The sequence below is a fragment of the Micromonospora sp. DT43 genome (assembly GCF_049841645.1).
GTDB lineage: Bacteria > Actinomycetota > Actinomycetes > Mycobacteriales > Micromonosporaceae > Micromonospora.
Genome location: NZ_JBNCKR010000005.1, coordinates 1 through 111,471, shown reverse-complemented (window position 1 = coordinate 111,471; position 111,471 = coordinate 1). Strand labels below are relative to the sequence as shown.

Annotated in this window: 111 protein-coding genes, 4 tRNA genes and 1 pseudogene (1 of these 116 only partly in view); 60 read left to right on the top strand and 56 right to left on the bottom strand. The window is 71.6% G+C overall.

The window, feature by feature from the left end; genetic code table 11:
- Positions 1-817, top strand: the 3' portion of a protein-coding gene (locus ACLQ26_RS14560) for a S9 family peptidase (RefSeq protein WP_425744908.1). Its footprint begins 1,280 nt before the window's first position; only the last 817 of its 2,097 coding nucleotides appear in the window; its start codon lies off the left edge, out of view; the stop codon is at positions 815-817.
- Positions 818-944: 127 nt separating this feature from the next.
- Complete coding sequence (locus ACLQ26_RS14555) at positions 945-1,130, top strand: hypothetical protein (protein WP_425744907.1); 186 nt, start codon at positions 945-947, stop codon at positions 1,128-1,130.
- 19 nt (positions 1,131-1,149) lie between these two features.
- On the opposite strand, the gene ACLQ26_RS14550 is transcribed toward ACLQ26_RS14555, so the two are convergent.
- From ACLQ26_RS14550 to ACLQ26_RS14535, 4 genes are all read right to left on the bottom strand, one after another.
- A complete protein-coding gene (locus ACLQ26_RS14550; protein WP_425744906.1) occupies positions 1,150-2,673 on the bottom strand; it encodes an FtsX-like permease family protein in 1,524 nt (507 codons plus the stop codon).
- A complete protein-coding gene (locus ACLQ26_RS14545) occupies positions 2,670-3,371 on the bottom strand; it encodes an ABC transporter ATP-binding protein (protein ID WP_358096848.1) in 702 nt (233 codons plus the stop codon). The genes ACLQ26_RS14550 and ACLQ26_RS14545 overlap by 4 nt, the downstream gene beginning before the upstream one ends.
- Positions 3,368-3,904 (bottom strand): PadR family transcriptional regulator, encoded by a 537-nt coding sequence (locus tag ACLQ26_RS14540; RefSeq protein ID WP_425744905.1) that lies wholly within the window; start codon positions 3,902-3,904, stop codon positions 3,368-3,370. The genes ACLQ26_RS14545 and ACLQ26_RS14540 overlap by 4 nt, the downstream gene beginning before the upstream one ends.
- A 197-nt stretch (positions 3,905-4,101) precedes the next feature.
- Complete coding sequence (locus tag ACLQ26_RS14535; RefSeq protein WP_425744904.1) at positions 4,102-4,686, bottom strand: TIGR03086 family metal-binding protein; 585 nt, start codon at positions 4,684-4,686, stop codon at positions 4,102-4,104.
- Between the two features lie 31 nt (positions 4,687-4,717).
- Between ACLQ26_RS14535 and ACLQ26_RS14530 the strand changes: the two genes are divergently transcribed.
- On the top strand, positions 4,718-5,515 hold the full coding sequence (locus ACLQ26_RS14530) for an AraC family transcriptional regulator (protein WP_425744903.1): 798 nt from the start codon (positions 4,718-4,720) through the stop codon (positions 5,513-5,515).
- A 27-nt stretch (positions 5,516-5,542) separates the two neighbouring features.
- Here the strand turns inward: ACLQ26_RS14530 and ACLQ26_RS14525 are convergent, their stop codons facing one another.
- The 6 genes from ACLQ26_RS14525 to ACLQ26_RS14500 are packed head-to-tail and all read right to left on the bottom strand — an operon-like array spanning position 5,543 to position 11,135.
- Positions 5,543-7,090 carry a SpoIIE family protein phosphatase gene (locus ACLQ26_RS14525; RefSeq protein ID WP_425744902.1) on the bottom strand — a complete coding sequence of 516 codons (1,548 nt, stop codon included), beginning with the start codon at positions 7,088-7,090 and terminating at the stop codon, positions 5,543-5,545.
- A complete protein-coding gene (locus ACLQ26_RS14520) occupies positions 7,087-8,448 on the bottom strand; it encodes a sensor histidine kinase (RefSeq protein ID WP_425744900.1) in 1,362 nt (453 codons plus the stop codon). Before ACLQ26_RS14520 ends, ACLQ26_RS14525 begins: the two co-directional genes overlap by 4 nt.
- Positions 8,445-9,452, bottom strand: a complete 1,008-nt coding sequence (locus tag ACLQ26_RS14515; RefSeq protein WP_425745176.1) for a SpoIIE family protein phosphatase — start codon at positions 9,450-9,452, stop codon at positions 8,445-8,447. Before ACLQ26_RS14515 ends, ACLQ26_RS14520 begins: the two co-directional genes overlap by 4 nt.
- Positions 9,449-9,868, bottom strand: coding sequence for an ATP-binding protein (locus tag ACLQ26_RS14510; RefSeq protein ID WP_007454469.1), 420 nt, complete (start codon positions 9,866-9,868; stop codon positions 9,449-9,451). The genes ACLQ26_RS14515 and ACLQ26_RS14510 overlap by 4 nt, the downstream gene beginning before the upstream one ends.
- A complete protein-coding gene (locus ACLQ26_RS14505; RefSeq protein WP_074315936.1) occupies positions 9,865-10,275 on the bottom strand; it encodes an STAS domain-containing protein in 411 nt (136 codons plus the stop codon). Before ACLQ26_RS14505 ends, ACLQ26_RS14510 begins: the two co-directional genes overlap by 4 nt.
- Entirely contained in the window at positions 10,275-11,135 is an 861-nt protein-coding gene (locus tag ACLQ26_RS14500) for an STAS domain-containing protein (protein WP_425744899.1), read from the bottom strand. The genes ACLQ26_RS14505 and ACLQ26_RS14500 overlap by 1 nt, the downstream gene beginning before the upstream one ends.
- Before the next feature lie 165 nt (positions 11,136-11,300).
- On the opposite strand from ACLQ26_RS14500, the gene ACLQ26_RS14495 reads away from it, so the two are divergent.
- The gene (locus ACLQ26_RS14495) at positions 11,301-11,657 is read left to right on the top strand and encodes an STAS domain-containing protein (protein ID WP_196920593.1); all 357 of its coding nucleotides are present in this window, start codon (positions 11,301-11,303) and stop codon (positions 11,655-11,657) included.
- A gap of 13 nt (positions 11,658-11,670) precedes the next feature.
- Here the strand turns inward: ACLQ26_RS14495 and ACLQ26_RS14490 are convergent, their stop codons facing one another.
- Positions 11,671-12,822, bottom strand: coding sequence for an MFS transporter (locus tag ACLQ26_RS14490; RefSeq protein ID WP_425745175.1), 1,152 nt, complete (start codon positions 12,820-12,822; stop codon positions 11,671-11,673).
- A 203-nt stretch (positions 12,823-13,025) separates the two neighbouring features.
- Here ACLQ26_RS14490 and ACLQ26_RS14485 point away from each other — a divergent pair, with 203 nt between their 5' ends.
- The 4 genes from ACLQ26_RS14485 (at position 13,026) to ACLQ26_RS14470 (ending at position 15,173) form a co-directional block, all read left to right on the top strand.
- A complete protein-coding gene (locus ACLQ26_RS14485) occupies positions 13,026-13,706 on the top strand; it encodes a FadR/GntR family transcriptional regulator (protein ID WP_425744898.1) in 681 nt (226 codons plus the stop codon).
- A gap of 48 nt (positions 13,707-13,754) precedes the next feature.
- Positions 13,755-14,228 (top strand): large conductance mechanosensitive channel protein MscL, encoded by a 474-nt coding sequence (gene mscL / locus ACLQ26_RS14480; RefSeq protein ID WP_425744897.1) that lies wholly within the window; start codon positions 13,755-13,757, stop codon positions 14,226-14,228.
- An 81-nt stretch (positions 14,229-14,309) separates the two neighbouring features.
- On the top strand, positions 14,310-14,561 hold the full coding sequence (locus ACLQ26_RS14475) for a hypothetical protein (protein ID WP_139587082.1): 252 nt from the start codon (positions 14,310-14,312) through the stop codon (positions 14,559-14,561).
- Between the two features lie 240 nt (positions 14,562-14,801).
- Entirely contained in the window at positions 14,802-15,173 is a 372-nt protein-coding gene (locus tag ACLQ26_RS14470) for a hypothetical protein (RefSeq protein ID WP_425744896.1), read from the top strand.
- A gap of 82 nt (positions 15,174-15,255) precedes the next feature.
- Here the strand turns inward: ACLQ26_RS14470 and ACLQ26_RS14465 are convergent, their stop codons facing one another.
- Entirely contained in the window at positions 15,256-16,494 is a 1,239-nt protein-coding gene (locus tag ACLQ26_RS14465; RefSeq protein ID WP_425744895.1) for a benzoate/H(+) symporter BenE family transporter, read from the bottom strand.
- Positions 16,495-16,549: 55 nt separating this feature from the next.
- On the opposite strand from ACLQ26_RS14465, the gene ACLQ26_RS14460 reads away from it, so the two are divergent.
- A complete protein-coding gene (locus ACLQ26_RS14460) occupies positions 16,550-17,110 on the top strand; it encodes a helix-turn-helix domain-containing protein (protein ID WP_425744894.1) in 561 nt (186 codons plus the stop codon).
- A 7-nt stretch (positions 17,111-17,117) separates the two neighbouring features.
- On the opposite strand, the gene ACLQ26_RS14455 is transcribed toward ACLQ26_RS14460, so the two are convergent.
- Positions 17,118-18,191, bottom strand: a complete 1,074-nt coding sequence (locus tag ACLQ26_RS14455) for a LuxR C-terminal-related transcriptional regulator (protein WP_425744893.1) — start codon at positions 18,189-18,191, stop codon at positions 17,118-17,120.
- A 62-nt stretch (positions 18,192-18,253) separates the two neighbouring features.
- Here ACLQ26_RS14455 and ACLQ26_RS14450 point away from each other — a divergent pair, with 62 nt between their 5' ends.
- The 7 genes from ACLQ26_RS14450 (at position 18,254) to ACLQ26_RS14420 (ending at position 24,341) form a co-directional block, all read left to right on the top strand.
- A complete protein-coding gene (locus tag ACLQ26_RS14450; protein ID WP_425744892.1) occupies positions 18,254-18,973 on the top strand; it encodes a PP2C family protein-serine/threonine phosphatase in 720 nt (239 codons plus the stop codon).
- A 101-nt stretch (positions 18,974-19,074) separates the two neighbouring features.
- Complete coding sequence (locus ACLQ26_RS14445) at positions 19,075-19,413, top strand: PadR family transcriptional regulator (protein WP_425744891.1); 339 nt, start codon at positions 19,075-19,077, stop codon at positions 19,411-19,413.
- Positions 19,410-20,255 carry an ATP-binding cassette domain-containing protein gene (locus ACLQ26_RS14440; protein ID WP_425744890.1) on the top strand — a complete coding sequence of 282 codons (846 nt, stop codon included), beginning with the start codon at positions 19,410-19,412 and terminating at the stop codon, positions 20,253-20,255. The genes ACLQ26_RS14445 and ACLQ26_RS14440 overlap by 4 nt, the downstream gene beginning before the upstream one ends.
- The gene (locus ACLQ26_RS14435; protein WP_425744889.1) at positions 20,252-20,944 is read left to right on the top strand and encodes a hypothetical protein; all 693 of its coding nucleotides are present in this window, start codon (positions 20,252-20,254) and stop codon (positions 20,942-20,944) included. Before ACLQ26_RS14440 ends, ACLQ26_RS14435 begins: the two co-directional genes overlap by 4 nt.
- A 92-nt stretch (positions 20,945-21,036) precedes the next feature.
- Positions 21,037-22,227, top strand: coding sequence for a GNAT family N-acetyltransferase (locus ACLQ26_RS14430; RefSeq protein WP_425744888.1), 1,191 nt, complete (start codon positions 21,037-21,039; stop codon positions 22,225-22,227).
- A 54-nt stretch (positions 22,228-22,281) separates the two neighbouring features.
- Positions 22,282-23,031 carry a ZIP family metal transporter gene (locus ACLQ26_RS14425; RefSeq protein ID WP_425744887.1) on the top strand — a complete coding sequence of 250 codons (750 nt, stop codon included), beginning with the start codon at positions 22,282-22,284 and terminating at the stop codon, positions 23,029-23,031.
- 116 nt (positions 23,032-23,147) lie between these two features.
- Positions 23,148-24,341: a hypothetical protein gene (locus ACLQ26_RS14420; RefSeq protein ID WP_425745174.1), complete on the top strand. Its 1,194-nt coding sequence runs from the start codon at positions 23,148-23,150 to the stop codon at positions 24,339-24,341.
- 30 nt (positions 24,342-24,371) lie between these two features.
- Here the strand turns inward: ACLQ26_RS14420 and ACLQ26_RS14415 are convergent, their stop codons facing one another.
- Positions 24,372-25,454 (bottom strand): NAD-dependent epimerase/dehydratase family protein, encoded by a 1,083-nt coding sequence (locus ACLQ26_RS14415; RefSeq protein WP_425744886.1) that lies wholly within the window; start codon positions 25,452-25,454, stop codon positions 24,372-24,374.
- 219 nt (positions 25,455-25,673) lie between these two features.
- On the opposite strand from ACLQ26_RS14415, the gene ACLQ26_RS14410 reads away from it, so the two are divergent.
- The 3 genes from ACLQ26_RS14410 to ACLQ26_RS14400 all read left to right on the top strand — a co-directional run bounded on the left by ACLQ26_RS14410 (position 25,674) and on the right by ACLQ26_RS14400 (position 28,350).
- Positions 25,674-26,528: a helix-turn-helix domain-containing protein gene (locus ACLQ26_RS14410; RefSeq protein WP_425744885.1), complete on the top strand. Its 855-nt coding sequence runs from the start codon at positions 25,674-25,676 to the stop codon at positions 26,526-26,528.
- A gap of 117 nt (positions 26,529-26,645) precedes the next feature.
- Positions 26,646-27,590 (top strand): NADP-dependent oxidoreductase, encoded by a 945-nt coding sequence (locus ACLQ26_RS14405; protein WP_425744884.1) that lies wholly within the window; start codon positions 26,646-26,648, stop codon positions 27,588-27,590.
- Positions 27,591-27,843: 253 nt separating this feature from the next.
- Positions 27,844-28,350, top strand: coding sequence for a cupin domain-containing protein (locus ACLQ26_RS14400; protein ID WP_363681237.1), 507 nt, complete (start codon positions 27,844-27,846; stop codon positions 28,348-28,350).
- Between the two features lie 119 nt (positions 28,351-28,469).
- Here the strand turns inward: ACLQ26_RS14400 and ACLQ26_RS14395 are convergent.
- A tRNA-Lys gene (locus ACLQ26_RS14395) sits at positions 28,470-28,544 on the bottom strand.
- Between the two features lie 410 nt (positions 28,545-28,954).
- On the opposite strand from ACLQ26_RS14395, the gene ACLQ26_RS14390 reads away from it, so the two are divergent.
- Positions 28,955-29,815, top strand: a complete 861-nt coding sequence (locus tag ACLQ26_RS14390; RefSeq protein WP_425744883.1) for a hypothetical protein — start codon at positions 28,955-28,957, stop codon at positions 29,813-29,815.
- A 1,103-nt stretch (positions 29,816-30,918) separates the two neighbouring features.
- On the opposite strand, the gene ACLQ26_RS14385 is transcribed toward ACLQ26_RS14390, so the two are convergent.
- Positions 30,919-31,299, bottom strand: coding sequence for a VOC family protein (locus tag ACLQ26_RS14385; protein WP_425744882.1), 381 nt, complete (start codon positions 31,297-31,299; stop codon positions 30,919-30,921).
- 235 nt (positions 31,300-31,534) lie between these two features.
- Here ACLQ26_RS14385 and ACLQ26_RS14380 point away from each other — a divergent pair, with 235 nt between their 5' ends.
- Both ACLQ26_RS14380 and ACLQ26_RS14375 read left to right on the top strand, forming a co-directional pair.
- Positions 31,535-31,810, top strand: coding sequence for a type II toxin-antitoxin system Phd/YefM family antitoxin (locus ACLQ26_RS14380; protein WP_425744881.1), 276 nt, complete (start codon positions 31,535-31,537; stop codon positions 31,808-31,810).
- Positions 31,807-32,064, top strand: coding sequence for a Txe/YoeB family addiction module toxin (locus ACLQ26_RS14375; RefSeq protein WP_425744880.1), 258 nt, complete (start codon positions 31,807-31,809; stop codon positions 32,062-32,064). The genes ACLQ26_RS14380 and ACLQ26_RS14375 overlap by 4 nt, the downstream gene beginning before the upstream one ends.
- 59 nt (positions 32,065-32,123) lie before the next feature.
- On the opposite strand, the gene ACLQ26_RS14370 is transcribed toward ACLQ26_RS14375, so the two are convergent.
- From ACLQ26_RS14370 to ACLQ26_RS14350, 5 genes are read right to left on the bottom strand one after another with little or no spacing between them, the layout of a single operon-like run.
- Positions 32,124-32,696 (bottom strand): hypothetical protein, encoded by a 573-nt coding sequence (locus ACLQ26_RS14370; RefSeq protein WP_425744879.1) that lies wholly within the window; start codon positions 32,694-32,696, stop codon positions 32,124-32,126.
- On the bottom strand, positions 32,693-34,015 hold the full coding sequence (locus ACLQ26_RS14365) for a hypothetical protein (RefSeq protein WP_425744878.1): 1,323 nt from the start codon (positions 34,013-34,015) through the stop codon (positions 32,693-32,695). Before ACLQ26_RS14365 ends, ACLQ26_RS14370 begins: the two co-directional genes overlap by 4 nt.
- Positions 34,012-34,812 carry an ATP-binding cassette domain-containing protein gene (locus ACLQ26_RS14360; RefSeq protein ID WP_425744877.1) on the bottom strand — a complete coding sequence of 267 codons (801 nt, stop codon included), beginning with the start codon at positions 34,810-34,812 and terminating at the stop codon, positions 34,012-34,014. Before ACLQ26_RS14360 ends, ACLQ26_RS14365 begins: the two co-directional genes overlap by 4 nt.
- A gap of 11 nt (positions 34,813-34,823) precedes the next feature.
- The gene (locus ACLQ26_RS14355) at positions 34,824-35,630 is read right to left on the bottom strand and encodes a zf-HC2 domain-containing protein (RefSeq protein WP_425744876.1); all 807 of its coding nucleotides are present in this window, start codon (positions 35,628-35,630) and stop codon (positions 34,824-34,826) included.
- Positions 35,627-36,178 carry an RNA polymerase sigma factor gene (locus ACLQ26_RS14350; protein ID WP_425744875.1) on the bottom strand — a complete coding sequence of 184 codons (552 nt, stop codon included), beginning with the start codon at positions 36,176-36,178 and terminating at the stop codon, positions 35,627-35,629. Before ACLQ26_RS14350 ends, ACLQ26_RS14355 begins: the two co-directional genes overlap by 4 nt.
- 332 nt (positions 36,179-36,510) lie before the next feature.
- Between ACLQ26_RS14350 and argS the strand changes: the two genes are divergently transcribed.
- From argS to ACLQ26_RS14330, 4 genes are all read left to right on the top strand, one after another.
- A complete protein-coding gene (argS, locus tag ACLQ26_RS14345) occupies positions 36,511-38,229 on the top strand; it encodes an arginine--tRNA ligase (protein WP_425744874.1) in 1,719 nt (572 codons plus the stop codon).
- 130 nt (positions 38,230-38,359) lie between these two features.
- Positions 38,360-39,130: an IclR family transcriptional regulator gene (locus ACLQ26_RS14340; RefSeq protein ID WP_425744873.1), complete on the top strand. Its 771-nt coding sequence runs from the start codon at positions 38,360-38,362 to the stop codon at positions 39,128-39,130.
- Positions 39,131-39,531: 401 nt separating this feature from the next.
- Positions 39,532-40,962: an extracellular solute-binding protein gene (locus tag ACLQ26_RS14335; RefSeq protein ID WP_425744871.1), complete on the top strand. Its 1,431-nt coding sequence runs from the start codon at positions 39,532-39,534 to the stop codon at positions 40,960-40,962.
- Entirely contained in the window at positions 40,959-42,995 is a 2,037-nt protein-coding gene (locus ACLQ26_RS14330) for an ABC transporter permease subunit (protein ID WP_425744870.1), read from the top strand. The genes ACLQ26_RS14335 and ACLQ26_RS14330 overlap by 4 nt, the downstream gene beginning before the upstream one ends.
- A gap of 241 nt (positions 42,996-43,236) precedes the next feature.
- Here the strand turns inward: ACLQ26_RS14330 and ACLQ26_RS14325 are convergent, their stop codons facing one another.
- From ACLQ26_RS14325 to ACLQ26_RS14305, 5 genes are all read right to left on the bottom strand, one after another.
- The gene (locus tag ACLQ26_RS14325; RefSeq protein ID WP_425744869.1) at positions 43,237-43,647 is read right to left on the bottom strand and encodes a VOC family protein; all 411 of its coding nucleotides are present in this window, start codon (positions 43,645-43,647) and stop codon (positions 43,237-43,239) included.
- Between the two features lie 13 nt (positions 43,648-43,660).
- The gene (locus ACLQ26_RS14320; protein ID WP_425744868.1) at positions 43,661-44,476 is read right to left on the bottom strand and encodes an ArsR family transcriptional regulator; all 816 of its coding nucleotides are present in this window, start codon (positions 44,474-44,476) and stop codon (positions 43,661-43,663) included.
- 1 nt (position 44,477) lies between these two features.
- Positions 44,478-45,374, bottom strand: coding sequence for a bifunctional helix-turn-helix transcriptional regulator/GNAT family N-acetyltransferase (locus ACLQ26_RS14315; protein WP_425744867.1), 897 nt, complete (start codon positions 45,372-45,374; stop codon positions 44,478-44,480).
- A 10-nt stretch (positions 45,375-45,384) separates the two neighbouring features.
- Positions 45,385-46,548 carry a low temperature requirement protein A gene (locus ACLQ26_RS14310; protein ID WP_425744866.1) on the bottom strand — a complete coding sequence of 388 codons (1,164 nt, stop codon included), beginning with the start codon at positions 46,546-46,548 and terminating at the stop codon, positions 45,385-45,387.
- A gap of 72 nt (positions 46,549-46,620) precedes the next feature.
- Complete coding sequence (locus ACLQ26_RS14305; protein WP_425744865.1) at positions 46,621-47,418, bottom strand: SAM-dependent methyltransferase; 798 nt, start codon at positions 47,416-47,418, stop codon at positions 46,621-46,623.
- Between the two features lie 142 nt (positions 47,419-47,560).
- Here ACLQ26_RS14305 and ACLQ26_RS14300 point away from each other — a divergent pair, with 142 nt between their 5' ends.
- Together ACLQ26_RS14300 and ACLQ26_RS14295 are read left to right on the top strand one after the other, a co-directional pair.
- On the top strand, positions 47,561-48,025 hold the full coding sequence (locus ACLQ26_RS14300; protein ID WP_425744864.1) for a hypothetical protein: 465 nt from the start codon (positions 47,561-47,563) through the stop codon (positions 48,023-48,025).
- Between the two features lie 163 nt (positions 48,026-48,188).
- Positions 48,189-48,815, top strand: coding sequence for a phosphatase PAP2 family protein (locus ACLQ26_RS14295; protein ID WP_425744863.1), 627 nt, complete (start codon positions 48,189-48,191; stop codon positions 48,813-48,815).
- A 54-nt stretch (positions 48,816-48,869) separates the two neighbouring features.
- Here ACLQ26_RS14295 and ACLQ26_RS14290 read toward each other — a convergent pair whose 3' ends face one another.
- On the bottom strand, positions 48,870-49,595 hold the full coding sequence (locus ACLQ26_RS14290) for a prepilin peptidase (protein WP_425745173.1): 726 nt from the start codon (positions 49,593-49,595) through the stop codon (positions 48,870-48,872).
- Between the two features lie 722 nt (positions 49,596-50,317).
- Between ACLQ26_RS14290 and ACLQ26_RS14285 the strand changes: the two genes are divergently transcribed.
- The 12 genes and pseudogenes from ACLQ26_RS14285 to ACLQ26_RS14230 all read left to right on the top strand — a co-directional run bounded on the left by ACLQ26_RS14285 (position 50,318) and on the right by ACLQ26_RS14230 (position 59,699).
- The gene (locus ACLQ26_RS14285) at positions 50,318-50,884 is read left to right on the top strand and encodes a hypothetical protein (protein WP_425744862.1); all 567 of its coding nucleotides are present in this window, start codon (positions 50,318-50,320) and stop codon (positions 50,882-50,884) included.
- A 38-nt stretch (positions 50,885-50,922) separates the two neighbouring features.
- Positions 50,923-51,825 carry a hypothetical protein gene (locus ACLQ26_RS14280; RefSeq protein ID WP_425745172.1) on the top strand — a complete coding sequence of 301 codons (903 nt, stop codon included), beginning with the start codon at positions 50,923-50,925 and terminating at the stop codon, positions 51,823-51,825.
- A 46-nt stretch (positions 51,826-51,871) separates the two neighbouring features.
- The gene (locus ACLQ26_RS14275; RefSeq protein ID WP_425744861.1) at positions 51,872-52,531 is read left to right on the top strand and encodes an SAF domain-containing protein; all 660 of its coding nucleotides are present in this window, start codon (positions 51,872-51,874) and stop codon (positions 52,529-52,531) included.
- Between the two features lie 2 nt (positions 52,532-52,533).
- Entirely contained in the window at positions 52,534-53,334 is an 801-nt protein-coding gene (locus ACLQ26_RS14270) for a ParA family protein (protein ID WP_425744860.1), read from the top strand.
- Positions 53,324-54,865 (top strand): CpaF family protein, encoded by a 1,542-nt coding sequence (locus tag ACLQ26_RS14265; protein WP_425744859.1) that lies wholly within the window; start codon positions 53,324-53,326, stop codon positions 54,863-54,865. The genes ACLQ26_RS14270 and ACLQ26_RS14265 overlap by 11 nt, the downstream gene beginning before the upstream one ends.
- Positions 54,826-55,772, top strand: a pseudogene (locus ACLQ26_RS14260) (type II secretion system F family protein). Before ACLQ26_RS14265 ends, ACLQ26_RS14260 begins: the two are co-directional and overlap by 40 nt.
- 46 nt (positions 55,773-55,818) lie before the next feature.
- A complete protein-coding gene (locus ACLQ26_RS14255; protein ID WP_425745171.1) occupies positions 55,819-56,688 on the top strand; it encodes a type II secretion system F family protein in 870 nt (289 codons plus the stop codon).
- A 24-nt stretch (positions 56,689-56,712) separates the two neighbouring features.
- Complete coding sequence (locus ACLQ26_RS14250) at positions 56,713-56,919, top strand: hypothetical protein (RefSeq protein WP_363681196.1); 207 nt, start codon at positions 56,713-56,715, stop codon at positions 56,917-56,919.
- 5 nt (positions 56,920-56,924) lie between these two features.
- Positions 56,925-57,377, top strand: a complete 453-nt coding sequence (locus tag ACLQ26_RS14245; RefSeq protein ID WP_425744858.1) for a TadE/TadG family type IV pilus assembly protein — start codon at positions 56,925-56,927, stop codon at positions 57,375-57,377.
- Positions 57,374-57,841 (top strand): TadE/TadG family type IV pilus assembly protein, encoded by a 468-nt coding sequence (locus tag ACLQ26_RS14240; RefSeq protein ID WP_425744857.1) that lies wholly within the window; start codon positions 57,374-57,376, stop codon positions 57,839-57,841. The genes ACLQ26_RS14245 and ACLQ26_RS14240 overlap by 4 nt, the downstream gene beginning before the upstream one ends.
- Positions 57,838-58,272: a pilus assembly protein TadG-related protein gene (locus ACLQ26_RS14235; RefSeq protein ID WP_425744856.1), complete on the top strand. Its 435-nt coding sequence runs from the start codon at positions 57,838-57,840 to the stop codon at positions 58,270-58,272. Before ACLQ26_RS14240 ends, ACLQ26_RS14235 begins: the two co-directional genes overlap by 4 nt.
- A gap of 14 nt (positions 58,273-58,286) precedes the next feature.
- A complete protein-coding gene (locus ACLQ26_RS14230) occupies positions 58,287-59,699 on the top strand; it encodes a LysM peptidoglycan-binding domain-containing protein (protein WP_425744855.1) in 1,413 nt (470 codons plus the stop codon).
- A gap of 4 nt (positions 59,700-59,703) precedes the next feature.
- On the opposite strand, the gene ACLQ26_RS14225 is transcribed toward ACLQ26_RS14230, so the two are convergent.
- The gene (locus ACLQ26_RS14225) at positions 59,704-59,931 is read right to left on the bottom strand and encodes a hypothetical protein (protein WP_425744854.1); all 228 of its coding nucleotides are present in this window, start codon (positions 59,929-59,931) and stop codon (positions 59,704-59,706) included.
- 238 nt (positions 59,932-60,169) lie between these two features.
- A complete protein-coding gene (locus ACLQ26_RS14220; protein ID WP_425744853.1) occupies positions 60,170-61,024 on the bottom strand; it encodes a DUF2231 domain-containing protein in 855 nt (284 codons plus the stop codon).
- A gap of 176 nt (positions 61,025-61,200) precedes the next feature.
- Here ACLQ26_RS14220 and ACLQ26_RS14215 point away from each other — a divergent pair, with 176 nt between their 5' ends.
- Positions 61,201-61,971: a crotonase/enoyl-CoA hydratase family protein gene (locus tag ACLQ26_RS14215; protein ID WP_425744852.1), complete on the top strand. Its 771-nt coding sequence runs from the start codon at positions 61,201-61,203 to the stop codon at positions 61,969-61,971.
- Positions 61,972-62,001: 30 nt separating this feature from the next.
- Here the strand turns inward: ACLQ26_RS14215 and ACLQ26_RS14210 are convergent, their stop codons facing one another.
- From ACLQ26_RS14210 to ACLQ26_RS14175, 8 genes are all read right to left on the bottom strand, one after another.
- Positions 62,002-65,727: a discoidin domain-containing protein gene (locus ACLQ26_RS14210; RefSeq protein WP_425744851.1), complete on the bottom strand. Its 3,726-nt coding sequence runs from the start codon at positions 65,725-65,727 to the stop codon at positions 62,002-62,004.
- Positions 65,728-65,912: 185 nt separating this feature from the next.
- A complete protein-coding gene (locus tag ACLQ26_RS14205; RefSeq protein WP_425744850.1) occupies positions 65,913-68,834 on the bottom strand; it encodes a discoidin domain-containing protein in 2,922 nt (973 codons plus the stop codon).
- 158 nt (positions 68,835-68,992) lie between these two features.
- On the bottom strand, positions 68,993-70,615 hold the full coding sequence (locus tag ACLQ26_RS14200; RefSeq protein WP_425744849.1) for a glycoside hydrolase family 13 protein: 1,623 nt from the start codon (positions 70,613-70,615) through the stop codon (positions 68,993-68,995).
- 143 nt (positions 70,616-70,758) lie between these two features.
- Positions 70,759-71,646, bottom strand: a complete 888-nt coding sequence (locus tag ACLQ26_RS14195) for a carbohydrate ABC transporter permease (protein WP_425744848.1) — start codon at positions 71,644-71,646, stop codon at positions 70,759-70,761.
- Between the two features lie 11 nt (positions 71,647-71,657).
- A complete protein-coding gene (locus tag ACLQ26_RS14190; protein WP_425744847.1) occupies positions 71,658-72,614 on the bottom strand; it encodes a carbohydrate ABC transporter permease in 957 nt (318 codons plus the stop codon).
- 81 nt (positions 72,615-72,695) lie between these two features.
- Positions 72,696-74,075 (bottom strand): ABC transporter substrate-binding protein, encoded by a 1,380-nt coding sequence (locus ACLQ26_RS14185; protein ID WP_425744846.1) that lies wholly within the window; start codon positions 74,073-74,075, stop codon positions 72,696-72,698.
- 334 nt (positions 74,076-74,409) lie between these two features.
- On the bottom strand, positions 74,410-75,414 hold the full coding sequence (locus tag ACLQ26_RS14180) for a LacI family DNA-binding transcriptional regulator (RefSeq protein WP_425744845.1): 1,005 nt from the start codon (positions 75,412-75,414) through the stop codon (positions 74,410-74,412).
- A gap of 95 nt (positions 75,415-75,509) precedes the next feature.
- On the bottom strand, positions 75,510-76,985 hold the full coding sequence (locus tag ACLQ26_RS14175; protein ID WP_425744844.1) for a dihydrolipoyl dehydrogenase family protein: 1,476 nt from the start codon (positions 76,983-76,985) through the stop codon (positions 75,510-75,512).
- A 90-nt stretch (positions 76,986-77,075) separates the two neighbouring features.
- Here ACLQ26_RS14175 and ACLQ26_RS14170 point away from each other — a divergent pair, with 90 nt between their 5' ends.
- Positions 77,076-78,152, top strand: coding sequence for a serine hydrolase domain-containing protein (locus ACLQ26_RS14170; RefSeq protein WP_425744843.1), 1,077 nt, complete (start codon positions 77,076-77,078; stop codon positions 78,150-78,152).
- Here the strand turns inward: ACLQ26_RS14170 and ACLQ26_RS14165 are convergent, their stop codons facing one another.
- The gene (locus tag ACLQ26_RS14165; protein WP_425744842.1) at positions 78,153-79,478 is read right to left on the bottom strand and encodes a cryptochrome/photolyase family protein; all 1,326 of its coding nucleotides are present in this window, start codon (positions 79,476-79,478) and stop codon (positions 78,153-78,155) included.
- Complete coding sequence (locus tag ACLQ26_RS14160) at positions 79,475-80,398, bottom strand: phytoene/squalene synthase family protein (RefSeq protein ID WP_425744841.1); 924 nt, start codon at positions 80,396-80,398, stop codon at positions 79,475-79,477. Before ACLQ26_RS14160 ends, ACLQ26_RS14165 begins: the two co-directional genes overlap by 4 nt.
- A 64-nt stretch (positions 80,399-80,462) precedes the next feature.
- Between ACLQ26_RS14160 and ACLQ26_RS14155 the strand changes: the two genes are divergently transcribed.
- The 8 genes from ACLQ26_RS14155 (at position 80,463) to ACLQ26_RS14120 (ending at position 86,042) form a co-directional block, all read left to right on the top strand.
- Positions 80,463-81,605 carry a polyprenyl synthetase family protein gene (locus ACLQ26_RS14155; RefSeq protein ID WP_425744840.1) on the top strand — a complete coding sequence of 381 codons (1,143 nt, stop codon included), beginning with the start codon at positions 80,463-80,465 and terminating at the stop codon, positions 81,603-81,605.
- Between the two features lie 28 nt (positions 81,606-81,633).
- Positions 81,634-83,115: a phytoene desaturase family protein gene (gene crtI / locus ACLQ26_RS14150; protein ID WP_266247882.1), complete on the top strand. Its 1,482-nt coding sequence runs from the start codon at positions 81,634-81,636 to the stop codon at positions 83,113-83,115.
- Entirely contained in the window at positions 83,112-83,732 is a 621-nt protein-coding gene (idi, locus tag ACLQ26_RS14145; protein ID WP_425744839.1) for an isopentenyl-diphosphate Delta-isomerase, read from the top strand. Before crtI ends, idi begins: the two co-directional genes overlap by 4 nt.
- Positions 83,722-84,666, top strand: a complete 945-nt coding sequence (locus ACLQ26_RS14140; protein ID WP_425745170.1) for a MerR family transcriptional regulator — start codon at positions 83,722-83,724, stop codon at positions 84,664-84,666. Before idi ends, ACLQ26_RS14140 begins: the two co-directional genes overlap by 11 nt.
- 74 nt (positions 84,667-84,740) lie before the next feature.
- Entirely contained in the window at positions 84,741-85,535 is a 795-nt protein-coding gene (locus ACLQ26_RS14135; protein WP_425744838.1) for a polysaccharide deacetylase family protein, read from the top strand.
- Positions 85,536-85,691: 156 nt separating this feature from the next.
- Positions 85,692-85,764, top strand: a tRNA-Glu gene (locus tag ACLQ26_RS14130).
- A gap of 31 nt (positions 85,765-85,795) precedes the next feature.
- Positions 85,796-85,869: transfer RNA gene (locus ACLQ26_RS14125), tRNA-Asp, on the top strand.
- A gap of 99 nt (positions 85,870-85,968) precedes the next feature.
- Positions 85,969-86,042: transfer RNA gene (locus tag ACLQ26_RS14120), tRNA-Phe, on the top strand.
- A gap of 220 nt (positions 86,043-86,262) precedes the next feature.
- On the opposite strand, the gene ACLQ26_RS14115 is transcribed toward ACLQ26_RS14120, so the two are convergent.
- The gene (locus tag ACLQ26_RS14115) at positions 86,263-87,606 is read right to left on the bottom strand and encodes a hypothetical protein (protein ID WP_425744837.1); all 1,344 of its coding nucleotides are present in this window, start codon (positions 87,604-87,606) and stop codon (positions 86,263-86,265) included.
- A gap of 163 nt (positions 87,607-87,769) precedes the next feature.
- Between ACLQ26_RS14115 and ACLQ26_RS14110 the strand changes: the two genes are divergently transcribed.
- Positions 87,770-88,297: an SRPBCC family protein gene (locus ACLQ26_RS14110; protein WP_425744836.1), complete on the top strand. Its 528-nt coding sequence runs from the start codon at positions 87,770-87,772 to the stop codon at positions 88,295-88,297.
- Between the two features lie 49 nt (positions 88,298-88,346).
- Here ACLQ26_RS14110 and ACLQ26_RS14105 read toward each other — a convergent pair whose 3' ends face one another.
- Complete coding sequence (locus ACLQ26_RS14105) at positions 88,347-89,051, bottom strand: DUF2786 domain-containing protein (RefSeq protein ID WP_425744835.1); 705 nt, start codon at positions 89,049-89,051, stop codon at positions 88,347-88,349.
- A 126-nt stretch (positions 89,052-89,177) separates the two neighbouring features.
- Between ACLQ26_RS14105 and ACLQ26_RS14100 the strand changes: the two genes are divergently transcribed.
- On the top strand, positions 89,178-89,648 hold the full coding sequence (locus ACLQ26_RS14100; RefSeq protein ID WP_425744834.1) for a hypothetical protein: 471 nt from the start codon (positions 89,178-89,180) through the stop codon (positions 89,646-89,648).
- A 54-nt stretch (positions 89,649-89,702) separates the two neighbouring features.
- On the opposite strand, the gene ACLQ26_RS14095 is transcribed toward ACLQ26_RS14100, so the two are convergent.
- A complete protein-coding gene (locus ACLQ26_RS14095) occupies positions 89,703-90,092 on the bottom strand; it encodes a hypothetical protein (RefSeq protein WP_425744833.1) in 390 nt (129 codons plus the stop codon).
- 155 nt (positions 90,093-90,247) lie between these two features.
- On the opposite strand from ACLQ26_RS14095, the gene ACLQ26_RS14090 reads away from it, so the two are divergent.
- A complete protein-coding gene (locus ACLQ26_RS14090) occupies positions 90,248-91,591 on the top strand; it encodes an ABC transporter substrate-binding protein (RefSeq protein ID WP_425744832.1) in 1,344 nt (447 codons plus the stop codon).
- A gap of 58 nt (positions 91,592-91,649) precedes the next feature.
- Here the strand turns inward: ACLQ26_RS14090 and ACLQ26_RS14085 are convergent, their stop codons facing one another.
- Positions 91,650-92,393, bottom strand: coding sequence for an enoyl-CoA hydratase/isomerase family protein (locus tag ACLQ26_RS14085; RefSeq protein ID WP_425744831.1), 744 nt, complete (start codon positions 92,391-92,393; stop codon positions 91,650-91,652).
- Positions 92,390-93,247, bottom strand: coding sequence for a 3-hydroxyacyl-CoA dehydrogenase family protein (locus tag ACLQ26_RS14080; RefSeq protein WP_425744830.1), 858 nt, complete (start codon positions 93,245-93,247; stop codon positions 92,390-92,392). Before ACLQ26_RS14080 ends, ACLQ26_RS14085 begins: the two co-directional genes overlap by 4 nt.
- Positions 93,248-93,424: 177 nt before the next feature.
- On the opposite strand from ACLQ26_RS14080, the gene ACLQ26_RS14075 reads away from it, so the two are divergent.
- Positions 93,425-93,715: a hypothetical protein gene (locus ACLQ26_RS14075; RefSeq protein ID WP_363681145.1), complete on the top strand. Its 291-nt coding sequence runs from the start codon at positions 93,425-93,427 to the stop codon at positions 93,713-93,715.
- A 40-nt stretch (positions 93,716-93,755) separates the two neighbouring features.
- Here ACLQ26_RS14075 and ACLQ26_RS14070 read toward each other — a convergent pair whose 3' ends face one another.
- Positions 93,756-94,535: a class I SAM-dependent methyltransferase gene (locus ACLQ26_RS14070; RefSeq protein ID WP_425744829.1), complete on the bottom strand. Its 780-nt coding sequence runs from the start codon at positions 94,533-94,535 to the stop codon at positions 93,756-93,758.
- 54 nt (positions 94,536-94,589) lie between these two features.
- Here ACLQ26_RS14070 and ACLQ26_RS14065 point away from each other — a divergent pair, with 54 nt between their 5' ends.
- Positions 94,590-94,979: a PPOX class F420-dependent oxidoreductase gene (locus ACLQ26_RS14065; RefSeq protein WP_425744828.1), complete on the top strand. Its 390-nt coding sequence runs from the start codon at positions 94,590-94,592 to the stop codon at positions 94,977-94,979.
- Positions 94,980-95,042: 63 nt separating this feature from the next.
- Here ACLQ26_RS14065 and ACLQ26_RS14060 read toward each other — a convergent pair whose 3' ends face one another.
- Entirely contained in the window at positions 95,043-95,252 is a 210-nt protein-coding gene (locus ACLQ26_RS14060; RefSeq protein ID WP_007073996.1) for a BldC family transcriptional regulator, read from the bottom strand.
- A 251-nt stretch (positions 95,253-95,503) separates the two neighbouring features.
- Complete coding sequence (locus ACLQ26_RS14055; protein WP_425745169.1) at positions 95,504-96,343, bottom strand: hypothetical protein; 840 nt, start codon at positions 96,341-96,343, stop codon at positions 95,504-95,506.
- 194 nt (positions 96,344-96,537) lie between these two features.
- Here ACLQ26_RS14055 and ACLQ26_RS14050 point away from each other — a divergent pair, with 194 nt between their 5' ends.
- Together ACLQ26_RS14050 and ACLQ26_RS14045 are read left to right on the top strand one after the other, a co-directional pair.
- A complete protein-coding gene (locus tag ACLQ26_RS14050; protein WP_425744827.1) occupies positions 96,538-97,620 on the top strand; it encodes a Glu/Leu/Phe/Val family dehydrogenase in 1,083 nt (360 codons plus the stop codon).
- 304 nt (positions 97,621-97,924) lie between these two features.
- Complete coding sequence (locus ACLQ26_RS14045; RefSeq protein ID WP_007454329.1) at positions 97,925-98,140, top strand: DUF3073 domain-containing protein; 216 nt, start codon at positions 97,925-97,927, stop codon at positions 98,138-98,140.
- Positions 98,141-98,283: 143 nt separating this feature from the next.
- Here the strand turns inward: ACLQ26_RS14045 and amcA are convergent, their stop codons facing one another.
- The 5 genes from amcA to ACLQ26_RS14020 all read right to left on the bottom strand — a co-directional run bounded on the left by amcA (position 98,284) and on the right by ACLQ26_RS14020 (position 102,995).
- Entirely contained in the window at positions 98,284-98,520 is a 237-nt protein-coding gene (gene amcA / locus ACLQ26_RS14040; protein ID WP_425744826.1) for a multiple cyclophane-containing RiPP AmcA, read from the bottom strand.
- Entirely contained in the window at positions 98,489-99,592 is a 1,104-nt protein-coding gene (gene amcB, locus ACLQ26_RS14035; protein ID WP_425745168.1) for a cyclophane-forming radical SAM peptide maturase AmcB, read from the bottom strand. The genes amcA and amcB overlap by 32 nt, the downstream gene beginning before the upstream one ends.
- A 126-nt stretch (positions 99,593-99,718) precedes the next feature.
- Complete coding sequence (gene purM, locus ACLQ26_RS14030) at positions 99,719-100,873, bottom strand: phosphoribosylformylglycinamidine cyclo-ligase (protein ID WP_425744825.1); 1,155 nt, start codon at positions 100,871-100,873, stop codon at positions 99,719-99,721.
- A gap of 61 nt (positions 100,874-100,934) precedes the next feature.
- Positions 100,935-102,473 (bottom strand): amidophosphoribosyltransferase, encoded by a 1,539-nt coding sequence (gene purF, locus ACLQ26_RS14025; RefSeq protein WP_425744824.1) that lies wholly within the window; start codon positions 102,471-102,473, stop codon positions 100,935-100,937.
- 168 nt (positions 102,474-102,641) lie between these two features.
- On the bottom strand, positions 102,642-102,995 hold the full coding sequence (locus tag ACLQ26_RS14020) for a sterol carrier family protein (RefSeq protein WP_425744823.1): 354 nt from the start codon (positions 102,993-102,995) through the stop codon (positions 102,642-102,644).
- A 160-nt stretch (positions 102,996-103,155) separates the two neighbouring features.
- On the opposite strand from ACLQ26_RS14020, the gene ACLQ26_RS14015 reads away from it, so the two are divergent.
- Positions 103,156-105,108, top strand: coding sequence for a hypothetical protein (locus ACLQ26_RS14015; RefSeq protein ID WP_425744822.1), 1,953 nt, complete (start codon positions 103,156-103,158; stop codon positions 105,106-105,108).
- A gap of 173 nt (positions 105,109-105,281) precedes the next feature.
- On the opposite strand, the gene ACLQ26_RS14010 is transcribed toward ACLQ26_RS14015, so the two are convergent.
- From ACLQ26_RS14010 to purS, 4 genes are all read right to left on the bottom strand, one after another.
- Complete coding sequence (locus ACLQ26_RS14010; protein WP_358140313.1) at positions 105,282-106,037, bottom strand: 2-phosphosulfolactate phosphatase; 756 nt, start codon at positions 106,035-106,037, stop codon at positions 105,282-105,284.
- 4 nt (positions 106,038-106,041) lie between these two features.
- Positions 106,042-108,696 carry a phosphoribosylformylglycinamidine synthase subunit PurL gene (purL, locus tag ACLQ26_RS14005; protein ID WP_425744821.1) on the bottom strand — a complete coding sequence of 885 codons (2,655 nt, stop codon included), beginning with the start codon at positions 108,694-108,696 and terminating at the stop codon, positions 106,042-106,044.
- Between the two features lie 67 nt (positions 108,697-108,763).
- Positions 108,764-109,447: a phosphoribosylformylglycinamidine synthase subunit PurQ gene (purQ, locus tag ACLQ26_RS14000; protein WP_266247815.1), complete on the bottom strand. Its 684-nt coding sequence runs from the start codon at positions 109,445-109,447 to the stop codon at positions 108,764-108,766.
- The gene (gene purS, locus ACLQ26_RS13995; RefSeq protein ID WP_007454310.1) at positions 109,444-109,707 is read right to left on the bottom strand and encodes a phosphoribosylformylglycinamidine synthase subunit PurS; all 264 of its coding nucleotides are present in this window, start codon (positions 109,705-109,707) and stop codon (positions 109,444-109,446) included. The genes purQ and purS overlap by 4 nt, the downstream gene beginning before the upstream one ends.
- 356 nt (positions 109,708-110,063) lie before the next feature.
- Between purS and ACLQ26_RS13990 the strand changes: the two genes are divergently transcribed.
- Together ACLQ26_RS13990 and ACLQ26_RS13985 are read left to right on the top strand one after the other, a co-directional pair.
- A complete protein-coding gene (locus ACLQ26_RS13990) occupies positions 110,064-110,747 on the top strand; it encodes a S1 family peptidase (protein ID WP_425744820.1) in 684 nt (227 codons plus the stop codon).
- Positions 110,748-110,770: 23 nt separating this feature from the next.
- On the top strand, positions 110,771-111,334 hold the full coding sequence (locus ACLQ26_RS13985; protein WP_425744819.1) for a YbjQ family protein: 564 nt from the start codon (positions 110,771-110,773) through the stop codon (positions 111,332-111,334).
- The last annotated feature ends 137 nt before the right edge of the window (positions 111,335-111,471 follow it).

Genomic DNA, 111,471 nt, shown 5'->3' with positions numbered 1-111,471 from the left:
GTACGACCCGGCGGAGTACGAGCAGCACCGCGACTGGGCGCTCGCCGACGACGGCACGCGGGTGCCGATCTCGCTTGTCTGCCGCGTCGGCACACCCCGGGACGGCTCGGCGCCCTGCGAGCTGTACGGCTACGGCTCGTACGAGGCCAGCATGGACCCCTGGTTCTCGGTGGCCCGCCTGTCCCTGCTGGACCGGGGTGTGGTCTTCGCGGTGGCGCACACGCGCGGCGGTGGTGAACTGGGCCGGCGCTGGTACGACCAGGGCAAGATGCTGGCCAAGAAGAACACGTTCACCGACTTCGTCGCCTGCGCCCGGCACCTCGTCAAGTCCGGTTGGACGGCAAGCGACCGCTTGGTGGCCCGGGGCGCCTCGGCCGGTGGGCTGCTGATGGGCGCGGTCGCCAACCTCGCACCGGACGCGTTCACGGGGATCGTGGCGCAGGTGCCGTTCGTGGACGCGCTCACCTCGATCCTCGACCCGTCGCTGCCGCTCACCGTCACCGAGTGGGAGGAGTGGGGCAACCCCCTCGACGACCCCGAGGTCTACGCGTACATGAAGTCGTACACGCCGTACGAGAACGTCGCGGCTGTGGACTACCCGGCGATCCTCGCGGTGACAAGCCTCAACGACACGCGGGTGCTCTACTCCGAGCCGGCGAAGTGGATCGCCCGGCTGCGGGCGACCGCCCCGCAGGGCGACTACCTGCTCAAGACCGAGATGGGGGCCGGGCACGGTGGCCCGAGCGGGCGCTACGACGCGTGGCGCGAGGAGGCGTTCATAAACGCCTGGATCCTGGACCGGCTCGGTCGCGCCTGACTCACGACCCCGCCGCCCGTCGGCATGATCGCGCTCGATCCTGGAAGTGTTCCAGGACCGGGCGCGATCATGACCAGTCAGGCGCGGTCCGGGCCAGGCCGGGGAGGTCGCGGCTTAGACTTCCGGCGTGACCGGGGCACCTGAGGATGACGGCGGGCCGGCCGACGAGGCCCGCCGGCCGAGCATGGCGGTGCTCGCCCGGGACCGTCGTGTCTGGCTGATCCTCGCGGTGGTCGCCGGCCTCCTGGTGTGTTGCTGCTCGGCAGTCGTCGGCGCGCTTATCGCGCTCTCCGCCGGCCTGCTCGGCGCCTGACGGGGCCTGCCGCTCCGGCTCAGGCCGTCCGCAGCTCGTCGACCGCCGTGCTCACCCGCAGGAAGAGCAGGCCGACGCCGACCGTCACCAGCACCGCCGCCAGGGCGCCGGCGCCGAGCCAGGCCAGCTGCTCCAGGGGTACGGGGATCGCCCGCTCCGCCTCGGCGGTCTGCACGATCCGGGTGTACTGGTCGCGGGTCGCCGGATCGTCGCAGAGCGCCGCCGTGGCGTCGCACACCACCGTCGACGACCCGCCCGTGCTGACGCTGGGAAAGAGTCCTCGGCCGAGCAGCGCCCCCACGGTGAGCGCCAGCAGGATCGCCGGCACCGCCGGGGCCAGCGCCTGCCAGGCGACCGATGCGCTCAGCGTGGCCCGGGGGACGCCGGTGGCGACAAGCGCGGCGTAGGCGCGTCGGCGGGCGACGATCCCCTCGACCAGCGCGACGATCAGCCCGCCCGCCGCGATCAGCACCGCCACGGCCACCGCGGCGTCGACCAGATCCATCGTCGACAAATAGAAGGGGTTGACGTCCGCGTCCACCCCGGCGAGGCGGCTCTGTTCCCGTTCCACCTGGTCCTGCGTGGCGAAGTAGGCGCGCTGCACCGCCGCGCCGGCACCGAAGATCACGGCGGCCAGCAGCGCGGCGAACGTCCGGCTGCCCGCCCACGGGTCGGCCATCAGCCGGCCCGCCGCGAGCAGCGCCGACGCGCCGCGGGCGTGCCTGTGCAGCAACCGGCCACAGGTGTGCGAGATCCAGCCGGTGCCGATGACCACGCCGATCATCGCGGCGAGCCCACCCACCAGGAACAGCAGCGGCACCAGCCAGCCCAGCACCACGTCGTTCCCCTCGACCCAGTAGAGCACCGGGCGTACGGCGACGAAGGAGGCCAGGCCCAGGCCGATCAACAGCCCGGCCCAGGGGCGCGGACCCCGCTCGCGGACGGTCTTGCGGCTGACCCCGAGCGGGCTGGTCGTGACCGTACGCAGCATCAGGGCGGTGGCCGCCGCCGCCAGCACCGGCAGACCCAGCACCACCGCGACCAGCGCGCCAGTCGACGGCAGCACGTCGGTGGGCAGGGCAAGGCGACCCCGCTCGTCCGGCCGGTGCAGCAGCTCCCGACCGACCAGGTAGACGCCCAGCCCGGCGAGGGTGCCGAGGAGGCTCGCCAGGCCGGTCTCCAGCACCGCCAGGCGGGTGACCTGACCGGGGGTGGCGCCGGCCAGCCGGAGGGCGGCGAGTCGTCGGTCCCGGGCTGGCGCGCCGAGCCTGGCGCACTGGCCGGCCAACGCCAGCACCGGGATGGCAAGCATCAGCAGCGCGAACGCCGTCCCCCCGCGCAACCCCGGCTCACGCAGCAACTCGTTGCGGTACTGCTCGGACTCCGCCCAGGCGTCACCCGCCGGTTTCGGGATGGCCAGCACGGTGAGCGCCGCCATCCCGGCCAACGACGCCAGCAGGGCACTGAGCGCGGTCAGCACCACCCGTGCCGTGTCGGTACGGTTGCCGGCCAGCGCGAGCCGCACCAGCGTCGCCGGCCTCACCGGGAGCCGCCCGCCAACGGCACGTCGAGCCCCAGGCCGGTGTGGTCCACCAGGCCGTCGCGCAGCACGATCTCCCGGTCGGCGTACGCGGCGATCCGGGGCTCGTGGGTGACAAGCACGACAGCGGTACGTTGCTCGCGGGCCAGGCGTACCAGTTGGGTGAGCACCTGCTCGCCGGTGAGCGTGTCCAGCGCGCCGGTCGGTTCGTCGGCGAAGAGCACCCACGGCTCGGTGACCAGCGCCCGAGCGGTGGCGCACCGCTGCTGCTGACCGCCGGACATCTCACCCGGCCGGAGGTCGGCCAGGTCGGCCACCCCAAACCGTTCCAGCCAGGTGAGCGCCGCCGTCCGTGCCTCTCGCCGCCCCGTGCCGGCGAGGAGCAGGGGCAGGGCCACGTTCTCGGCCGCGGTCAGCTCGGCGACCAGCTGGCCGAACTGGAACAGCACGCCGAACTCGGTGCGCCGCAGCCGGGACCGGGCCGCCTCCGACCAGGTGTCGATCCGGTGGCCGCGCCAGGTGACCTCGCCCGCGTCGGGCCGGAGGATCCCGGCCAGGCAGTGCAGCAGGGTCGACTTGCCGCAGCCACTCGGACCGGTGACCGCGACGATCTCGCCCTCGGCCACGTCGAGCGTCACACCGCGCAGGGCGGGCGTCGGGCCGTACGCCCGAACCACGCCGCGAGCCTGGAGTTGCGTCACGGATGCACCTCCCGGTGCCAGTCGGCGACGCGGCCCAGGGTGGTGTGCAGCCACCGCAGGTCGGCGTCGAGGTGGGCGATCGCGAAGTCGGCCGCGATCACGTCGCTGAGGGTTGCGGCCGGGTCGGCCTTGACCGCCGTCAACTCCCGCAGCCGTGCGGTGTGCGCGGCGCGCTGGGCGACCAGATACGACCGGGCGCGCTCGACGTCGGCCACCAGCAGCGCCACCACGACCTTGGCGAAGAGCGTGCTGGCCACGTACGGCATCGGCGGTTCCACCGTGGACAACCACCGGTCCAGTGTGGCGCGACCCTCACCGGTCAGCGCGTACGTCGTGCGGTCCGGCCCGGAGGCCCGGTCCTGGCCGGCGGTGGCCACCAGGCCGTCCCGTTCCAGGCGGCCGAGGGTGGCGTAGACCTGCCCGAACGCCAAGGGCCGAGCCCGCGGCAACCGCTGGTCATGTGCGCGCTTGAGCTCATACCCGTGCCGGCTGCCCCCAGCGAGCAACCCGAGCAGCACATGCGGCGTGGACACCCGACCCACTATTCACCGAGCGAATACCGCAAGTCAACACCCCACCCCCCGCCCGCCCGACCCCGGGGCCTCCGTTGATCATGAAGTTATTGCCACTCGCGCCGGCGTGTCGCGGCAATAACTTCATGATCGACAGGACGGGGACGGGGGGACCGGGCGGGACGGGATGGGGTGGGGTGGGGTGGGGTGGGGTGGGGTTAGGGGGTTTGGGGCCAGGTGGGGGTTCGGCCGGTCTGGGTCAGGAGGCGGTCCAGGTCGGGGGTTCGGGTTTCGGTTGGAATCGGGGGTTGGGGTGGGTCGGCGAAGACGCCCATCTTGCGGGCGGTCGGGCCCAGCTGCTCGACCAGGGCGTGCAGCTCGGCCACCGCCTCCGGGGCGGGTCGGTAGGGCTGGCCGGTCGCCACGGCGAGGTCCCAGCCGTGCACGATCAGGTCCAGCAGCGCCATGCCGCCGACGACGGTCTGCGGCAGCCCCATGCCCGGCGAGACGCCCTCCAGGGTGGACGAATCCGACCAGGCGGCGACCAGGCGGTCGGTCTCGACCGCGAACCGGTCCCGCCAGCCGTCGTTCAGGTGGTCGGGTTTCTCGGCCCACTCCACAGGCCTCTTCTCGGCCAGGTCCTGGAAGTTCACCACCACCTCGAACAGGTGGTTGAGCAGATCACGGACCACGTAGTCGCGGCACGGAGTGGGCAGGTCGAGCTGGTCGTCGGCGACACCGCGTACCACGTCCACGGTTCGCGGCGCCGAAGCCGCCAGCAGATCGCTAGTCTGAGTGGCCATATGGCCAGCGTATGAGGGTGGTCTTGAAGAAATGCGACAGCGACCGCGCGGCGACAGTCGGGGCATTCTCGACCCGGCGCGGCTGCTGCGCGAGGTCCGGTTCCGCCGACACCTGCCGGCCGAACCGTTGGGCGCGTGGGTCGAGCACTACTGGTTGATCGACTGGACGTTGAGCGCGCCCTTCGAGCAGCGGATCGTGCCGCACCCGGCGGTGAACGTGGTGTTCCGGAGCGACGCCGACGCGGCGGAGGCCGGCGAGGTGGCCGGAGTGGGCCGCGACCTGTTCCGGATCACGCTCACCGGCACCGGCCGGGTCTGCGGGATCCAGTTCCGCCCCGGCGGCTTCCACCCGTTCTGGCGGCAGTCCCTGGCCGGGTTGACCGGACGTCGACTGCCGCTGCCCGCCGGCCGGCTGCTCCCACCGGTCCATCCCGTCTGCGCGGGCAGCGACGACGACCGCTGTCGCGCGCTCGACGCGGCGCTCACCGCCTGGGCGCCCGACCCGGACCCGACCGCCGCGGAGGCCGTCCGGCTGGCCGAGTCCATCCGGGCCGACCGGACGGTGCTGCGCGTCGACGAGTTCGCCGCGCGGCACGACGTTCCGGTCCGTCGGCTGCAACGGCTCTTCACCGAGTACGTGGGGGTCGGCCCGAAGTGGGTGATCCGCCGCTACCGCCTCCAGGAGGCCGTCGAGCGGGCCGCCGGGGCTCCGCTGGACTGGGCGGGGCTCGCCGCCAACCTCGGCTACAGCGACCAGGCCCACCTGGTCCGCGACTTCACAGCAGTCGCCGGGGTGTCACCGGCCGCGTACGCCCGCTCGGTGCACTGAGCACCCGCGAACGAACCGCACGCCTCGTCAGCGTCGGCGCAGGGCTACCACGGCGACGTCGTCCTGGATCTTGGACGGGGCCAGTTCCACAAGCAGGCGGGCACAGAACTCGTCCAGGTCGTCGTCGACGGTGGCTGCCACCGCGGCGAGCGCCGCCAGCCCCTCGTCGATGGTGGCGTCCCGGCGCTCGATCAATCCGTCGGTGTAGAACACAAGCGTGGCGCCGGCCGGCAGGACGAACTCCAGGTCGGCCGGTCGGGGCGCGCGGACGCCGAGCAGTGGCGCCGAGTGCTGCACGAACTCGATCTTTCCGTTCTGCTGGAGCAGCGGGGGCAGGTGGCCGGCGCTGGCCAGCCGGACCCGCCCGGTAGGGGGGTGCAGCAGCAGGACGCAGAGCGTGGCCAGTTCGTTCGGCAGTAGGGTCCGCATCAACTCGTTGACCCGGTGCAGGATCTCGCCGGGCTGGTGCCCCTCGACCGCGTACGCCCGCACCGCGTGCCGCAGCTCGGCCATCACGGTGGCCGCGTGCAGCGAGTGGCCCGCCACGTCGCCGATCGCCAGCAGCAGGTGTCCGTCGAGCATCACCAGCTCGTAGAAGTCACCGCCCACCTCGGTCTGCGCGCTGGCCGGCTCGTAGCGCACCGCCAGGTCCAGGCCGGCCACCGTGGGCAGGCTGCGCGGGAGCAGGCTGCGCTGGAGGGTGACGGCGATCCGGTGCTCCTCGTCGAAGGAGCGCTGTGCCTCGACCGCAGCCGCGACGGCCTGGGCGAGCTGCACGAGCACCGGCGTCCGGGCGGTCTGGGTGGCGGTGGGGACCACCACGTACAGCGGGGCCCGGTCCTCCCGTAGCCGGGCGGCGGCCACCGTCACCGTGTCGTCCGCCGGCCAGGCGAGCAGCCCCCAGTTCGCCGGGGCCTCCACCTTTACCGTGGCGCCCGTGGGCACCCCGGTGTCGTCGACTACCCACGGCACGATGGCCGCCTCGGCGCCTGGGCCGGCGCAGATCCCGGCGAGGCAGTCACCGTCGAACGTCTCGGCGATCACCGCCGCCGGGCTCTTGAAGATCTGCGCGGCCCCCTCCGCGGCGACTTCGAGCAGCCGCGCGAAGGTCGCCGCGGCGTGCACCGCGACTGTGGTGTCGGCGAGGCCGAGCAGCCGCTCGGCGAGCAGTTCGGCACGCTGCCGGGCCTGGTAGTAGCGCAGGACCGCCCGGGTGGTGGCGATCAGCTCCTCCGGCTCGATCGGCTCCGCCAGGTAGGCGTCCGCACCCCGGGTCAGCCCCTGGGCCCGGTCCGCGACGTCCACGGCGTGCGCGGAGACGTGGATCACCGGTATCGCCGGGTGGGCCTCCTTGATCCGTTCGCACACCTCGTAGCCGCTCAGGTCGGGCAGCCGAACGTCGAGCACCACCAGGTCGATCCGGTCCGTGTCGACCCGGGCCAACGCCTCGGCGCCGTTCTCCGCTTCGAGCACCGTGTACCCGGCTCGGGTCAGCCAGCTGACCAGCAGATAGCGCTTCGTACGACTGTCGTCGACCACCAGGAGGGTCGCCGGGCCGCCGCCGTCCACCGTCACGCTCCGCCTGTGGGCAGGGAGACGGTGAACGTGCTGCCCCGGCCGGGCTCGCTGGCCAGCTCCAGGGTGCCCCCGAGCAGGGTCACCAGCCGCCGGGCGTACGGCAGGCCGAGGCCGGTGCCGCCGACCCGGGTCGCGCCCGGCACCTGGTAGAACTCCTCGAAGATCCGATCGTGCAGCTCGGGCGCGATGCCCGGGCCGGTGTCACTGACCTCGAAATTCCACCGGTCGTCCCGCCGTCGGGCGCGCAGCCGCACCTCGCCGCGCTCGGTGAACTTCAACCCGTTGTGCAGCAGGTTGCGCAGCACCTGGCCGAGCAGCACCTCGTCGGTGCGGAGCACGGCCGGCTCGGTCGGCTCCTCCACCACGAGGCCCACACCCGGCCGGGTGGCGAGCGCCCGCATGGTGCCGCGCAGTTGACCGAAGACCGGGCGCAGATCCACGTCCGCCCAGTCCGGCTCGATACGGCCCGACTCGGCCTTGGCGAGATCCAGCAGTTCGTTGACCAGCCCGAGCAGGTCCTCCGCCGACGAGCGGATGAGACCCACCTGTCGGGCCTGTTCGGCGGTGAGCGGGTCGGAGGAGGAGTCGGCGAGCAGCCGCCCCAACCCGATGATCGCGGTGACCGGGGCGCGCAGCTCGTGGCTCACGTTGGCCAGGAAGCGGCTCTTCGACTCGCTCGCGGTCCGCAGTTGCGCCGACTTCTCGTCCAACTCGGCGTAGAGGGCGACGACGCCCCGGTTGGTCTCCTCCAGCTCCTCGGTGAGCTGGTTGTAGAGCGCCAGCACACCACGGTTGGTCTCGGCCAGCTCCTCGTTCAGCACGGCCAGCTCGTCGCGCTGGCTGCGTACCTCGTCGAGTGCCGCGATGAGCTGGCCGTTCTGCACGGTCAGCTCGTCCAGCGCGCTGCCCGGCGCGGTACGGCCGAGTTCAGCGCGGAACTCGGCCAGCCGCTCCGGGGTTGGCGTGGGCGCGTTGGCCGGGACTCTTCGGGACATCCGTACGACCGTAACCCCCTCGACGGTCGACACGCTCAGTGTGTCGACCAGTCGGGACACCGCACCCGACTGCGGCTCGTACCGGCCGTCGGGCAGTGGGGCCACCGGAGCCAGGTCGGCGCGGAGGTGGAACCGGCCGTCGGATCCCGCGTCGATGTGGAACGTGACGTCAGCGCCGCCGGTCAGGCGCAGCAGGTCCCGGGCCACCTCGCTGAGCGCGGTGGCGATCCGGACCTGGTCCTGGTGTTCGAGGCCAACCACACCTGCCACCTCGCGGCCGCGCTGGCGGATGACGAAGATGTCATGCTCGACCCGCAGCGCCATCTGCAGCAGCGGCGGCGCGGCCGGCTCCGCGGTCATGCCCAGGACCTCGCGACCAGTACGCAGGCGTCGTCGCGCCGCAAACCGGCGTCGCGCAGCAGGGTCGCCGCCATCACCAGCGGGGACCGTTCGGCGAGGCCCGGGTAGTCGGTCAACCGCCAGCGGTCGACCACACCGTCGCTGTGCATCACCAGTCGGGCGCCCGGCCCGAACGGGTACTCGTAGCCGCGGACCGTCGGCCGCTGGTGCCCGGCGATGCCGGGCAACGACACGAGCCCTCGACGCTGACCGTCACCCTCGACGATCACCCCGGCGATGTTGCCCAGCCCGGCGTAGTGCAGCACACCGGCCGCCAGCTCGGCGACCGCGAGCGCGGCACCGCGGGTGTGCGACATGCTCCGGTGCAGGTGACTGACCACCGCGGCGGGCGGGCTGGACGGAGCGTCACGGAAGGCCGCGAGCGCGGCCTCGGTGGCGGCGGCGGCCAGCGGGCCGTGCCCCAGCCCGTCACTGACCAGCACCTGGTGCCGGCCGTCGGCGAGCCGGACGGCGTACCCGTCGCCGCTTACCGTCTCGCCGGTGATCGGCCGGGTGAGTGCGCCGGCCCAGGACGGCTGGGCGGGTTCGGCCGGCCAGACCTGCACGGCGAGGACCGTGCCGCGGCCGGGCAGGGAGTAGCCGTCGAACCAGTTCGCCTGGCGGACGATGGCGCCGAGGCCGATCCCGAGGGTGCCGGTGGTGGAGTGCCCGTCCCGGGACGACACGGTGAGGTCGGCCATACCGGGCCCGGAGTCGATGGCCACCAGCTCCACGCCGGCCTGCCCGGCGCGGCGGACCGGCCGGAGCAGCAGGACGCCGTTGTCGGCGTGCTTGACGAGGTTGCTGGTCAGCTCGGCGGCGACGATGGCCAGGTCGGCGATGCGCGACGCACCCATCTCGATCTGCTCGCCGAGGCGTTCCGCGGCCCGCCGTACGGCGCTGGCCGCGCTGCTGGCCTCCACGCGGAACCAGATGCCACTGTCGGTGACCGCGTCCCCGTTCACCTGGACCACTTGGTGACCGTGATCCGCGTGCCGGTCTCCGCCGAGGTCTCGATCTCGAACTCGTCGACCAGTCGGCGGGACCCGCTGAGCCCGAGGCCGAGGCCACCGCCTGTGGTGTAGCCGTCGGTCAGGGCCATGTCGAGGTCGGCGATGCCGGGGCCCGAGTCGGCGAAGACGATCCGGACGCCCTTGCGACGGCCGTTGTCCACGGTCGTCACCTCCACGGTGCCGCCGCCGCCGTACACCAGGGTGTTGCGGGCCAGCTCACTCGCGGCGGTGACCACCTTGGTCTGGTCGACGAGTGACAGCTTGACGGCGACCGCCACCGTGCGGACCAGTTGCCGGACGCGGACCACGTCTTCGTCGCTGCGGACCGACTGCGCCTGCGGCTGGCCCAGGTCGACGCCCGCGGTCACGGCGTGGCCGTCTCGGCGTCCGGATCGTCGTCGAGCTGGTAGTCGAGCTCGTCGGCGCGGGCCGCCGCGATCAGCTCCATGCCGCGCTCGACGTTCAGCGCGGTACGGATGCCGTTCAGCGACAGCCCCAGTTCGACAAGGGTGATGGCGACGGCGGGTCGCATGCCGACCACCACCGTCTCCGCGTCGAGGACCTTGGAGATCGACGCGATGGTGGAGAGCATCCGCCCGACGAAGGAGTCGACGATGTCCAGCGCGGTGATGTCGATGATGACGCCGTGGCAGCCGGTGGCCACGATCCGCTCGGCGAGGTCCTCCTGGAGCTGGACCGCCGTCTGGTCGGACATGTCGAGCTGGATGGAGACGAGCAGGATGTCGCCGATCTTGAGGATCGGCACGCGCTCCATCAGACGTCCCGACGTGGCTGGCGACGCGCGGTCTCCACCCCGTTGAGCCGCAGCACGTGGCGCAGCGCGTCGGCCAGGCTCGCCTTGGTGGCGATGTCGCCGAACTCGATGCCGAGCGCCACGATGGTCTGCGCGATCTGCGGACGGATGCCGGAGATGATGCAGTCGGCGCCCATCAGCCGGGCGGCCACCACGGTCTTCAGGATGTGCTGGGCGACCTGCGTGTCCACCGCGGGGACGCCGGTGATGTCGATGATCGCGTACGGGGAGCCGGTGTCGACCAGGGTCTGCAGCAGCCGCTCCATGACCACCTGGGCGCGGGCCGAGTCCAGGGTGCCGACAAGCGGGACGGCGACCACGCCCTCCCAGAGCTTGACCACCGGGGTGGAGAGTTCGAGCAACTGCTCGGCCTGGTCGGCGATCAGGCTCTCGCGGGTACGGACGAAGCTCTCGAAGGTGAACAGGCCCAACTCGTCGACCAGCTTGGAGAAGGCGACGTAGTCGTGCAGCGCGTTCGCGCCGCCGGACTCCTGCACCAGCTCGGCCAGCACGTCCTTGAGCGCGAAGATGCTTACAGTCGTCTCGGTGGCGGAGAAGCCCTGCCGGGCCCTGCCCCGGGACAGGTCGGCGAGCGCCGCGCGGAGTTCGCCAGCGCTCTCCGCGGACAGGTCGATCGCGCCCTGCTCGCCGGCGCCGACGATGGCACGGTGCAGGTCCTCGACCTGCCGGCGCAGCTCGGCGTGGCTCAGTCGGCCCCGCAGCGAACCGGCAACGATGTCGGTCCACCGCTGCGTGACCTGCTCGGCGCGCCCGCTCAGCAGCGCGGCGAGCCGACCACTTTCCTCGGCGTTCAACGCCATCGTGAAACCCCCCTCGACCTGGACCGGCCGGACTCTATCACCGGGAACTACGCAACTACTTGCTGCGTAGCAACGGAATGACGATGGCCACCGGATGCCGGCTCCCGTTCTGCGTGGGACGACGGTCGTGGGATACCGTTCCCCCGATAACAGGAGGTCTGGCGAATGTCCCTGACGGTGCACACGGAACAACGCGGCGACGTGGTCGTCGTGTCGGTCGCGGGCGAGCTGGACATGGCAACCGCACCGCAGTTGCAGGACCAGATCACCGACCTGCTCGACAAGGGCCGTAACCGGCTGGTGTTCGACCTGGCGGACGTCTCGTTCTGCGACTCGACCGGGCTGTCGGTGTTCGTTCGCGCCAAGAACAGCTGTGACGAGGCCGGCGGTGTGGTGCGGCTGGCCGCTCCGCAGCGCGGGGTGCTGCGCATCCTCGAGGTGAGCGGACTCGTCGAGGTGCTGCACACCTATCCGACAGTGGATGAGGCAGTCGCCGGCGAATCGACTCCGGCGTCCTCCTGACCACTGGCGGACCCTACTCGTCCTCGACGTAGCGGGGACGGGCGATCGCCATGCCCGCAGCGGTCTGCACGGCCAGTGCGGCAAGCAGGAACCCGATCGGCGCCGTCCAGCCTCCGGTGACCTCGTAGAGGATGCCGACCATCAGCGGGCCGAGCGCGGCGATCACATATCCGGTGCTCTGCGCGAACGCGGAGAGCGCGACGGTTCCCTCGGCGGTGCGCGCCCGCAGACCGATCGTGGTGAGGATCAGCGGGAACGCGCCCTGTCCGAGCGCCAGCAGGGCCACCCAGAGCAGCGCGGCGCCGCGCGGAGCGAACGCCAGCCCCAGGTAGGCCAGCGCCGAGGCGGCGGTCAGGCCGAGCACCAGCGGCCGCAGGGTGGCGAGCCGGCCGGCGAGGGTGGGCATCAGCAGTGCGATCGGCACGCCGAGCGCTGTCACTCCGGCGAGCAGCAGCCCGGCCGACTCCGGTCGATAGCCGGCGTCGCGGAAGAGCTGGGCCAACCAGCCCATGATCGCGTACCCGCTGAGCGACTGCGCCCCGAAGTAGACAGCCATGGCCCAGCCCAGCCGGGTCCGCGCCGGCCGGACCCGCGTCGGCGCGGCGACGGCAGCCGTCGGGGTCGCGCGCCGCGCGCCCGCCCGCGTCCGCAGCGCCAGCGGAATCCACGGGAGTACGGCCACCGCCGCCAGCACCGCCCAGACGCCCAGCCCGGCCCGCCAGGAGCCGAAGGCATGCGCGATAGGCACCGCGCTCGCCGCGGCCACAGTCGTGCCCAGGGTCAACGCCATGGTGTACGCCCCGGTGACGAGCCCGGTCCGATGGCCGAAGTGCTGCTTGACAAGCATCGGCAGCAGGATGTTGGCGACGGCGATGCCGGCCAGGGCCAGCGCGCTGGTGAGCACGAAGATCCAGGCCGAGTCGGTGGCCGCCCGGAGCACCTGGCCTGCGGCCAGGACGATCATGGCGACCACCAGCACCCGGGCCGGCGCGACCCGGCGGACCAGCCACGGGGTGAGCGCGCCGAGGCCCGCGAACGCGATTGTCGGCAGGGTGGTGACCAGACCGGCCATGGTGCCGGAGAGGCCCAGCCCGTCACGGATCTCGTCGAGCAGGGCGCCGAGGCTGGTGACGGCGGTCCGCAGGTTGAGCGCGACCAGCAGCATTCCGACGAGCACCAGTGCGCCACCGGTCGCCGGGTGCGTCCGCCGGGCCGCGGGGCCGCGCGTCGGGCGGGCGTCGACGGCGGCGGGAGCGGGCGCGGGCGGAGCGGCGATGGGTGGCGGGGTCATGACCTCTAACCTACAATCATGGGATGAATTTCGGGCCGGTGATGTAACCAGTGCCACCGTCGGTCGATTCCCCCGCCGTGCCGCCAGCGCCGCCTCGCGGCCAGTCCGCCGTGCCGCCCCGCGGGCACCGCGTTCGGCAGACGATCGAGCAGCTCCGGGCCCGGATCCTGGGCGGCGAGTGGCCGGTCGGCGGGCGCATCCCCACCGAGCCACAACTGGTCGCCGCGCTCGGCGTCGGGCGCAACACGGTCCGCGAGGCCGTCCGCGCCCTCGTGCACGCCGGGGTGCTGGAGTGCCGGCAGGGCTCCGGCACGTACGTGGTGTCCACCGACGAGCTGGCGCCGGTGGTGGCCCGCCGACTGGGCGACGACCGGATGACCGAGGTCATCGAGGTCCGGCGCGCCTTCGAGGTGGAGGCCGCCCGGCTCGCCGCGCTGAGGCGTACACCTGCCGACCTGGCGGCGCTCGACGGCGCGCTCGCCGACCGCGAGGCGGCCTGGCGCGGCGGCCGGGTCGACGCGTTCGTCGAGGCCGACGCGGCGCTGCACGTCGCGGTGGTCGCCGCCGCGCACAACGCCATGCTCGCCGAGCTGTACGCCTCGGTCGGCACCGCCCTGCGCAGCACCGTCGCCCAGGCGATGGGCAGCGAGCTCACGCCCGAGCGCTACGTCGACCACACCCGACTGGTCGAGGCGATCCGGGCCGGCGATCCGAGCCGGGCGGCGCTCGAGGCCGGCGCCTTTCTGGAGGCCGCCTGAGGGGCATAGGTTGTCCGCGACGGAAAAACGGACACCTCGGGAGTACGGATGCTCAAGGGCTTCAAAGATTTCATCATGCGCGGCAACGTCGTCGACCTGGCGGTCGGTGTCGTCATCGGCGCCGCGTTCACGGGCGTGGTCACCCAGCTCACCAAGTCGTTCCTCGAACCGCTGATCCGGGTGATCGTGCTGCTCATCACCGGCAGTGACAAGGGCCTGGCCGGCACGGCACCCAAGTTCCGCGGCATCGCGTTCGACTGGATCGCCTTCGTCAACGCGGTGATCACTTTCCTGCTCACCGCGGCGGCGCTCTACTTCCTGGTCGTCTACCCCATGAACAAGCTGGCCGAGCGGCGCAAGCGGGGCGAGGAGCCGCCGCCCTCGGCGCCGAGCGAGGAGGTCAAGCTGCTCACCGAGATCCGGGACGCGCTCGTCTCCGCCGGCCACACCACCCCCGGCCAGCAGCGCGGGGCGCTTGACGACGTGCTGGGCCGCCGCACCGACCCGCCGATGCAGCGCTGACCCGAACGGATGCACATCGGCCCCTGCGGGAATCCCGCAGGGGCCGCACCTTCTCGTACGTGTGTTCGATAGAGTCCCGCCATGGAGCAGCGCAAGCACTGGTGGAACGGAAAGTGGGGGCGGCTGGCGCGGCGGGACGTCTTCCTGCGAGTCGACGCCGATCGGTGGCACGTCGAGCAGCGGGCCGGCGGCGCCGAGGGCATTTCCCGGTTCTACGAGTACGGCAGTGCGGACGAGGCCGAGGAGACGGTCCGGGCGCTTCTCGACGGCACGGACACCTGGCGGGAACTGTCCCCGCGTCCACCGGGCAGCTGGACCCTCCCGAACAGCTGAGCGGGCCGGCACGCTTGCAGCTGGCGGCCGGGCGGCCGGCAGGCAGACGGCCGGCGGACAGCCGGCAGGCAGACGGCCGGCGGACAGCGGGCGGGCAGCGGGCGGGGCACTGGCGGGCAGCGGGCGGGGCGCGGGCCGGCGGCTGGCGGGCCGGTGCGGCGGCGAAGACTCGGCGGGCGGGAGACCCCGGCGGGGCGGTGACGGCGTTTAGTGGCGTGCCGCCCCGGGAACCGCTGAGGGATGGACCAGCAGGACGAGCAGCAGGCGACCATCTCGCGGATCACCACCGGGATGCCGGTGATCGATTCGGCCGGCACCACTGTCGGAACCGTGGATCTCGTCCAGCGGGGCGACCCCAACGCGGTGACAGTGCAGACGCCGAGCGCCGACCCGGGCAGCAGCCTGGACGAATTGATCGAGGCGACGGCGGTCGAGGAGCCGGACGTGCCGGCCGACCTGGCGGCGCGGCTGCTGCACACCGGCTACCTGAAGGTGTCCACCGAGCTGACCTCCACCGGAGCGGTCTACGTACCGGCCGACCGGATCGGGTCGGTGGCCGACGGCCGGGTCCTCCTGGCCGTCGGCGTGGCCGACCTACCGCCCGAGGAGTAGCCCCACCCTGATCGACTCGGGTTCCAGGAAATCGGGGCGTCCGGAGCCTTGAGACACCCCGATTTCATGAAACCCGAGTGGATCAAACTGGTGTAGATCTTGCCCGCGCGGCGGGCTGCCCCGGGGCGGCGGGCTGGGCGGGTTGGTCCGGCGCAGCGGGCCGCGCGGGTCGGCGGTGGTGGAAGAGCAGCAGCATCGCGCAGCCGGCCACCAGTCCCCAGAACGCGCCGCCGACGCCGATCAGCGTCACCCCGGAGGCGGTCACCACGAAGGTGACCACGGCGGCCTCCCTGGTCGCCGGGTCGGTCACCGCCGCGGCGAGCGCTGTCGCGAGCGCACCCAGCAGGGCCAGACCGGCGACCGCCTCGATGAGGATCGGCGGCGCGACAGCTACCAGCGCGGTGGCCACGCCGGCGCCCAGTCCGAGCAGGGCCAGCCCGACGCCTGCGGTGACCGAGGCGACCCATCGGCGCTCCGGGTCCGGATGCGCGTCTGGCCCGGCGGCCAGCGCGGCGGTGATCGCCGCGAGGTTCACGGCGTGCCCGCCGGCCGGGGCGGCCAGCAGGCTGGCCAGGCCGGTTGCCCGCAGCGCCGCCCCGAACGGCGGCCGGTAGCCGTAGCCGACCAGCACCGCCATGCCGGGTACGTTCTGCGCCGCCATCGTGACCAGGAACAGCGGGAGGGCGAGCCCGACCAGGGCGGACGCGTTCCAGGCGGGCGTCGTCAGGGCGACCGACGGGGTCAGCGTGGCACCGCCCAACCCGGTCGGCGGCGCGGTCAGCGCGATCGCCACCACCGCCACCAGCAGCGCGCCGGGCACCGCCCAGCGGCGGGCGAACCGGTGCAGCAGCAGCCAGCCGACCACCACCGGGCCGGCCACCCGGGGCAGCTCGACGAGCGCGCGGACCGGGGCGGTGCACAGCGGCAGCAGCACACCGGCGAGCATCGCGCCGGCCACCGGCTTGGGGATCGCCGCCACCGCCCGGCCCAGCGGCGGGAAGAGCCCGGCCGCGACGATAAGCGCCCCGGAGACGAGGAAGGCGCCCACCGCGACCGGCCAACCGCCCGTCGGCGGCCCGGTCGCGACCAGCAGCGCCGCGCCGGGCGTCGACCAGGCCACGCTCATCGGGATCCGGTGCCGCCAGCCCAGCCAGGCGGCGGCGAGCCCGCACGCCACACAGAGGGCCAGCAGGCCGGAGGCCGCCTGCGCGTCCGACGCGCCCGCCGCGCGGAGCCCGGCCAGCACGACTGTGAACGAGCTGGCGAAGCCGACAAGCGCGGTCACGACGCCGGCCAGCACCGGTTGCGACCGTCCCGCCATCCCGACCTCCCAAGCGTTCCGTTTACGGAACGACAGTGTGTAGCACGATAGCCGGGTGCCGCACCCACCACCAGCCCGCCGTCCGGGCCTCGACGTGGATCCCGCCGTCGTCGGTCGGCGGGTCCGTGCCCTGCGAGAGGAGCGGGGCGTCTCGCTGTCCACGCTGGCGCGGCTCGCCGGCGTCGGCAAGGCCACCCTTTCCGGCCTGGAGAACGGCACCCGCAACCCCACCCTGGAGACGCTCTGGGCGGTCACCGCGCAGCTCGGCGTGCCGTTCACCGCCCTGCTTGCCGAACCGGCGGCCGAGCCCACCGTGCACGGCACCGCGGTCACCGCCACCCTGCTGGAGGTGTTCGACGACACCGACGCGACATACGAGCTGTACCGGATGCGCGTCGCGCCCGGCGTCGTGCAGATCTCCCCCGCCCATCAGCCGGGCGTCACCGAACACATCACCGTCTTCGCCGGGGTGCTGCGGGCCGGCCCGGCCGACGCGCCGCTGACCGCCCCGGCCGGCGGCCACCTCCGCTGGGTCTCGGACGTGCCGCACAGCTACGCGGCGGTGGGCGACGACGAGGTAGCCGCGACCCTGCTGTTGCGCTATCCGCGCCGCTGAGCCCGGCTCAGTCAACCGGGGCGGGCACCGGCAGCCGGTGCCGGACCGCCCAGAGCGCCACCTCGGTACGCGACACCGAGCCGGTCTTGCGCAGCAGGTTCGACACGTGCACGGTGACCGTACGCACCGAGATGCCGAGCGCCTTCGCCACCTGCTTGTTTGACATCCCGGCGACCAGGCAGCCCAGCACCTCGACCTCACGGGCGGTCAGCTCGGGGTCGAGCGGCACGTCGACGACCGGATCGGCCGTCGACGCCGGTGCGGTCGGTGCGGTCGGTGCGGTCGGTTGACGCGGGTGACGCGGGCCGGGAAGCCGCCGCAGTAACGCCTCCGGCCCCTCCCCCGCGTGTGCGGCCAGCAGCTCGGTCAGCGCGTACGGGTTGCCGCCGGTGCACCGCCAGAGGGAGGTGACCAGCCGGCCGGACGGGGTGGTCCCCGCGTACACCTGGCTCAGCACCTCGGCGACCTCGGCCGGACGCAGCGGACCAAGGTGTTGGCGGACGGCGCCACGGACGCCGCTGAGGCGGGCCAGCGCGCGGCGGGTGAGGTCCGGCGCCACCGCGTCGGTCGGCGGTCGACTGGCCACCACGAGCAGGGCTGGCAGGTCGGCGACGGTGGCCAGTTCGCCGATCAGGTTGACGCTGGCCGGGTCGAGCGCGTGCAGGTCGTCCACGGCCAGCACCGCCGGGCCGGTGCCGACAAGCAACTGGACGGTCCGCACGGCGAGGCGGAGCAGGGTGCCCGGGGCGTACCGCTCGCGGGGCGCGGTGGGCTGTTGGGCCAACCAGGCCAGCGCGTCCGACGGCAGGCCGAGCCGGCTGGTGTCCCGGCCGGTGAGCACCGCCGCCAGCCAGTCGTACGGGGCCGGGCCGTGCACTCGGGCCGCGCCGGAGAGGACCAGCGCGGGACGTGGCGTGAAGGCGTCCACAGCGGCCGCGACCAGCAGACTCTTGCCCACTCCCGCAGCCCCGGTGACCACCGCGACGGCGGGTGCCGAGCGGTGGGCGGCCGCCACGGCGGACCACGCCCGGTCGAGCTCGGCGAGCTCGCCGGCGCGTCCGACCATGGACACCGGCATCATTTCTCAACCCTACGCAGTAGTGCGTAGAGACGAAGGCAGGGTGTTCTTGGCAAGCTGGCACCATGACGCTGATCCTCCGCTCGGTCATCCTCAACGACATCGGCCTGGTCCGCACCAACAACGAGGACTCCGCCCTCGCCGGTGACCGCCTGATCGCCGTCGCCGACGGCATGGGCGGGCTGCCCGCGGGCGAGGTGGCGAGCGAGATCGTGATCCGGATCCTGGATGAGCTGGCTCCGCCCACCGACCCGGACGGCGCCGCCGACGCGCTCCGTGCCGTGGTCAGCACCGCCAACCAGCGCATCCACGCCGCGATCACCGTCGACCCGGCCCGCGAGGGGATGGGCACCACGCTCACCGCCGCGCTGCTGGCCGGGGAGACGCTGGTGCTGGCCCAGGTCGGCGACTCTCGCTGTTACCTGCTGCGCGACGGGGAGCTGACTCAGCTCACCCGGGACGACACGTTCGTCCAGGCGCTTGTCGACCAGGGCACGCTCTCCCCCGAGCAGGCCCGGTACCACCCGCAGCGGTCCCTGGTGACCCGGGCCGTGCAGGGCGCCGACACTCCGCCGGCCGTCGGCGTCCTCACCGTGGTCCCCGGCGACCGGCTGCTGCTGTGCAGCGACGGGCTCTCCGACTACGTCGAGGACGAGGCCATCGCGGCGACCCTGGGCATGTACGCCGACCGTCAGCAGTGTGGTGAGCAGTTGGTGAAGCTCGCCCACCACGCCGGCGCGCCGGACAACGTGACGGTAGTCGTCTCCGACGTCACGACCCGCTGACCCGGACGGCCTGCTCGGCGGTCCACGGGACCGCCCGTGCGGGCGGCGTCGGCACCACTAGATAGTTGTGCCATCTAGCTTGCGCCGCTAGTGTCCCGCGAGTGGAATCGGACCGGCGCGGGCAGTGGCTGCGGGGGGTGCTCGACATCTGCGTACTGGCCCTGCTGGCCGAACGCGAGTCCTACGGCTACCAGCTCGCCCAGGCGCTCGACGCGGCGGGCGTCGGGCCGATCCAGGGCGGCACGCTCTATCCCGTGCTGCTGCGCCTGCAGAAGACCGGCCTGGTGACCGCGCAGTGGCGGGAGGGCACCGCCGGCCCGGCCCGCAAGTACTACCGGCTCACCGACGACGGACACGCCGCGCTGCGCCAGGGCGGCAGCGCCTGGCTCACCTTCGTCCGGCCGGTGAACGACATCGTCACGAAGGGGGTCGCCCGGTGAACTCCGACGACTGGCTACGCGCGCTCACCGCCGAACTGCACCAGCGCCGGGTCGCGGCGGACGCCGCCCGGCACGTGGTCGCCGAAGCCGCCACACACCTGCGCGAGGGAGGCGGCGACCCCTGGGTCGTCTTCGGCCCACCCCAGCAGTACGCGGCAGCGATCGTCGAGAGCATCGGCACCGCGCCTGGGCCACGCCCCGGCCCGGTCCGGCTGCACGCGCGGGGCATCACCAAGCGGTACGGCCGACAGACCGTCCTGCGCGACGCCACGCTCACCGTCCGAGCCGGACAGATCGCCGCCGTCGTGGGCGCGAACGGCTGCGGCAAGAGCACCTTCCTGCGGATCTGCGCCGGGTTGATCTCACCGGACGCCGGTGAGGTGACAGTCTCCGGGCGGCTCGGCTACTGCCCGCAGTCCGGCGGCACCGCCGACTTCCTGCTCCCCGACGAGCACTTCGTCCTGGTCGGCGCCGGCCAGGGCGTCGCCCGAGGGCCGGCCCGCCGCGCCGGCCGGGCGGCGGCCCGACAGCTCGGCTGGGAGGCGGGCGGCGCCACACAGGCCCGACACCTCTCCGGCGGTACCCGCCAGAAACTCAACCTGACGATGTCCGCGCTCAGCAACCCCGACGTGCTGCTGCTCGACGAGCCGTACCAGGGCTTCGACCAGGGCACCTACGTCAACTTCTGGGACCAGCTCGGCCGGCTGCGCGACGCGGGCACCGCGATCGTCGTGGTGACCCACCTGCTCAACCAACTCGACCGGGTGGACACCGTGCTCGACCTGACCCCGGCACAGCAGACCGGGTGGCACGCGCCCGGCGTTCAGGGAGGCCGCGCGTGAACCGGCTCGTCACCGTCGCCGAGATGACCCTGCGGGAGCTGCTGCGGCGTCGGGGCGTACTCCTGCTGTTGTTGTTGATGCCGTTGACCTTCTACCTGATCCGGCGGGACTCCTACCTCGGGCAGTCGGTCCGCTCACTGCTGCTCGGCGTGGGCTGGGCCGTGAGCACCGCGGCACTGTTCGCCACCACGGCGGCCCGCGAGCTGGAGCCGAGGCTGCGGCTGGCCGGCTACCGGCCGCACCACCTCTACCTGGGCCGGATGCTCGGCCTGTGGACGGTCGGGCTGGTCATCTCGGTCCCGTTCTTCCTGCTCCCCTGGGTCGACGGCGCGGACCTGCGGTACGGGGGCCTGGCGGCGGCGCTGCTCTGCGCCGTCGGGGTGGCCGCGCCGTTCGGGATGCTGATCGGCGCGCTGCTGCCCCGGGAGCTGGAGGGGACGCTGCTGCTGCTCACAGTGGTGACTGTGCAGATGCTCATCGACCCGGCCGGGTCGGGCGCGAGGCTGACGCCGTTCTGGTCGACCAGGGAGATCGCCACCTGGTCGGTGGACCACACCGACGGCGGTTACCTCGCCCGGGGGGTGCTGCACGGCATCGTCGTCACCGCTCTGCTCGCCCTCGGTGTGGCCGCCGTGGCAAGTGTCCGGCTGCGCCGCCGTCGTCACCTGCGGCACCTGCCCGTCGGCTGAGGACAGCTGACGGGCGGCTGGCGTCGACGCGTGACACTACGGATCGGAGCAATCCGGTTGCTGGGACCTGCGCGACGGGTTGAGATGGGCGGATGAGCATCCGACGGGTGACCGCCGACGAACGTCTCACCACGAGCTTCCCGCTTGCCGCGTACGCCTTCGAGGCATCGCCGCTCGGTGCCGCCCGGGTCGAGGAGTTCCGCGACTACCTGCCCTACAACCAGGGCAACCGGACGCTGATCGTGGAGGAGGCCGGCACCACCCTGGCGTCCGCCTCGGCCATCGGCATGCGGCAGAACCTGCGCGGCGCGGTGCTGCCGATGGCCGGTGTCGCCGGAGTGGCCACCCATCCGCTGGCCCGCCGGCAGGGGCACGTCCGCACGCTGCTGCACCAGCTCCTCGACGAGATGCGCGACGAGGGGCACCTGCTCAGCGCGCTCTACCCATTCCGGCCCAGCTTCTACGCCCGGTTCGGCTACGTCGGGCTGCCCAAGCCGCGTACCGTCGCGTTCTCCCCGGCCGACCTGGGGTCGCTGGTGCGCGCCGAGCTTCCCGGCGAGGTGGGCTGGGAGCGGATCGCCGCCGGTTATCCCACCTGGCGGGCGTTCACCGAACGGTGCCTCCAGACCCGGCACGGCTTCTCGGTGTTCCCGGACTACCGGGCGGCCGGCCTGCGGGACCGGGACGAGCACTGGCTTGTCACCGCCCGGGTGGCCGGCGAGGTCACCGGCGCCCTCACGTACCGGATCGACGACCACGGCGGCACCCTGATCGGCAACGAACTGCTGGTCGCCGACCCCCTCGCCCGTACGCTGCTGCTCCAGTTCCTCGCCCGGCACGTCGACCAGGTCGGGCGCGTCACCGTCCAGGTCCCGCCGGACGAGTTGCCGGAGCTGTGGCTGACCGACCTGGACGTGCACGTCGAGGCGCGGGCGGGCCGGCCGGGCTCGTCCGCCCCGATGGCCCGGCTGCTGTCGCTGGACGCGCTGCGCGGCCTGCCCGCCGGGCCGGGTCGGGTCCGGGTCGAGCTGACCGGGGACCGGTGGCTGGCCGGAACGCACCTGTTCGACGGTACGACAGGCGCGTTGGAGCTGGTCTCCGGCGACAGCGGCCCGGCGCCGACGGCCACGTTGAGCGCGGCCGGGTTGTCCGCCCTGGCGTACGGAGTGCTGGACCCGGTCGAGCTGCCGTTGCGCGGGCTCGGCGACGTGCCGGCGGACGCCGCCACCGAGCTGCGCAGCCTCTTCCCGCGCCAGGTGCCGTACCTCTTCGCCGACTTCTGAGCCTGCCTCACATGCGGGTTTGTCGGCCCGGCCGGCGTGGGTACGGTCCGCGGAATGCCGGAGTGGTTGCAGGCGGGTGGATGGGGACTGCTGGCCGGGTCGGCCCTGCTGGTCGGGGCGGCGGTCGGCTTCTACGCCCGGGTGCCCCGGCGGATCATCGCGTCGATCATGGCGTTCGGGGCGGGGGTGCTGCTCTCCGCCGTGTCGTTCGAGCTGATCGCCGAGGCGCACGAGCAGGGCGGGATGCTGCCCACCGTGCTTGGCGCAACCGGAGGTGCGGTCGTCTACACCCTGGCGAACGTGGCTCTCGCCCGTCACGGCGCGCGGCACCGGAAGCGCTCCGGCGACCAGCAGCCCTCCGAGGAGGAGCAGCCCGGCTCCGGGTCGGCGCTCGCCGTCGGCGCGCTGCTCGACGGCGTACCGGAATCGGTGGTGATCGGTGCCAGCCTGCTCAGCGGCGGCGCGGTCAGCCTGGTCACCGTGGCGGCGGTGTTCCTCAGCAACGTTCCGGAGGGGCTGTCCAGCGCGGCCGGCATGCGCCAGGCCGGCCGCACCCGGCGGTACGTCTTCCTGCTGTGGACCGGCATCGCGCTGATCAGCGGTGTGGCCGCGCTGGTCGGCAACACCCTGCTGGGCGGCGCGCCGCCGGACGTGCTGGCCACCATCACGGCGCTGGCCGCTGGCGCGATCCTCGCCATGATCACGGACACGATGGTGCCGGAGGCGTTCGAGAACGCCCACCTGCTGGTCGGCCTCATCACTGTCGCCGGCTTCCTGACGGCCTTCGCGCTGTCCCACGCCTGAACGCGCCAGCCGCAGTCGCGAGTCGTTCCTGCGCGCGGCGTTGCTTAGCGGCGCATTAAGCCGGCACGGCGGATTCGTCGTGACGCCGTCGGGGCTCCTAGCATGAGCCGGTGCGCATGACGTCGCTTGCCGCCCTGCTCGTCCTCGGTGTCGCCACCGCGACCCTGCCCGCCTGCGCGTCCAGCGACCCGGCCCCCGCCTTCCAACCCGGTTCGTCCGCCACGCCCGGGGCCCCGGCGACCGGCGACCAGGGCGTCGCACCGGCGGGCCGGGACGGTCTCGGTGGTCCCGGAGCGAGCGCGAGCCCGAAGCCGACCGCCCCGGCAGCCAAGGCGCTCGCGGCCGGCAACCCGAACGGTCACGCCAGCGTGCCGGTCGAGGCGCGCGCGGTGGACACGTCGAAGCCGACCCGAACCATCGGCACCGGCACCCCGGCGAGCTGCACCTCCTCGGCGGTGGTGAAGGCCGTTGCCGCCGGTGGCGTCATCGCGTTCAACTGTGGACCGGCCCCGGTGACGATCAAGATGACCGCCACCGCGAAGGTGCGCAACGCCAACGGTCCGAAGGTGGTGCTCGACGGCGGCGGCAGGGTAACGCTGAGCGGTCAGGGGCAGCGCCGCATCCTCTACATGAACACCTGCGACGAGGCCCAGGGCTTCACCACCTCGCACTGCCAGAACCAGGACCACCCGCAGCTCACCGTGCAGAACCTGACCTTCGCCGACGGCAACTCCACAGGCGAGAAGGCCGAGGGCGGCGGCGGAGGCGCGATCTTCGTCCGTGGCGGCCGACTCAAGGTGGTCAACTCCCGCTTCGTCCGCAACCGCTGCGACCGTACCGGCCCCGACCTGGGGGGCGCGGCCGTCCGGGTGCTGAGCCAGTACGAGAACAAGCCGGTGTACGTCGTGAGCAGCACCTTCGACGGTGGTTCCTGCTCGAACGGCGGGGCGCTGAGCAGCATCGGCGTGTCGTGGGTGGTGCTCAACAGCCTGCTGAAGAACAACGAGGCGATCGGCAGCGGCGCCAACCCGGCCAAGTCCGGCACGCCCGGTGGCGGCAGCGGCGGAGCGATCTACTGCGACGGCAACGAGTTCACCGTACGGATCGCCGGGACTGTCATCGAGAACAACAAGGCCAACGAGGGCGGCGGCGCGATCTTCTTCGTCAGCAACAACCGCACCGGCACGATGAAGATCGAGAACTCGACGCTTCGCCGCAACCCGAGCGGCAAGTTCGAGACCCCCGGCTACCGCGGCATCTTCTTCCTGGGCGCCCGCAACCCCGAGGTGATCGGCCCCAAGCCTGCCTGAACCGCCTCCCTGGCCTCTTGATCACCCGCGTCAGTAGGGGTTCTTCTCGCCTGGCGGGTGGGCGTGCAGGAGGCCACCGGGACGGCCGGGCAGGGTGCGCGCCGCGGAGAGCGGCGGGCTGGCCGTGTGGTCGCCACCGGCCATGCCGGCGAACAACTCCTTGAGCGCGGTCAACGCGTCGATCTTGGGTACCCAACCCAGCTCGGTCTCCGCCCGCTCGCTGGACATCAGCGGCGCGTTCAGGCCCAACTCGACCCAGCCCGCGTCCACCGGTTGCAGCCGCGCCCGCCAGGTCAGCGCCGCCGCCACCCGCAGCACCGGCGCCGCGACCGGCACCGTCCAGCCGTGGAAGTGCCGAGCCACCAGCTCCGGACTCAGCACCGGGTCCGCGGCGAGATTGAACGCGCCGCGCGCATCACCCAGAACCGCCCGGGCGTACGCGTCAGCCACATCGTCGGCGTGCACCGCCTGCATCCGCAGCCGCGGGTTCGTCGGCACCAGCGGTATCCGGCCGAAGCGCAGCAACCGCACCGGTGCCAACGGGCCGAGAAAATAGCGGGTGATCTCCACGCCGGCGTCCCGCTGGAAGATCAGACCGGGCCGCAGTCGCACCACTCGCAGCGTGGGATGGTCCCGCTCCAGCCCGTCCAGCAGCGCCTCGACCTCCGCCTTGTGCTCGCTGTACGACGAGCCGGAGACCCCGGTGGCCGGCCACCGCTCGCTGATCGGGTGGTCCTTCGGACCGGGCGCGTACGTGCCGACCGACGAGGCGTACACAAGTGCCGGCACCCCGGCCCGCACCACCGCGTCGAACACCGCCCGACTGCCGTCGACGTTCGTCCGGCGCAGCACCCGCTGGTCGTGACTGGGCTGGATCTGCCAGGCCAGGTGCACCACCGCATCCGCTCCCGCGAACACCTCGGCGAGTTGCGCCGAAGCGCCTGGCGCCCCGATGTCGCAGGAGTGCCACTCCACCTGGTCGTACGGCGTACCGGCATCCGGACCGGGCAACCGCCGGACCACCCCGGCCAGCTCGACGCCCCGCTCCCGGCGCAGCCGCCGCAGCACCGCCGTACCGACGTTGCCACTCGCCCCCACCACCACGATCCGCATGCCCGACCCCGTACCCGCCCAGCAGCCGGTCAACCGCCCCGCGCCCCGGGACGCTCTTGATCCACTCGGCTTACTGGAAGTCGGGCTATCCGAGCGACCAGGACAGCCCGACTTCCTGGAACCCGAGTCGATCAAGGCCGAGGGCCGAGACCGGGCCGGCACTGACCGGCGAGGAGCCGTCACCCCGAGCTGTCCGGGCCGTCCGGGCACAATTGGGCTGTGGAACGTCACGAGTTCGGTGCCGCGGTGCGCCAGTTGCGGGAGAGTACGGCGCCTGCGGCTGTCGGGCTGCCGATCGGTCGTCGGCGGGTACAGGGTTTGCGGCGGGAGGAGCTCGGCGAGCTGGCGGGGATGTCCGCGGACTACGTGCGCCGGCTGGAGCAGGGGCGCAGCCATCCGTCGGCCGGGGTGGTGAATGCCATCGCCCGCGCGTTACGGGTCGGACGGGCGGAGTACGAGCGGCTCTGTGCGCTGGCCGGGTACGCCGCAGCGGACGGGCGGGTGCCGAACGAGGTCGGTCCGGGTGCGATGCGGCTGCTGGAGCGGTTCACTGACACTCCGATGTTCGTCTCCGACGCGGCGATGAATCTCGTCGCCGTCAACAGCGCGTTCATGGCGCTGGGGCACTGGGACCTCACCGGGCAACCCTGGGAGTGGAACATCGCGTGGCGTACGTTCTGCGACCCGTTCGATGGCTTCAAGCAATCCACGGACGACGCAACCGATCATGAAGCGATCCTCGCCGCCCGCCTGCAGAGCGCGCTGTTGCGCTACCCCGCCGACGCGTCGCTCGCCGGGCTGGTGGACGAGATGCGAAGCCAGAGCCGCCTCTTCGACGCCCTGTGGCGTGCGCCGCGTCCCGTGGCGGCCTACGAGAGCAGTGCCGCGTTCATTCATCCGGACGTCGGCGCCGTCACGCTCGTCGGCAGCCTGCTCGCCATCCCAGGCGATGATCTGGCGGCTCTGATGCTCACCGCGGCGCCCGGTTCGGCCGATGCGGCGCGTCTCACGGAGATCGTCGGCGTCGCCGGGGAACCGACAATCATCAAGGTGGGCCAGTCCGGCCCAGGCTAACCGCACCGGATCCTGTGAAGGTAAGTGACGTCGAAGCAGACCGCAGGGAGCTTCTCTGCGTCGCAATTGCTTCGCGTTCGAAGCACACCGACGTCGCTCACAGAGGCAGGTTCAGCAATGAAGGCAGTGCGTTTCCACGAGTTCGGCGGTCCTGAGGTTCTCCGCTACGAGGACGTCGAGCAGCCCACGCCCGGAGCCGGGCAGGTCCGGATCCGCGTCGCCGCGACGTCGTTCAACGGCGTCGACGGCAACATCCGCGCGGGCTACATGCAGGGCCCCATCCCGGTGGAGTTACCGCACACTCCCGGTCTCGATGTCGCCGGCACGGTCGACGCGCTCGGTGAGGGCGTGGACGACATCGCGGTCGGCGACCCGGTCGTCGGCTTCCTACCGATGACGGGGACCGGGGCGGCCGCGGAGTACGTGATCGCGCCGGCGGAGATCTTGACGGGGGCACCCAGGAACATCCCGTTGGCCGACGCGGCGGCGTTCCCGCTGGTGGGCCTGACCGCGTGGCAGGCACTGTTCGACCACGGCAAGTTGACCGCCGGTCAGCGGGTGCTGATCAACGGCGCCGGCGGAGCGGTCGGCGGTTACGCGGTGCAGCTGGCCAAGGAGGTTCGCGCCCACGTGATCGCCACGGCCAGCCCCCGCAGCGCCGAGCGGGTCAAGGCTGCCGGTGCCGACGAGGTGATCGACCACACCACCACCGACGTGACCGCGGCGGTGACCGAGCCGGTCGACCTCGTAGTCAACCTCGCGCCCGTCGCCCCGGAACAGCTCGCCGCGCTGGTCACGCTGATCCGGGACGGCGGCACCCTGGTCAACACCACGGTCTGGATGCCGGCCCCCTCCGACGACGCGCGCAATGTGCGTGGCATCGACCTGTTCGTCCGCAGCGACGCAGACCAACTCGCCGACCTAGCCGCTCGGATCGGCACCGGCGAGTTGCGCGTCGAGGTTGCCCAGCGGGTGGCGCTGGCCGACCTGCCCGCACTCCACGCCCGGGCCGGCGCGGGTGAGCTGCCGGGCAAGACCGTCGTCCTCCCGCCGACTGCCTGACACGCTGCCCAGCCATCACCCAAGCACGGACCCGATTACCGACAGCCGCACGAACCCGTCAGGCACTCCGGCCACACCGCTGCTCATCGGCCCGGCCGACCGCACGGTTTCGCAGGCCCGGCCAACCACAGGAAAGCACGCGAGGTGGCGGCGCTCTCCACGATGATCAGACGAGCGGCCCGGTCCACCTGCCAACCGGAGACCCACCGCCGCCCGGCCGATCGAACCAACCGACCGCACACCCCAGGAGACGATGACGATGATTCCCGACGACGATCCCACTCGCTCGCTGACCGTGGCGAACCCCGACGATCCCGACACGACCTACATTTCCCTGGTCGGCAACACCTACGGCATGTTGATCACGGGCGAGCAGACCAACGGCGCGTACTGCCTTATCGACATGCGCGTCCCCGACGGCGGCGGGCCGCCGCCGCACCGGCACGACTTCGAGGAGATGTTCACGATCCTTGAGGGCGAGATCGAGTTCACCTTCCGTGGCGAGAAGCACGTGGTGCGGGCTGGCTCCACGATCAACATCCCCGCCAACGCACCGCACAACTTCCGCAACACCTCAGGTGCGCCGGCCCACATGCTCTGCATGTGCACCCCGGCCGGGCAGGATGAGTACTTCACCCGCATCGGCGACGTCGTCGCGGGCAAGGACGCGCCGCCGCCGCAGCTATCACCTGACGAACTCGCCGAACGCCGTCGCCGTGGTGCCGAGCTGGCCTCGACCTACCGCAGCGAGTTCCTGTGACCGCCCACCAGCAGGCCTGGCTGGTCCAACCGTCAACGCATCGGGGGCACTCTCGACCGTCATTGTCCGAGCGCACAGTGTCACCGGAGAGGTCTGCGTTCTCCCAGCTCACATGCCGTTGGTGGGCCGCCTGGGACTCGAACCCAGAACCTAAGGATTAAAAGTCCTCAGCTCTGCCATTGAGCTAACGGCCCGCTGCGCTTCAGGCTACCCGACCTCCTGTGCCCGGGTTGATGTCCGCCCCCGCCCGGACGAGCGATGCTGATCTACGCCCCGCCGCGACTCCCGAGCGGTTGTGAGCGGCGCCCGCCCGCCCACCGACTCGGAGTCGCGGCGCATCGGGGGCAGGGCTGGACCAGGCATCGACGACTCGCTTGCGGGCCACACGGCGTATCGATCGAGCGGTAGCATCGCGCGTCGGAGCGCACTGGTGCGGTGACAGAGGGAGCAACGAACCGTCATGTCCTTCGTGCCTCCACCGCCGACGAGCCGCCACTGGACCTTCACCGCCGTCGCCACCGCGCTCGGCACACCGGCGTTGGTGTGGGGCGTCGACAGGTTGTACCGGTCCACGGATCGGTGCCTGCGGGCTCACGGATCGTCGATGGGCGATCCAGAGGGCGATATTCCGGACGCGTGCTCGGGGACCAGCGCGCTGTTGACCCTGCTGGTGCTGACAGCTGGCGCCTACGTGGCGGCGACGGCGATCACCGGGTTGTGTGTGGGGATGGCGGAGGGGCGTCGCCGGCGCGGCTTCGGCCACCGGCGCTGGCTCACCGTCACCGTCGTCGGTGTCGCCGCTCCGTGGGCGCTGGCCGCCTATGCCGTCGGCTACGGCATCGGCCGGGTGCTCCGGCCCCCGGCCGTCGACACCTCGTGGGCGGACGGTCGTGACGCCGCGCGTCGTACCCTCGAATTCCTCGCTCAGGGCGGACAGCCGGGCGCTGTGCCCACGCCCGGATTCTTCACCGAGGAGCCGGTTTACCTGGATGCCCGGCTGCACTACGCGCGGCACTACGGCGCGGCGGTCACCTACCAGCAGACCTCCGCGTTGGCGTTCGGGTCAACGGCCTTTGTCACAGGCGCCCTGCTCGCCAACGCCATCGGCAACAGCAGCGCCCGCTCCCGGGCGGAACGCCTGGCCCGTCCACAGTGGCGCGACCACGAACTCACCCGGGTCGTGCTCACCCCTTCCAGGACCTGGTGCTACTCATTCGGACGGTGGCTGTCGTTCGACCACGCCGGCGTCGTTGAATACCACCTCGACGCGCACGGCGTGGTGCTGCTGTTCGCCGACAGCGAGCCGCTGCGCCTGAGCGGGCCGGCCGCCTGGCTGCACGCGGTCTTCTTCGCGTACTTTCGCTTCGGCGCCCCGGCACTGACCACTGCGACGTTCCTCCTGCCGATTCGTGCCGGGCAAGCCGCAACGCAAGCCGCGCCGGCTCAATCCGCATTCCGTGGCTGAGGCGAGGGCCGGGCGTGGACCAACGCGAACACGACCGGACGACGCACACACAGTCCGGACCGCCAACACCGAAGGACGCCGCAGAGCGCGTTGACCGACTCCTGGTGGCCCTGCTGTGTCCAGAGCGGGGTATCTCCGGTCGGGGACTCTCCGTTCAAGCTCGTGTCCCTTATGTATGGCGGGAGCTTGACCGACCGGCACCGGTCACGGCCGCGGGCGACTGCCGAACGGTTGAACAGGAGCCCTTCATGACGGCCGGCGTCTACTAATTCCGCCAGTCGATGGATGACGCGATTCGGCAAGGCACGACCATCGTGATCCGCGGCAGCACCCTAGCGAGGAGAACCGACGGAACCGCCGACAGCGGCTCGGGCAGGGGTCCTTCACCGATCCAGCGCTTGACCGAGCCGCTTGAGCGCGTCGCCGGTGGCCGCCGAGGACACCACCGTGTAGATCTCATGGTGATGGCGAACTGGGCGTGCGCAAGGATCTGCATTGCCGCCGGGGATGCAGATCCAGGTCCGCCAGGAGTGAGGCGCAGGCCCGTCAGGCATCCCGGACGTGAGCTGTGACGGAGATGCGGCCAGCGGAGAGTCGAGGATGATGACAAGATCGGTCCGTCGCTCAATGCTTCCCCCTGACAGCCGAGCAAGCTTCCAGGAGGTACCGTGCCGAATGCGGCGAACTGGCTAGCAGGCCCGCTCTGCCTCGGATTTGGCGTGGTGTTCACACTACAAGCGGTGCGGCGCCTGCGGACAGAAAGACACCAGAGGCAGCAGCCGCTTCGCAGAGAACTTCTCAGCGGCCGCGAGTTGCTATGGGAGGGTCTTGCACTCGCCCTGCTCGGGACCGCCAACATGCTCGGTAGACCTTGGAATCTTCTGGCCATTCCAGCCGTGGTCGTGACCGTGGTGCTCGCGGTGCGCATCTTCTTGCGCTTGATCCAGGAACGGTCACGCCGAGCAGGCTGAACAAGCCCTAACGCCGTGCTCTGGCCGAGGCTTCGGCAGGCCGAGCGTCCACCCGGTGCCAAGCTATTGATGGGGTCGCAAATTTTTTCGGCGACCGCGAGGTGGCTGCGTCGATCGTTGGGGCGAGGGCCGTCAGAGTGGGTCGAGGCGGCGCTTGAGCAAGCAGAACTCGTTGCCTTCTGGATCGGCGAGGACGTGCCAGGACGCATCCGCAGGCTGACCGATGTCGACGAGTTTGGCCCCGGCGGCCAGGAGGCGCTCGAGCTCGGTGTCCTGATCGCGGTCGGTGGGGTTGACGTCGATGTGCAGCCGGGCATAACCGTTTTTCGGATCGTCGTCGCGGATAAGGAAGATCGTCGGCTGCGGGCCGCCGAACCCTTCGCGCGGACCTATCTCGATGTAGACCGCCTCTTCGCGATCGAGCTCTACGAAGTCCAGGACCTCGCACCAGAACCGCGCCAGCACCTCGGGGTCGCGGCACTTGAGCACGATCTCACCGATACGGCATGCCATTGACAAAACCCACTCTCAGCACGGGAACTGCCGGGGCGGCCGCACGTGGATCTCATGGGCTTCCCTGCAATGCGAAAAAAGCTCGCGATCGTACCGGGCGAGGCGGGCGGGGCTGGACGACTATGCCCGGCCAGGCTCAGCCCTGCCGGCTGCGGCCCACCAGTTGATCTCGCGTGAGAATCTCCCAAGGTCACCAACGCGAGGTACAGTTTTCTGTACTTACCCGGAGGTGATCATGCGGACCGTGAACTTCACCCAGCTACGGCAGAACCTGGCCGCCGAACTCGACAGCGTCATCAACGACGCGGAGGAGGTGGTGGTGACCCGGTCCGGCCACGAGCCGGTGGTCATCGTGCCGCTCGCGGAGTACGAGTCGATGAAGGAGACCGAGTATCTCCTTCGCAACCCGGCCAACGCCGCCACGCTGCGCCGATCGATCGCGGAGCTTGAGAAGGGCGACGCGACCGAGCGCGACCTGATCGACCCGGACACCGTACGGGACGTCGCATGAGGCTGGTCTTCACCGCGACAGCGTGGAGCCAGTACCTCAGCCACACGGACCGTAAGTTGGTCAAGCGCATCAACGACCTCATCGCCGACGTGATGCGCAACGGTTACGAGGGCATCGGCAAGCCGGAGCACCTCCGCGGCGAACTGTCCGGCTTCTGGTCCCGCCGGATCGATCGCGAACACCGGCTGGTGTATCGGATCACCAAGGAAGACGTCGAGATCGTCGCCTGCCGTTATCACTACGTCGACCGGTAACGGCCACATGCCCATCCGGCGAACGCAGATCGGCACGCCCGACATAACCGGGCTCGCCGTCACTCGCGGCGGGCGGGGCCGCGGAAGGCGTACGTCACAAGGCCCGTGACCGCCAGGACGGCCGCGACCACCGCCGCGGGACGGCTGGTGGAGGGCTGTCCCGGCCAGGTGGCGAGGGCGCCCCACGTGCTCGACTGCGGGAACATGGCGGCGACGACCGCCCAGCCCAGGGGGAGGAACCAGGCGCGGGCCACGCCGGCGGCCGTCGCGCAGAGTGCGGTGAGGCCCAGCAGGCCGGCGGAGTCGCGGACCACCAGGGCGGCCGGGCCGAAACGGGCGCCGGTCGGCTGGGTGGCGAGCAGCACGACGAGTACGAGCGCCAGCGCGGCCAGCAGATGCACGGCTCGACGCCACGGCCAGTGCAGTGCGGCGGTGCGTTCCAGGTCTTCGTCCGGGGCTGCCAGCGTGGTCGACAGGACCGCCACCATCAGCATGACCGTCAGTACGACGAGCAGGAGGATGGCGTCGCGCTCCGTGGACAGGGTCAGCCACAGCGCCCAGATCAGGGCTGCGCCGCCGACGGACGCGGCAAGTGCCAGGGGTACGCGTCGTGCGCGGAGGTGGAGGATCATCGGGACAGCAGTCCGGTGGTGTCCTGGCAGGCCAGGATCGCGTCGCGTACCGCCGTCACGCGGGAGAGCGCCTGGGGTGCGGGCAGCTTCCGCAGGCCCTGCCACAGGGCGACCGCCTCGGCGTTGAGCTGCGGATCCTCCTCGATCATTCCGGGGATGACGCCGACGTCGGAGACCGGCTCGCGGCCGAGCAGGTGGTAGGCGGCTGCTCGTTCGACAGCTGCGTCCCGCTCGCATTCCGGGCCGCCGTACCCGGCGCCCAGACCGAAGACCATCTCGGGGACCACGGAGTCGGGATGGGCCAGGCCGCCGTGGTCGTCGATGCGTACGACGATCGTGACGATGTCGGCGTCGCGGCCGGGCACCTCCCCAATGAGGTAGGCCCGCCTGTCCTCGTGTGCCTGCGTGGGGGCGCCCGGCATCTTCGCGAGGACGGCCAGGCCCTGGCGGGCGAGTGGGGTCAGCGCGTCCAGCACGTTCGCGTTGACCCGGGTGACGCAGACCTTCGGCGCGTCGTCGGTGCAGACGAGTTCGCGGGCGACCGGGTCGATCGGTGCGACGAGGGCAGCCTCGTCGCGGGGGACGATCGCCGCCGCGGCGCCGAAGCCGAGCAGCACCGGCAGCGCGGCTGCCGCGAAGGCCCGGGGGCCGCGGGCGACAAGCAGCAGTACGCCGGTCAGCGCGAGCCCTCCCATGAAGATGGCGAGTACGGCGGTGACCCGCGGGTCGATGGTCTGGAACGGGTAGAAGGGGGTGCTGCCGTAGGCGGGGGACATGATCGCGCCCAGCCAGTCCGGCCGCATGATCGCGGTGAAGAAGACAAGCAGCACACCGGCCACGGCGAGCACGGGGGCGGTCACCAGGGCGGGCAGCAGTCGCCCGATGCCCAGGCCGAGCCAGGCCGCCGCGACCAGGGAGAGCGCGCCGACAAGCATGATGGCGACGACGTCCGGCGGGAAGTAGGCGGCGGTCGAGGCGATCCGCATGCCGCCCGCGCCGACCACGAGCAGGAAGGCGAGCCCGACCGAGGCCCCCATCGCGACGAGGACCGGCAGCATCCGGCGGGCGCGGGACCGGGGTGTGGTGGCGAGCAGTTCGCCGACCTTGGCCCGGTGCTCGCGGCGGCCCTGCCACGCTCCGGCGGCCAGGGCGATCGGCCAGAGCAGGATCATGTACTCCTTCGTGGTCAGTGTGAGGTCCATCCAGCCCGCCGACCAGCGTCCCGGTGCGAGGTAGAGGGCGGCGACGCCGACCACCAACGCGAGCAGGGCCGCGCCGACCGCGGCGGAGCGCCGCAGTTCGATCCCGAGGACGCTCATCGGACGGCCTCCGCGTGGTGGCCGCGGAGCAGCGCGGAGTAGCCGCGTTCGGCGGGGGTGTCGCCCGGGTGGCGTTCGTCGCCCTGGGCGGCCAGGGCGGCGGGCGTGCCCTGCCACACCAGCCGACCCTCGTTGATCAGCACGACCTCGGTGCAGGCGGCGACCACGTCCTCGACGAGGTGGGTGGAGACCAGCACGCAGGCGTCCGTGCCCAGGTCACGCAGCAGCTCGCGCAGGTCGAGGCGCTGTTCGGGGTCGAGGCCGACTGTCGGCTCGTCCAGCAGCAGCACCTGCGGATCGTTGACGATGGCCTGGGCGACGCCGGCCCGGCGCAGCATCCCGCCGGAGAGTGTCCGGAGGCGGGCGTCGGCCTTGGCGCTGAGCCCGACGCGGTCGATCGCGCGCTGCGTGGCCGCCGGGATGTCCGGCTTTGGCATCTCCTTCAACCAGGCCAGGTACGACACGAACTCGCGCACCGTGAACCGTGGGTAGTAGCCGAAGTGCTGCGGCAGGTAGCCCAGTGAGCGGCGGGCCTGGCGCAGGTCGGCGCGACCGTCGACCGGACTGCCGAGCACTGTGAGTCGACCTCCGGCCGGTTTGAGGACCGTGGCGAGGGCACGCATCAGCGTCGTCTTGCCCGCGCCGTTGCGCCCGAGCAGGCCGTGGACGCCGGTGCCCAGGCTCAGGTCGAGCCCGTCGACGGCCAGGTGGCGGCCGGCCCGCACCTTCAGGGCCTCGGCGTGGATGGCCCATGGGTTGATGGTGGGCGCCGTTTCGGCAGTGCTCACCGCTCGCATGGTGGTTCCCTTCAGAACGAGGTGAGGCGCCGGAAGCTGTTGGCGCGCAGGAGGGTCAGGGCGGCAAGCACGACAGTGACGACGGCCCACCCGCCGGTGGCCGTCGGCCGCAGGAGCACCGGCAGTTCGGCGGTGACGAGGCTGGGCGCGACCACGGCGGCGGCCCACAGCGCCATCAGACCGATCGCGGCGCGGCGGACGCCGACGAGGGAGCCGAGCAGCAGCGTCGCGGCGGTGAAGGCCAGGCACGGCAGCAGCATCAGCGCCGGGTTCGCCCGACTGCTCCCGAGGGCGGCGAACGCGGCGAGCACCGGGATCACGAGGACGAGCACCGCTGCGGTACGTCGCAGCAGCATCGTCAGACCGGCCGAGGGGGTGCCGATGACCAGTTCCCAGGCCGGGTCGCCGCGTCTGCTCCAGGCGGCCGCGACCCCGGGCAGCGGCGCCAGGGGCGCGAGCAGCAACACGATCGACGGCAACTCGGACAGGAAGTACGTGAGCAGGGCCGCGGTGCCGAGCACGCAGGCGGTCATGGCGACCCACGGAAGCAGCGCCGCCACGAACCAGCGCTGCCGCACCGGCGTACGGAAGAGGGTCCTGGATCGTGGGGTGGGGCCTGCGGCGATCGCGGTGTCGACGGCTGCCGCAACCTCGGCGACCAGGGCGCGCGACTGGGCAGTGGTGCTGCCGGCCAGGCGGGCGCGGCAGTCGGCGCAGGTCTCCAGGTGCACCTCGATGGACCAGACGGTCGCCTCGTCGAGGCCGGGGTCGCCGTCGGCGTAGCGGTCGATCTCGTTCAGGGTGGGATGGGCTGTCATGACAGGGCCTCCCGCAGGACGATCCGGGCGCGGCGGATCCGGGACTTGACGGTGTTCTCGGGTACGCCCAGCAGCACGGACGTCTCGCGGACGGTGAAGCCGTCGAGGACTGTTGCCCGCAGCACCGCGCGGACCTCGGGCGGCAGCACGGCGAGGGCCTGTTCGAGTTCCTGCCCGACCCGGCCGGCCAGCACCTCGTCCTCGGCGGCGGGTACGACAGTCTCGACCGGGTGCACCTGCGGCATCCGGGCCTGCCGGGAGCGACGGCGGAACGCGTCGACCAGGCGGTGCGCGGCGATGGTCCACAACCAGCCGACGGCGCTGCCGCTGACCTGGTCGCCGGCGAAGCTGCCGGCCGCCCGCCAGAGGGTCAGGTAGGTCTCCTGGAGGACGTCGGCGACCACGTCCGGGTCGGCGCACCGACGCCGCAGCCGCACCTCCAGCCATGGTGCGGTGCGCCGGTAGAGCTCGTCGAAGGCCCGCCGGTCACCGCGGGCCACGCGGCGTACGAGTTCCTGCTCGTCGGCCGCGTCCAGACTTCGTCTCACATGGGGTAAGACGACGACTCCCTCGCGATCGGGTCCCGCATCGGTGTGACAGCCGTCACTCCCGTCGCCCGGTCGGGCGGCAATTCCGTTGCCCGGTCCCCGGATCGGCTGGTTAAGTTAGCGCCATGCCCAGCTCGTACGCGTTCCCGACGGCGTCCCCTGACGTCCTGCTCGGCGCGCTGCGACGCCGGCGGTCCTGCGACCGCCCGCGCTGAGCACTCCTCACCTGCGACCGGCGGATCGAGCCGCCGGTCACCGCCGATCATCCCGGTCCGCCCGCATCCCCTTTCGGTGATCCGCGAGCGACGGATCCGAGCGAGATCGGCGTACCCATGGATCTGGAGAATCTGCTTACCGACCGGCTGGCGCCGGCGTTCGCGACGGTGGCCGGCGTGCCTGTCGACCCGGTCGTGCGGCGGTCTCAGCGCGCGGACTTCCAGTCCGACGCGGCGCTGGCGTTGGCCCGGCGGCTCGGCCGGCCGCCGCGCGACATCGCCGCGCAGGTGTTGGAGCACGCCGAGCTGGCCGACCTGTGCAGCAGGGCAGAGGTCTCCGGGCCGGGCTTTCTCAACCTGACCGTTGCCGATCGGACGCTGGTGGGCCTGATCACCGCGCTCGCCGCCGACAGGCGGTTGGGCGTGCCGGTGACGGCCGAGCCGGAGACGGTGGTGGTCGACTACTCGGCGCCGAACGTGGCGAAGGAGATGCACGTCGGGCACCTGCGCTCGACGGTGATCGGCGACGCGGCGGCCCGGCTTCTGGAATGGCTGGGGCACCGGGTGGTACGGGCCAATCACCTGGGCGACTGGGGCACACCCTTCGGCATGCTGATCGAGCACCTGGCCGATCTGGGCGAGGCCGAGGCCGCGCAGGAGCTGTCCATGGGTGACCTGGACTCGTTCTACAAGGCGGCTCGGGCGAAGTTCGACGCCGACGAGGCGTTCGCCGAGCGGTCCCGGCGGCGGGTGGTGGCTCTGCAGGGTGGCGACCCCGTGACGCGGCGGCTGTGGCGGCTGCTGGTGGAGCAGTCCGAGCGGTACTTCATGACCGTGTACGACATGCTCGACGTGACCCTCACCGAGCGGGACTTCCATGGCGAGAGCAGCTACAACGACCTGCTCGGGCCGGTGGTCGAGGAACTGGACCGGCTCGGGTTGCTGCGGGAGAGCGGGGGCGCGGCCTGCGTGTTCCCGCCCGGAGTCGTCGGCCGGGACGGCGAGCCGCTGCCGCTTATCGTGCGCAAGTCCGACGGCGGGTACGGCTACGCGGCGACCGACCTGGCGGCGATCCGGCAGCGGACCGACGCCCTCGGCGCGACCCGCCTGCTCTACGTGGTCGGGCTGCCGCAACGGCGGCACTTCGAGATGGTGTACGCCGTCGCCGCGCAGGCGGAGTGGCTGGCCCCGCCGGCCCGGGCCGAGCATGTCGGGTTCGGCTCGATCCTCGGGTCGGACGGGCGGATGTTGCGCAGCCGAGCCGGCGGGTCGGTGAAGCTGGTCGGACTGCTGGAGGAGGCCATCTCCCGGGCGATCGCGCTGGCCCGGGAGCGGAATCCGGAGCTGGGTGCGGCGGAGGCGGCCGAGGTGGGCCGGGCGGTCGGCATCGGCGCGATCAAGTACGCCGACCTGTCCAACGACCGGCACCGGGACTACGTGCTCGACTGGGAGCGGATGCTGTCGTTGGACGGCAACACCGCGCCCTACCTCCAGTACGCGTACTCCCGGATCCGGTCCATCTTCCGGCGGGCCGGGGCGGCGGCCCGGCCCGACGCGGCCGTCTCCCTCGCCGAGCCGGCGGAGCGGGCGCTGGCCTTCGAACTGGTCGGGTTCGGCAGGGTGGTCGGCGAGGTGGCCGAGAATCTGGAGTTCCATCACCTCGCCGGCTACCTGTACCGGCTGGCCGCCGCGTTCAGCACGTTCTACGAGAGGTGCCCGGTGCTGCGGGCCGACGAACCGGTCCGGGAGAGCCGGCTGGTGCTCTGCGACCTGACCGCGCGGGTCCTCGGGCAGGGCCTGCACCTGCTCGGCATCCGGACTCCCGAACGGATGTGAGCGCTCCCGCCCCTCCTACTGCCCGGCCGCATTCATGGCGCGCTCGAAGTTGACGTAGCTATCCTCTTCGGGTGCTGGTCCGTGTGGAGATCGTTGGCACGAGTCCAGCACTGCGAAGGGACTTTTCGACATGCCCCGTGTCGTACCGGCAGTCATCCGCGCACTCGACGTCCTCGAACTGTTCCTGGACTGCCCCCAACTGTCGGCCCGTCAGGTGATGGAACGACTCGACCTGCCCCGCACCACAGTCCACGAGCTGCTCGTCACGCTCGAGGCTCGCTCGTACCTGATCTCCGTACCGGGCCAGCCGGTGCAGTATCGGCTCGGTATGCCGCTCTTCCAGCTGGGCGCGGCGTTCGCCGGCCGGCTTGACCTGGTACGCGAGGCGCAGGGGGTCGCGCGGGACGTGGCATCGAAGTGTGCCGAGGCGGTGCACGTGGCGGTGCTCGACCGCGCCGATGTCATCTACCTCGTCAAGTTCGACAGCACGCACCCCGTCCGGATGGTTTCCGGTGTCGGGCTGCGGCTGCCGGCCCACTGCACGGCGGTCGGCAAGGTGCTGCTGTCGGCGCTCGATCAGGCGGACCTGGATGCCGTCCTGTCGAAGGCCGCGCTGCCGGGGATGACGCCGGACAGCATCACCGACCCGGACCTTCTCCGTGCGCATCTCGAACGTGTCCGGGCGGAGGGCGTCGCTGTCGACGTCGGCGAGTCGGACAGCGCGATGCGGTGCGTGGCGGCGGCCATCCGGGACCATTCGGGTGCGGTCATCGCCGCGATGAGCCTGTCCGCGCCGATCATTCGCTGGACGTCCCAGGTGCAGTCGGAGTGGACCGGGCTGGTTCGCGAGGGCGCGGCCGCGCTGTCCGCCCGCATGGGCTACCGGGCCCCGTCTCGATAGCCGGCCTCCTGTTTTCGGCTCGAAACACCATCGAAACATTGACATTTCTCACGATGCTGCTCTAGCGTCGCGACCACTCGATCCGGTATCTCGAACTCAGTTCGAAATCTCGAACGGCGGTGGTCCCGTGACCCGACCGAACTGGAACGCCAGAGGCACCCTCTCGGCCCGGTCGCCGATCGCCTCAACCTCGTCGCGCTACCCGGCGAGCGGCACGCGGGTTCTCTCGCGCGCCGTCGCAACCCCGCCAACTCCCCCGACGGGTTTGCGAACGCACTGATCTGTGCGGGCGGCCCGTTCGTGGTCGCCGCACGAGACACACCTGGAACACAAGGATCGCGGTGTTCGTCAGGCACGCCTTCGGCGTGCAGTGGTGCGGGACTCTGAGGAGGCGAATGTCCATGGAGAAGAATCCAGCCTGGTCTCGACGCGGCTTTATGGGGATGGGAGTGGGGGTGCTCGGCGCGGCCGGTCTGGCCGCGTGCGGGGGCAGCTCCGACTCATCCAGCAAGGTGCAGCCCGAAGTTCCACAGGAGCTCATCGACGCCGCGTCGTCGATGAAGGGCTCCTCGATGGGGATGCTGTCGCAGAAGTTGTACTCGACTGCGGCGAACGAGGCCCTCGACAGCTCGATCAAGAAGTTCGCGGACACCACCGGAACGAAGATCGAGAACAGCCTCGTCCAGGCCGACGCCGGTGACGTGGTGGCCAAGATCGACGCCGAGGTCAAGGGCGGGGTGGCGCGTGACCTGGCGTTCATGACCGACTCGCGGTTCGTCGCTCAGTTCCAGGCGCTTGGCGACCTGGAGGACGTGACGGACGTCGTCCAGGCCCTGACCGCCAAGTACGGCCAACCCTCCGCCGAGGCCACGAACTTCTGCGTCTTCGACGGCAAGTGGTTCGCCATCCCGTACCACTTCATCGGGATCGGGTCGTTCCTGCGCAAGGACTGGATGCAGGACAAGGGCATCTCCCCCAAGGACATCTACAGCTGGGAGGAGCTGAGGGATCTGTGCCTGGAGATCTCCGATCCGACCAAGCGCCGGTTCGGCTGGGGCATGACTGTGAACCGGTCCGGTGACGGCAACGGCATGATCGAGGCGCTGATCAACGCCTACGGCGGCTCGATCGCCTCCAACGACGGCCGGAAGGTCACGTTCAACTCCCCGGAGACCGTGCAGGCGGTGACCTTCCTGGGCGACATCTACACCAATTCCAAGTACAAGCCGATGCTGCCACCGGGGATCGCGAGCTGGACCGACACCAGCAACAACGAGAACTGGCTCGCGGGCATCCTCGGTTACACCCGCAACCAGTTCAGCGTCTACGCGGACTCCCGGACCAAGAAGAACCCGGTGCACGCGAACACCCACGTGTTCTCCGACTGCATCGGGCCGGCGACGAACAATCCGCTGCTGCTCGGCCAGTCGCAGGGCTTCGTCGTCTTCAAGGGCGCCAAGAACCCCGGGCTCGCCAAGCTCCTGGCGCAGTACCTGGTCAGCGCACCCGCGCTGCTCGGGGTGGCGAAGGAGGCACCCGGCCTGGTGATGCCCGCCTGGGAGAAGGTCTGGGACGCCGACCCGTTCTTCACGAGCGGCGACCCGGCGTTCCCGATGCTGCGCAGGATCACCGAACTGAAGCTGCCGCTGAACACGAAGAACGGCCTGACCTTCCCGCAGAAGGCCAGCGCGGGCCAGCAGGCGGTGGGGTCGGCCTACGTGCTCACCGACATGATGCAGCAGGTCGTCCAGGGTGCCGCGCCGGCGCAGGCCGTGACGGACGCCCACGCGAAGATGGTGCAGATCTTCAACCAGCAGGGGCTGCGGCAGTGAGCTCGGTCCGTCAGGCACGGGTCCCGGCGGCGCGGAAGCCCCCGCCGTCGGGACCCGGCTCTCTCACGGCGGTCCAGCGGCGGCTCGGGCGTGACTGGCGGCTCGCGGCACTGTTCCTGGCGCCGATGGCCGTGCTTGTCGGCGGGCTCGTCCTCGTGCCGATCGCCCGCTCGATCATCACCAGCACCACCGAACGGCACGGGCAGGACACCGTGTTCGTCGGCCTGGACAACTACCTCGCGCTCGTCGGCGACGACCAGTTCCACACCGGCGTGGTGAACTCGTTCGTCTTCACCGCGTACGCCGAGGTCTTCAAGGTCGTGTTGGGGTTGGCCGCGGCCCTGCTGCTGCACCAGCGACGCCGCGGGCGGGCGGTGCTGGCCGGGCTGCTCCTGGTGCCGTGGGTGGTGCCGACCGTGGTGACGGCGTTCAGCTGGCGCGCGCTGCTCGATCCCATCTTCGGCAGCGTCAACACGCTGCTCACCACCACCGGGATCGGGCCGCTGCTTGCCGACGCGCACCTGGTCGACAGTTGGCCCGCTGGCTGGCTGTCGGATCCGTCGCTGGCCATGCCCTCGGTGATCCTCGTGAACGTCTGGAAGGGCGTGCCGTTCTTCACCGTGTGTTTCCTCGCGGGGTTGAAGGCCATCCCGGCGGACCTGTACGAGGCGGCGACGATCGACGGCGCCTCGTCCTGGCGGCGGTTCACCCACGTGACGCTTCCCGGACTGCGCCACGTGATCACCGTGACGGTGACCCTGTCGTCGATCTGGACGTTCAACAACTTCGACCTCGTCTGGTTGCTGACCCAGGGCGGCCCGGGCGACGTGACAGCGCCGTACGTGCTCGTCGCGTACTCGAAGGCGATCCTGCAGTTGCAGTACGGCGCCGGCGCGGCCGTCACGCTCGTCATGCTGCCGGTCATCGGCGGCCTGGTGTTCGTCCTGGTGCGGTTGCTGCGTCAGGACAGCGGCGTCAAGCTGCCCGGACGACGTCGGGCAACGCGGTGGATCGGCACGCGGAGGTGGGCCGCACCGGCGCGCAGGGCGCTGCCGTGGGTCGTCACCGCGGTGGTGACCGGCCTGCTGGCCTGGGCATCTCCGCAGATTTTCTGGAAGGCGGCGGTGGTCCTCGGGGTGATCCTGCTGATCGCGGCGGGGGTCGGCCGGGTGGTCTCGGCCCTCTCGTCGCGGGGCGGTCGCCGGTCGTCGTCGGTGGTGTCGGGCCTGGGATCCGGCGTCGCCCTGGCCGGGTTGCTCTTCTTCGTGCTGGGCCCGCTGTACTGGATCGCCGTCACGGCCTTCAAGTCCGAGGGCCAGGTCGTCATGCGCACCGACGACCTGTGGCCGACGCCGTGGACCCTGGAGCAGTTCGGCGCGCTGTTCGACAACCAACCGTTCGGCCGCTGGTACCTCAACACCCTGCTGGTGTCGGCGGCGTCCACGGCGGTGGCACTTGTCTGCGCCGCCCTGGCGGGCTACGCGCTGGCCCGGCTGCGGTTCCGTGGGGCGCAGGGCTTCACCGTCACGGTGCTGCTCACCTACGTGATGCCGGGCGCGCTGCTGTTCATCCCGCTGTACCAGATGCTCATCGGCGCGCGCCTCACCGACTCGTTGTGGTCCCTGGTGGTGACCTACCCGACCTTCACGCTGCCGTTCGCCACCTGGCTGCTGGTGGGGTACTTCTCGTCGATCCCAGTGGAGCTGGAGGAGGCCGCGCTCGTCGACGGTTGCAGCCGCATCCAGGCGTTCGGCCGGGTGGTGCTGCCGCTGGCCAAGCCGGGGCTGCTGGCGGTCGCGCTCTTCACTCTGACCAATGCCTGGAACGAGTTCCTCTTCGCCTTCGTGTTCATCACGAAGGACGAGTACAAGACGCTGCCGGTGGGGATGCAGTCGATGATCGCCGGGGACGTCGTTCCGCAGGGACAACTCGCCGCGGCGTCGCTGCTCGTCAGCATCCCCGTGGTCATCATGTACGCCCTCGGGCAGCGCTTCCTCACCGAAGGGCTCACCGCCGGCGCGGTGAAGGGCTGACCGGGTACGCCGATTCGCAGGGCGCGAACGTGGGTTGCGGCGAAGGGCGCTTGCCATCGGCTCTGGCTGCCCGCCGTGTCGCTGTGCTGTTGAGCGGTATACCTCAGAGGTATGAATATGACTCTGCGGTATACCGCTTACGACCGTGTCCGCCCCCTCGAAGGTGACCGACGGTCACCGCCGCCCGCCGGCTGCGCCCATCGCCCCCGGCCAGGGCCAGGAATTACTCGTCTAGTCCCGGTCAGGGGGCGGTCGGCGTGCGCGGGCCTGGCCGGTGGGCGGGTTGGAACAGCTCGATGAGGTTGCCGGCGGGGTCGGTGAGCAGGATCTGGCGGCCCCCGGGACCAGAAACCACGTCGCTGCGGAACGACAACCCCGCACGGCGTAGTCGGTCGATCTCGGCATCGAGGTCATCGACGATCAAGTGGATACGGTTGCCACCCGCGGTCGTCGCGTCGTCGGGGGTGGCGCGGGCGCCCGAGCTGGCCGGCCCGGACAGCAGCAACCGCAACGGGCCACGCACCACGTCCGCGAAGGCGGGCGCGGCGCTGGTCTGGAGGGTGAATCCGAGATGGATGGTGTAGAAGTCCACAGCTGCTTGGACGTCGTCGACCAGGTAACGGACGCTGGCGTGCTGATCAGGTGTTGTCACCGCTGAATCTCCTTCAAGGGCGGGCCGCCGCGAGGACAGGCAGCAGGTGCCTGATGCGGGTGTCGATGTCGGCCGCGGTCTGCTGGAAGGCGGGGTAGCTGGCGTGGTCGGTGTCGCCGGCCGTGGCGGGGTCGAAGAGGCTCCAGTGCACCCGCCGAGGCTCGCCCGAAAAATCAGGGCAGACCTCGCGGGCCTTGTCGCACAAGCTGATCACGTAGTCGAACCGGCGGCCGGTCATCGTGTCCACGTGCCGGGGGCGCTGGCTGGCGATGTCGATGCCAAAGTCGTCACGCAGCAGCCGTACGGCGTTGGGATGAAGCCGGGGCCTGGGCCAGCTGCCGGCGCTGACCACCTCGACCTGGCCGCCGGCACGGTGACGGAGCAGGGCCTCGGCGATCGGTGAGCGCGCGCCATTGCCGGTGCACACGAACAGCACGCCGACGGGGGCCGAGCGCCGCAGGTCGACAGGCGTTGTGCGCGGCGCATGGTCCCGGTGCAGCGCCGGGTGCAGCGCGGCTGCGGATTCGGCAAGCGCGGATGCGCAGCGGTCCAACTCCAGGTGGTAATAGCTGTCGCGGCCGTCGAAGCTGCTGCGCGTGGCGGTGACCAGCCCGCCGTCCCGCAGCAGCCGCAGATGGTAGGAGACCAGGTTCTGCGGCTCACCGATCAGCGTCACCAACTCACGGACCCGGTAGTCGCTTCTGGTGAGCTCGGTCAGCAGCCGCCACCGCAGTGGATGGGCCGCCAAGCGCACAAACGCCGGGGCGGCTTGATTCGACGACGCCACGACAGCAATATACATCAAACAGGATTGATGGAGTAGGCCCACGTCACTGCCGCAGTTCCTTCTCGAACCAGTGGTGCGCGTAGTGCTCGGTGTTGTACGCCTCGATCTCCCGGTAGCCGGCGGCCCGGTACATGGCGATCGCCTCGGTGAGGTTGCGGTTGGTGTCGAGCCGGACCGCCCTGGCGCCCCGGTCGGCGGCGTACCGTTCCAGTTCGCCCAGCAGCCGCCGCCCAACGCCCAGCCCGCGAACGGTGTCCGCCACCCAGACGCGCTTGATCTCGGCGGGCGCGTCGCGGTGCAGTTTGACGGCGCCGCAGCCGACGGGTTCGAGATTGAGAGTGGCGAGCAGGAGCACCCCGGCGGGCGGGACGAGCGCCTCGTCGTCGACGGGCTTGCTCAGCGCCGGGTCGAATCCGCCGTCGATCCGTCGCCCGATGTCCCGGGCGTACGCCCGCAGGCACGCCCGGGCCCGCGGGTCGCTCGGCGGGCACGGTTCGATGGCCACCATCGACCCGATGAGCAGGCGTTCGACCTCGGCCATGGCGGCGACGAGCCGTTCCCGGCGTCGCTCGGTGAGCGGTTCGAGGATCGAGGCGGCGAGTTGGTCGGAGCGCATGTCGAGTTCGGCCCATTCGGTACGGCCGGCCTCGGTGAGCTGGGCGACACGTACCCGGCCGTCGCCGCCGGCCTGGTCGGCCGGACCCACGGTGACGAGCCCGTCGTTCTCCAGGGTGCGCAGGAGTCGGCTGAGGTAGCCCGAGTCCAGCCCGAGCCGGGCCCGTAGTGCCGCGACCTCGGCGCCGGTGGGGCCGATCTCCCAGAGCAGGCGGGCCTGCCCGAGGGGCCGGCCCTGCGCCATGTACTCGTCGTCGAGCGCACCCACCCGCTGGGTGACCGTCCGGTTGAACCGCCGCACGGCGGCGAGGAGGGTGGAGTCCATCTGCCTGACTTTAGTCAGGAGTTCCGGGGCGGCGATAGGTGAAGAGGGCGGCGTGGTCCAGGACCGCCAGCACGAGCACCACGCCGGTGGCGACCGCGCTCACCGCCACCAGCGGCAACCGCAGGGCGGCGGCCGCGCCGGCCAGCACGAACAGGGCACCCACCCGAGGCCAGGACAGCCGCCGGTGGATCGCCAGGGAGAACAGGATCCGCCCGACGAGGAACAGCGTCGGCCCGCCCAGGATGGCCATGATGGCCCTCATGTCGCCGGCCTCGGTGGGGTGGGCGATGCTCAGCTCGGCCCCGACGGCCGTGACCACGATGCCGGCGATCATCACCAGGTGCAGGTATGCGGCGACGACGCCGAGCCGCGACGGGTCGCCGTGCTCGATGGCCGAGCCCAGGTGTCGGCCGGCGGGCGTCACGTAGAGCAGGCCGATCAGCACGGCGGTGGCGAAGACCAGCAGGAAGGCGGCGGTCTCGGCGGGGTCGAGGTCGGTGCCGGCGTACGACAGACCGGCGACCAGCACGAGTTCACCGAGCGAGATGATCATGATCTGTTGGTACCGCTCGGCGAAGTGCGCACCAGCCAGGCGCAGTTCCTGCTGCCGGGCCCGACCCAGCATCGGTGTGGGCCAGCCGAGCCGTGGGCCGGACAGATCGATCGCGAGGGCGAATGCCCAGAGCGGCACCCGCCACTGTGGCAGAAACACGCCGGCCAGCCACGGCACGGCGGTGACCGTGTACCAGCAGAGGATCCGCAGTGCCCGGCGTTGCCGAGGATGACCGCGCAGCACCGAGACGGTGACGACGCCCCGGACGAGATGGACCGCGACGTACGCGCCGGCATAGAGCCCCGCCCGTCCGTGCAGCCCCTGCGGGATCGCCACCCCGGCCAGCAGGCTGCCCATCGTGGCGGCGACCAGCACCGCTCGAATGGCCGGGGTCTCCGGGTCGTACCAGTCGGCGGTCCAGGTGGTGGTCACCCAGATCCACCAGACGCCCGCCAGCAGCAGCGCGGTGCGCAGCGTCCCGCCCAACGTGAGGTCGTGGAGCAGGTGTTCGGCCAACTGGCTCAGGGCGAGCACGAACGCCAGGTCGAAGAAGAGTTCCAGGAACGAGGCGCTCAGCGGCGCGTCGCTTCCCCGCAACAGCCGCTCGGGTCTGCTCGCCATCGGCGCTCCTCCCGGTGGCCGGCGCTGGGTCCGTCGTACCACCCGAGGCCCGCCACCGGAGGCGAAAGCGCGTCAGGGGCGGACGCCGACCCCGGCGTAGCCGTGCGAATCCCCGACCTCCTGCTCGCCGTCCGGTCGCCACCGGGTGGTCTCGACCAGGCCGGGCTCCGCCAGGTCGTACCCGTCGAAGAAGCGCAGCGCCTCGGCGTGGCTGCGGGGCACCAGCGGGGCGCTGCTGGTCCGATAGACGGCCTGCCCGCGCTCGGCCACCTCCGGCGGAACGCCGTCCAGCGTCAGGTGCGACAGCACCAGGTGACTGCCGGGCACTGTGGCGTCGCGCAGCCGGGCGACGGCGGCCCACGGGTCGTCGTCGTCCGGCACGAAGTGCAGCACCGCGAGCAGTAGCACGGCCACCGGGCGGTCCAGGTCGAGCGTGCCCCGCACCTCCGGATGGGCCAGCAGGTCGTCCGGCCGCCGCAGGTCGCCCCGCACGACGGCCGTGCCGGGCACGTCCGTCAACAACCGCCGGCCGTACGCGACGGCCACCTCGTCGTAGTCGACGTAGACCACCCGGGCGTCGGGCGCCACAGCCCGCACCACCTCGTGCACGGTGCCCTGGGTGGGCAACCCCGCCCCGATGTCCAGGAACTGGCGGACGCCCTGCGCGGCGGCGTACCGGACGGCCCGGCGCAGGAAGTGCCTGTTGGTCTGCGCGGCGAATCCGGTGCCCGGGAAGATCTCCAGCACCCGCTCGGCGGCGGCCCGGTCGGCGGCGAAGTTGTTGCTGCCGCCCAGGAAGTAGTCGTACATCCGGGCGACGTTGGGTCGGGCGGTGACGTCTGTGGTGTCGGGTGCCGGCTGGTCGGTCACGAGGGGTCCCTTCGCCGCGGTCGGATCTCGATGTCTAGCACCCCGGGGCGACGACCCGCTGACCCCTCGTGTCGTTGATCCGGCTGCGCCCCTGGTCAACGCCGACGACGGTGGGGGCACCGAATCACCGAGGGGGACGCCGATGACCGGTCAGCGGGAAACCGTGCGGGTCGAGGATGACCTGTTCCGCGCCGTGTACGACTCACCAGCGTCGCTGCCGGGCCGGCATCGGTGGACCACACCAGAGGTGGACGTCAGGCGTCTGGAGAAGCTGCTCGGCATGCCGGCGCGCAGCATCGGTGCCCCGCTGTGGGTAAGCGGCGACGAACCGGACTGCCCGAAGTGCGGTCGGCGGATCACCTGGTACGACATCGTCTCGTCGGCACTCACCGGCCTGCACGACAAGAACATGATCGCCACGGTCATCCTCGGCGAACAGAGGTACGTCAACACGGAGGTGCCGGAGGCCATCGCCGGGGTGCGCTGCGCCGACTGCCACACCGCCATCGAGGGCCTGCGCAGCTTCAAGTGCCACAACTGGGCGTACGCCTTCGAGGCGCTGGAGGCCGTCCGCGAACGTATGGCCGGCGGGCCCACGCCGACCTGAACGCCCTGCGGAGGTCCGCGCCGAGCACCTGCCAGAGGCGCCTGTGCGATCCCTGGACGAAGGTCGTGCGGCCGGCTCGGCCTTCGACTCCTGTGCTGCCCCCTGCGGCGTTCCTAGGGTGTCTCCAAGATGAACGAGGTATGAACATGTAGTGAGGTGATTCATGGCCGACAACGGCAGTACTGACGTTCCAGAGATCAGCGCCGAGTGGTACCGCGACATCGTCGATGCCGCCGCCGGCAGCCCCGACCCGGTGCGGTGGTTCGTCGGGCACGCCACCGAGGGCGTGATCCTGCTGCTCGGCGCGCTGCTGGTGGTGGCCGCGCTGCGCCGCCTGGCCGGCGGCCCGCACGACCGGGCACTCGCCCTGGTCGCGCCGCTGCCGACCCTCCTGGCGTACGCGAGCAGCGAGTGGCTCAAGACCGTGGTGGACGAGGACCGGCCGTGCCGTGCGGCGGGCCGGGCGATCATCGCTGGCACCTGCCCGCCACCGGGCGACTGGTCGTTCCCCAGCAACCACGCCACACTTGCCGGCGCGCTGGCGATCACCACTCTCCTGCTCTCCCGCCGACTCGGGCTGATCGCGCTGCCGCTGGCCGTGCTGGCCGCCTTCTCCCGGGTCTTCGTGGGCGTGCACTACCCGCACGACGTGGCCGCCGGCCTGCTGCTCGGTGCCCTGGTCGCCGCGGTGGCGACCCCGCTTCTGGCCCGCCCGACCGCCGAGGCGCTACGCCGCCGCGCGGATGCCCGGCACCCGGTACCCGACCTGGCCAGCCGACCCCGCTCCTGACCCCGCCACTGCGCCACTGCGCCACTGCGCCACTGCGCCACTGCGCCACTGCGGTCAGGAGATCAGGAGGAGGGCGCCCACCGTGCCGAGGAGCAGGAACGGGCCGAACGGCAGGTGGGTGCTCCACCGGACCCGTCGGGCGGCAAGCAGCCCCAGACTCACAAGCGCGGACAGCCCGAACGCGAGGAACAGCCCGAGGAGCAGGACCGACCAGCCGTACCAGCCGAGCAGCGCCCCCACACTCAGCGCCAGCTTGGCATCGCCCAACCCGAAGCCCCGGCGGCCGAGCAGCAGGGTGCTGGTGGCGAAGAACAGCGCCAGCCCCACACCGGCGGCGACGGCTCGCAGCCACGGACCTGCCCCGGCACCGGTGAGCGTCGCCGCCCCCAGCAGCAGCCAGGTCCCGCCCGCGGCGGGCAGGGTGAGCCGGTCGGGCAGCCGGTGCACGGCCAGGTCGACGAGGACCGCCGGGACGGTCCAGGCGAGCCACCAGGCCAACGCCGGCAACACCCCGCCCGACGGACCGACAAGCACCAACAGGGCCACGGCGGCGATCACGGCCACCTCGACCGACCCCGGCGGCGGCCCGACGCGGGCCTGACACCGGCCGCACCGGCCGAGCGGGCCGAGCGCCGGCCAGGGCCGGGTCAGGCCGACCGTCGCGCCGCAGGCGTCGCAGCCGGTCCGGTTGGGAATGCCCGCGGGTACGGCGTGACGCAGGACGGCCAGACGCAGCAGCGGACTGACCGTCAGGGTCGCCAGCACGGCGCAGCCGTCCAGCCAGCGGGTCGAACCCGCCCGGCGGCGAGTTGCGCGCCGACGACTGTCCGCACCCGCGACGGACCCCTCCTCCGCCCGATCGGCCGGTTCACGCCGACCGGGTGCTGGTGCCGGGGGGCCGGTCAGCGCCACGTCGACCCCGCCGAACGTCGGGCGTCCCCCGCGAAGGTGAACACGGATCGTGACTGAACGTTCGCTCGGGTGTAGCGGATGGCGCGGAAAACGACGTCCGCCACCGGCCGTACAGCGATCCCCTGGCTCGGGGTCCGGCCGGTCGGCCCGGTAGCCGGGGCGGTCCGTCCGCCGCTCCCAGGCGCAGTCCGGATGCCGGGATGGGGGCGCGATGTCCCACTCTCGGGACCACCACAGCGGTGGCGACGGATTCGCCCGAGCGGGCGCGGCGGGACCGTCGGCGATCCCTCGACCGACCATCGTCCGGAGTGCGGCACGGGCACCCACCACCACCACCCATCATCACTGAGAGTGTTCACTTGACTTGCCTCTGTTGCATCGGCGACCGTCAGCCTATGCTCGCCCCTTGGGTGTGACGCAAGCCTCACAGCAACAACCGGAAGATACGGGACCTGCATTTGTAGAAGATCCGTAACGGTGAATGCAGAAGCGCAATGAACAGCTCCGGAGGCACTGATCCGGGCGCGCTTCCGCATGCCCGGCGGCGGTGCCTCGTCGCCACGTCGGGCGATCACAAGGAGGGCTCGACGGTGCGCGGACGGCAGCTCAGGCGAGCGGCGATCTGCCTGCTGGTGATCGTGGCGGTGGCGCCGGTCACCGCCTGCGGCAGCGGGCGGGAGGCGGTCGATCGGCCGGCGACGACGCGGGACGAAGGAGTGGTGGCGGATTCGGGCGCCGCACGGGAAGCGGCCGAAAAGGCGGCGCTCGAGGCCTACTCCGGTTATCTCGCGGCCTCGCGAACGGCGAGTCGACGCAGCGATCCACACGCGCCGGAACTGTCCCGGTTTCTCGCTGATCCGCTGCTGACCCGGGTGCAATTGTCCATTCGCGACGCAAAGGAGCACGGCGCTGTGCGTACCGGGGCACTGGCGTCCGATCCCAGCGTGACCGCCGTCAGTCTGGACACGGACCCGGCAAGCGTGGAGATCCAGGACTGCCTGGACGCGACCGGCTACCGGCTGGTCTACGCCAAGGACCAGCGGATCGTCCCGGGCAGCGGTGGCGGCAAACACCTGGCCACCGCCACCGCCACCCGATATCCCGACGGTCGCTGGCTGATCAGCTCCGGCGCGGCGCACCCGGACCAGCCGTGCTGACCCGGGGGCCCAGAGCCCGTACCGGCGCGGCCCGGCGGATGCTCGCGGGGGCCGGACTGGCGCTGCTGGTGGTGGTCGGCGCGACCCTGCCGGCCGCCGCCGCCCGACGCGCCGACCCGGGGGTCGAATGCCCGCCCGGCCAACCGGACTGCAACGTCTGGGACGACGAGCCCGGCACGCCGGGCGGCCCCGGCGGCGGTGGCGACAACGGCGGTGGCGACTCCGGCGGCGGTGGGGGCGGCGGTGTCTGCCAGTGGGGCGGGCGAACGATCCCCTGCTACGACGACGTGCTGGGCTGGTTCAACAACGGTGACGGGTGCTACTACAAGCTCGCCGTGCCGCAGAAGCCGGCAGCCGAGGGTCAGCAGTGGTACGTGCAGACCTGCAACGGCGGCGATCTCGGCGCACAGAACACGGTGCTGCTCGACGGGCCGCCGGCCGGCTTCGGCGCTCCGCCGGACCCGGAGGAGTTGGCCCGCCGGGCCCTCGCGTCGATCAAGCTGCTGCCGGCCCGGCTCAGGGTGGCGCCCCGCAAGGACATCGGCCCTGGCCTGGTCGGCCTGCCGGTGTGGATGTGGGCCACCCCGAGCGCCAGCTACTTCGGGCCGCTGCACGCCTCCGCGAGCGACCGTGGGCTGACCGTCTCCATCGAGGCGAAAGTCGACCGGATCGTCTGGAGCATGGGCAACGGCGACACGGTCACCTGCACCAAGGCCGGCACCCCGTACGACGCGAAGGGCAAGCGCGCCGGCAGGACCTCCCCGGACTGCGGCTACGACAGCGGCTACCCGAGGGCCGGCACCTACCGGGTGGGCGCCACCACGTACTGGACGGTGCGCTGGTGGACCGGCGACGGCGACGAGGGTGACCCGATCGCGCAGACCCGGACCAGCGGCACCGTGCCGGTCGTGATCAAGGAACTCCAGGTGGTGACCAGGTGAGCGAGCCGGTTCTGCGAGCCCCACAGTCGGGAATGGAGATCGAACGGTGAGTCTGGCTACGCGAAACGCGACCGGGCCGGTGGACGCGCCGGTCAGCCCGCCCAAGGTGGTCCGGCAACGCCGCGTCCGCCCGGGGCTGCTGGGTCTCGCCGTACTCCTGATCGCCCTTGGTGGGCTGGGGGCCGCGTTCGCGGTCACCTCGGTCCGGGCCACCGGCAGCTACCTCGCGGTGGCCCGGCCGGTGGAGGTCGGTCGGGAGGTCAGCGCCGCCGATCTGATCACTGTGCAGGTCGCCGGGGGCCGGGGGTTGCGGCCGGTGCCCGCCGGCCGGCTGGACGAGGTGGTCGGCAAGCGGGCCGCCGTCGCGCTGGTGCCCGGCACCCTGCTCACCCTCGGGCAGGTCACCGACGACCCGCTGCTCGGCCCGGGTCAGCAGCAGATCGCGCTCGGCCTGAAGACCGCCCAGGTGCCGGCCCGTGCGCTGCACCCCGGAGACAAGGTGCTGCTGGTCAGCACCCCGGACGACAACGCCACCGGGGCGGCCGCCGGTGCGGGCACCCGGTTCACGGCCACCGTCATCGACATGGTCAGCCCTTCGGACGACGAGAGGGTGCTGTACCTGGCGCTGCTCGTCCGGGACGTACCCGCCGTGGTGGCGCTGGCCGCCCAGGAGCGGATCGCCGTCGTGCTGACCGAGGCGGCCTGAGCATGGCGATCATCGCGTTGGTGTCCGCGAAGGGGTCGCCCGGCGTGACCACCTCGGCGCTGGCCTGCGCGTTGACCTGGCACCGCCGGCTGGTCCTCGCCGAGTGCGACCCGGCCGGCGGGTCGATCCTCGCCGGCTACCTCGGCGGTCAGCTGGACGGGCCGCGCGGCATCGGCGAGCTGGCCGTCGGGGAGCTGCGCGACGGCAACCTGGAGACCGCCTTCTGGTCCCAACTGGTCGACCTGGACGCGCCGCGCCGGGAACGGCTGCTGCTACCCGGGTTGGTCGACCCGGCGCAGGCCGGCAGCGTCACCCCGCTCTGGCAGCGCTTCGCCGACTACTTCAACGCGCTGGACCGGGGCAGCCCCGGCTACGACGTGCTCGTCGACTGTGGCCGGCTGCACGTCACAGGCCCACCGTGGCCACTGCTGCGGGCCGCCTCGGTGGTGCTGCTGGTGACCCGGGCCCACCTGCCCGACCTGTCCGGCACGCGGGCGGTGGTCACCGGTATCGAGCGGGACTTCGCCGAACACCGGGTGCCGCCGGGCACCCTGCGGCTGCTGCTTGTCGGCGACGGGCACGGGCGCGCGGAGATCAGTCGAGGGCTGAAACTGCCGGTGATCGCCCGACTGCCGCACGACCCGCGTACCGCAGGCGTGCTCGCCCTCGGTGGGACCGTCCGATCCGGACGGCCGCTGCTGCGCGCGGCCGCCGCGTTGGAGGTGCCGGTCGGTGCGCTGCTGGAGCGCCGGCGGGCACGGCTGGCCTGGCCGGTGCAGCAGGGGGTGCCGGATGCGGTTTGAACCCGTCTCCACCGACCCGCGTCAGCAGCCGCCGAACGCGACGTCCACCACGCCCCCGCTGACCCCGCCGAACGGCAGGCACCACCAGTCGGCGTCGACACCGCAGCCGGCGCCCACAGGCCCACCTCCGCCGGAGGTGGCGCCGCGACCCCGGATCGATTTCCAACTGGTCCGGGAGCTGCGCCGGGAACTCACCGAACGACTCACCCTGTGGCAGCGCGGGCGGGAGTTCAGCGTCGACGAGGAGGACACCGAGCGGGCCCGACTGGCCGTCACCGTGGTCGCCGAGTACGCGGACGCGGTCCGGCGTGCCGGGACACCGATGGCCGCCGGCGAGGAGCGCCTGCTGCTCGACCAGGTGACAGCCGAGCTGGTCGGGCTGGGCCGGCTGCAGACCCTGCTCGTCGACGACACCATCGAGGAAGTGCACATCCTCGGCTGCGACGTGGTGCGGATCACCCGGCACGGCGGCGGGGTGGACTGGGCCGAACCGATCGCCGACAGCGACGCCGAGCTGGTGGAGATCCTCCAGGCGGCGGCGCGGCGGGCCGGCGCGACCGAACGGTCCCTGTCCACAGTGAAGCCCACCCTGGACCTGCAACTGCCCGACGGCAGCCGACTGGCCGCGGTGTTCCTGGTCAGCCACCGGCCGTACGCGGTGATCCGCAAGCACAACACCCTGGACGTGAGCCTCGACGACGTGGCCGGCGCCCGGGGTGACCTGGACGAGATGATCGACCCGCTGCTGCGCGACTTCCTGCGGGCGGCGATGCGCGCCGGGTTGAACATCATGGTCGCCGGGCTTGCCGGGGCCGGAAAGACCACGATCATCCGGGCGTTGATGAACGAGATCCCGCCCGACGAGCCGTACGTGCTGCTGGAGGAGAGCCGGGAACTGTTGCCGGCGCGCCGCCGCGATCGGCACCGGGCGGTGATGAGCTTCGAGGCGCGGGAGGGGCACGGCGAGCGCGGCTTCGACGGCCGGCCGGCGGGTGAGGTGACGATCGCGGACCTGATTCCGCTCTCGCTGCGCATGGGCGTGCTACGGATCATCGTGGGTGAGGTGCGGTCCCGGGAGATCGTGCCGATGCTCCAGGCGATGACCACCAGCCGGGGCTCGATGTGCACGATCCACGCCCGTACGGCGGCCGGGGTGGGTGAGCGGATCGTCGAGCTGGCGCTGGCGCACGGCCGGGAGATGACAGTCGACCAGGCCCGCCGGATGGCCGGCAACGCCCTCGACCTGATCGTCTACGTCACCATCGAGGACGAGAGCGCGATCGGCGGCCGTAAGCACCGGTTCGTCTCGCACGTGGAGGAGGTGATCGGGGCCGGTGAGGCCGGACGGATCACCACCACCACCGTCTTCGGTCCCGGCCCGGACGGTCGCGCGGTCCCCCGACACCTGCCCGAGCGGGTCCGCGACCAGTTGCTGCGGGTGGGGTACGACGCCCGACTGCTGACCCGCTGGATCGAGGCAGGCACGGGTGCGTGGCGGCGACCCCGACAGACCCGACTGGCTCGGCGGTGACCTGATGGGAAACAGCCTTGAGTTGATCGCGGTGATTTCCGGGGCCGCCTGTGTGGCCGGGTTGCTGCTGGCGGTCGTCGCGCTGGTGGGCACCCGCCGGCCCGCCGGGCCCGGCCCGGGAGCGGGGCCCGGCCTGAGCCGCCTCTGGCGCGGCTCCGGCGCCACTCCCGCCGAGCGGCGGGCCTACCAGATGCTGCTGCTCACCGCGGTTGTCGCCGGGGCGTTGGCCTTCCTGCTGACCGGGCTGCCGGTGGTGGGCCTGCTGGTGGCGGTGGCGGTGCCCGGCGTGCCGTGGCTGTTCGCGGTGGGCAGGGCCGAGCAGCGGGCGATCGCCCGGATCGAGGCGGTTGGCGATTGGACCCGCCGACTCAAGGACGTCTCCGGCACGGGTCAGGGCCTCCAACAGGCGATCATCAGCACGATCGGCAGCGTGCCGCCAGGCATCGAGGACGAGGTACGGCTGCTCGCCGCCCGGTTGCAGGCCGGCTGGCTGGCCCGTTCCGCGCTGCTGGTGTTCGCCGACGAGATCGGCGACCCGGTCTGCGACCAGGTGGTGGCGGCGCTGATCCTGCACCTCGCCGACCGGGGCGAGCGGCTGGGCGACGTGCTGGGCTCGATCGCCGGCGCGGCGGCCGCCGAGGTGGCGACCCGCCGGGAGATCGAGGCCAAGCGCACCCAGCCCCGGTTCGCGGTCCGCTTCCTGACCGGCATGACGCTGGCGACGCTTGCGTACGGGCTGGTCAACACCGAATACATCAAGCCGTACGGCACACCGACGGGTCAGGTGGTGATGGCCGCGCTCGGCGCCACCTTCATCGGCCTGCTGGCCTGGGTGCGGTCGATGAGCCAACCACAGCGGCCGGCCCGGTTCCTGCCGGCGCCCGACCCCCAGGAGGTGATCGCGTGAGCGCGGACAGCCTGGCGCGGCCCGGCCCGAGGGGGCGGTCGTGATGATCCTCAACTGGCACCTCGCCGTCGCGGTCTGTGGCGGGGCGACGATCGGGTTGGGCCTGTTCCTGGTCATACGAGAGCTGGTGCCGGCGACGCCGGCGCTCGGGCCGGCGTTGCGCCGACTGCATCAGCCGCCGGGCACCGCCCGGGTGGCCACGCCCGCGTCCCGGCGACTCGACTGGCTGACCGGGATGTCCCGCTGGTTGCGGCCGCCGCAGATGCAGCTCGCCCTGATCGGTCAGACCCCCGAGCAGTACGCGCTGTCGGTGCTGCTCTCCGCCCTGATCGGGTTGGCCACGCCGACTCTGCTCGGGGCTGCGCTGTGGCTGCTCGGCGTCCCGTTTCCGCTCGCCGTGCCGGTGCTCGGCAGCCTCGGTCTGGCACTGCTGGGCGGCCTGCTGGCGCACCGCGCCGTGCTGACCAAGGCCGCCGCCGCCCGCGACGAGTTCCGCCAGGCGGTCTGCACCTACCTCGACCTGGTGGCGCTGCAGCTCTCGGCTGCGCACGGGCCGGTGCAGTCGTTGGAGCGGGCCGCCGCGGTCTGCGACGGCTGGGTGTTCGACAGGCTCCAGGAGTCGCTGCGGATCGCCCAGATGCAGATGCACGCGCCCTGGGAGGAGCTGCGTGACCTCGCCGACAAGATCGGTATACCGGAGCTTGGCGACGTCGGCGCGATCATGCGCTCCTCCGGCAGTGAGGGCGCGCAGGTGCACGAGACCCTGCGCAGCCGGGCCGACTCGCTCCGCGACCAGATCCGCACCGACAACCTCGCCCGCGCGGAGGGGGTCACCAGCAAGCTCGACATCCCGGGCGCGCTACTCGTCTTCGTGCTGCTCGGGTTCGTCCTCTATCCGTTCATTTCCCGCGTCTGACCCCGTCCCCCGAAGGAGTACGTCATGTCCATCCTCAGCTATCTGCACGTCGTGCTGACGACGCGCCTGGCCGACCTGCGTCGGGACGGTGAGCGCGGCGACAGCCCGGTGCCCACCGCGGTGATCATCGCCGGCCTGGTCGTCGTCGCCATGGCCGTCACCGCTCTGGCCCTGACCAAGGCCAACAACTGGATGGACGGCATCCCGAACTACACGAAGCCCGGCCCGTAGCCGGGATGCGTCGAGTCGTGCTGTCGAGGTTGCGCCGGGCGGTCAACGCCGCCCGGCGCCGCCTCGCGGCCGTCGACCCGCAGCGGGGTGCCAACCCGGTGGAGTTGGCCGTGGTGATGCCGCTGATCCTGGTGCTGCTCTTCGCCTCGATCCAGGTCGCGGCCGTCTTCCTCGCCCGTTCCACCGCGTTGCACGCCGCGCAGAACGGGGTCAACGCCCAGCGGCTGTACAACGCGTCCGACGGTTCCGGACAGGCCAGCGCCACCCGGTTCCTGAAGGCCACCGGCGGCTGGTTGGTGGGCTGGGAGACGACGGGCCCGACCTGCGTGACCACCGACGTCGACGTGACCTGCACGGTGACCGGCCGGTCCCTGTCGGTGGTGCCCGGCGTGGACTTCGCGGTGCGGCAGACCGCGCACGGGCCGGTGGAGCGGGTGACCCCGGTGACGCCCCCGTGACGCGGGCCGCCGAGCGGGGCTCGGTCTCCATCGAGGTGGCGGTGCTGGCACCCGCGTTCATCGCGCTGATGGTGCTGGCCGGCGTGGCCGGACGCAGCGCGGTGGCGGCCGAGGCGCTCGACACCGCCGCGCACGACGCGGCCCGCGCCGCCTCGATCTCCCGGACGGCGGGCGATGCCCGGAAGGCGGCCCGGGACGCGGCGCGCCAACAGTTGGACTGGCGGGGTCTGGCCTGCTCCAACGCTCCGACGCTGAAATTCACCGGCTCGGTCGGCGGCAGTGTCACCAGCTTCGAGGACGCCTACCGCAGCGCGGTCGGGCAGAACGCGACGGTCACCGTCGAGATCGTCTGTCGGGTGTCCCTCCGCGACCTGCGGCTCGCCGCCGTGCCCGGAATGCCTAGCGAGAACCGGATCGTGGCGCGGTTCACCTCGCCACTGGACCGCTACCGGAGCCGGGGATGAACGCCCGTCCGCTGTCCGGTGACCACGGGCGGATCAGCATCTTCCTGGCGGTGGCGATGGTCGGCGTACTGGCAATCGTCGGGCTCTCCTTCGACGGGGCCGGGCAGCTGCGCACGCTGCAACGCGCCGACAACCTGGCCGCCGAGGCGGCCCGCGCGGGCGGGCAGGCCATCGACCGGGCCACCGCGATCGAGGGTGGGCCGACGCGGATCAACCAGCGGCAGGCCCGCGTCGCCGTCGCCGACTACCTCACCGCCGCCGGCGCCACCACAGGCCACACCGTCAGCTTCCCGCAGATCGCCGGGGAGACCGTCGTTCAGGTACGCGTCACGATCACCTACCGCCGCTCGATGCTCGGGCTGTTCGGCTTCGCCGACCAGGTCACCGTCACCGGCGAGGCGACCGCGCGGGCCATCACCGCAGGACCGTAGGAAGGAAGGCCGCCATGTCCGCATCGGGTCGGTCCGTCGTACGGCGGACCGGACGCGTCCTCACCGGCGTCGGCGCGCTCGTCGTGCTCTGCGCTCTGGTGCTGGGCGCGCCGGTCGCGCTGCTCGCCTTCGCGGGCAATCCCCTGCCCGACCATCTGCCCACCCTCGCCGAGGTGGGCACAGCCCTGACCAGCCGCGACGACGGGCAGCTCTTTCTGCGGGCCCTGGCGCTGGCCGGCTGGTTCGGCTGGGCCACGTTCGCTTTCTCCGTCGTGGTCGAGTTGGGTGCGCAGAGCCTGCGCCGACCGGCACCGAAGCTGCCGGGGATGAGCCGCCAGCAGAAGGCCGCCGCCGCGCTTGTCGGTTCGGTCGCGCTGATCCTCGCGGCCAGTCCGGCCGCCGCCAGCGCCGCCGCGGTCTACACCGGTCCGGCGTACGCCCAGCCGAGCACGTCGACAAGCGCCGCCCGACTGCCCGGAAGCGGGCCGATCGCGACGACCGGCAGCGGGCCGATCAGAACGGCCGGCAGCGGGCCGCTCGGGCTTGTCGCGCCACCTGGGCCGGGCGTCGGCGACCGGGCCGCTCCGGTGTACCGCGTGGCGCGGGGCGACTACCTCGGCGAGGTGGCCGAGCGGTACCTCGACGAGTTCGGCGACTACCGACAGCTCGCCAAGCTGAACCGGCTGGACGACCCGGATCGGATTCGTCCCGGCCAACTGCTCCGACTGCCGGCGGAGGCCACCGACCAGGGCGCTCGCACGCACGCCACCGGCAAGCTCGTCGGCCGGCCCGCCGCGCCCAAACCGCCGGCCTCACGCCCGGCTCCGGAGCGGACCGCCCCGGAACGGGCGGAGCAGGCACCCCCCGGCGGTACGGAGTCGACGGGTCAGGCCCCCACGATGACTGTCGGCGCGGCACGGGCGGGAACCACCGACCGGGTGAACCGGCCGCTGGCGGTCTCCGCGGTGCTGGCCGTGGCGAGCATCGTCGGCGCGCAGATCGGCGCGGTTCTCGGGCTGCGCCGCCGCCCGGCCACCGCCGGTGCGGCCCCTCGGTTGACGACGACCACCCGCGCGCCCCGAGGCGGCGCGGGTCGGAGCACCGGCAGCTCCCGCAGCGGTCGTCGGAGCAGCGGCGCCGCGTGGGCGGCCAACCGTGCGGCGGCCGCCACCGAGAGCACGGCAGCACCGACCGGAGGCCCGGCCCCCAGCGGCGCGCCGGCCTCGGCCGGGGACGAAGGCTGGACCGGCAGGGAGGGCTGGACCGGCAGGGAGGGCTGGACCGGCGACGAAGGCTGGGCCCGCGACGAGGGCTGGACCGGCGAGGATGGCTGGACCGGCGGTGACCAGCGCGGACTGGCCACCGGCGGGCCCGGCTGGGATGCCGCGTCGGACGAGCCGTCGACCGGTCGGCACCGACGCGGCTGACCGGTCACGCGGCGGCACGGCCGACCAGTCGGGCGGCGGCACGGCTGACCCGTCGGGCGGCGGCACGGCTGACCAGTTGGGCGGCGGCACGTGCCGAACGAGCCGTCAACCGCTTGGCGTCGACGAAGCCCACCGGTCGCGCGGCGGCACGCGGCGACACGGCGGCACGCGGCGACACAGCGGCACGCGGCGGCACGGCGACACGCGGCGGCACGGCGACACGCGGCGACACGGCGACACGCGGCGGCACGGCGACACGCGGCGACACGGCGACACGCGGCGGCGGATGGCGGCGCGGCGGCGGATGGTCCGGAGAGCGATATACCTCAGAGGTATATCTATGACTCTGAGGTATATCGCCTGAGAGCAGCACCAGCCCGACGTCGCGGGAACACCGGCGGCAGCGGGTGAACGACACCGACCCGATGACGGGAGAGCACCGGCGCCGTCCGCTCGTGCTTGGCAGCGTGTCAGGGCAGGCGGGTCTGGAGGACGCCGTTCTGGATGCGGGTGGGCAGGATCTGCTGGTCGTTGCCGGACGGTCCCTGCATGACCTCGCCGCCGTTGAGCCGGAACGCGCTGCCGTGCCACGGGCAGACCACACAGGCGTGGCCGTCGATCTCCTGGACCTCGCCCTCGCCGAGCGGCCCGCTCTGGTGCGGGCAGCGCTCCAGCATCACGGTGACCTCGTCACCGTGGCGGTAGAGGATCACCGAGATGTCGTCGTCGACCTCCCGGGTGATCAGTGTGCGCTGCGGCAGGGTGGCCATGTCGGCAAGCGAGTGCCAGCCGTCGGACATCCGGTGCAGCTCGGACACGCTCTGGTTGACCTGGGCACCCTGCTTGTAGGCCAGGTGGCCACCGATGTACGCGCCGAGGCTGACGGCGGAGAGGCCGAGGAAGCCGAGCGCCCGCCCGACGCCGTGCCGCCCGGAGAGCCGTGCCGCCAGCGAGCCGGCGTAGAGGCCGACGCCGACGGTGTTCGCGGCGGCGTGCACCAGGCCGACCCGGCGCTGGTCCCGGGAGAGCGCCGCCCAGTCGTTCAGACCGGCGACCGCAGCCGGCAGCGCACTGACGGTGCCCAGGCCGACAAGTACGGTGGCCGGCCGGCGCTGACTCGGCATCAGGTCCAGCACGGCGGCGCTGATCCAGGCGCCGACAGGCACCTGCACCATCGCCGGATGCAGCGGATGCCCCAGCGTCACGCCGTGCAGCAGGTCCCGCAGCCGCCGCGGTCGCAGCGTGCCGAGGACCACCTTCTGCAACCGGTCACCCGCGCGGTCCAGCCGGGAGTCCTGCTCGACTTTCGTCAAAAGTGCTCGCACGAGTACCGACTTCCCGGCGATCGCCGTCGCAAACCGGTCGGTGCCGACAAACCTGCTTCGCCGCCCCACGCCGCCGATCGCGCACTTCCTGCTTCGAGAATCCTGGGCACAAGCCGCGAATCGACACCGAAAGTGCGGGGATTGTGGGGGTGGGGCGGGGCGGGCATGCTGGTTCGATGGGTGTGCGGGTGGAGCGGGTCGGTGCGGTCACCACAGTGGTGCTCGACCGGGTGGCAGCGCGCAACGCCGTGGACGGGCCGACCGCGCGGGCGCTGGCGGACGCCTTCCGCTCGTTCGACGCCGATCCGGACGCGGCAGTGGCCGTGCTCTGGGGAGCCGGCGGCACGTTCTGCGCCGGTGCCGACCTCAAGGCGATCGGCACGCCGAGCGGCAACCGCGTCGAGCCGGAGGGCGACGGCCCGATGGGTCCGACGCGGATGGCGCTGAGCAAGCCGGTGATCGCGGCGATCTCCGGGTACGCGGTGGCCGGCGGTCTCGAGCTGGCACTCTGGTGCGACCTGCGGATCGCCGAGTCCGACGCCACGCTCGGGGTGTTCTGCCGACGCTGGGGAGTGCCGCTCATCGACGGCGGCACGGTCCGGCTGCCCCGGCTGATCGGTGAGAGCCGCGCCCTGGACCTGATCCTCACCGGGCGGGCGGTGCACGCCGACGAGGCGTACGCCATGGGGTTGGTCAACCGGGTGGTGCCGCCGGGCCAGGCGCGGGCGGCGGCCGAGGAACTGGCGGCGGCCATCGCCAGGCATCCGCAGACCTGCCTGCGCAACGACCGGGCGGCCGTGCTGGCCGGCGCCGGGCGACCCGAGGCGGAGGCGCTGGCGACCGAGCTGGCGTACGGGATGGATTCGCTTGCCACCGACGCGGCGGCCGGTGCGGCCCGGTTCGCCGCCGGCGAGGGCCGGCAAGGGGCGATGCCGCCGGGAGGGTGAACCTCCCGGCGGCATCCGGTACGGCCTGGGTCAGTTGCGGTTGATGGTGAAGGTCGAGGTGGTGTTCCTGATGTCCACCGCGTTGTTGCTCAACTGGAGGTTGTTGAAGGTCACCGACCCGACGGCCGGCCCCTGCCCGGACTCGGGCATCTCGTTGACCCAGATGCCGAAGCCGGACTTGGCGTCGTAGGCGTCACCGCTCTTGCGGGCGCCGCTGATCGAGATGTTGGTGAAGACCGTGTCGGTGACCGGGAACTGCGGCTGCCCACCGACGTAGTTGGTCTGGAACATGATGCCGCTGTAGGTCGGGTCGACGATGTCCACGTCGCTGACCCGGATGCCCTGGAACACCTTCGAGGCGGAGAAGACCCAGATCGCCGGGAAGGTCTGCCCACCCCAGAAGTGCCCACCGGCCCGCACGATCGAGATGTTCTCGAAACGGGTCGGCGGGCTCGCGCCGAAGCCGTTCATCGGGTAGCCGAAGTCGAGCGAGCTGATGGTGATGCCGGAGTAGACGAGCGTGTCCGCGATGTAGATGTTGCGGAACGTGTTGCCGTAGCCGCCGTAGACGGCCACACCGGCGGCCCGCCAGGTCAGGGTCGAGGACAGGTTCTCGTAGATGTTGTCCCGCATGTCCGCGCCGCCCGCGTCGATCGCCGAGAACAGCGCGAAGCTGTCATCGCCGGTGGCCCGGGCGTCGTTGTTGCTGACCAGGTTGTTGGTGCTGCCGTTGGTCATGTTGACGCCGTCGGCGAACAGGTTGCGGATCCGCGAGTTCTTGATCGTCATGTAGTCGGTGTTGGCGCCCCAGTAGAGGCAGACCTGGTGCTCGGCCCAGATGTTGTCGATCACGATGTTCGACACGTTGGCGAAGTCGAACACCTTGCCCGGCCCGTCGATGCGCGAGGTGTAGTTGCCGAAGTAGGCGAAGTTCGCGAACGACGATCCGGCCGCCGAGTTCTCGGCCCGGAAGCCGATGTCGGTGTTCTCCTGGCCGGAGGGGGCGTTGAACCGGGTGTACCAGGGCCCGGCGCCGGTCACCTTTACCGCCTTGCCGTACACCTGGAACTTTGACGAGGTGGAGTAGTTGCCGGCGGGCAGGTACACCCCGATCAGGTTGCCTGTGGTGTCCATCCGCACCCGGTCCAGGGCGTTCTGCACGTCCTGGTGAGTGAAGCCGGCCGGCGTCGCGTAGCGGGCCGAGTCCGGATTCGCGATCGGCGAGACCTGCTCGGTGTTGATGAAGTCGATGGCGTAGTTGGTGGTGTTGGCGGCGTCCTTCTGGAGGCGGATCTTGCTGCCGGCCGGCACTGTCGAGTTGAGCATGACGTTGGCTTCGTCGTAGATGTGCCGCGGTCCGCCCGCGCTCGGCGTGTTGCCCGGGCTGGTCTCGTTGCCGTAGAGCCAGGCGTAGCGGGACGTCAGGTCGATGGCCTTGTGGAACGTGCCGTTGACGTAGATGTTCAGCGTCGAGTTGATCCCGCCGCCGCCCGACGCGTCGGGGATGGAGAAGCGGGTGACGAGCGTGTTGGTGCTGGCCCGGGTGGTGAACTCGACGTAGCTGCCGGTCGAGTTGAGCGTCACCGCACGTCGGCCGGACGCCTCACCGGCCAGGTCGCCGACGGTCCGGTTCGGGCCCACGACAGCCGCGCCGCCGCCGACCACGCCGTCCTCGGCCTCGTACATGTCGTACGGCATGTTGGCGCCGCGCCCGACGAAGAGCGGACGGTCGCTTGTGTTGTTGCCCTGCTTGACAGGCAGTTCGTTGCTGTCGGCGGCGAGCACGACCCGGACGGTGTACTTGCCGTTCGCGGCCGTCCAGGTGCCCAGGTTGACCGGGCCGACGGTGGCCCCGGCGTTGATCACACCGGAGTACGAGCCGGTCAGGGTACGCACCACGGTGCCCGACTCGTTGAGCACGGTGAGCGTGATGCCGTGCGACCCGGACGCGGACGGCACACTGCCGGCGTTGCGGATCGACACGGAGAAGGTGACAGTGTTGCCTGCCGACGGGTTGCCCGGCGACCAGGCCACCGCCGAGGCGACCAGGTCACTCGTGGCGACCGGACTCACCACCAGCGGGCTCGGGTTGGAGTAGCTGTTGTTGGTGTCGTCCTGCTCGACGACGGTGTTGGCCTCGTCGACCTTCGCGCTGAGCGGGTAGCTGCCCGCATCGCGGGTGCCGATGCTGGCGGTGACAGTGGTCGAGGCGCCGGCCGCCAGGCCGCCGACCGACGCGGTGCCGACCCGGGTGGAGCCCAGGTAGAAGTTGACGTTTGTGGCCCCGGAGGCCGCCGAGCCGGCGTTGCGCACGGTGGCCGAGAGCGAGATGGTGCTCGTCTCCACGGGTGCGGACGGGCTGACCGACATGCCGGTCACGGTGAGGTCCGGGTTCGGCGCGGGGGTGCCGATGACCTGGAACTCGGCCACCTGCCCGGCCGGTGCGCCGGTGTTCGAGGCGATCGAGAGCCGTACGTCGGCCGCGGCACCGGAGACCGGGATGGTCACCGTGTTGCCGCTGCTCGGGTTGAAGGTGTAGTTCGCCGCGCCGACCAGTGTGGTGAAGGTCGACGAGCCCTGGTCCCTGCCCAGCACCGTGATGTTCTGGGTACGCGCACCCCAGGAGGAGTCCGGGTTGAGCTTCAGCACGACCTGGCTGAGGCTGGCGTTCGCGCCGAGCTGCACGGTGAGCGTGCTCGGGTTGCCGTTGCCCTCCCAGTAGGTGGCCACGTTGTTGTCGTTGGCGTTGGTGGCCACGAACGTGTGCACGTACCCGGAGGCGGTGATCGGCTTGCCGACCGCCAGGTTGGTGCCGGTCGGCGGGGTGCCGGTGCCGGTCCGGGTCACGGTGTTGCTGTTCGACGACTGGTTGCCGGCCGCGTCGCGGGCCCGCACGTAGTACGAGACCGTGGCGCTGTCCGACTGGCTGTCGGTGTAGGTGAGCGTCGAGCCGCTGACGGTCCCGCGCAGCGCGCCACCGGCGTAGATGTCGTACCCGGTCACGCCGACGTTGTCGCTGGACGCCGACCAGGTGAGCCGGATCTGGCCGCTGGCCGGCTGGGTGTACGCCAGGTTGCCGGGCGCGCTGGGGGCCTGGGTGTCGGTGCTGCCGCTGGCGCCGTACACCTCGACCTCGGAGAGCTGGGCGGCCGGCCAGCCGGTGTTGCCGGTGACCTGGACCCGTACGTAGCGGGTGCTGGCCGCGGTGAAGCTGACGGTCGCGGTGTTGCCGGTGCTCGGGTTGAACGTGTAGCCGCCGGACGCCTTCAGGGTGGTGAAGGACGATCCGTTTGTGGAGCCGAGGATCGACAGCGTCTGCGTACGGGTCTGCCAGTCCGACGACGGCGGCAGCTTGAGCACCACCCGGTCCACGCTGACGGTGGCGCCGAGGTCGGCCTGGATCCACTGCGGGAAAGCGTTGTTGGCGCTCTCCCAGTAGGTCGAGGCGTTGCCGTCGTTGGCATTGCTCGCCACGTAGTTCTGGTTGTAGCTGCTGGCGCTCATGGTGGCGGAGAGCCCGGCGAGCAGGGCCGCGCGGGCGGACCCGGCCGGGGCCGGCGCCGGCTTCGCCGCCGGGGCCGCGGTCGCGGGGGTGAGGGCGGGGACGGCGGCGAGGAGCAGTCCGGCGACCGCGCCGGCGAGCAGCCGGGCCGGCAGTCGGCCGGCTCGGTGGGCTCGGTCGGCTCGGTCCGGTCGGGGGACGGGACCGGGCGAGCCGGTACGCGGGGTGCCTCGGGTGGGGCCGTTTCTCGACATGGGTGGCTACACCTCTTTCGGGGGTGGTGTGGGTGCGTTGCCCGGTGACGGGTGCAGGGGTACGCCCGTCGTGCCGCGACAGGTGGGGGACGGTGCGGTGCGGGACGGGTGCCTCGGGCCCGGCGCAGCGCTGCGCCGGGCGTCCGACCGGTGGCCGCCGCCCCGCTCGGGCGGGGGCCGTCGGCCTAGCTGGAGTAGACCTCGAACTCGCTGAGCTGCCCGGCGGGCCAGCCGCTGTTGCCGGTGACGGTCAGCCGCAGGTACCGCTGGCTGGTCGCCGTGAAGGTCACGGTGACCGTGTTGCCGCTGGCCGGGTTGAAGGTGTAGCCGGCGGACGCCTTCAGGGTGGTGAACGACGAGCCGGTGGTGGAGCCGAGCACCGACAGCGTCTGCGTACGGGTCTGCCAGGCCGACGACGGCGGCAGCTTCAGCACGACCCGGGACACCGAACGGGTGGCGCCGAGGTCCACAGTCAGCGACTGCGGGAAGGCGTTGTTGGCGCTCTCCCAGTAGGTGTTGGCGTTGCCGTCCACCGTGTTGGTCCCGACGTACACGTCGGAGTGGCTGGTCTCGGTGACCGACCGTCCGGCCGCGAGGTTGCCACTGGGCGGGGGTGTGGTCGGCGGGGCGGTGGTCGGCGGGGCCGTCGTCGGGGGTGCGGTGGTCGGCGGGGCCGTGGTCGCGGTGCCGCCGTACACCTCGATCTCGCTGAGCTGGGCGGCCGACCAGCCGGTGTTGCCGGTGACGGTGACCCGGATGTAGCGGCGGTCACCGGAGGGCAGCCCGATCGAGACGGTGTTGCCGCTGCCGGGGTCGAAGACCCGGCCGGCGGACGACGCCAGGGTGGCGTACGACGACCCGTCGGTCGAGCCCAGCACGGACAGGGTCTGCGTACGGCGTTCCCAGCCGGCGGGCAGCTTGAGCACCACCCGGTCGACCGAGCGGGCCGCGCCCAGGTCCACAGTCAGCGACTGCGGGAAGGCGTTGTTGGCGCTCTCCCAGTAGGTGCCCGCGTTGCCGTCCACGGCGTTGCCCGCCGTGTAGTTCTGGTTGGTGCTGGTCGCGGTCGTCGACCGGTTCAGCGCCAGGTTCCCGCCTGTAGGTGGCGGCGTGGTCGGCGGCGCCGTGGTGGGTGGTGCCGTGGTCGGGGCTGCCGTGGTGGGTGGCGCGGTGGTGGGGCCGGTGCTCGGCGGGGTGCTGGGTCCGCCACCCCACTGCGGCTCCGGCCACGGCCCGCAGTACGGGGTGGACGTGTACCAGCCCGAGTTGCCGCTGCCCTGGGTGATCTGGAAGCCGCCGCCCACGCAGTTGTGCATCGGGTTGCTCTGCGCGATGTTTGTGGCCCGCACGTTGGTGAACGACACCTGGCTGGGCGCCTGCACCTGGAGGGCGTACGTGCCGGCGCCGTCGATCCGCACGTTGCTGAGGTTGATCCCGCTGGTCTGGCCCTCGATCCAGTGCAGCGCGGCGTACGAGCTGTCCAGGATGTCGGTGTCGGTGATGTTGATGGTGGCCTGCTGGAAGGCCTCGTTGAGGGCGGAGAACCAGATCGCCCCCACACCGAAGTTCCAGTTGTAGTCCGAGTTGCCGTTGCGTATCAACGTGTTCCGGGCGATCGTCCAGGTGCCCCGGACCGCTGTGTCGCCCTGCACACCGGGATAGCGGTTGGCGACGTGGATGCCGCCGCCGTTGGTGATCGAGTCGGCAGTCACGTTGTCGGAGATCGTGATGTCCCGACCGCCGTAGCTGACCAGGTGGTTCGCCAGCAGCGTCACGCCGATGGTGTTGTGCGTGAACGAGTTCTTGACGTTCGGCACGCTCTGCGCCCACATCGCCAGGGCGTCGTCGCCGGTGTTGCGCACGAACGTGTTCGTCACAGTCGAGTTGGTGACGCCGGTGTGGAAGTTCACCCCGTCCGCGGTCTGGTCCAGGATCCGGCTGTTGCGGATCGTGAAGTTGTCCATCGGGCCGTCCATCCACGCCCCGACCTTTGTGTTCTCCAACCACAGGTTGTCCACCACCGAGTTGGTCATCGCCCCGCCCAGGGCGTTGACCTGGTCCTCGTCCACCCGCTCACGGATGTCGCCGATGATGGCGAAGTCCCGCAGTGTGACGTTGCGGCTCGGTCCGCCGGCCTCGTGCGACCGGATCTCACCCGTGTAGCCGCCGCCGGGGACGTACTTGCCGTAGATGCCGGCGGCCCGCTTACGGTCGGTGGGGTGCCGCCCGCCAAGCACCGAATACCAGGGGCCGGCGCCGCGCAGGGTCACCCCGTCGACCACCACGTGGTCCCAGAGGGTGAAGGTGCCGGTCGGGATCCAGACGGCCCGACCCTGGGCCTTACCGGCGTCGACAGCCGCCTGGAACTTCGCTGTCGAGTCAGTCGCGCCGCTCGGGTCGGCGCCGAAGTCGGTGACCACGTCGAGCACACCGGAGGGCTTGCTGATCGGTGCGCCCACCAGCTCGAAGTCGGCCAGGTCGATCGTGAACGTCGGCGACTGGGCGGTCGAGGAGACCTGCAACCGGATCTTCGTACCGGCCGGGTAGGTGGTGCCGAACATCGCCCGGGTCTCGTCGTAGAAGTGGTGCGGGTTCGTGTCGCCCGGGTTGTTGTTGAACGGGTATCCGCCGTAGTACCAGCCGTACCGCGAGGTCACCGGCACCGACTTCAGCAGGGCGCCGTTGGCCCGCAGGTCGAGGGCGGCGTCCCGACCGGTGCCGGCCGAGCTGTCCGGCAGGCTGTGCCGGAAGGTGACCGCGTTGGCCGGGGCGGTGAGCGTGAACTCGACGTACTCGCCGACGGAGTCGAGGGTGACCGCCTCGCGGCCGGACGCCTCCGACGGCAGCGTGCCGTAGCGACGGTCCGGGCCGATCTTCGTGCCGTTGTGCGCGGCCTTCTCCGCCTCCTGTTCGACGAACGGGACTGTCGCGCCACGGCCGGAGATGTCGAAGGGGGACAGCCCGGCCGCCGAGGCCGGAGTGGCGGTGCCGGTGACCGCGAGGGCGGTCACCGTTGTGGCGGCGAGCAGGGTGGCGGCGATCGCGGCCAGCCCGACGCGTGCCGGGTGTCGGAGGTGGTGCGGGGCGGCGGTGGTGTGGTTGGCCATGAGCTGCGCTCTCCCTTTCGTCAGGCAGGCCAGGTCCCCCGTTGCGGTGCTGCGGCGTGGCGGTTCTCCCTCGTTCCTCCTTCCTCGGGCGTGCGGCGCGGTGCGCGGCTGGGTGGTGCCGGCGGCGGGACGGGACCGCCGGCACCACGTCGGTCGGATCAGGTCAGGGCAGCGGCGTCCGCGCGCGGTGCGTCCACCACTTCGGGGGTACGCAGCCAGACGGCCGTGTCCGAGGGCAGCAGACCGTCGTCGAGTGGGCCACTGGCCAGCAGCAACTCCCCGTCGGGCAGCGGTACCGCCGCGTCGGTGAGGTTGACCAGGCAGCGGAAGCCACCGCCACGGCTGAAGGCAAGCACGCCGTCCGGGGCGGGCAGCCAGGTCAGCTCGCCGTCACCGAGCGCCGACTCGCCGCGCCGGAGGTGGATCGCCGCGCGGTACAGCTCAAGCATCGAGGCCGCGTCGCCGGTCTGCGCCAGCGCCGTCCGGTCCTTCCAGTCGGCCGGCTGCGGCAGCCAGGGCGCCGCCGCGCCGTCCGGGCTGAACCCGAACGGCGGCTCCTCACCGGCCCAGGGCAGCGGCACGCGGCAGCCGTCGCGACCGGGGTCGACCCGGCCGGAACGCTCCCACATCGGGTCCTGGCGCAGCGCGTACGGGATGTCCTCGACCTCCCAGAGCCCCAGCTCCTCGCCCTGGTAGACGTAGGCGGCGCCGGGCAGCGACAGCGACAGCAACGCGGCGGCCCGCGCCCGGCGGGTGCCCAGCTCCAGGTCGGTGGGGACCCCCTCACGCTTGGCGGCGAAGCTGAACGTGGTGTCCGCCCGGCCGTAGCGGGTGACGTGCCTGGTGACGTCGTGGTTCGAGAGCACCCAGGTGGCCGGTGCGCCGACCGGCGCGTGCGCGCTGAGCGTCCCGTCGATGCTCTCCCGCAGCGCGGCGGCGTCCCAGGCGCAGCCCAGGAAGTCGAAGTTGAACGCGGCGTGCAGCTCGTCCGGGCGCAGGTAGTTGGCGAACCGCTGCCGGTCCGGCAACCACACCTCACCGATCAGCGCCCGCTCGCCCGGGTAGGAGTCGGCGACCCGCCGCCAGCCCCGGTAGATGTCGTGCACCCCGTCGAGGTCGTGGAACGGGTGCTGGTGGTCGGGTCGAACCTCCGGCAGCTCTCCGTCCTTCACCAGCAGACCGGCCGAGTCGATCCGGATGCCGTCCACGCCACGGTCGAACCAGAACCGCAGGATGTCCTCGAATTCGGCCCGCACCCGGGGGTGTTCCCAGTTGAAGTCGGGCTGCTGCGGGGCGAACAGGTGCAGGTACCAGTCGCCGGGCGTGCCGTCCGGGTTGGTGGTGCGGGTCCAGGTCTCGCCGCCGAACTCGCCGACCCAGTCGGTGGGCCGCTCGTCGCCGTTGGGGCCCCGGCCGGGACGGAACCAGAACAGGTCCCGCTCGGGCGCTCCCGGGCCGCCGGCAAGCGCGGCCTGGAACCACGGGTGCGCGTCCGAGCAGTGGTTGGGCACCACGTCGACGATGGTCCGGATGCCGAGGTCGTGCGCCTCCGCAATCAGCGCCTCGACCTCGCCCAGGGTGCCGAAGACCGGGTCGATGTCGCGGTAGTCGGAGACGTCGTAGCCGGCGTCGGCCATCGGCGACGGGTACCAGGGACTGAACCAGATCGCGTCGACGCCGAGCGCGGACAGGTGGTTCAGCCGGGACCGGATGCCGGCGATGTCACCGATGCCGTCGCCGTTGCCGTCGGCGAAGCTCCGGGGATACACCTGGTAGATCACGGCTCCACGCCACCACGGACTTCTGTCAGCTGTGGACACGAGCACCTGCTTTCTGCGTCAGTACGTCGGCGGGTTCGCCGGACCTGGTTATGTGTCGGGGCGAACGGTCGTTGTTCGCCGCGCGGGGTGACTGCGGTCGTGGGCTATCCCTTGATGCTGCCCGTGGTCAGACCGGACATGATGTTCCGCTGGAAGATCAGGAAGATGATGACAGTCGGGATGGCGGCGATCACCGACGCGGCGATCACCACGTTCATCGGGGTGCCACCCGCGAAGGTGTAGATGCCGACGCTCACCGTCCGAGTCTCGGGCGACGGCATGACCAGCTTCGGCCAGAGGAAGTCCTTCCACACCGCCGTCACCGCGAAGATCGACACGACGCCGAGGATGGGACGCGACAGCGGCAGGATGATCGACCAGAGCGTGCGCAGCGACGACGCCCCGTCCATCAGGGCGGCGGCCATCAGCTCCTCCGGGATCGAGTCGAAGAACCGCTTCAACAGGAAGATGTTGAACGCGTTCGCGACCATCGGCAGCCAGATCGCGAACGGCGAGTCGAGCAGGTTGATGTGCAGGATCGGCAGGTCGAGCACCGTCACGTACTGCGGGACGATGAGGACCATCGCCGGGATCATCAGCGTCCCCAGCATCAGGCCGAGGATCACGTTGCCGAAGATCGGTCGCAGCTTGGACAGCGAGTACGCGGCGGCGCTGTCGAGGACGAGTTGGAACAGCACCGCCCCGATGGCGTAGTAGAACGTGTTGAACAGCAGCTTGGCGAGGGCCAGGTTGTTCCACGCGTCGATGTAGTTCTGCGGCTGCGGGTCCTTCGGGAACAGCGACGGCGGGGTCTGCGCGATCTCCTGGCCGGACTTGAGCGCGCCGGTGACCATCCAGTAGAGCGGCCCGAGGAAGACGAGCGTGAACCCCGCCACGACGACGATCAGCAGCGTCCAGTAGATGACCTTGCCGCGCCCCCGGCTGAGCTGGGATTGGGAGATGAGGGTCCGGGTTCCGGAATCCTGTGCCATTCCTCGCCGTCCTAGTCCTGTTTCGCAGTCAGCCGCACGTACACGGCGGAGAAGCCGGCCAGCACGACGAGCATGATCACGCCGAGCGCGGCGGCGCCGTTGAGGTCGTTCTGGAAGAACCCGTGCTGGTAGATGAGGTACGCCACCGAGGTCGCGGAGTCCTCCGCGCCCGCGCCGTTGGCGAGGATCAGCGGCTCGATGAAGAGCTGCATCGTGGCGACGATCTGCAGCATCGCCAGGAGCGCGAGGATCAGCCGGGTCTGCGGGATCGTCACGTGTCGGATGCGCCGCCAGATCCCGGCGCCGTCGAGCTCCGCCGCCTCGTACAGCTCACCGGGGATGTTCTGCAACGACGCCAGGTAGATCAGCACCGCGCCGCCCATGTTCATCCAGGTGGACGCGATCACCATGGCCGGCATCGTCATGTCCGGCGACTGCATCCACTGCGACGTCGGCAGGTGCAGCGCCTTGAGGATCGCGTTGAACAGCCCGGCCTCACTGGGGTCGTACGCGTAGAACTTGAAGAGGAACAGCGCCGAGGCCGGCGGCAGCATGACCGGCAGGTAGACCAGGACGCGGAGGTAGCCCTTGGCGTGGCGGAACTCGTTGAGCAGGATCGCCACGAAGAACGGCACCGCGTACCCGAGTACGAGCGCGAGCACCGTGAAGTAGAGCGTGTTCTTCCAGGCGGGCCAGAAGCTGGGGTCGGCGATGAGACGGGAGTAGTTGTCCCAGCCGACCCAGGTCGTCTCGCCGCGCCTGGTCCGCTGGAAGCTCATGACGATGCCGCGGATCATCGGGTACCAGGAGAAGACCACGAAGCAGAGCACGGCGCCGATCAGGAACGCGTGTCCGGTGAGGTTGTCCCGTACCTTGCGGCCGAGGCTGGTGCGCTGCGGCCCTGTCGCGTACGGCGACATCGGGCGACCCGGTTTCCTGGGGGCCTGGGGGACGGCGGTGATCGCCAAGGCAACTCCTGCGGAAGTCAGTGACGCGGACGGTGCGACGCGGGGTGTGGGGGCCGTCGGGCCGGCCCCCACACCTGCCTGTCACTTCTCGGCGGCCAGGAGCTGGTTGACCTTCTCTTCGGCCGTCTTGAGCAGCGCGTCGATGTTGGCGTTCGGGTTCGTCAGCACCCCGGACATCGCGGCGTCGAGGACCGCGTAGATCGCCTGCGCGTTGCGCGGCTCACCCTTGATCGGCACCGGGGTCGCCTCGAAGATCGCGAAGTTGGCGGTGTCGACGTTCGCGTTCGCCTTGCGCAGCTCGAGTTCCTGCTTCTGCGCCTCGCTGCCGTTGGCGAACAGCAGCGGCTGGGGCAGGCCCACCGGGTAGTTCTGCGGCTTGGCCCGGACGTAGTCGAACTGGCCCTTGCCCGGCGTGAGCTTCTGGTAGGCGATCCACTTCAGACCGGCCTTGACCTGCTCCGGAGAGAGGTCCTTCTTGAAGAAGTAGCCCTCGCCGCCGCCGAGCGTTCCCTTCGCCGCGCCGTCCTGACCGGGCAGCGGAGCCATCGCCCAGTCCTGGAACTTGCCCTGGAACTGGCTGACGATCGCCTGGGTGGCGTCCGGCGCGCCGATGAACATGCCGACCTTGCCCGCGCCGGCGTTGGTCAGCAGGTCACCCCACTGGAGCAGCTGACGGGAACCCATGCTGTTGTCGCCGTACCGCATGTCCTTGATGTTCTGCAGGACCTGCTTGCCCATCGCGTTGTTGAAGTCGGCCTTCTTGCCGTCCGGGGTCAGCACCTGGCCACCCTGCGAGTAAAGCAGCGAGGTGAAGTGCCAGCCGCCGGTGTTGCCGGCGCTGTACTCGGAGTAGCCGGCGATGCCGTTGCCGAGGGCGGAGATCTTCTTGGCGGCGGCCCGGACCTCGGCCCAGGTCTTGGGCGGGTTGTTGACGTCCAGGCCGGCCTGCTGGAACAGGACCTTGTTGTAGACCAGGCCCATCGAGTAGTTCTTCACCGGGACGGCGTAGAGCTTGCCGCCGTCGGTGAAGGCCTCCTTGAGCGCCGGGTCGACGCTGTCCCAGGTGGGGATGGTGTCCTTGTTGACGATCCCGGTGATGTCCATGGCCTGACCGGAGTCGAGCACCTGCTGGAGATCGGTCATGTACCCGTAGAACACGTCGGTCACGGTGCCGCCGGCGAGGCGGGCGGTGAAGTCCGGCGGGTTGTTGCACTGCTCGCCGACGCTCACGCTCTTGACGACGATGTCCGGGTTCTGCTTCTGGAACTCGACGACGTCGTCGTTCCAGTTCTTCAACAGCTCTTTCTGGGCGCCGACCGGCTGGCAGTCGACCGTGATGGTGACCTTGCCGCCGGCGGTCGCGCCCTTGTCGTCGCTCTTCGTGGAGCATGCCGTGAGGCTGAACCCCAGGCCGGCCACGAGCGCCAGCGCCGCAGCCCTTCGGTATTGCGGTACGGACATCTGTCCATCCCTTCGGGAACGGGTGTCTCCATGAGGTGCGTGATCTGCGGTGATGCGACCTGACGCCCTGTAGCTGCGCCGGAGCCAGGTGTGAGTGGAGTCACTGTAACGAGGACGACTCATTTCAGCAAGGTGTCGACTGTGTTCTGAAAAGACTCGACATCCTTACGGCAGACACCGACAAGAACGCGTTTTACGACGGTTTTGCCGGCCTTCGACCCCATCTGGTCCAGCAGTGGCGGCGCTCTGTGGCGACCACGAAAAAACCGGCCGCCGACCGCGGGAAGCGGTCGACGGCCGGTGGAGGCTGTCGGTCAGTACGGCAGGGTCACGCTCAGCGGCCGGGGGCGGGCGCGGTGGAGCCGCGAACCACCAGCTCCGGCTCGAACAGCAGCTCGTCATGCAGGACGCCGGCACCCTCGATCTGGGTTACCAGCAGGTCCACCGCAGCCTGCCCCATCGTCTCGATCGGCTGCCGCACGGTGGTCAGCGGCGGGTCGGTGCAGGTCATGAACGCGGAGTCGTCGAAGCCCACCACCGAGATGTCCGTCGGCACCGCGCGACCCAGCCGCCGGGCGGCCCGAATGGTGCCCAGGGCCAGCACGTCACTGGCGCAGATGATGCCGGTAACCCCACGCTCGACGAGCTTCGTCGCGGCGACCCGCGCACCCTCCATCGAGAAGCTGGAACGCTCGACGCACTCGGCGTCGGCCTCGTTCCAGCCCGCCACCTGCACCATCGCGTCCAGCTTGCGACGGGACGGCACGTGCCCCTCCGGGCCGAGCACCATCCCGATCCGCTCGTGGCCGAGCGAGCGCAGGTGCCCGTACGCCTGCTCCACCGCCACCGCGTCGTCGGTGGAGACCCGCGGAAAGCCCAACTCGTCCACACCGGCGTTGACCAGGACCACCGGAAGGCCCCGGTCGGTCAGCCGCCGGTAGTGGTCGTGCCGGGCGTCGGTGAGGGCGTACGAGCCACCCGCGAAGATCACGCCGGAGACCTGGTGGTCGAGCAGCATCTCCACGTAGTCCATCTCGGACACGCCGCCGATGGTGCGGGCGCAGAGCGCCGGGGTGTAGCCCCGCTGGGCGAGGGTGCCGGTGACCACCTCGGCGAGCGCCGGGAAGATCGGGTTCTGCAACTCCGGCAGCACCAGCCCGACCAGCCGGGCACGCTCGCCGCGCAGCTTGGTCGGCCGCTCGTAGCCGAGCACGTCGAGCGCGGTCAGCACCGCTGTCCGGGTCGTCTCGGAGACACCGTCCCGGCCGTTGAGCACCCGGCTGACGGTGGCCTCGCTGACGCCCGCCTTCTTGGCAACTTCGGTCAACCGCTTGGTCACGGCCGCAATCGTACGTCACCAGAATGAAAGAAATGAACAGCCGGACGGGCAAATCTTGCTGTCAGCTTGTCACGGCTTGTCGCCGTTCCGCGTCGTCAGGACAGGTTACGCAGCGCGTCCTCGATGGCCCGGTGGAACGTCGGGTACGCGTAGATCATGTGCCGAAGTTGACTCAGCGGCACTGCCGCGTGCACAGCCACCACAAGCGCGGACAACACCTCACCGCCGGCCGGGCCGACCGACGTCGCGCCGATCAGCACGCCCTGGTCGGCGTCCGCGACGAGCTTGATGAACCCCTCGTCACCGACGCGGTGAATCCACCCCCGCGTCGAGCTGCCCAGCTTGGTGAAACCGACCTGCACGTTGATGCCGCGCTCACGGGCCTGCTGCTCGGTCAGCCCGACCGCCCCGACCTCGGGATCGGTGAAGGTCACCCGCGGCAGCGCGCGGTAGTCGGCGCGCGGCACGGTGCCGGCCGACCCACTCGACCCGCTGGCGGCAAGCGAACTGGAAGCGCCCATCGCACCGCCGACGACACTTGCGGTGCCGCTGGCGTCGGCCCCCGCCGTCGCCTCCCGAGCGTGGGCCAGCAGGTCGGCCACCACGATCCCCGCCTGGTACATGGCGATGTGGGTGAACGCGCCCTGCCCCGTCAGGTCACCCACCGCCCAGATGCCGTCCGTGACGTGCAGCCTGTCGTCCACCGGCAGATAACGCTGGCTGGCGTCCACACCCACGGTGTCCAGCCCCAACTCCTCCAGATGCGCCCGACGGCCGGTCACCACGAGCAGTCGCTCGGCGGTGAACTGCGCGCCCCCGACGCCGTGCAGGGTGAACCGGTCGCCGTCGTGCGCGACGCGTTCGGCCCGTACGCCGGTGTGGATCTCGACGTCGTCGGCGCGCAGCGCCGCGGCGGCCACCTCGGACGCCTCCGGCTCCTCGACGGCCAGCACCCGGTCCAGCGCCTCCACGACCGTGACGCGGACGCCGAAGCGCGCGAAGACCTGGGCCAGCTCCAGCCCGATCGCGCCGCCACCGAGCACCAGCAACGACTCCGGCAGCTGCTCGACCTCGATCGCCTGGTGGTTGGTCCAGTACGGCGTGCCGGCCAGGCCGTCGATCGGCGGCACCGACGCCCGGGTGCCGGTGCCCAGGACGACGCCGTGCCGGGCCTGGAACACCTGATCACCGACCCGGACACGCCCCGGGCCGTCGAGCCGGCCACTGCCCCGGACGAACCGGCCGCCCTTGCCGGTGAACCGCTCGACCGCGACCTTGTCGTCCCAGGTGTCGGTGGCCTCCTCGCGGATGCGCTTCGCCACCGGCGCCCAGTCCGGACGAACCTGCGCCGTGCCCGCGAGCCCGTCGACCCGACGCGCCTCGGCCAGCGCGTTCGCCGCTCTGATCATCATCTTGCTCGGGATGCAGCCCCAGTACGGGCACTCGCCGCCGACGAGGTCCCGTTCGATGCCGACGACGCTCAGGCCCGCCTCGGCGAGCCGCTCGGCCACCTCCTCGCCGCCGACCCCGAGCCCCACCACGACCACATCAACCAGCTCCGGCTCCGCCATCGGAACAGCATCCCCCAGCGGCCTCGCCCCGACCACCGGGGTCCGGAAAAGTCCGCACCGTCAGTCCGCCCCACCGCCTACGGTGATCCGATGCACGCACGCTTCGAACCCGTCCGGGACTGCTTCCACGACCTCCTCGCCTCCGGCCGGGAGTCCGGCGCCAGCCTCACCGTCTGGTACGACGGCCGACCGGTCCTCGACCTGATCGGCGGCTCGCGGAGCGGCGACGGGCCGTCCGGCGAGCCGTGGCGGCCGGACACGCTTGTCAACGTCTACTCGGTGGGCAAGCCGGTGGTCGCGCTCTGCCTGCTGCTGCTCGTCGACCGAGGGCTGGTCGATCTGGACGCACCCGTCGAGAGGTACTGGCCGGAGTTCCGTACCCCGGCGACCGTCCGTCAGGCGTTGTCGCACACCGCCGGGCTGCCGGCCTTTCCGGTGCCCCGACCGGCCACCGCGGTCACCGACTGGGCGCTGCTCGCCGGCGACCTGGCGGCCGCCGACCCCGAGTGGACGCCGGGGTCGCTTGCCGCGGAGCACGCCTGGACGTACGGGCACCTGGTGGGCGAGCTGGTCCGCCGGGTCGACGGCCGCGGCGTGGGCCGCTTCCTGGCCGACGAGATCGCCGGTCCGTGGCAGCTCGACCTCGGCTTCGGGCTGGCCGACGCCGACCAACGCCGCTGCGCCGACCTGCGTTACGGCGACCCGCAGTGGCCGATCCGGAAGCTCGGCGAACCCGGCTCGCTGCGGGCACGGGCGATGGGCAATCCGGCCGGCGGACTGGACCTGGCCGTGCTGAACAGCCCGCTGTGGCGGGGCGCCGAGATGCCGGCGGTCAACCTGCACGCCACCGCCGACGGTCTGGCCCGGCTCTACGCCGGCCTGCTCGCCGGTGGCGTCCTCGACGGCGTACGGCTGTTCAGCCCCGAACTGGTGGCCGAGGCGACACGGGTCCAGTACGACGGCACGGACGTGCTGCTGGACCGCCAGGTCCGGTGGACGCTGGGCATGCAGTGGGAGCCAGACGGCAGTTGGGGCATGGGCGGACTCGGCGGCAGCAGCGCGTGGGCCGACCCCGAACGCGGCTACACCATCGCGTACGCCACCGGGCGGCTCGCCGACCACGACCGCGTCGACGAACTGGCCGAGGCGGTCCACTCCTGCCTCTGATCAGCGCAGCCAGACCGGGTCGGTGCCGGGCACCGCGAGCGGCGGCGGATAGTCAAGCGTGCGGCGGACGGCCTCGGGCAGCTTCCACGGCTGGTGGATCGCCTTTCCCGACACCGCCGACAGCTCCGGCACCCAGCGACGCACGTAGTCGCCTGCCGGATCGTACCGCTCGGCCTGCCGGACCGGGTTGAAACCCCGGTACGGCTTGGTGTCGTTGCCGGTGCCGGCGACCCACTGCCAGTTGCCCGAGTTGTTTGCCACGTCCCCGTCGAGCAGCCAGCGGAAGAAGACAGCGACACCGCCCCGCCAGTCCTGGCCCAGGTGCTTGGTCAGGTAGCCGGCGGTGATCAGTCGCGCCCGGTTGTGCTGCCAACCCTGCGCCCGCATCTGCCGCATCCCGGCGTCGACGACAGGCATCCCGGTCCGCCCCTCGGCCCAGGCCGCCAGGGCGTCGTCGTCGTAGCGCCACTGCTCGGTGGCGCCCCGCCGGTAGGCGGCCGTCGAGATCTCCGGAAACGCGGCGGTGACCTGGTAGTAGAAGTCGCGCCAGCAGACCTGCCGAACGAAGGGCCCGGACCGGTCGCCGGCACGGTTGGCCACCGTCAACGGGGACACGCAGCCGAAACGCAGGTACGGGCTGAGTCGGGAGGTGTCGTCGCCGGCCATGTCGTCGTGCTGGTCGTCGTACCGGCCCAGCTCGGGCAGCCAGTCGGTGAGCCGCTGGCGGGCGATCCGCTCGCCGCCGGTGGCGGCGTCCGGTGACTCCCCGGCCGGCGGCGTCGGCACCCGACCCACGCGCACCCCGTCGGGAAGCGCGATCCGGCGGGGCGCTGCCAACTCGTCGCGCCACCGAGCGGCAGCCCACGCCCGGTGGTACGGGCTGAACACCCGGTAGTGCTCGCCTCCGCCCCCGGGACGCAACGCGCCCGGCTCGACCACGGTCAGCCCTGGAAAGAGCCGCAGGCGCAACCGGTGCCGCTCGCACTCGGCGCGCAGTCGCCGCTCGCGCCGACGGGCGTAGTGGCTGACGTCGGCGGAGAGCGCCACGGCTGTCGCGCCGACCTCGCCGGCCAATCGGATCGTCTCGGCCACCGGGTCGCCGCGCCGCACCACCAGGTCACCGCCGCGCTCGCGCAGCGCGTCGCGCAGGTCGAGGAGCGCCTGGTGCAGGAACCGGGTGCGGTTGGCCGACAGGCCGGCCAGCGCCGGGTCGAGCACGTACAGCGGCACCACCCGGTCGAACGCCGCGCAGGTGGTGGCCAGCGCCGGGTGGTCGTGCACCCGCAGGTCGCGGGTGAAGAGCACGATCGCGGTGCCCGCCGTCACCGGGCCGCCGGCTGGACCGTCGGCCCGGGGATCGTGACCGGGGTACCCGTCGAGGTGAGCAGAGCGCGGGCGGCCACCGCCATCCGCCGCCGCTGCGGCACCAGAGCCCGGCGGGTGAAGACGTCGTAGTCCTGTGCGGCCACCTCGTCGAGGATGCCGCCGTAGAGCGCGTACGCGGTGCGCATGCACGCCTGCGACGCCGGCGCGAGCATGGTGATGCCGGGCGCGGCCGCGGCGTAGTGCGCCTGGGCCCGGGTCACCTCGTACTCGATCAGCTCACGCGTCCGGGGCGTCCCACGTCCGCGGGCGCTGGCCTCGGCCAGCTCGTCGCGGGTGACGCCGAACTTCGCCAGGTCCTCGTCGGGCAGGTAGGTGCGACCCCGGTCCAGGTCCTCGGCGACGTCGCGGATGAAGTTGGTGAGCTGGAAGGCGAAGCCGAGCTGCCGGGCCGGCTCACGAGCCGCCGCCGGATCGCTGCTGCCTAGGATCGGCAGCATCATCGTGCCGATCACCGCCGCCGAGCCCTCCATGTAGTCGAGCAGGTGGTCGTAGGTCGCGTACGAGGTGACGGTCAGGTCCATCGCCATGCTCTTCAGAAACGACGCAAAGTCGTCCCGGTCGAGATCGAAGATGGCGATCGTGTGCAGCACCGCCGGCAGCAGCGGGTCGTCGACAGGCGCACCGCGCAGACCGGCCACGAAACGGCTGGCCCAGTCGTCGAGACGGGCGGCCCGCTCGGCCGGCGGCAGGTCCTCGGTGCGGTCGACGATCTCGTCGGCGTACCGCGTGAATCCGTAGAGGGCGTGCACATGTCGTCGTTTCCACGCGGGAAGGAGCCGGGTGGCGAGATAGTAGGTACGCCCGTGCCGTTTGTGCAGCTCACGGCACCGGTCATAGGCAGCGGTGAGATCCGTTTCCACCGGCCCTCCTCAATTATCGACGCACCAATCGACGCAACTCGTACCCTAGGGTACGCTCGCCCACATGGCCAACGACGCAGTAGCGGGCAACGCGACCCGTGTGGCGCCGGCGGCCCAGGGCGACAGGGACGACCCCGTCCGCGCCGTCCTGGCCGCGTACACCCAGGACCTGATCACGGCGGTCGACGAGACCCTCTCCACCTTCCTCACCGCCGAGGTCGACACACTCACCGAGATCGACGCGGCCATGGGCGGCTTCGCGTCCGCCGCACGCGAGGCCGTGCTTGTCGGCGGCAAGCGGATCCGCTCCACGTTCGCCTACTGGGGCTGGCGCGGGGCTGTCGGCGGCACCGAGCCCCTCCCACCGGTCCTGCCCGCGCTGGCCGCGCTCGAACTGCTGCACACCTTCGCGCTGGTGCACGACGACGTGATGGACTCCTCCACCACCCGCCGGGGCCGGCCCACCGCACACGTCGCGCTCGCCGCGCAGCACGTCGCCGCCGGCCATCGGGGCGACCCCGACCGCTTCGGCGAGGCGGGCGCCGTACTCATCGGCGACCTCTGCATGGTCTGGGCCGACAAGCTGCTCGCCCGCGCCACCATCACCCCGGCCCGGCTGTTCGAGGTCCGCCGCTGCTACGACCAGATGCGCGTCGAGACCGTCGCCGGTCAGTACCTGGACGTGCTCGGCGAGAACGACCCGACCAGCTGGTCCGTCGACCGGGCCCTGCGCGTGGCCCGCTACAAGACCGCCAGCTACACGGTCCAGCGACCGCTGCTCTTCGGCGGCTGCCTGGCCGGGGTGACCGCGGACGCCGCGCTCGTCACCGCGTACACCCGCTATGGCCTGGCCGTCGGCGAGGCGTTCCAACTCCGCGACGACCTGCTCGGCGTCTACGGCGACCCGGCGGCGACCGGCAAGCCGGCCGGCGACGACCTGCGCACCGGCAAGCCGACCACGCTGCTCATGCTGGCGCGACAGCTGGCCACGCCCGGCCAGCTCAAGGCCCTGGAGCAGGCCGACGGCGAGCCGGTCGAGCGGCTGGCCGCCCTGGTCGCCGAGACCGGCGCGGTGGCCCGGGTGGAGCGGATGATCGCCGAGCGGGTGGGTGACGCCCTGGCCGCGCTCGACAGCGCACCCGTGGACCGGACGGCGCGTACCGCGCTGACCGGGTTGGCCACCGCCGCCACCAGCCGGCGGGCCTGATGAGCGATCTTTTCGAGGAGGTGGTCACGTGCGGACGGTGACGGGACGGACGGACCGGGTGGTGGTCGTCGGCGCCGGGCTGGGTGGGCTCGCCTGCGCACTGCACCTGGCCGGCAGCGGCCGCCAGGTGACGGTGCTGGAGCGCGAGCCGGTCCCCGGCGGGCGCGCGGGCCGGCTCTCCGTGGACGGCTACGAGTTCGACACCGGCCCGACCGTGCTCACGATGCCCGACCTCATCGCCGAGGCGCTCGGGGCGGTCGGCGAGGAGCTGCACGACTGGCTCGACCTGACGCCTCTCGACCCGGCCTACCGGGCGTACTACCCGGACGGCTCGACCCTCGACGTGCTCACCGACACCACGCGGATGGCGGCCGAGATCTCCCGGGTCTGCGGACCACGGGAGGCCGACGGCTATCTGCGCTTCGTCGACTACGCCCGGGAGCTGTGGCGGCTGGAACGGGCCGACTTCATCGAGCGCAACCTGGACGCGCCCACCGACCTCATCACCGGCAACCTGCTGAAGCTGCTCACCGGTGGGGCCTTCCGCCGCCTCCAGACGAAGATCAACCAGTTCTTCCGGGACCCGCGCACCCAGCGGATCTTCTCCTTCCAGGCGATGTACGCCGGGCTCGCCCCGCACGACGCGCTGGCCATCTACGCGGTCATCGCGTACCTCGACTCGGTGGCCGGGGTCTACTTCCCCCGCGGCGGCATCCACGCGGTCTCCCGGGCGATGGCCGGCGCGGCCGAGAAGCACGGCGTGCAGATCCGGTACGACACGACAGTGACCCGGGTCCAGACCGCGAACGGGCGGGCCACAGGCGTGCTCACCGCCGACGGCGAGCTCGTGCCGGCGGACGTCGTGGTGCTCAACCCGGACCTACCGGTCGCCTACCGGGACCTGCTCCCCGCCGCGCCCGCGCGACGCCTCACCTACTCACCCTCCTGCGTCGTCCTGCACGTCGGCTCGCGGCAGGGATATGCGAAGATCGCCCACCACAACATCCACTTCGGACGCGCGTGGAAGGGCACCTTCGATGAGGTCATCCGCAGGGGTGAGCTGATGACCGATCCGTCGCTGCTGGTGACCAACCCCAGCCGGACCGACCCGTCGGTGGCCCCACCCGATCGGCACACCTACTACGTGCTCGCGCCCGTGCCCAACCTCGACCGGGCGCCGTTCGAGTGGCGGGGCGACCTGACCAGGCGCTACGGCGACCAACTGATCGGCACTCTGGAGGAGCGCGGGTACGTCGGCTTCGGCGCCGGGGTCGAGGTGTTGCAGGCGATCACCCCCGCCGAGTGGGCCGAGCAGGGGATGGCCGCCGGCACCCCGTTCGCCGCCGCGCACACCCTCTTCCAGACCGGACCGTTCCGCCCGTCGAACCTGCACCGCGACCTGTCGAACGTGGTCTTCGTCGGCTCCGGCACCCAGCCCGGTGTGGGCGTGCCGATGGTGTTGATCTCCGGAAAGCTGGCCGCCGGTCGGATCACCGGAGAAGGCCGATGACCAGTCGCGAGGATCACCTCGTCGAACTCGTCGACGACGCGGGCCGGGCCCACGGCGACACCACAGTCGCCGCCGCCCACCAACCGCCGGGGCAACTGCACCGGGCCTTCTCGGTGCTCCTGATCGACCCGGACGGCCAGGTGCTGCTGCAACGACGGGCCGCGGTCAAGACCCGTTTCCCATTGCGCTGGGCCAACTCCTGCTGCGGCCACCCCCGACCCGGCGAATCGCTTGCCGAAGCGGCCAACCGACGGCTGAAGGAGGAGCTGGGCACCGGCCCGGTCGAGCTGACCGAGGTCGGCGTCTACGTCTACTACGCCGAGGACCCGACCACCGGTCGGGTCGAGTTCGAGTACGACCACGTGCTGCGCGGCGAGTTCCTGCCCGCCGCGCCGCTGCGCCCCGACCCGGACGAGGTGGCCGAGCTGCGCTGGGCCGACCCGGCCGCCCTGGAGGTCGAACTCGACCGCGACCCCCGGTCGTACGCACCCTGGCTGGGCGGGGTGGTGAACCGTCTGCTGCGCCCCTCGGGTGCTCCGTCGGGCGCCCCCGGCTCGACCATGATCCCGCCCGGATCGTCGGCGGATGACGCGGCGGAGCGGTCGGGTGGCCGATGAGGCGCTGAGCGCGGGCGCCGTCGCGCGCCGGCTGGGGGTCGCGGTCACCACGCTGCGCACCTGGCACCAGCGCTACGGGCTCGGGCCCAGCGAGCACGTGCCCGGCCACCACCGCCGCTACACCCCCTCCGACCTGGCCCGTCTGGAAACCATGCGGCGGTTGACCGCAGAGGGCGTGAGCCCCGCCGAGGCGGCCCGGTGGGCGCGACAGGCACCGGACCGTACGTCCGTGGACACCGTCACCCGGAGCCGGATCCGCCCGCCCGGACGCGACGGCGGGGGCGCCATCCCGGTGGGCCGCGCCGGCCCGGCCGCCCGGGGCCTGGCCCGCGCCGCCATGCGCCTGGACGCGGCGGCGATCAACGAGACCATCGCGCACACGATCGCCGCCAGCGGCGTCGTCGCCACCTGGGAGACCCTGCTACGCCCCGTGCTCGCCGGCATCGGTGACCGGCACGCCACCACCGCCGGCCTGATCGAGGTCGAACACCTGGTCTCCCGGTGCGTGTCGGAGGCCTTCGCCGCAGCCAGCCAGGCCAAAGCGCCCAGCGGCCCCGCCCGGATCCTGCTCTCCTGCGCCGATGAGGAGCAGCACACCCTTCCCCTGGAAGCGTTGGCCGCCGCGCTCGCCGAGGCCGGGGTGAGCTACCGGATGTTGGGTGCCCGCGTGCCGGTGGCCGCCCTCGTCGAGGCGGTCAACCGCACCGGTCCGGCGGCCGTGGTGCTCTGGTCCCACACCCGACCCACCGCCGACCCGGCCCAGCTCAGCGCGCTGCTCGCGGCACCCCGCCGCCCGCTGCTGATCCTCGCCGCCGGCCCGGGCTGGCGGGCCGACGCGCTCCCCGCCGGGGTGGTCCGGCCTGTCGATCTGGCCGAGGCGGTCTCCCTCGCGGTGGCGGTCCGTGACTCGCTGGACCAGTCGCGGGAAGCCTGACCGGCCTGTCGGTCCCTGGACCGCTTCCACTACCGTCGGGACGTCCGCCTGCCCCGACCCCCGGGAGCGAACAAATGCAAGCCCGCGCCGCCCTGGCGTCCGTCCTCGCCGTGGTGCTGGTCTTGTCCGGTTGCGCTCAGCCAGACAGCACCGTCCACGCCGCTGGCGGGCCGCAACCCGTCGAGTCGACCACCCCGCCCACCCCGACGCCCACCCCGAAGCCGAGCCCCACCCACACCAAGGCGCCGAAGCCGCCCCTGCGACCGCTGCCGGCGAAGCTCCCCACCGGGCTACGGCGCACCACAGGCGTACGCCCCGTGGCGTTGACCTTCGACGACGGGCCCAGCCCGGCCTGGACCCCGAAGGTGCTCGACCAGCTGCGGGCGGCCCACGTGACGGCCACCTTCTGCGTCGTCGGCCTCGAAGCCCAGCGACACCCGGAGTTGATCCGACGGATCGTCCGGGAGGGGCATCAGCTCTGCAACCACAGTTGGCGGCACGACCTCGACCTCGCCCGCCGACCGGCGGCCGACATCAGGGCCGACCTGGTCCGCACCAACAAGGCCATCCAGGCGGCCTCACCGGGCACACCGGTGTCCTTCTACCGGCAACCCGGTGGTCGGTGGACACCCGAGGTCCTGGCCGTGGCGAAGGATCTCGGCATGCACCCGCTGCACTGGGCCGTCGACCCGCAGGACTGGGACAAGCCGACCGCCGCCACGATCGCCAGGCGGGTCCACAACGCCGCACGTCCCGGCTCCATCGTGCTGCTGCACGACGGGGGCGGTGACCGGGGCGCGACGCTCGCCGCCTGCCCGGGCCTGATCGCCGACCTGAAGCACCGCTTCGGCATCACCCGACTTCGCTAGATGGGGGCTCTGACCTGCGGTTATGCGGTTCACAACGGCTCCGGCGATACCGATTTTGTTGACCAGCCAGGCATCACGTATGCTTTCCAAGCCTCCGGCGGGGCCGGATGGGAGCAAGTCCGCTTGACGTTGCGAATGTGCAATGATGGCGGGGCCGCCCTCATCGTCTAGCGGCCCAGGACGCCGCCCTTTCAAGGCGGTAGCACGGGTTCGAATCCCGTTGGGGGCACGACCGGCGCAAGCCGGAGCAACACAAGCTAGGTCCTGTGGAGCAGTTGGAGTGCTCGCCGCCCTGTCAAGGCGGAGGTCGCGGGTTCAAGTCCCGTCAGGACCGCAGCGCTGACGCCGCGCCCCGCGCGGCGTTCTGCGTATCGGAGCAGGCAACCCTGCCGGCGGTTCGTCCGGTTGGCAGGTAGCATGATCCGAGCAACACGGCCAGGTAGCTCAGTTGGTACGAGCGTCCGACTGAAAATCGGAAGGTCGGCGGTTCGACCCCGCCCCTGGCCACATAGCCTTTCGCCGGGCTACAGGAGCGCCGATCAGCGGAAACGCGGTCGGCGTTCTGCTTTTTTCTACCCGCGCCGTGATCGCCCGGCCCGCCCGCTCCTTGATCCACTCGGGTTCGGTGAAATCGCGGTATCGCAGCGACCGGGATACCGCGATTTCGCCGAAACCGAGTCGATCACCGCGTCCCAGGGAGCTCGACGGCCTGCGCCGGCCGTGATCACTAATCGCGGCGGCCCTGGTGACGGTGTTGGGCCATCCCGCCCTGGATCGCCTCCCACACGCTGCGTCCCGCCTGCCGCAGGGTCTCCCCGGCCTGCTCGGCGAGTTGCGCCGCACTCTGAGCTGCGGCATACGCCCCACCCGACACACCACCGCCACCCTGGTCACCGTCGCCCTGGTCACCACCGCGCTGGTCACCACGGCCTTGACCACCGCCGGCCTGACCGCCACCGCCCTGCCCGTCGTCACTCTGCCCGCCGCCACCTTGACCGCCGCCGGCCGGGCCACCACCGCCCTGACCGCCGCCACCTTGACCACCACCGGCCTGACCGCCACCGCCCTGACCGCCGCCACCTTGACCACCGCCGGCCTGGCCGCCACCGCCACCTTGACCGCCGCCGGCCTGGTCACCGCCGGCCCGACGAGCCTCGCCCTGGTCGCTGCCGCCAGCCTGGTTGCCGCTGCCGTGACCGCCGGCGGCTGGCCCGGCGGGCATGCCACCGCCGCCGTCCTGGCGGCCGTGATTCCCACCTTGAACCCCGGACTCGTCAGGACCGGAGGGTGACGAGCCACCGGCCTGATCGGCGGGCTTACCGGTCGACGAACCAGCCGGTGCCTGCCGGTCTGCCCCCGGACCGCCGTCCGGTTGCTGCCGGCCCTGGGCCTCAGGCGGCCGTTGCCCCTCGGACCCCTGCCCCGCTGAGGTCGGGTACGCCTGCGCGGAGGCCCGATCCACCGGCCACCGGCCCTTCAGACGTGACTCCGGCGGCTGCCCTTCCCCCGACCGCGACTCCACCTGCTGACCTTCCGCCGGCCGGGACTCCGCCGGGCGAGGCTCCGCCGGGCGGGCGCGCTGTACTCGCGTCTGGTCGCCGAGTTCGCCTGGCAGGCCCGCCTGTCGGGCCAGTTCGTCGCGTACCCCGGAATGCTGTGCCAGGGCGGTGACCCCGGCGGCGCCGGCGGCGGTCAACTGCTCGGTACCGCGGTTGACGTCGTCGAGCGCGCTGCTGGCCGCCCGGGAGAGGGATTCGATGATCTGCGGGTTGTTGTCGATCGAGTCGAGTGCCCGGCTCAGGAGTGTCACCAACTGCTCCAGCCGTACCCGCAGCTGCGCCTCGGCGTGCACCCCGTCGATGTCCAACTCGACGCCGTGCAGGTGGACCCGTACGCCGGCGTCGAGCTGGAGCAGGTTGGCCAACCGGGCGCGCAGCGAGATGTCGGCGTCGAGCCCGTCCACGACGAGTCGGATCGAGTCGACCGAGACGTTCGGGATGTCGAGCAGGACGTCCGGATCCCCGGCGTCGACGTCCCGGTTCGGACTCCCCTGCTGCACGTTCTCGCTCATGCTCTCCCGCTCCCGTACGCGGACCCGGTCGTCCGGGCCGTTCGGCGCGGTTACCCGCTTTCCGGCGGGGCATCCCGTCCGTGACGGCTCGGCAACCCACTGTCTGGAACAGAGCACCTCGCGAAGCTGCACACCGAGGCATCAGCCGGTATGGTCCGGGCCTATGGGACAGGGGATGGCTGATCCGGCCGACATCCGGCAGGACCTGGAGCGGTTCTCCTTGCGGTGCAGTCTTCTCGCCCCGGGTCCCGCCGAGCGGGCGTTCGCGGTCTTCACCGATGAGCTGACCGATTGGTGGGTCACCGAGTACACGTGGTCAGGTCCGGAGGCCCTCGCCGAGCTGGGCATGGAGCCACGGGCCGGCGGCATGCTCTACGAGATCGGCCCGTACGGCTTCCGCGCCGACTGGGGACGCGTGCTCACGTGGGATCCGCCACGGCGGCTGGTCTTCGCCTGGCAGATCGGTCCGGACCGGGTGCCGGTGCCGGACCCGGCGAAGGCGAGCGAGGTCGAGGTGCTGTTCCTTCCCGACGGGCCCGAACGGACCCGCGTCGAGCTGGAGCACCGACACTTCGATCGGCACGGAGAGGCGGCCGAGGGGTACCGCAAGGCGCTCACGGCGGGCTGGCACGAGTTGCTCACCCGCTACCTCGCCACGGTGTCCCGCCCCTATCCCGCCGATCCTGCCTGAGCCTGAGCCCGAGCCCGAGCCGGAGCCTGAGCCGGAGCCGGAGCCGCGGTCAGCGGCCGAGTTGTCGGCCGGACCGGCTGCCATCCACGCCCCGACCGCCCAGGTGCGCGCGGCTCCCGGCCTCCGCCCCGGAGCCGAAGCCCGTACCGCCGAGCCGGCGCGCCGGTGCGGTTCGCAGTCGCGGGTACTCCTCGGTGAGTCGCCGCTGCACCCGGTCGGAGCGGTCGGCAAGCACCAGCGCCACCGACGGGCCACCCGACTCGCCGGCCGCCGCCGTCTCGGCCGCCCAGAGTCGGCCCCCGATCACCTCCGCGAAGCCGGCGAGCCAGGACCGCCGGAAGGCGGCCGGGTGGTCGTCGGCGGGCACCGCCGTGGCCGCCAGACCGTGCGCGGCCTGCACGAGCAGTGAGGTGAAGAGCAGGTCCACCCGTTCCAGGTCGCTGGCGAAGCCGAAGAGGTGCACCGCGAAGCCGTTGCCCTGCTGGCGACGGACGCACCGGCAGCGCAGCGGCTCGGCGACGGCGGCGAGCAGGCCCACCTTGTCCCGGGCGTACGGGGCGACGATGTCGAGCACCCGGTCGCCGACCGGGTCGGTGGTCGGGTCCCGTACGGCGAGCAACGCCCTGTCGACGCCGTAGCGGGCGATCAACTCCGTCGCCTTGGCGGTGAACGCCGCCGACTCGGCGGGCGTGCAGGCCGGGTCCTCGGCCTGGGCGAGCAGCTTGCGCACCTTGCTGAGCATGGCCTCGGACATGCCCACAGAGCTATCACAAACGGCTGACGATCTGGGACCACGGCCACATTGATCGATCAGTATCATCGTCACGGTCAGCTCGACAGTCCAATACGGACTGTCAGTTAACCGCTTCCGGAGGCACGCATGTCATCCCCGACCGCACGACTGCTCGCCGTCGCCACGGCCGCCGCGCTGCTCGCAACCGGCGCACCCGCCCAGGCGGCTCAGGCCACTCAGGCCGCCGCACCGGCCGCACAGGCCGCCGACTCCACCGACTTCACCTCGGGGCCGAACCTCTTCGCCCCGCTCGCCACGTGTTACGGCGGGGCGGTGCGCTCGTTCTTCCAGACCGGCGGCTACGGCGGCCAGGCTGGCCCGTACCGCACCACAAGCCGGTGCCGCGACATCAACGTGCGCAACGCCAGCGCGTTCGGCACCGACGCCTGCGTGATCTTCATCGACAAGACCGGCAACTGCAACTACTGGACCTACCTACCGGCCAACTCCGGCTGGATCACCGTGGCGACAAACGTTCGGGACGGGGTCAACTTCCGGGTCCGCTTCGAAACCGTCCGCTACGAGTACGAGCCGCTGGTCGCGTACCACGCCTTCTGAGCTGTCCGTGCGGGCGCGGCACCCCGGCGGGGCGCCGCGCCCGCCGAGGCGCGGTCAGCCGGCGCGGCTGCGCAGGGTGGCGATCGTCGAGCCGGCGAGCGTGAGCAGGCAGTCGGAGAGCTGCCCGTCGGCGGCGGCCGCGCCGAACAGGGCCTCCCCGGTCGACACGTCCCGGTTGGCGTACGCACTCACGAAGCGCGCCACCCAGCGGGTGTCGTAATCCGCCTGCTCGATACCCGGGAAGTCCAGCGCGCATCCGGTGCTCGGCGGGGCGTCGCCGACCATCGTCGCCGCCAGACACCAGGCGACCCCGTACGCGCCGGGCAGGCCGGCCCGGTCGACGACCGCGTCGAACGCACCTGTCACCGCTTCCCCATCGCCGGCCAGCGCCGAATTGAGCACGGCGGTCGCGTCGTCGAACGTCTGCTGTGGTAGGTCCGTCACCCAGCGCACAGTAGGACGGGGGGTCAAGGCCCAGCATTTTCGTCACTCTGTGTGTTCGACGCGAGCGACCTGCGCATTTCGCCACCTCCACGGTCCCGCAGCCGGCCCCGGCACGCTAATGTGCGCAGCGGACCTTCGCCGGAGGAAGGACGACCATGCTCGTATCACGCCGCTCGCGGGTGGCCACATTGGCTGCCTGCGCGACGATCCTGCTCGCCACAAGCGCTTGCGGGGATGACAAGGCCGAAGAGGGAAGCGCCCAACAGGTGCGCCTCTACGGCACGGACGGCAACATGCTCAACTCCTACCCAGCGGAGTTGAAGGAACGCGCTGACCTCGTCGACGGGATGAAGGGGACCACGCCACTCACCCCGCTGCCCGACGACTTCAAGAGCCGGCTACGGTCCGTCAATCCGGCGCTGACGGACTACCTGTACTCCGCCGAGACGTACGACGCTGTGGTGATCAGTGTGCTCGCCGCCCAACTGGCTGGCAGCACCGACCCGGCCGCCATCGCCAAGCAGATCGTCGGCGTGACAAACAATGGTCAGCGCTGCGAGGACCCGGCCACCTGCCTCACGCTGGCGCGGGCCGGGCAGGACATCGAGTACCGCAGCGTCTCGCTGAGCCGTGCCGGCTTCACCGACAAGGGCGAGCCGGCCACCGCGAGCTACGCGACGTTGACCTTCGACGGCCAGCAGATCAACGACGGCAAGACCGAGTTCGTCGGCGCGGGCGCCGAGTCCGGGGCGAGCACCAAGACCCCGCCGAAGGCGAGGAAGCCGCGCCCCGGTGGCAACGAGGACCAGAAGCCGCTGATCGTGGGTGGCCTGCTGCCGAAGACCGGTGACCTGGCGATCGCGTACCCGCCGATGGCGGCCGGCGCGGCGCTGGCGATCAGGGAGATCAACGCCGCTGGCGGGGCGCTGGGCAAGCCGGTGACGTGGAAGGACGGCGACGACGGCACCAGCACGGCGGTGGCCAAGGCGACAGTGGCCAAGCACGTGGCCGACGGGGTCAGCATCATCATCGGCGCCGGCGCCTCGGGCATCTCCCGGGAGGTGCTGCCGGACGTCGTCCAGGCTGGCAAGATCCTCTTCTCGCCGTGCAACACCGACGCCAGCCTGACCGACATCGAGGACAAAGGCCTCTACTTCCGCACCGCCCCGCCGGACAGCCTGCAGGGTCGGGCGCTTGCCGACGTCGTCCTCCGCGACGGATCGCAGAAGATCGTCATCGTCGCCCGCAAGGACTCCTACGGTGAGGGCCTCCAGGCCACCGTCCGTGACGAGTTGGAGAAGGCCGGCATCCCCGCCGACCGACTCAAGCTGCTCACGTACGACCCTCCGGCCGACGCCAAGGCGGCCCCCGTGGACTTCACCGGCGGCGCGAAGGAGATCAAGGAATTCGGGGCGGACGCCGTACTCATCATCGGTTTCGGTGAGTCTGCCCAGGTGATCCGGGCGGTCGCCGACTCCGGGATGCAGATCCGGCACTGAGCACCACCGCGGACCGCGACGGCCGCACCGGCTTCGGAGCCGGTGCGGCCGTTCCGTGTCAGCGGGCTCTGCGGCGCTCCAGGAAATCGGTCATGCGGCGGTGCTTCTCCTCGTCCTCGAAGAGCACAGCCTGGCTGACCAGGTCGAGCTGCGGATGTGCGGCGGCGGGTGCGTCCACAGCCAGTTTGGTGAGCCGCAACGCCAGCGGTGAGCCCTGCGCCATCTCGTCCAGCAGCCCGTGCGCCACCGCCAGCAGTTCGCCGGGCTCGTCCACCAACCGGTTCACCAGACCGATCCGCAGCGCCTCGGCGGCGTCCACCCGCCGGCCCGTGAACAGCAACTCCTTGGCCCGCCCCTCGCCGACCAGAGCGGGCAGCCGGTGGGTCGCGCCAGCACCGGCCAGGATGCCCAACCGCACCTCCGGCTGGCCGAAGACCGCCCGCGCCGTGCACACCCGCAAATCGCAGGCGTACGCCAGCTCCGCGCCACCGCCCAGCGCCGGACCGTCGACAGCGGCCACGCTCGGCATCGGCAACGCCCGGATCCGGGCGAAGGCCGCCGAGTTGATCGCCGCGAGGGCGTCCGCGCGGCCCCGCTCGCGGAGCTGACCGATGTCGGCGCCACCGGCGAAGATGCCCTCCGCACCGCCGGTCAACAGCAGCAGTCGGGGGCGCGCCTCCAACTCGGCGCAGACCTGGTGCAGCTCGCCGATCAGGTCGGCGTCGATGGCGTTGCGCTTCTCCGGCCGGGCCAGTGTCACCACGAGCCGATCCGCCAGCTCCTCGATCCGCAAACCGCTCACTGCTTGACACCGCCCTGCCACTGGTAGAAGCCCTGCCCCGACTTCTTGCCCAGCCGCCCGGCGGACACCATCTCCACGAGCAGCTGCGGTGGCGCGAAGCGGTCACCGTACGCGGCCTGGAGGGTGCGGGCGATGTCGAGCCGCACGTCCAGGCCGACCAGGTCGGTGAGTTCCAGCGGCCCGATCGGGTGCCGGTAGCCAAGCACCATCGCCTTGTCGATGTCGGCCGGGCTGGCCACCTGATCGGCGACCATCCGGATCGCCTCCAGCCCGAGGGTGACCCCGAGCCGGGAGGTGGCGAAGCCGGGCAGGTCGCGTACGACGACGGGGTCCTTGCCGAGACGGCCGGCGAGCGCGACGGCCGCCGCGGTGGTCTCCTCCGCGGTGGCCGGGCCGACCACGATCTCCAACAGCGCCATCGCCCAGACCGGGTTGAAGAAGTGCAGGCCGAGGAAACGCTCGGGCGCGTCCAGGCCCACGGCCAACTCGCCGATGGCGATGCTCGACGTGTTGCTCGCGAGCAGGGCCGGGCTCAGGGTGGCGGCGTCCCGCAGCACCGCGCGCTTGAGGTCGAGCCGCTCCGGCACCGCCTCCACGATCACCCCCGGAGCGGGGGCGACCTCGCCGAGGCTCGGGCGCAGCGTCACCCGCTGCCGGTTCGCCGCGGCCTCGTCGGCGGTCAGCTTCCCGCGCTGCACCGCCCGCTCCCACAGGTCGGCGAGCCGGGTCAGCGCTGTCGTGCCCCGCGCCGGATCCACCTCGACCAGCTCGACGGTGTGTCCGGCCCCGGCCGCCACGTACGCGATGCCGAGCCCCATCGTGCCCGCACCGACGACCACGAAACGATCGTTCATCACGCCTCCCTGTCCGCCCCGATGGCGCGCGGGGTCCCCGCCACGCCGGCCCGGGTGCCCGGTCCGCTCCGCTCGCTCATGGTGCGACCCTAGACAGCGCGACGACCCCGCCCATGCGTGGGGGAGCGCGCGATCGGGTACGTACGGCGGGTCAACCGAGGGAAGGACCGCATCGAGATGAGCCAGGCACCGGAGAGCGTCAGCACCGACTCCGAGATCGTGGAGACCCGGGGCGACGAGCGGGTCGACCTGCTGCGCGCCGACACCAACAACGACGGCAAGACCGACGTGTGGGTGGTGGACACCGACGGCGACGGCAAGGCCGACCTGTTCCAGTTCGACACCGACGGTGACGGCAAGGTGGACATCACCATGGTCGACATCGACGAGGACGGCACCCCCGACGAGGTGGTCGACGGCGATGGCGGCCTCCCGCCGGAGCAGCTGCCCCCGACCGTCCAGGTCTGATCCGCCGACAGAGGGTCCTCGATGAGGGCCCTCTGTCGGGTCAGGCGGCGAGGCGCAGGGTGGCCAGGTAGTAGGGGGCGTCGCGGTCGTCCACATCGGTCAGCCGCCAGCCGCTGCCGCGTACCAGCTCGGCGAACTCGTCCGGCGAGCAGACCAGGTAGTCGAACCACTCGGTGCCCAGCTCCCGGTAGCGCAGCCGGAGCCGCAACTGGCCACCGAACCGCCCCCGGCGGCGGTTGAGCTCGTGGTAGCCGGTGTGCACGGGGTCGGTGGTGCCGTACGGGTCGGTGCCGTGCGCGATGATCTGCGCTCCCGGTCGTGCCAGCGCGGCGAGCGCGGCCAGGAACCCGGGCGCACGGTCCCTGCCCTCGAACAGCCCGAGGTTGTTGCCGAGCAGCAGGAACGTGTCGTACCGCTGGCCGTCCGCGACGTGCGTGTCCACCGTGCCGTGCACGAGCCGGCGTACGCCGCGACGCCGGCTGACCTCCAGCGCCCCCGCCGAGGTGTCCAGCCCGGTGACGGGTACGCCGCGCTCCTGGAGCACGAGCGCGATCCGGCCGGCGCCGGTGCCGACGTCGAGCGTCTCACCGCGGACCCGGTCCACGGCCCGATGGTCGTACGGCTGCCAGTCGTCCGGACCGTCGAGGTAGCGCGCGGCCGGAGCGCCGTTGATCAACCCGTCGTCCCGCTCGATGATCTCGATGACCGGCCGGGGCAGCCGTCCGCCGGCCAGCGGCCGGGGCCCGACCCCGGTGGCCACGGCCAGTGTGTCCCGCAGCAGTTCCCCGAACACGTCACCGATTAGAGGCTCCCCCGTCACGCCGTTGATGCTATCCAGCCCCTCGGAGGGCCGCACCGGTCGTATCCTGGCGGCGTGACCACGCTGGACCGACTGTCGGCCGAGAAGTACCTCCTGCTCACGACCTTCCGCAAGGACGGTCGGGCGGTGCCGACCCCGGTCTGGGCGGTCCGCGACGGTGAGGCGTTGGCGGTCTGGACCCGGGCCGACTCGGGGAAGGTGAAGCGGATCCGCCACAACGGGGAGGTGACCGTGGCCCCTTGCGACGTGCGGGGCCGGCCGCACGGGGCGGAGGTGCCCGCCCACGCGACGATCTTCGGTCGCAGCGACACGGGCCGCATCCGCGACCTGCTCAAGCACAAGTACCGGGTGATCGGTCGATTGAGCCTGCTCGGCAGCCGGTTGCGCCGCGGCGAGGGCGGCACGGTAGGCATCCGGGTCACGTTGACCGAACCGAAGAGCTGAGTCCGGGCATGGAAAGGGGCGGCGGATCGAGATCCACCGCCCCTACCGGAAAACGTATGCCGCTCAGTCGCCCTGCCGCTGCTGCGGGATCTGACCCTGCAGCAGCGCCCTGACCTCCGACTCGCGGTATCGACGGTGACCACCCAGGGTACGGATGGCACTGAGCTTGCCCGCCTTCGCCCACCGGGTCACCGTCTTCGGGTCGACACGGAACATCGACGCCACCTCGGCCGGCGTGAGTAGCGGCTCTGGTTCGTGCGTTCGCGATGCCATCGGTCACTCCTCCACATGTATAGACATCGGCCGGGGTCCCGCCGGCCGACGCGTCTCCCATGGTCCGGCTAGTCCCCGATGTCCGACATGGGCCGAACGGATGAAGGTCCCTAGACGGACGGATGAACCATGCCCGATTTTTACGACTTTTACACGGCAGAAACCACCTTATTCGGACTCATGATCACGGTTCGTGATGCGTCAACTACGAGCACACCTCGCCTTGGGAGCGCTCCTAGGGGCGAAATGCCTTAGTTGCACCGCTCCAGCAGCTGTACGGCACGCCAGCGGGCCACCAGCTTGTCGTACGCGGCGGACGCCTCCTCGGCCTCGCCGCGCGACAGCCCGGCAAGGCCGGCAGCGACCAGCTCGGGCGAGTCGTCCGCGGCGAGGGTCTCGTCGGAGAGCAGGTCGACCAGGCCGCCGTAGTCCAGCTCCACCACCGAGCGCGGGTGGAACTCCTCCAGCCAGCGGGCCGCCTCCTCCACCGCCTCGGTGATCGGCGCCTCGCCCACCGACTTGCGCAGCACCGACAACGCCCGCGACGAGCGGCGACGAGCCTTGGAGATCTCCGTCCGGTAGCGCAGCGCCCGCCGCCCCGGCTCGGTGACCTGGTCCCGCTCCGCCGGGTCGAAGAGCACGAACCACCGCAGCGGGACGCCCCACGTGGCGATCTGCTCGTGCACCCGGGGCACACCGTGCTCCAGCACCCGGGCGCCGCTGCGCCAGTCGTCGACGACCGCTCTGGCCTGCCCGGCGAGCACCGGCGGCACGAACGCGTCGGCAAGCACCGCAGGCACCCCGTCCCGGGCGTTGAGCGCCGCCTCGGCGACCCGGATGCGCAGGTTCCAGGGGCAGACCAGCAGGCCGTCGTCCGTCTCCAGGACGTACGCCTCCTCGGGCAGGTCCGGCAACCGGGTCCAGCCCGCGCCCAACGCCTCGATCACCGCCGTCCGCTGGCGGCCGGGACCCTCGACCGGGGCGACCGCGCGCCCTTCCGAGGCGTAGCGGCGCCAGTAGCTCTGCCGGTCCCTGTCGAAGGCGGTCAGCGGCTCGTACACGCGCAGGTAAGAAGCGAAGAGCGACGGCACCGCGCGATCCTCCCACGAACCGCACTCCTGCGGAGCCAGCGGCCGGACCACGTGCGCCGCAACGTGGGATGACGGCGGCACGTCGGGCAGCCGCACGGCGGCCGAATATAGGCTCGACCGCACCGGCAGCATCCCCGCCGGCGTCCACCAGGTCCGCGTCCCACAAGGAACGCACACCACTGTAGGAGCCAGTCATGGGCTTATTCGCGAGCACCGACGACCCGGTATCGACAGGTCACGAACAGGTCGTCTTCTGCCAGGACAAACAGAGCGGCCTGAAGGCGATCATCGGGATCTACTCCACCGCGCTGGGGCCCGCGCTCGGTGGCACCCGCTTCTACCCGTACGACAGCGAGGACGACGCGCTCGCCGACGTGCTCGACCTGTCCCGCGGGATGGCGTACAAGAACGCTCTCGCCGGCCTGGACCTGGGCGGGGGCAAGGCCGTCATCTGGGGCGACCCGGAGCAGATCAAGAGCGAGGCGCTGCTGCGCGCGTACGGCCGCTTCGTGGAGTCGCTGGCCGGCCGCTACTACACCGCCTGCGACGTCGGCACCTACGTGGCCGACATGGACATCATCGCCCGCGAGACCCGGTACGTGACGGGCCGCAGCGTGGAGCACGGCGGCGCCGGCGACTCGTCCATCCTGACCGCGTGGGGTGTCTTCCAGGGGATGCGGGCCGCCGCCGAACACGTCTGGGGCACGCCGAGCCTGCGTGGCCGGCGCGTCGGCGTCGCGGGCCTCGGCAAGGTCGGCAAGTACCTGACCGGGCACCTGCTGGAGGACGGCGCCGAGGTGGTCGCCACCGACGTCAACCCGAAGGCCCTGGCCTGGGTACGCGCCAACCACCCGCAGGTCACCCTGGTGGACGACGCCACCGCGCTGGTCGCGGCGGACATCGACGTGTACGCCCCGTGTGCGCTGGGTGGCGCGCTGAACGACGACACGGTGCCGGCGCTGCGCGCGAAGGTGGTGACCGGAGCGGCGAACAACCAGCTCGCGCACCCGGGCATCGAGAAGCTGCTGGCCGACCGGGGCATCCTCTACACGCCGGACTACGTGGTGAACGCCGGCGGTGTGATCCAGGTGGCCGACGAGATCGAGGGCTTCAACTTCGAGCGGGCGAAGCTGCGGGCCACCCGGATCTACGACACCACCCGCGAGATCCTGCACCTGGCGGACGCCGAGGGCGTGCCGCCGGCGGTCGCCGCGGACCGGCTGGCCGAGCGGCGGATGGCCGAGGTTGGTCGCCTGCGCACGATCCACCTGCGCTGACCAGCTGGGGCGGAGGCGGATCGACCGGGATCCGCCTCCGGGCCTCTCACGCCGGTCCGACTCGGTAAGCTGAGGCCGGGTCAAGTTTGGCTCGTTTTGTCCGGTGTCACGGGTGCTCTTCGTTCCGCTCCTTACCAGGTACACTGGGTGACGGCCGGATCGCCGCGACGCGCAGAGCCGGCTGACGGTAACCCGAGGTGCCGAACGATGGCATCCCCATGTACCGTAAGAGCCACGAGAGATGCCTGACGTCATCGGGGCCCGCCTTCGGGCTGCCCCGCATTCTGTGCGAGGGGGTCGAGCCATGGGGCGCGGCCGTGCTAAGGCCAAGCAGACGAAGGTGGCCCGGGAGTTGAAGTACCACTCCCCGAACACCGACCTCACCGCCTTGCAGCGCGAACTGGCGGGTGCTGGTAAGTCTGAGCACCACTTCGACGACGACTCAAAAGAGTTCGTCGACGACGATGATGAGAATCACGCGGACGACGACCCGGATCCCTGGGTCCGCCCGACCCGCTGACCTCTCGACGCAGCTGAGCACGCGGTAACCCCCGCGTGCTCACGCATGTGCCCATCGGGAGCGAGATCGGTGCCGATCATCAGGGGCCTGCCCTGGCCGGAGATCACTCCGACCGGCCGACAGGCCCCTGATCACGGTCGGCCTCAGCGCGGCCGGTTGTTCCAGTTGTAGAAGGTCGGGATGTTCTCGAAGTGGTTCCAGGCGCAGACCGCGCTGACGCCGTCTCCGCCCGACACCTCCGCCCGTAGCCGCCGTGCGTCCTCGGCCTCCTGAAGCAGCGCGACGAGCCCGGGGGCGGCCTCCCGCACCCGCTCGGTGACTCCGTCCGGGACGTCGTCCGCTTCGCGCTCAGGCCGCCGGTGACTGGTGGTCTCGGGCATGCTCCAACACTCCCTCCAATAGGCGGATCTTGCTGTTGCGGCAGTGCTCGGTCTCCGTACCGTCAAAACGCCCCAGCTCGAAGTAACGGTTGGCGGCATGACCGCCGCCACAGAAGCCGAAGTACGGGCACGACGCCCGACACGCCTCCACGCCCGTGAGGAACTCGCCCACCCAGGGCGTCGACGCCGCGTCTTTCAGGATCCGAGCCAGCGGGGTGGCCAGCACGTTCCCGCTGCTGAAGTCGCCGTAGTGCGGATCGGTGAAGCCCGCCAACTCCGGCGAGAGCACGGTCACCGAGCCGTCGTGCCCGATCGTCGGGATCGGGTCCAGCCGACGGGGCAGGACACCGTCCGCCGCGCCGTCGAGCACCGCCGCCGCGTACCGCAGCGACCACTCGATCTCGCGCAGGTGGATCCGGGGCTCCTTGCGCCAGGCCGACACCAACTCGGCCCAGAACGCCGTCACCGCCGCCGCGTCGTGGCTGTTGTCGCGGGTGTTGACGCCCTCGGTCTCCTCGATGTTGATGCCCAGCACGTCGCAGCCCAGCCCGAGGAAGTAGTCGTACAACTCGGCGGCGAGCCCCGGCGCCGGCCGGGACACCACTGCCAGCGCCGAGAAGGGCAGCCCGTGCCGACGCAGCGCCGCCACGCCGCGCAGGATCCGGTCGTACGCCGGCTGACCCCCACGGTTGACCCGGTCGCCGTTGCGTTCGGCAGGCCCGTCCACGCTCACGCTCACCCGCACCTCGTGCCGGGCGAAGAAGGCGCACCACTCGTCGTCGATGAGCGTGGCGTTCGTCTGCACGTGGTGCTCGACCTCGGGCCCGAAGGGCGCGATCAGGTCCGCCAGGTGCTCCCGGCCGGCGGCCAGCGGCTCGCCGCCGTGCCACACGACGGAGAAGCGACCGGCCGCCGCCCACGGGTTGACCGCCGCCGCCACCGCCTCGGCCACCGGCACCGGCATCCGCCGGTCAGCGGCCCGAAACGGCAGGTAGCAGTACGCGCAGTCGAGGTTGCAGAGGGTCGTCGGCTGCATGACGACGTACGACGGGACCGCGGCCAGACCGCGCATCCCGCTGAACGACATCTCCCCAGCAGCCATCACCCTCCTCCGCCCAGCCCGAGCCCTTCAGGCTAGGCGGCACTGGCCACTCGGGTGAAGCCCTGATCAGGTGCCCGTACGATCACCGGAGTGTGATCAGCCGCGAGTGTGCTGACCCACCATCTGCACGTTTCCGGTGCCCTCGATGATCTCGCCCGCCTGCCACGCCTCGACCCCACGGCCGGTAAGCGTCGCCAGGGCCCGGTCGGCGTCCTCGGCCGAGACGATCGCGAACATGCCGACGCCCATGTTGAAGGTCGACTCCATGTCGTGGTCGTCGATCCGGCCCTTCGTCTGGATCAGGTCGAAGATCGGCTGCGGCTTCCAGGTGGACCTGTTGACCACCGCGTCGACGTGCTCCGGCAGCACCCGGACCAGGTTGCCGGGAATGCCGCCACCGGTGATGTGGGACAGCGCCCGCACCTCGGCCTCGGCGATCAGCTTGAGGCAGTCCTTGGCGTAGATCTTGGTCGGGGTGAGCAGTTCCTCGCCCAGGGTCCGCTGCCGCCCGAAGTCGTCGATCACGATGTCCAGACGCATCCGGGCAGCACCGAGCAGCACGTGCCGGACCAGCGAGTAGCCGTTGGAGTGCAGACCGGAGGAGCGCATGGCGATGACCACGTCGCCCACCTCGACCCGGTCCGGGCTGAGGATGTCGGCTTCCTCGACCACACCGACACCGGTCGCCGAGATGTCGTACTCGTCCGGGCGCAGCACACCGGGGTGCTCGGCGGTCTCCCCGCCCAGCAGCGCGCAGCCCGCGTACCGGCAGCCGTCGGCGATGCCCGCGCCGATCTCGGCCACCTTGTCCGGAACGACCTCGCCGGTGGCGATGTAGTCGAGCAGGAACAGCGGCTCGGCGCCACAGGCCACCAGGTCGTCGACGACCATCGCGACCAGGTCGATGCCGACCGTGTCGTGGATGTCCATCTGCTGGGCGATCACCAGCTTGGTGCCCACACCGTCGGTGGAGGACGCCAGGATCGGGCTCTTGTACTTCTTCGTGTCCAGCCGGAACAGACCGGCGAAGCCACCGAGGTCACCGAGCACCTCCGGGCGGCGGGTCTCGCGCACCTTCGACTTGAGCAGCTCCACGGCCCGATCGCCCGCGTCGATCGAGACCCCGGCGTCGGCGTACGAGACCGAGCGTTTACGGGCCTGCCGACCGGCACCACCCGTCCACGGCTGGTGGTCGCCGCCGGCGCCCGTCGGGCTGCTTCCTGCGCCGCTGCGCTCGGACACGTGCGTCACGGTTCTCCCCTTTGTGGTTCTCGGTGCCGCGCCGGCGGTGGCCGGGCCGCGCCGGTTGGTGCTACGGGCGGTTTGCGGTCACGCCGCCCGGAGTGGCGACGAGCGGGCCGAAGCTGTCCGGGGCTTCCGGCGTCGCGTCGGCGACCCGGCGGCCCTTCCCTTCGAGCACGTGCTTGCCGATCAGGTTGCCGGCTGGCAGCTCGATCGGGTACTCCCCATCGAAACACGCCCGACACAGCCGGGTCTTCGGCTGCTCGGTCGCGGCGATCAGGCCAGGAAGCGAGACGTAGCCCAGCGTGTCGGCGCCGATGGAACGCCGGATGCCGTCGTTGTCCAACCCGTTGGCCAGCAGTTCCGCCCGGGTGGCGAAGTCGATGCCGTAGAAGCACGGCCAGCTGACCGGCGGCGAGGAGATCCGGACGTGTACCTCAAGTGCCCCCGCCTCGCGCAGCATCCGGACGATGGCCCGCTGCGTGTTGCCGCGCACGATCGAGTCGTCCACGACCACCAGCCGCTTGCCGCGGACGTTCTGTCGCAGGGGGTTGAGCTTGAGGCGAATGCCCAGCTGACGCAGGGTCTGCGACGGCTGGATGAAGGTGCGACCCACGTACGGGTTCTTCATCAGGCCGGCGCCGTAGGTGATGCCGGACGCCTCGGCGTAACCGATCGCGGCCGGCGTGCCGGACTCGGGCACCGGGATGACCAGATCGGCCTCCACCGGGTGCTCCTTGGCCAACTGCCGGCCGATCTGCACCCGCGCCGCGTGCACGTTGCGCCCGGCGATTGTCGCGTCCGGGCGGGCGATGTAGACGTACTCGAAGAGGCAGCCCTTCGGCTCCGGCGCGGCGAACCGCGTGGAGCGCAGCCCCTCCTCGTCGATCGCGATCAGCTCACCGGGCTCGACCTCACGCACCACGCTGGCGCCGACGATGTCCAGCGCGGCGGTCTCACTCGCCACCACCCAGCCACGCTCCAAGCGGCCGAGCACCAGCGGGCGGACGCCGTGCGGGTCGCGGGCCGCGTACAGCGTCGACTCGTCCATGAAGACGAAGCTGAACGCCCCGCGCAGCTGCGGCAGAACCTCGAGCGCTGCCGCCTCGACCGACAGGTCCGGACGACTGGCCAGCAGCATGGTCACCAGCGAGGTGTCGTTTGTCGAGCCGTCCGCGACGAGGCCGCGCTCGGCGACCTCCTTCTCCAGCTCGGCGGTGTTGACCAGGTTGCCGTTGTGGGCCAGCGCGATGGTCGTGCCGGAACTCGTCGACCGGATGGTCGGCTGGGCGTTCTCCCAGTTGGAGGCGCCGGTCGTGGAGTATCGGGCGTGCCCGATCGCCAGGTGGCCGCGCAGGCTGGCCAGGGTGGGCTCGTCGAAGACCTGGGCCACCAGGCCGAGATCCTTGTAGACCACCACGCCCGAGCCATCGCTCACCGCGATGCCCGCGGCTTCCTGCCCGCGGTGCTGCAGGGCGTAGAGGCCGAAGTAGGTCAGATTGGCGACCTCTTCACCGGGGGCCCAGACACCGAAGACGCCGCAGGCGTCCTGGGGGCCGGGTCGTTGGGGGTCAAGGTCGTGGCTCAGCCGGCCGTCGCCTCGGGGCACTACCGCTCCCTCATGCTGGTCTGGACCGGCCTGGCGGGGATCACGGTGCGGATCCACACTCCTCGGCCGGGACCACTGTCGTCGCCTGACAGTGTACGCGAGTCGACGTCAATACAGATAGTCACGATTTCCCTGCCGAGAGTTACGATCACTCGGACATTCGGGCAGCTAGAGGGGCAGGAATGCCGAGAGGTCCGCCCGAACGCCGCTCATCTGCACGCGACCGTCGGTGACCGCCTCCATCCACCCGATCCGTCCGGTGGCCACCTCCAACCAGGTATGCGGAGACATCTCGACGACGTTCGGCGGGTTTCCCCTGGTGTGTCGAGGACCGGGAACGCACTGGATCGCACCGTATGGTGGGACGCGCACCTCCACCGATCGGCCGGGGGCGCGCTCCGCGAGGACGGCCAACAAGGACCGGACCGCCTCCCGGAGTACCGGCCGTTCGGGTGTACGACCCTCGTCAAGCGCGGACAAAGCCGCCGCTACCGCGGCGGACTTACTGTGCGGAGAGGACACGACGGGACGATACGACGCACAGGTGAAGCACCCGACTCTGGCCCTGGGTCGCGCCGATCCAGTCAGACAAGGCATAGTGGCCGACGGCGTATTCGTACCGTGATGATCCCCGGCCCGGCGCCCCGCCGGTCAAGGGAAGTCAGCCCGGAAGGCGGTGGACGTGTCAACACACCGACGTGCCTGGAAGCAGCGGGCCGGTGTGGTCGTAGCGCTGGTTGCCGGCGCTCTGCTCGCCGTCCCCGCCACACCAGCCCTGGCCGCAGACGTCGACGTCTCGCCCGGCTCGGTCTCCGTGAATGCCGGCAGCGACGCCACGATCACCGTGCGCGTCACTCCCGGTGACAACGACCGCAAGGCCAAGATCAGTCTTTCCGGCCTCCCGTCGGGCGTCAGCTGCGCCAGCGGCTGCGGCGACGTGGACTTCCCCGGCCTGGGCAATCCGCAGGCCAGGTCGGTGCTGGTCCGGATCGCGGCGAACGACAACGCCGGCGACGCGACCGCCACCGTCACGGTGGCCGTCGAGGCCGACTCGGGCCCGGACACCGCGACGGTCGCCCTGACCGTGAAGGGCAAGGCCGCCGCCCCGCCGACGCCGCAGCAGAACCAGACTGTGAAGTCGGTCTCCGGCAAGGTCGTCAAGAAGGCCGACAACACCGCGGTGCCGAACGCCCTCGTGATTCTCCAGGACGGCGCCGGCCACCGTTACGACACGTTCAGCGACGGTAGCGGCAACTTCCGGATCAACGGCACGGCCGACAAGCCGATCGCTCCGGGCCGGCTCACCGTCGGTGCAAGCTTCGAGAGCATCAACGCGGTCAAGAGCTTCAACGCGAGCGCCGGGCAATCCGTCACCGGCCAGCGGATCAGCCTGGAGATCGCGGTCGCCGCGACCCCCAGCCCCACCCCGTCCGCCACCGCCGACGCCACTCCCACCGAGGAGGCGACTGAGGAGGGCACCGCGGAGGATCCCTCCGAGCAGGCCAGCCCGGGTGCCGCGGCGAACGCCGCCAAGGAGGACGACGGCGGCGGGATCGGGTCGTACCTGATCATCCTGCTCGGCGGCCTGCTCGTCGCGGCCGGCGTCGGCACGATCGTGCTGCTCTGGATGAAGCGCCGCGATAGCGGCGACGACGATGACGAGCCGGCGGCTGCCGGAGCGGCCGGTGGAGTCCCGGCGGCCGGGGGTGCCTTCCACGGGGCCGACGACCGGACCCGGGTGGTCAACCGCGCCGGTGGCGGACCCGACCCGACAATGGTCGGCGGCACGGCGCTGAGCGAGGCGCCGACGATGATGCACCGCCCGGTGGTCGACGACGTCCCACCGGACCCGTACGGAGCGCCAGCACAGCCCTACGGCGCGGCAGGCCAGCAGGGCTGGGGAGGCGCCGGCTACGGCGACGAGCCCGCCCCGGGCGGCTACGGCGCCGGCGGCTACGGCAACGCGCCCTCCTCGGGCGGCGGCTACGGCACGGCGGCAGCGCCGGATGGCGGCTACGGCGCCGGCGGGGCGGATGGCGGCTACGGCGCCGGCCCGGCAGGGGACGCCTACGGCGCCGCGCCCGGTTCGGGCGCGGGCTACGGCGGCGCAGCGGCCCCGGGTGGCGGCTACGGCAGCGCGCCCTCCTCCGGTGGTGGCTACGGCAGCCGTGACTACACCGCCCCGGCCGGTGGCGCGGGCTACCCGCCCGCTCCCGCCGGTGCGGCCGGCTACGGCGAGCGCTTCGACGAACCGACCGGCCGGTACACCGGCGACAGCACTCAATACCCGGCGCCCGCCGACCCGTACGCCACAGGTGTCTACCAGCCGGAGCAGGCTTCGGGCTACGGCCAGCCCGATCCGACGGCCCCGTACAGCGGGGGTCGGGCGGCGGAGCCGGCCGGCGGGTACGGCCAGCAGACCAGCGCGTACGACCAGGGCGGCTACGGCCAGCAGCAGGGCGGCGGGTACGACCAGGGCGGCTACGGCCAGGAACCCCCGCAGCAACGCGGCGGCTACGACGACCGGGGCTACGACCAGGCCGGCTACGGCCAGCAGCAGGGCGGCCGGGCCCGGCCGGACGGTCCGCCGCCCACCGAGCGGGGCGGCCGACGCCTCGACTGGCTGGACGACTGACCAGCGCCACCAGAGCACGACGGCAAACGGCCGCCCGGTTCTCCGGGCGGCCGTTCCGTTCCGACGCTTGTCGCCCGGTCCGTGATCGACTCGCCTTCCAGGTAAGCGGGCTGTCCGCCGTACTCCGACACACCGATTTCCTGGAAACCGAGTCGATCACGGCGTCGGGGCGGTCAGGCGGCGGAGAACACGCCCTGGCGGAGGACCGGCACGACATCCGACACGCCCACTCGGACGGCGATGTCGACGTCGGCGCCGAAGCCGCTCTCGGTCAGCTCCCGACCCGACACGCTGCCGCGCACCGCGGCGGGGACGTCCGGAGTGCTGGCCAGCGCGGCGAGCGCCATCGCCGCCTCCACGGACAGGCCACCCGGCACACCGGACAGGGCGTCCAGCACGCTCGCCGCGCCGAGCTGGTCCTCGACCGACGGCCGTAGCGACCCGTCCGGCCACCGCTCACCCGAGGCGATGACGCCGATCGGGGCGTCCGTCGTGCCGTACCCCTGGCGGCGCAGCCAACGCCCGACCGCGCGGGAGTTGCGCAGGCACGCCGCGACCACCGGCAGCCCGGTGGCACTGGCGGCGGCGCTGATCGCGGAGCCGTTCGGTGAGGGCAGCACCAGATCCGCCACGACGGGCGCGGCGCTCAACGCGGCGGGCGACAGCGACCACGGATGGTCGGCCGTCACCCGGCGACGGCCCACCGCGGCGACCGCGCCGACCCGCACGGCGTACTCGGCGGCCTGCTCACCCCACGGGAACGGGTGCACACGCATGCCCCGGGCGACCGCCACCTCCACGGCGGTGGTGAACGAGAGCACGTCCACCACCACCAGCGCCGCGCAGACCCGGCCGAGCTCGGCCGCCCCGGTCAGGCCCCAGTCGAACCTGGCACCCGACCCGGGCTGGCCGTGGACGGCCGCCGCCAACGCCTCAGCGCTCGTCAGGCGACGGCTCGGCGGCACCGGGGTCAGACTCGGACGACTCACCCGGCTGCTCCGACCCGACCGGGTCGACGGCTCCGGTGTGCGGGGACGGACCGGCCGAGGCAATCGGCTCGGAGAGCACCTCCGACGCGTCCACCGGCTCGGAGGGGGCGCCCGGCAGCGGCACGCCCTCGACCGCGCCCGCCACGCCGGCGGCCGGCGCGGGCACCTCGACGGCGGCAGCGCCGCCGAAGAGACGCGGCAGCGTCTCGGTGTGCGCGGCCCGCAGCTCGTCCAGACCGATCCGGAACTGGCCGTGCACCTCCAGCGCGCCGCCCGTCGGATCGGTGACGCCGATCAGCTCGAACGGCACCCCCCGCTCGGCGCAGAGCGCGGCGAACGCCTTGTCGTGGCCACGCGGCACCGACACCAGCGCCCGCGTGGCGGACTCGCTGAACAGGTAGACGAACGGCATCGAGCCGCCGGTGAACTGCTCCGGCACGGCGATCCGGGCACCGACGCCACGCCGCAGGCAGGACTCGACCAGGCTCTGGGCGAGACCACCGTCGGAGAGGTCGTGCGCGGAGGCCAGGTGACCGACGCGGGCCGCCTCGGCCAGCAGCTCGGCCAGCGCCTTCTCACGAAGGAGGTCGACCTGCGGCGGGATGCCGCCGAGGTGCTCGTGCGTCACCCAGGCCCACTCCGAGCCGGACAGCTCCACGTTCGTCTCGCCGAGCAGGTAGAGCTGGTCGTGGTCGCCACCGGGGCGCGGGACGAAGCCCATCGGCACCCGGTCGGCGACGTTGTCCAGCACGCCCAGCACACCGACCACCGGGGTCGGGTGGATGGGCGCCGCGCCGGTCTGGTTGTAGAAGCTGACGTTGCCGCCGGTGACCGGGATGCCCAGCTCCAGGCAGCCGTCCGCCAGGCCGCGCACGGCCTCGGCGAACTGCCACATCACGCCCGGGTCCTCCGGGGAGCCGAAGTTGAGGCAGTTGGTCACGGCGATCGGCGTCGCACCGGTCACCGCCACGTTCCGGTACGCCTCGGCCAGGGCCAGCTTGGTGCCGTTGTACGGGTCGAGTCGGGCGTATCGGCCGTTGCCGTCCAACGACAGCGCGACGCCGAGACCGGTCCGCTCGTCGATCCGGATCACGCCGCCGTCCTCCGGCTGGGCGAGCACTGTGTTGCCCAGCACGTAACGGTCGTACTGCTCGGTGACCCAGGTCTTGTCGGCCAGGTTGGGCGACGCGATCATGCGCAGCACGGTCTCCCGCAGCGCGTCCGGGTCGGCCGGGCGGGGCAGCGTCTCGGCCCGGTCGGCCTGGAGCAGGATCAGGTCGGCCGGCTCGCGCATCGGCCGGGCGTAGACCGGGCCGTCGTCGACGAGTGAACCCGGCGGCACGTCGACGACCAGGTGGTCCTGCCAGGTGATCAGCAGTCGACCGGGGCGGCCGTCCGGCTCCGGTGCGGTGACCTCACCGATCGCGGTGGCGAGGACGCCCCACTTCTCGCAGGTCTTGAGCACGGCGTCGAGCTTCTCCGGCTCGACGACAAGCAGCATCCGCTCCTGCGACTCGCTGGCCAGGATCTCGTGCGGGTCCATCGAGGGCTCGCGCAGCGGCACCCGCTCCAGCCAGACCCGCATGCCGGTGCCGGCGGCGGCGGCGGTCTCGGTGAGCGCGCAGGTCAGACCGGCACCACCGAGGTCCTGGATGCCGACGACCAGTTGCCCGTCGTACAGCTCCAGGCACGCCTCGATCAGCAGCTTCTCGGTGAACGGGTCACCGACCTGCACGGCGGGGCGGCGCGCCTCGCTGCCCTCGTCGAAGGTGGCGCTGGCCAGCACCGAGACGCCACCGATGCCGTCCCGGCCGGTCTTGGCGCCCATCAGCACGACGACGTTGCCCGGGCCCGCGGCGGCCTTGTTCTGCAGCCGGCTGACCGGCAGCACGCCCAGGCAGAGCGCGTTGAGCAGCGGGTTGCCCTGGTAGGAGGGGTCGAAGACCAACTCGCCGCCGATGTTGGGCAGGCCGAGGCAGTTGCCGTAGCCACCCACGCCGGCGACGATGCCGGTGAGCACCCGGGCGGTGTCCGGGTGGTCCGCGGCGCCGAAGCGCAGCGGGTCCATCACCGCGACCGGGCGGGCGCCCATGGCCAGGATGTCCCGGACGATGCCGCCGACGCCTGTCGCCGCGCCCTGGTACGGCTCGACGAAGCTCGGGTGGTTGTGCGACTCGACCTTGAAGGTCACCGCCAGCTCGTCGGAGACCTGCACCACGCCGGCGTTCTCACCGATGCCGGCGAGCATCCGGTCACTGTGCGGGGCCTTCTCACCGAACTGGCGCAGGTGCACCTTGCTCGACTTGTAGGAGCAGTGCTCGCTCCACATGATCGAGTACATCGCCAGCTCGGACTGGGTGGGTCGACGGCCGAGGATCTGCCGGATCCGGTCGTACTCGTCGTCACGCAGACCCAGTTCGGTGTACGGCTGCAACTCGCCCGGGGTGCCACCGGCGCGCGGCACGGTGTCCACTCCGTCGGTCCAGTCGGCGGTCGCCGGTCGGGCCGGAGCGGTGGGCTGCGCCAGCGGCTCGGTCGGCTGCGCCGGGGCGGAGTACGCCTCCGGTGTGTCCCGTACCGGGTCCGGATGGGTGGTCATGACCTCTCCTCGCTGCGCTCGTGCCCGCCAGAGACGCGGTTGAGCTGACCGATGATCGTGCCGCCGGTCATGCCGGCGCCCCCACCAGGTGCTTGAGGACGGAGGTGAAGAAGCCGAGGCCGTCCAGCGAGGGGCCGGTGAGCGCCTCCACGGCGTGCTCGGGGTGCGGCATGATGCCGACAACGTTGCCGGCGGAGTTCGTGATGGCCGCGATGTCGCGCAGCGACCCGTTGGGGTTGCCGCCGACGTAGCGGGCCACGACCCGTCCCTCGGCTTCGAGCTGGTCCAGCGTCGCGGTGTCGGCGACGTAGCAGCCCTCGCCGTTCTTCACCGGGATGAGGATCTCCTGGCCGGGCTGGAACGCGTTGGTCCACGCGGTTCCGGCCGACTCGACGCGCAGGACCTGGTCCCGGTTGCGGAAGTGCAGGTGCTGGTTGCGGGTGAGCGCGCCGGGCAGCAGGTGCGCCTCGCAGAGGATCTGGAAGCCGTTGCAGATGCCGAGCACCGGCAGGCCACCCCGGGCGGCGTCCACGAGCGTCTCCATCACCGGCGCGAACCGGGCGATGGCGCCGCAGCGCAGGTAGTCACCGTAGGAGAAGCCGCCGGGCAGCACGACCGCGTCCACACCGTGCAGATCCGGGTCACCGTGCCAGAGCCGGACCGGCTCGGCGCCGGCGATCCGGACGGCGCGGGCCGCGTCCCCGTCGTCGAGCGAGCCGGGGAAGGTGACCACACCGACCCGGGCGGTCACGAGCGGGCGTCCGCGGTCTCGTCGGTCTCGACCAGGCGGACGGTGAAGTCCTCGATGACCGGGTTGGCGAGCAGCTTGTCGGCGATCTCCCGGGCCCGGTCCAGGTCCGGTTCACCGGTGAAGTCGATCTCGATGCGCCGGCCGATCCGCACTGAGGCGACGTCGCTGACGCCGAGCCGGGGCAGCGCGTTTGCGACGGCCTGGCCCTGCGGATCGAGGATCTCGGGCTTGAGCATGACGTCGACGACGACGCGAGGCACTGGGCACTCCTGACTGTGTACGCAGTTGGGTGCCGACCCACAATGGGCGAGCGCAGCCAGCGTACCTGGCAGATACCGCCGCGGACGCACCGGCCGGGCGCAGTCCAGGCAGTGATCCACATAACCGGCGTCGGGGACGACCGGCGGGGCGGGACAGGCGGCCCCACCAGGGCAGATACGGCGCGCCGGGTAGCTGAATCGTTACATTGGTTAACCTCGATGACCTTCTTGAAAACGATGCTCGTCGGCCCTACAGTACATCGACATAACTCGATGTCAGCGGCGGCGGGGACCTCCCTCCGCCGTCCTCGGGCACCCGGCGACCCCGGGCCCGCCCCGGTCCAAGGAGTCCACCGATGCGCGTTCGTCCCCTGCTCGCCCTGATCAGCACCGCGCTGGTCGGCGCCCTCGCCGCCGCCTCCGGCGCGTCCGCCGCCCCGGCCGGTCCCCAGCCCATCATCGGCGGCGGCACCGTCTCGTCCGCCCCCTGGGCCGCCGCCGTGCTGAGCAACGGCTCGTTCACCTGCTCCGGCAGCGTGATCGCCGCGCAGTGGGTCCTCACCGCCCGACACTGCATCAGCGGCACGATGTCCGTCCGGGTCGGCAGCGTCTACCGCGCCTCGGGCGGGGTCACCCGCAGCGTCAGCGCCACCTACACCCGTAACGACCTGGCCCTCATGCGGCTCTCCAGCACCGTCAGCACCTCGACGGTGTCCCTGGCCAGCAGCAACCCGCCCGTCGGATCGACCAACTCGATCTACGGGTGGGGCATGACCTGCTACAGCGGCTGCTCCGCGTCCAGCCAGCTCAAGACCGCCACCGTCCAGGTGACGAGCACCAACGTGACCGACGCGTACGGCGGGCAGGCGATCCGCAGCAGCCGGATCAGCGGCAACGCCTGGCGGGGCGACTCGGGTGGCCCGCAGTTCTACAACGGCCAGCAGGTCGGCGTCGCCTCCACGGCCGACGGGCAGAGCATCCAGAACTACGGCAGTGTCGCGTACAACCGGGCCTGGATCACCTCGGTGGCCGGTGTCTGACCGTTAGCGCCCGCGTGGCGCGGATGGTCGACACCGTGCCGACCGTCCGCGCCGCGCTGTTTTGCAGCATCCGATCAGGTGAACACGGCACACGATCGGGTCGCGCAACTCCTGACAGCATCGGAACCGTGCTGGTCGTGACGACAGAGCAACTGCCCGGCTACGAGATCCGCCAGATTCTCGGTGAGGTGGTGTCATCGATGGCCAGGACGCGCAACCCGTACCGCGAGGGGGTCAAGAACCTGCGCGGTGGCGCGTACGACCCGATGGCGCCGGACAACCTGACCCGGTGGCGCACCGACTCGGTGACCCGCCTCGGCGAGGAGGCCCTACGCCTCGGCGCGAACGCCGTGATCGGCATGCGCTTCGACAGCCGGGACTGCGGCGAGATGTGGATGGAGATCTGCGCGTACGGCACGGCGGTTGTCGCCGTACCCAAAATGCCCGAGGTCATGCCGGCCGACCAGCCGGCGGTGGCGGCGGAGACCGCCACCGAGCCGGCCTTCGCGGAGTCCCTGGGCGGCATCGCCGAACCGGCGAGCGCCCCCAACCTCCGAACAGCGGCAGAAACCCCCACAGGCGAGTAACCCACCCCGCGCGCCCACCCCGCCCGCTCCCTGCCCGCCCACCCGTTGATCATGAAGTTGTTGCCACGACACGCCGGGTGGTTTCTAGGCTTCAGTGCAACTGATCTTGGTTGTGGTGGAGGTGCTGGTGGCGAGGC

What these genes read in the sequence shown, in the direction of transcription:
- ACLQ26_RS14475 (WP_139587082.1), top strand. Translation starts at nt 14,310, where the DNA reads ATGGAGCAGCGCAAGCACTGGTGGAACGGAAAGTGGGGGCGGCTGGCG.
- ACLQ26_RS14155 (WP_425744840.1), top strand. Translation starts at nt 80,463, where the DNA reads ATGGCCAACGACGCAGTAGCGGGCAACGCGACCCGTGTGGCGCCGGCG.
- idi (WP_425744839.1), top strand. Translation starts at nt 83,112, where the DNA reads ATGACCAGTCGCGAGGATCACCTCGTCGAACTCGTCGACGACGCGGGC.
- ACLQ26_RS14270 (WP_425744860.1), top strand. Translation starts at nt 52,534, where the DNA reads ATGGCGATCATCGCGTTGGTGTCCGCGAAGGGGTCGCCCGGCGTGACC.
- ACLQ26_RS14405 (WP_425744884.1), top strand. Translation starts at nt 26,646, where the DNA reads ATGAAGGCAGTGCGTTTCCACGAGTTCGGCGGTCCTGAGGTTCTCCGC.
- argS (WP_425744874.1), top strand. Translation starts at nt 36,511, where the DNA reads ATGGATCTGGAGAATCTGCTTACCGACCGGCTGGCGCCGGCGTTCGCG.
- ACLQ26_RS14505 (WP_074315936.1), bottom strand. Translation starts at nt 10,275, where the DNA reads ATGGAGCGCGTGCCGATCCTCAAGATCGGCGACATCCTGCTCGTCTCC.
- ACLQ26_RS14380 (WP_425744881.1), top strand. Translation starts at nt 31,535, where the DNA reads ATGCGGACCGTGAACTTCACCCAGCTACGGCAGAACCTGGCCGCCGAA.
- ACLQ26_RS13985 (WP_425744819.1), top strand. Translation starts at nt 110,771, where the DNA reads ATGGTCGACACCGTGCCGACCGTCCGCGCCGCGCTGTTTTGCAGCATC.
- ACLQ26_RS14300 (WP_425744864.1), top strand. Translation starts at nt 47,561, where the DNA reads ATGACCGGTCAGCGGGAAACCGTGCGGGTCGAGGATGACCTGTTCCGC.
- ACLQ26_RS14520 (WP_425744900.1), bottom strand. Translation starts at nt 8,448, where the DNA reads ATGACCGCGGAGCCGGCCGCGCCGCCGCTGCTGCAGATGGCGCTGCGG.
- ACLQ26_RS14455 (WP_425744893.1), bottom strand. Translation starts at nt 18,191, where the DNA reads ATGATGCCGGTGTCCATGGTCGGACGCGCCGGCGAGCTCGCCGAGCTC.
- ACLQ26_RS14370 (WP_425744879.1), bottom strand. Translation starts at nt 32,696, where the DNA reads ATGATCCTCCACCTCCGCGCACGACGCGTACCCCTGGCACTTGCCGCG.
- ACLQ26_RS14265 (WP_425744859.1), top strand. Translation starts at nt 53,324, where the DNA reads ATGCGGTTTGAACCCGTCTCCACCGACCCGCGTCAGCAGCCGCCGAAC.
- ACLQ26_RS14315 (WP_425744867.1), bottom strand. Translation starts at nt 45,374, where the DNA reads ATGGACTCCACCCTCCTCGCCGCCGTGCGGCGGTTCAACCGGACGGTC.
- ACLQ26_RS14425 (WP_425744887.1), top strand. Translation starts at nt 22,282, where the DNA reads ATGCCGGAGTGGTTGCAGGCGGGTGGATGGGGACTGCTGGCCGGGTCG.
- ACLQ26_RS14135 (WP_425744838.1), top strand. Translation starts at nt 84,741, where the DNA reads ATGCAAGCCCGCGCCGCCCTGGCGTCCGTCCTCGCCGTGGTGCTGGTC.
- ACLQ26_RS14080 (WP_425744830.1), bottom strand. Translation starts at nt 93,247, where the DNA reads ATGAACGATCGTTTCGTGGTCGTCGGTGCGGGCACGATGGGGCTCGGC.
- ACLQ26_RS14415 (WP_425744886.1), bottom strand. Translation starts at nt 25,454, where the DNA reads ATGCGGATCGTGGTGGTGGGGGCGAGTGGCAACGTCGGTACGGCGGTG.
- ACLQ26_RS14185 (WP_425744846.1), bottom strand. Translation starts at nt 74,075, where the DNA reads ATGTCCGTACCGCAATACCGAAGGGCTGCGGCGCTGGCGCTCGTGGCC.
- ACLQ26_RS14430 (WP_425744888.1), top strand. Translation starts at nt 21,037, where the DNA reads ATGAGCATCCGACGGGTGACCGCCGACGAACGTCTCACCACGAGCTTC.
- ACLQ26_RS14090 (WP_425744832.1), top strand. Translation starts at nt 90,248, where the DNA reads ATGCTCGTATCACGCCGCTCGCGGGTGGCCACATTGGCTGCCTGCGCG.
- ACLQ26_RS14215 (WP_425744852.1), top strand. Translation starts at nt 61,201, where the DNA reads ATGGGTGTGCGGGTGGAGCGGGTCGGTGCGGTCACCACAGTGGTGCTC.
- ACLQ26_RS14470 (WP_425744896.1), top strand. Translation starts at nt 14,802, where the DNA reads ATGGACCAGCAGGACGAGCAGCAGGCGACCATCTCGCGGATCACCACC.
- ACLQ26_RS14500 (WP_425744899.1), bottom strand. Translation starts at nt 11,135, where the DNA reads ATGGCGTTGAACGCCGAGGAAAGTGGTCGGCTCGCCGCGCTGCTGAGC.
- ACLQ26_RS14045 (WP_007454329.1), top strand. Translation starts at nt 97,925, where the DNA reads ATGGGGCGCGGCCGTGCTAAGGCCAAGCAGACGAAGGTGGCCCGGGAG.
- ACLQ26_RS14340 (WP_425744873.1), top strand. Translation starts at nt 38,360, where the DNA reads ATGCCCCGTGTCGTACCGGCAGTCATCCGCGCACTCGACGTCCTCGAA.
- ACLQ26_RS14050 (WP_425744827.1), top strand. Translation starts at nt 96,538, where the DNA reads ATGGGCTTATTCGCGAGCACCGACGACCCGGTATCGACAGGTCACGAA.
- ACLQ26_RS14105 (WP_425744835.1), bottom strand. Translation starts at nt 89,051, where the DNA reads ATGTCCGAGGCCATGCTCAGCAAGGTGCGCAAGCTGCTCGCCCAGGCC.
- ACLQ26_RS14355 (WP_425744876.1), bottom strand. Translation starts at nt 35,630, where the DNA reads ATGACAGCCCATCCCACCCTGAACGAGATCGACCGCTACGCCGACGGC.
- amcB (WP_425745168.1), bottom strand. Translation starts at nt 99,592, where the DNA reads ATGCGCGGTCTGGCCGCGGTCCCGTCGTACGTCGTCATGCAGCCGACG.
- ACLQ26_RS14210 (WP_425744851.1), bottom strand. Translation starts at nt 65,727, where the DNA reads ATGTCGAGAAACGGCCCCACCCGAGGCACCCCGCGTACCGGCTCGCCC.
- ACLQ26_RS14100 (WP_425744834.1), top strand. Translation starts at nt 89,178, where the DNA reads ATGTCATCCCCGACCGCACGACTGCTCGCCGTCGCCACGGCCGCCGCG.
- ACLQ26_RS14245 (WP_425744858.1), top strand. Translation starts at nt 56,925, where the DNA reads ATGCGTCGAGTCGTGCTGTCGAGGTTGCGCCGGGCGGTCAACGCCGCC.
- ACLQ26_RS14310 (WP_425744866.1), bottom strand. Translation starts at nt 46,548, where the DNA reads ATGGCGAGCAGACCCGAGCGGCTGTTGCGGGGAAGCGACGCGCCGCTG.
- ACLQ26_RS14295 (WP_425744863.1), top strand. Translation starts at nt 48,189, where the DNA reads ATGGCCGACAACGGCAGTACTGACGTTCCAGAGATCAGCGCCGAGTGG.
- ACLQ26_RS14195 (WP_425744848.1), bottom strand. Translation starts at nt 71,646, where the DNA reads ATGGCACAGGATTCCGGAACCCGGACCCTCATCTCCCAATCCCAGCTC.
- ACLQ26_RS14230 (WP_425744855.1), top strand. Translation starts at nt 58,287, where the DNA reads ATGTCCGCATCGGGTCGGTCCGTCGTACGGCGGACCGGACGCGTCCTC.
- purL (WP_425744821.1), bottom strand. Translation starts at nt 108,696, where the DNA reads ATGACCACCCATCCGGACCCGGTACGGGACACACCGGAGGCGTACTCC.
- ACLQ26_RS14365 (WP_425744878.1), bottom strand. Translation starts at nt 34,015, where the DNA reads ATGAGCGTCCTCGGGATCGAACTGCGGCGCTCCGCCGCGGTCGGCGCG.
- amcA (WP_425744826.1), bottom strand. Translation starts at nt 98,520, where the DNA reads ATGCCCGAGACCACCAGTCACCGGCGGCCTGAGCGCGAAGCGGACGAC.
- ACLQ26_RS14205 (WP_425744850.1), bottom strand. Translation starts at nt 68,834, where the DNA reads ATGGCCAACCACACCACCGCCGCCCCGCACCACCTCCGACACCCGGCA.
- ACLQ26_RS14420 (WP_425745174.1), top strand. Translation starts at nt 23,148, where the DNA reads ATGACGTCGCTTGCCGCCCTGCTCGTCCTCGGTGTCGCCACCGCGACC.
- ACLQ26_RS14530 (WP_425744903.1), top strand. Translation starts at nt 4,718, where the DNA reads ATGCGACAGCGACCGCGCGGCGACAGTCGGGGCATTCTCGACCCGGCG.
- ACLQ26_RS14170 (WP_425744843.1), top strand. Translation starts at nt 77,076, where the DNA reads ATGCACGCACGCTTCGAACCCGTCCGGGACTGCTTCCACGACCTCCTC.
- ACLQ26_RS14280 (WP_425745172.1), top strand. Translation starts at nt 50,923, where the DNA reads ATGCTCGCGGGGGCCGGACTGGCGCTGCTGGTGGTGGTCGGCGCGACC.
- ACLQ26_RS14535 (WP_425744904.1), bottom strand. Translation starts at nt 4,686, where the DNA reads ATGGCCACTCAGACTAGCGATCTGCTGGCGGCTTCGGCGCCGCGAACC.
- ACLQ26_RS14360 (WP_425744877.1), bottom strand. Translation starts at nt 34,812, where the DNA reads ATGCGAGCGGTGAGCACTGCCGAAACGGCGCCCACCATCAACCCATGG.
- ACLQ26_RS14495 (WP_196920593.1), top strand. Translation starts at nt 11,301, where the DNA reads ATGTCCCTGACGGTGCACACGGAACAACGCGGCGACGTGGTCGTCGTG.
- ACLQ26_RS14075 (WP_363681145.1), top strand. Translation starts at nt 93,425, where the DNA reads ATGAGCCAGGCACCGGAGAGCGTCAGCACCGACTCCGAGATCGTGGAG.
- ACLQ26_RS14490 (WP_425745175.1), bottom strand. Translation starts at nt 12,822, where the DNA reads ATGCTGCTGGTCGCGCTCAACCTGCGGACCGCCGTCACCAGCCTCGGC.
- ACLQ26_RS14175 (WP_425744844.1), bottom strand. Translation starts at nt 76,985, where the DNA reads ATGGCGGAGCCGGAGCTGGTTGATGTGGTCGTGGTGGGGCTCGGGGTC.
- ACLQ26_RS14400 (WP_363681237.1), top strand. Translation starts at nt 27,844, where the DNA reads ATGACGATGATTCCCGACGACGATCCCACTCGCTCGCTGACCGTGGCG.
- ACLQ26_RS14465 (WP_425744895.1), bottom strand. Translation starts at nt 16,494, where the DNA reads ATGGCGGGACGGTCGCAACCGGTGCTGGCCGGCGTCGTGACCGCGCTT.
- ACLQ26_RS14390 (WP_425744883.1), top strand. Translation starts at nt 28,955, where the DNA reads ATGGGCGATCCAGAGGGCGATATTCCGGACGCGTGCTCGGGGACCAGC.
- ACLQ26_RS14385 (WP_425744882.1), bottom strand. Translation starts at nt 31,299, where the DNA reads ATGGCATGCCGTATCGGTGAGATCGTGCTCAAGTGCCGCGACCCCGAG.
- ACLQ26_RS14235 (WP_425744856.1), top strand. Translation starts at nt 57,838, where the DNA reads ATGAACGCCCGTCCGCTGTCCGGTGACCACGGGCGGATCAGCATCTTC.
- ACLQ26_RS14110 (WP_425744836.1), top strand. Translation starts at nt 87,770, where the DNA reads ATGGGACAGGGGATGGCTGATCCGGCCGACATCCGGCAGGACCTGGAG.
- ACLQ26_RS14450 (WP_425744892.1), top strand. Translation starts at nt 18,254, where the DNA reads ATGACGCTGATCCTCCGCTCGGTCATCCTCAACGACATCGGCCTGGTC.
- ACLQ26_RS14375 (WP_425744880.1), top strand. Translation starts at nt 31,807, where the DNA reads ATGAGGCTGGTCTTCACCGCGACAGCGTGGAGCCAGTACCTCAGCCAC.
- ACLQ26_RS14060 (WP_007073996.1), bottom strand. Translation starts at nt 95,252, where the DNA reads ATGGCATCGCGAACGCACGAACCAGAGCCGCTACTCACGCCGGCCGAG.
- ACLQ26_RS14115 (WP_425744837.1), bottom strand. Translation starts at nt 87,606, where the DNA reads ATGAGCGAGAACGTGCAGCAGGGGAGTCCGAACCGGGACGTCGACGCC.
- mscL (WP_425744897.1), top strand. Translation starts at nt 13,755, where the DNA reads ATGCTCAAGGGCTTCAAAGATTTCATCATGCGCGGCAACGTCGTCGAC.
- ACLQ26_RS13990 (WP_425744820.1), top strand. Translation starts at nt 110,064, where the DNA reads ATGCGCGTTCGTCCCCTGCTCGCCCTGATCAGCACCGCGCTGGTCGGC.
- ACLQ26_RS14335 (WP_425744871.1), top strand. Translation starts at nt 39,532, where the DNA reads ATGGAGAAGAATCCAGCCTGGTCTCGACGCGGCTTTATGGGGATGGGA.
- ACLQ26_RS14250 (WP_363681196.1), top strand. Translation starts at nt 56,713, where the DNA reads ATGTCCATCCTCAGCTATCTGCACGTCGTGCTGACGACGCGCCTGGCC.